Origin of the sequence: Pleomorphomonas sp. JP5 (genome assembly GCF_023721815.1) — a bacterium.
Taxonomy (GTDB): Bacteria; Pseudomonadota; Alphaproteobacteria; order Rhizobiales; family Pleomorphomonadaceae; genus Pleomorphomonas.
On sequence record NZ_JAMDLI010000008.1, the window covers coordinates 115,344 to 230,686 of the forward strand.

Below are 115,343 nucleotides of genomic sequence, written 5' to 3' on the forward strand. Positions count from 1 at the left end.
CTTCCTTGTCGACGAGGTAACGCCAGCCCTGGAAGGCGCGACAAGGCTTGTACTCGGTGCGATGCAGTTCGGGATCAAGCACAATGCCGCACCGCTCGATGCCGTCGCCGCCTCGTATGGGACGCAGATCGAGGATGCGCTGGCGAACCTGAACGATTCCCTTGATCACCCAGTAAAGCGAGCCGCCGTCGAGGATTTCATCGACCCGCTTCGGGAACATGCGGGTGACATGGATGCGCTCATAGGCTTCGCCGCGAGCGGCGTGGATCAGCACTTCCTCGCGATACCACTGGTCGAGCTCCTCGACCGCCTCGACGCCGACGCAAAGCTTGATGATGTGAAGCGGCATTCCTGACTTCCAAAACGCGGTATCCGTTCCGCCTATCATGGTTCTCCGTCTCGGGCGAGACAAGTGATCGCGAGCAAGACGAACGCCCGAGAGCCTCCAGTATGCGGCAAGTCGTCGGACGCAGAGCCATCCCCAAGCATGCTGGGCCTTCCGTCGGTCGCGCCGCGGGAGGCGCCGGGTGCCTCCGTTGCGCCGGATATCGACCATTGGCGTAACCGGAAACCGCAAGGGATCGTCCGTTTCCACAGGGCGATTAACCGGCCTTTTGCAACACCTTAAAACCACTGATGTTTTTCATATCTCCACTCTTAATGCGGCAAGGAGGTAGCGTCATATTACGTATGGCAGTCCATGAAAGGCGAACTGCGTGACCGTGCCAGGAGGCCGACAATGAACATTGGAAGCGCCACCCAGAGCAGCCAGATCTCCACCGTCATGCGCCAAACCGCGAGCGCCGAGAGCAAACCGTATGAGCGGGAGCCGGACGGCGACCGCGACTCGCTCCTGAAAGTCCAGCCCGTAGCGTCCAAGACGCCACAGGCCGCCGTCGGCAAAGGCGTCGGCCTTCTGGTCGACATCAGCGTGTAGGCAGCGACAAGTCCGCACAAAAGGGGCCGGACCGAGCAAGCTCTACGAAAGCCGCCGCCGCCCTGCCGAAATAGCGCTCTCGGTGACGAAGGGCGTGAAAGCTGCGGCCCGGCAGCGGCGTCTCCACCTGTGCCAGCGTTCCGCCCGCCAGCGCGCCGCCAACGACCATGTGCGATAGAACCGTGACGCCTCCACCCGCTTCGACGGCGACGCGAACCGTCTCGTTCGACGGCAGTTCCAGCGCCACGTCGACATCGTCGGCCGACAGACCGTAATGAGCGAGGGCTTGTTCCAGCGCGACGCGGGTACCGGAGCCCTTCTCGCGCAGCACCCATCGTGCCGTCCGGAGGCGATCGCTCATGCTGCCGGCAGTGGCCAGCCAGGGATCGTCTGGGGCCGTCACCAGGACGAGTTCGTCCTCGAACAGTGTGTCCACGGCGAGGCTCGGCTCGTCCACCGGCCCCTCGACGAACCCGATGAGCGCGGCGCCGTCGCGCAACCGCCCGGCGACGAACTCGGTGTTGCCGAGCTCGAGCGTCACCCTGATTCCCGGATAGCTGACCCTGAACGTCTGGATGACGCGGGGCAGCCAGTAGGTGCCAATGGTCTGGCTGGCAGCGATCGCCAACTCGCCGCGCCGGAAATCGGCAAGATCGGACAGCACCGCTTCGCCATCGGTTGCGCGGATCAGGATCGCCCTCGCCTCTTCCAGGAACGTGCGGCCGGCGTCGGTCAACGCGATACGGCGACCGATGCGGTCGAACAGCTTGATCGCATAGCGGCCTTCCAGCGCGGTGATGGCCGCGCTGACGGCCGACTGCGTCAGATGAAGATCGTGCGCGGCCTGAGTGACGTGTTCGCGCTCGGCGACGGCAACGAAGATGCGAAGCTGTTCGAGGGTCATTGAGGGCCGCGTTCGGAAGGGTCAGGTCAGCCTTATCAAGATCAGGCTCAGGCTGGCAATGAAAACACTGGCGATGGCGCCGGTCAGGGCCGGCTTCAGGCCCTTTGCCTTCAGCTTGGCGACGCTGGTCTCGAGCCCCATGGCGGCAAGCGCCATGGTCAGCAGAAATGTGCTGACGACGCTGGTTTCCGCCTTCAGCGAGGAGGGGATGGCGACGACGCTGTTGACGGCAACGAGGGCGATGAAGCCAAGCACGAACAGCGGCAGGGGAGCTTTCGGCCGTTCCGAGCCAACTTCGCCGAGAGAGGGAAGGAACGCAGCCATCGCAAAGACCATCGGCGCCAGGGTCATGACCCTCGTCAGCTTGGCGACGGTGCCAAAATCGCCGGCCTCGCGGCCGATGGCAAACGTCGCCGCCACGACCTGGGCGATCTCGTGAATGGACGAACCGGCCCAGAGACCATAGTCCCGCGTGCTCAGCCCGATGACGCCCTGCAGCAGCGGATAGGCGAACATGGCAATGGAGCCGAACACGGTGACGCAGGCGACGGCGTAGGAGACATCCTCGTCATGGGCGTCGACGACGGAGTTCGCCGCGGCGACGGCCGATGCGCCACAGATCGACGTTCCCGCCGCGATCAGCCGTGTGAGACGCGGATCGGCCCCCAACAGCCGCCCAACCGCCAGCGTGAACAGGAAGGTGGAGGCAACGACGGCGAGAATGACGCCGACGCCCCTCAACCCTGTCTCCGCCACCTGCCCGAAGGTGAGTTGGACGCCGAGCAGAATGATGGCAAGCCGCAGCAGGCGGCGCATCGAAAAGCCGATACCCGCGGTCAGCGCCGAATGCGTGCCCACGGTGTTGCGGATCAGGATACCGAGCGCGATCGCGATGATCATCGGGCTAAAGTCATGGACGCCGGGTAGCATCCTCAGCCCGTAGGCAATGCCGGCGACCGCCGCGCAGGCGACGATGCCGGGCATTGCGCGGACAACGGCGCCTTGCTGGGTGAAGAAGGAAACGGGTTTCGATAACTCGGCCGATTGTTGAAACATTTTTCTCTTGCTCAGGCATCCATCGTTACGGACGTCCTATCGCGCAAGAGTTCATCGCAAACCAACGCATTGTCATGCACGAACCGTTCGTTTGAATCGAACGATTCACGCGAGGCGGATCGAGAGCGATACACTTTCCGACAGTTTGCGACCCTTTCGCCTGAATGTTCGGCCTCGAAGGGATCTAGGCTTGCCCCATCGAAGCAATCGGATCAGGGGGTAGCCATGAAAGGCTTTTTGGTAGGCGTCGCGGTCACGATCCTGGTCATCGCCGCATTCCCCTCGGTCGGCCGATGGGTCACGACGATGCCTTACAGGACAGCGGCGATGTTTGGCTACTCGGCGCCCTCGCCGGCATCCTGGCAAGGGCCGGGAAGAGGCGGCGGCCGGATGGGCGATGGCCGTGCACGCAACGTGCCCGCAGGCTATTGGGAGTAAGCCAACTCAGGTCGGCTGGTCCTCACGCTCAGTCTTGCTGCCGTGCCCAAGGATACCAAGATCGTCCTCGGCCTTGACGCGGGCCAGCCGCGCCTCCGCTTCGTCGGCCTCGCGCTGGCGCGCCCACATGGTGGCGTAGAGCCCGCCCTTGTCGATCAGTTCGGCATGCGAGCCACGCTCGGCGATCCGCCCCTTTTCCAGCACGATGATCTCGTCGGCGTTGACCACGGTCGACAGGCGATGGGCGATGACCATGGTCGTCCGTCCCTCGGCCACGCGATCGAGCTCGGCCTGGATCTCGCGCTCGGTGTTGGTGTCGAGTGCCGAGGTGGCCTCGTCGAGAATCAGGATCGGCGGGGATTTCAGAATGGTGCGGGCTATGGCGACGCGCTGCTTCTCTCCACCGGACAGCTTGAGGCCGCGCTCGCCGACCGGGGTATCATAGCCGCCCGGCAGTCCTTCGACGAAATGGGCGATGCGGGCCTGACGCGCCGCCTCGCGCACCTCCTCGGGGTCGGCGTCCGGACGACCATAGCGGATGTTGTAGAAGATGGTGTCGTTGAACAGCACGGTATCCTGAGGAACCATGCCGATGGCGGCGCGCAAGGACTCCTGCGTCACCTCACGAACGTCCTGGCCATCGATGGTGATCCGGCCGGCGGTGACATCGTAGAATCGGAACAGAAGGCGCGACAGGGTCGATTTGCCGGCTCCGGAGGGACCGACCACGGCCACCGTCTTTCCGGCCGGGATCTCGAAGCTGATACCCTTCAAGATCTGCCGATCGGGATCGTAGGCGAAGCGAACGTCTTCGAAACGAACCGCCCCGCCCCGCACGTCGAGCCGGGTGGCATTCGGTGCATCGACAATCTCGGCCGGCTCTTCCAGAAGGTCGAACATCTGCTCCAGGTCGGTCACGCCCTGACGGATCTCGCGATACATGAAGCCGATGAAGTTGAGCGGAATGCCGAGCTGCATCAAGAGGGTATTAAGCAGCACGAAGTCACCGAGCGACTGCGTTCCGGCCACGACTTCATGCGCCGACATCACCATGCAAAACGCGACACCAACGGTGAAGATCACCGCCTGCCCCATGTTGAGCCAGGACAGCGAGTACCAGGTTTCGTTGGCGGCCGCCTCGTAACGCTCCATGGCCACATCGAAACGGGCCGCCTCCATCTTCTCGTTGCCGAAATACTTCACCGTCTCGAAGTTCAGGAGGCTGTCGACCGACTTGGTATTGGCGTCGTTGTCGCTGTCGTTCATGCGGCGACGAATGGCGATTCGCTTGTCCGAGTAGCGAATGGAGAACCAGACGTAGAGCCAGATGGTGACCCCGATCACCAGCAGGTAGCTGAGGCCGAAGTTCAACACGATCACGATCGCCGACAGCCCGAACTCCAGCACCGTCGGCATGGCGTTGAGAATGGTGAAGCGAACGATGGACTCGATACCCTTGACGCCACGATCGATGACGCGGGTGAGACCGCCGGTGCGACGCTGCAGATGAAAACGCAGCGACAGGCGGTGCATGTGGGCGAAGGTCAGGTTGGCAAGACGACGGACAGCATACTGGCTGACGTTGGAGAACAGCGCGTCGCGCAGATTGTTGAAACCGTTCATCAATATGCGGCCGACGTTGTAGGCCACGACCATGGCTACCGGATAGGTGAGCCACATCAACGTCGGTTCGGGCACGTTCGCTTTCGGCGCCAGCGCATCGGTGGCGAAGGCGTAGAGATAGGGAACGAGAACGGTGATCACCTTGGCGAGCACGAGAGCCGCCATGGACAGAACGACCCGCATCCTGAGGTCGGCGCGCCCTTCAGGCCACATGTAGGGCCATAGCTGGAACAGGGTCGACAACAACGACTTGTCGCCGCTGATCTTGGCCTTGCCGTCGGCACGGGGATCGACTTCGCTCATGGTCCACCGGAAACGCGTTGTTCAAAAAACCGCCCGACGCGAACGCGCCGGGCGGCATGCCGTCACTGAGATAGTCTCTTTTTCCACCGCGTGCCATGGTCAGAGCGCGCGATGGCGGGATTGTTACTGACCGATCGGTCTCCAGGCGGCGTCGCTCTCCGGGATCACGAACACTTGGCCTGGATAGATCAGGTCGGGATTGCGGATCTGATCGGTGTTCGCCTGATAGATCGTCGAGTAGCGAATCCCGTTTCCGTACAAGCGCTTGGCAATCATCCAGAGATTATCGCCACGACGAATGATCAGGGTTGTCGGCTCCGCCGGCCTGGCTTCGCCAGCCGACCCGGCTCCTGCCTGGGCCGAGCCGACGCCTGAGGCCAACGTCGGGGCAGAAATGCCATCCTCGGCAATCTGGAAGGGCACCTCGGCACGAGCGATAACCGCGCCATTGGTCCCAATCTGGTCGATGCGAACGAGGTGCTGTCCGGGCGCAAGCTCGACTTTGCCCTGGTAAAGCCAACGCCCCTTCTCGGCCTTGGTGTCACCGAGCACCTTGTCGTCGACATAGAGCCTGATGACCGCGCCATTCGCGGCGGAGCCGGCGGCGTAGAAGCGATTGCCGTTCTCGAGTTCGACGGCGTCGATCGTGACGGCCGAAGCCGAGGTTGCCGCTGGCGCGGCCTCGGGAGCCGGAGCAGGCGCGGCGGCGGGCTCGGCGACAGGAGCAGTCGGCGCCGCCTCCGCAGGCTTTTCGGACGCCACCGCGGTGCTGTCGGCAGCGGGGGCCGCTGGCGTATCGGCCACAGGAGGTTCGGCCTGCGCTGTTGCGGTCGCAGGAGCTTCGGTCGAGGGTGTCACGCCGGGCGTCCCGGCCGCAGCCAGCATGTCGGCCGGCGGAGCGGGAATCTCGACCGTTGCCGGCTGGACATCCGGTGTCGCAGCGGGTTCGGTGGTAATGGGCTCGGCGGGCTGGGCGGTAGTTGCCGGCGTCGTCTCGTTTCCGGCCGTCGCCGTCGCCGTGGCGCTGGCCGATGTCGGAGGTTCGACGGCGGGTGTGGGCGCAGCGATCGGAGCTTCTGCGGCGGCGACTTGCTGGGTGTCGGAAGCCTCGGCGGGTTCGACACCGGCGTCGGCCAGCTTGGCCTGCGCTTCTTCGAGTCCAGGAACCTGAAGAACTGTGGACGGCGATCCAGGCTGGTTCAAGACCACCAACACGTCGCCATTGCCCCCCTCCGGCACGGAGACGGCCACCGACTGCTCGGAGGAGGCGACCTTGCCGTCCTTGCCGACCACGCGAACCGAAAGGTCGTGAGCGCCGGGCTTCAGCGGATCGGCGAGAACGATCGCCCAGGAGCCGGTATCGTTGGCCTTGCCGTTGGCGACGACATCCTTGCCCGAGAGAATCTCAACCTTGGCGTCCGGATCGCTTCGGCCGGCGATGACCGCATCGCCCGTGGGCTCGACGCGAACAAGGTCGAAAATCGGGACAACCGTTTCGGCGGGACTGGCAGCAGCGGCCGCCGGGGCATCGGACTTTGCGGGCGCGGGCGTTGCGACGACATCACTCGAGGCGACGGTCTCGGCCACGCTTGCAGGATGGCCGGCGAGCTGAATGTTGAGCTGACGTAGCACGCCATCAAGCGCGCCTGAAAACAGACCGGCCAGAAGAACGACGATTACGCCGACGGCGCCGATCAGAATAGTGCGAAGTTTCTTGTTCATCACCCGTCCACGCCCCCATCGGCCACGCCGACAAAAACAACCGCATCGACCAACCACCGAATGACACTCGCCGGTCGATCCACCTTCCAACGACAGTCACGACCGATGATCCACCGAGTCGCGACCAATCGAACACAATGAATTGAGTTACCATCAAGGCGACTCTTGTGCCTCAGCTGCGCCAATTCATGGCACGGAGGATTTTTTCATGCTTTATACTCATATGGTTAGGCTCACAAGTACGGCAGCCTACAGGTTTCCCAGGACCTGAGGGTACAACAGATTCCAGTGGAACCGATGCAAGAAAGCCGCACTTTTGGGCGCACCTTGTCGGCCCATCGACTGGGACTGGCTTCGTGACCTGATGGTGGTTCGCTGGGCGAAACCAGACGCTTGACGGCCGCGACGCAGCGGTGCGACAAGAAAGACATGACTGAAATCAAGAGTATCTGTGTGTTCTGCGGCTCGGCAAATGGTCGCAACCCTGCCTATGTGGCTGCCGCCGAGCGTCTGGGCGCCGACATGGCCGCGCACGGCATCCGCCTCGTCTATGGCGGCGGCAATGTCGGCCTGATGGGGGCGACCGCTCGCGCGGTGATGGCTGCCGGCGGCCAGGTGACCGGCATCATTCCGGAGTTTCTGGTGAGCCGCGAGCGAATGCTCGACGGTGTCGACGAGTTGCACGTCGTTCCCGACATGCATACCCGCAAGCGCATGATGTTCGAGGCGGCCGACGCCTTCGTGACGCTGCCCGGCGGCATCGGTACGCTGGAAGAAGTGGTCGAGCAACTCACCTGGGCGCAGCTCGGACAGCACAAGAAGCCGATCGTTCTCGCCGACATCGATGGTTTCTGGCAGCCGCTGGTCGGCCTGATCGACCACATGAACCGGCAAGCCTTCATCCGCGAGGGCTTCGATGTGCGGTATCATGTGGCACGGAGCGCCGTCGACATCCTGCCCACCGTGCTCGCGGCGGCCGGCTCAAACGGCGGGGTCGCCGGAGACGCCGAGACCATCGCCAAGATGTAGTCGTCTCAGGCGCCGGCGTGGCCGTTCTTCAGGAGCTTGTAGGTGATCGAGTCGTCGAGCGCCTCGAATGACGCCTCGACGATGTTCGCCGATACGCCTACCGTGGACCAGCGACGCCCCGTGGCGCGGTCGAGACTTTCGATCAACACGCGCGTCACGGCGCCCGTGCCGCCGTTGAGGATACGCACCTTGTAGTCGACCAGTTCCAGGGCCGCGATCTCGGTCTGGTACTTGCCGATGTCCTTGCGAAGCGCCTGATCGAGAGCATTGACGGGACCGTTGCCCTCGGCCACCGACATCAGGATCTCGTCGTCCACCTTCACCTTCACCACCGCTTCCGTGACGACCACCCGCTCGCCCATGGCGTTGATGCGGCTTTCCACCATGGTGCGATAGGAGATGACGTCATAGAAATGCGGCACGCCGCCGAGGTGACGCATGGCCAACAGCTCGAAGGAGGCGTCCGCTGCTTCGTAGGAATAGCCGCGCGCCTCGCGCTCCTTGAGCTCCGACAACAGTCCGGTCAGACGACGATCGTCCTTGGCGTAGACGATGCCGAGCCGGTCTAGCTCGGCGAACAGGTTGGATCGGCCGGCCTGATCGGAAACCAGCAGGCGGCGGCGATTGCCGACGCTATCGGGGCTGACGTGCTCGTAGGTGCGCGGATCCTTCAGGATCGCCGATGCATGGATACCGGCCTTGGTGGCGAAGGCCGACAGGCCGACATAGGGCGCATGCCGATTGGGAGCGCGGTTGATGATCTCGTCGAAGGCTCGCGACACCTGCGTCAGGGTCTTCAGCTGCTCCACGGTCACGCCCGTGTCGTAGCGATCGGCAAACTCGTCCTTCAGAACCAACGTCGGCAATATGGTGGTGAGATTGGCGTTGCCGCAGCGTTCGCCGATACCGTTCAGCGTCCCTTGCACCTGACGTGCTCCGGCACGGATGGCGGCCAGCGAGTTTGCCACCGCCTGCCCGGTGTCGTCGTGGGCGTGGATACCCAGGCGATCGCCGGGGACCTGCCCCGTGACGGCCGTGACGATTTCCATGACATCGTACGGCATGGAACCGCCGTTGGTGTCGCACAACACCACCCAGCGGGCGCCGGCCTCGAAGGCCGTCCGGGCACAGGCAAGAGCGTAATCGGGATTGGCCTTGTAGCCGTCGAAGAAATGCTCGCAGTCGACGATAGCCTCGCGGCCCGCCTTGACGGCAGCCTCGACCGACTGGCGGATACAGTCGAGGTTGTCCTCAAGCGTCGTCTTCAGCGCGACGTCGACGTGATAGTCCCAGGACTTGGCGACGAATGTCACCGCGTCGACCGGCGCGGCGAGCAGCGCGGCCACGCCAGGGTCGTTAGAGAGCGACACACCCGGGCGCTTGGTCATGCCGAAGGCGGCAAAGCGCGCCTTCGTCACCCGCTTTTCGGCGAAAAAGGCATCGTCGGTCGGGTTGGCGCCGGGATAGCCGCCCTCAATGTAGGAAAGGCCCAGCTCCTCGATAAGGCGCGCGACGATGATCTTCTCCTCGACCGAGAAGTCGATGCCCGAGGTCTGGGCTCCGTCACGCAGCGTCGTATCGTAAAGATAAAGGCGGGCCTTGTCCGTCATGGTCGCGCACTCATTTGATAATCGGCGAGCGAGGTCCGCTCGCCTTGGGCTCGGTTCAACTCACTCGGCGAAGCGATCGGTCGCCGAAATCAGTTCATGCAGCAGGCCCGGCTCGACAAGCGAGTGCCCTGCCCCTTCGACGATGCGAAGGTCGGCTTCAGGCCACGCCTTGTGGAGATCCCAAGCATTCTGCAGCGGGGTACACATGTCATACCGCCCATGGACGATGACACCCGGAATCCCCTTCAGCTTGCCGGCGTCCTCGAACAGCTGGCCGGGACGCATCCACCCCTCGTGGACGAAGTAGTGGTTCTCGATGCGAGCGAAAGCCAGGGCAAACTCGTCGTCGACGAAGCCGGAGGTGACGTCGTCATTGGGGAAGAGCGTCAGCGTCGAGCCTTCCCAGAGCGACCAGGTGCGGGCGGCGGCGAGCTGCGTCGCCCGATCCTCGGACACCAGCCGGCGACGATAGGCGGCGATCAGGTCGTGCCGCTCGTCTTCCGGGATATGCTCACGGAATGGCTCGAACTTCTCCGGGTGGATCAGCGAAGCGCCATACTGGTAAAACCACCGAAGCTCGAAGTCGCGCAGCCCGAAGATACCGCGCAGCACAAGCTCGGTGACGCGCTCGGGATGCGTCTCGGCATAGGCGAGCGCCAGCGTCGAGCCCCAGGACCCGCCGAACACCTGCCACTTGTCGACGCCGATCATCTTCCTGAGACGTTCGATATCCTCGACAAGATGCCAGGTCGTGTTGGCCTCCAGCGAGGCATGCGGCGTCGACCGGCCACAGCCGCGCTGATCGAACAGGATGACGTCGTACTTGGACGGATCGAAACAGCGCCGCTGGTTGGGCGAACAGCCGCCGCCGGGACCACCGTGCAGGAAAACGGCCGGCTTACCGCCCTTGCGGCCGACGCGTTCCCAATAGACCTTGTGACCGTCGCCCACGTCGAGCATGCCGGTCTCAAAGGGTTCGATCTCAGGGTAGTAGCTGCGCAGTTCGGTCATCGTTCAGGCTTTCGGCAACGGCCAGACGGCGGTGTCGTGGTCGGGATGCTGGTTGGAAATCACGTCGTTCAAAAACTCTGCCCCCTCGAAGCCTTCGTCGGTCCGGACACGCTTCAGAGACGGCAGGCTCGCAGTGAAGGGCAGTTCGGCCTCGACACCATACTGGACGGTCGGCGGCAGCGCTGCCGGATCGTCGAGCGCGCCGGCGGCGATCGACGGTTCGAAACCGTCCGCCTCGTAGGTGAGCGGCGTGCCGCAGTCGGCGCAGAAGGCGCGCAAGACGTGGTTGGACGAGCGGTAGATCTTCCGCTCCCCGCGCGTCCAGGTCACCCCGCCGGATTCGAAGGCAACGAAGGGCGCGAAGTAGTTGCCGACAGCCTTCTGGCACATGCGGCAATGACAGATCGACACGGACGAGACTTTGCCGGCATCGCAGGAAAAGCGGATGGCGCCACACTGGCAGCCGCCGGTCAGAATGGTCATGGCGTTTCCCCTTGGTGCTTGAGGACGTCTACCTCTTGACGTCCCAACTGGTTTCTATCTCGCCGGTATCCTTGTTCTTCGTGTCCTTCAGGACCACGCCCATCGCGGCGAGCTCGTCGCGAATGCGGTCGCTTTCGGCGAAATTCTTCGCCTTGCGCGCATCGAGGCGGGCGGCGATCAGCGCCTTCACCGTGGCTTCGCTGACCCCACCCTTTGCTAGTACTGCGTCCGTCTTCTGTTTCTTCTGCTCTCTGAAAAGGGCTTGAAGCTGTTGAGCATTAGCTATGGCGAGTTGAACCTCTTCTGACCGATCAAAAACAGGCTGCACTGTCTTCCCTAGCAGTCCAACAAGGCGCATCGACCGGGCGAGCCCTCTCCGTGCTTCTTCGTCTCCATCTGCCCTGGATGCCAGGGAGTGCAGATTAGCCATCACAAGCGGCGTATTCAGATCGTCACAGAGCGCATCGATTACCTCGACCGGAGGGGCCTCCCAAAACTCCGCCAAATGCAGCGCCTGGATCTTCTCGTGCCACTCGTCGAGCGTCTTCCAACCGTCTTCCAGACCCTTGATCGTGAAGTCGATCGGCTGGCGGTAGTGCGTCTTCAGCATGTTGAAGCGCAGGACCTCGCCCGGCCAGTCGTCCAGCAGCTCGCGGATCGTGAAGAAGTTGCCGAGCGACTTCGACATCTTCTCGCCCTCGACCTGCAGGAAGCCGTTGTGCATGAAGATGTTGGCCATCACATCCTTGTGGAAGGCGCAGCGCGATTGGGCCACTTCGTTCTCGTGATGGGGGAACACGAGATCGACGCCACCGCCATGGATGTCGAAGGTTTCGCCAAGGTGCTTCCAGCTCATGGCCGAGCACTCGATGTGCCAGCCTGGCCTCCCCCTTCCCCACGGGCTGTCCCAGCCGGGCTCGTCGTCCGACGACGGTTTCCACAGCACGAAGTCCATCGGATCGCGCTTGTAGGGCGCCACTTCGACGCGGGCGCCTGCCATCATGTCATCGAGCGAACGGCGCGCGAGCTTGCCGTAGTCGGCCATGGCCGGCACGTGGAACAGCGCATGCCCCTCGGCGACATAGGCGAAGCCACCTGAAATCAGCCGCTCGATGATGGCGATCATCTCGGCGATATGTTCGGTGGCGCGCGGCGTCACCGTCGGCTTGAGGCAGCCGAGGTCGGTCACGTCCTGTTCAAACTGGGCGTAGGTCTTCTCGGTCAGGTCGCGGATCGCAGCGACCGGCGCCACGCCCGGATAGTCGCGGGCAGCGCGCGCGTTGATCTTGTCGTCGACGTCGGTGATGTTGCGCACGTAAGTGACGTGCGCCTCGCCGTAGAGGTGACGCAGCAGACGGAAGAGCACGTCGAAGACGATCACCGGCCGGGCATTGCCGATGTGGGCGAAGTCGTAGACGGTCGGGCCGCAGACGTACATGCGAACGTTGCCGGCATCGATCGGAACGAAGTCGTCCTTGCCACGCGTCAGCGTGTTGTAGAGCCTGATTGCCAAAAGCCCGTCTCCCCTTGCCATCAAACGCGATAATACGTCACCACCGGGCCGGCCGGGGGAAGCCATCATCCGTTCTGGTCTTCGGAAAGATCGTGACGGGGACGTCCGCGGCCGGCGTGAAGCTCAGCCACAAATAATGCAAGCGGTAATGGTGATGCGCGCGTCCCGGAACATGGCCGTCGATATGCCGCGAAACGCGGTTCGTCGTCAAGGGAAGCGGTAAAAAAACGGCGTCGGCACCTCGACGATAGCGATGCGCCGACCCCCCTGTCTACTTCAGCCAGTCGCCGCACTTCAGCGCCGGGGTGTCGCCCCAGGGCATGATCGGCACGCTGGAGGTCGAGTTCTTGGGGCTACCCTCGATCAGCTTGTCCGAATAGACGATATAGACGAGGACGTTGCGCTTGGCGTCGCAGCCCCGGACGATCTGCATCTTCTTGAAGAACAGCGAACGGCGCTGCTTGTACATGTCGTCGCCCTGCTCGAACTTCTCCTTGAAGCTGATCGGGCCGACCTGCCGGCAGGCGAGCGAGATGTCGGAGGTTTCCTCGGCGAGACCGAACATGCCTTCGACGCCGCCTTTCTCCGGCAGCGTGAAGTGGCAGGCGACGCCCTCCACCAGGGGGTCGTCGATGGCGTAGACGGCGAGCTTGTGGTCGGGCGTCAGGAAATGCCAGACCGTCGACCGCTTGAAGATCAGGTCGGGTTCGTCGGACGCCGCCGATGCGACCGTGGGAACGACAGCGGCGAGACCCAGGGCGACAATCCCCAAGAACGACTTCACGACATCACGCATTTTCATGGCATCCCGGCTATCGGCGGCCCGGTTGGGCTCCAACCGTCATGCCGACATATAAGCGCCCGTTGCGAGCGGCCAAGACCTTCAGTGAAAGACATCCTTGCCGAGCGCGGCCTTGGCAGCGGCCCGGAGTGTGTTTCCCAGCACGACATATCCGGCTGTCGAGAAATGGAGATTGTCGTCGGCATAGTTGCCGCAGGACAGCCGTTGCGCCGCAGCATTGGCTTGCCTCGACTTGTCGTACTGCCCGCAAGTGAAGGCGTCGTCGTCGATCGCAACGGCGTGCACGTTGGGCAAGCGGTCGGCGAGCGTTGCAATAGCCCGGTTCACCTCAAGCCGCCGGTCGTCGAGGGCATGGAAATCGGCGCCGCGCGGCGGAATGGTCAGCACGAAGACAGGCGTCTTTGGCCAGATGACCTGAAGCCGCTCGACAATCGTCTCGATGCCGGTCGCCACCGCGCAGGCGGGCGTACCGGCGGCAAGATCGTTGGTTCCGATCAAGAGCGCGGCCGCCAAGGGACGAAGCGATGAAAGGTCGGTGCTCTCCAGACGCCACAGAACGTTCGGCGCCCGGTCGCCACCCACTGCGAAGTCGTAGATCGAGCTCGATGGAAAAGCGGCCGGCAGATCGCTGCGCCACCCCGCGAACAGCGAGTCGCCAATCAACACGATGTCGGCCCACTCCGGACGAGCCGCCTCTACCTTCAAGGTTTCCTTGAGGCTCGGGTAGATCAAGGTACGCTGCGGCGTCACGGTGAGGTCGATGGCGAGCGGATCGCACGTCGGTTCGCCGGCGCGAGCCTCAGCCAATGCCAAAAGGCAGAGGATGGCGGACAGGCCAACCCACCACCTCGTCGCGCTTCTGCCAGGGTTTTGCATGCAACGTTCAGCCTCCGGTCGCAGTCGACAGACGCTCCCTCACGGCCTTCGCGCCAATCAGAGGCAGGAGCGGAGCCAGCTCCGGTCCATGGTCCAGGCCGGTCAGCGCCTTGCGCAAGGGGAGGAACAGGTCGCGCCCCTTGCGACCGGTCCTGGCCTTCAAGGCCGTCGTCCACTCGCGAAAACTGTCGTCGGTCCACGGCTCCGGTGGCAGGACATCTCGCGCCGCCTCCAGGAACTCGCGATCGGACTCGTCCACCAAGGAGGTGACCGGGCCGGTGATCAACTTCCACCATTCGGCAGCGTCGGAAAGACGTGTGCAGTTGCCCTTCACCGCCTGCCAGAAAGCCGGATGGGCGGGAATGCCAAGATCGGTCAAACGTTTGCGGACAGTGGAAAAGTCCAGCCCATGGACGATGCGGGCATTCAGCGTCTTGAGCTCGCTCGGATCGAACCGGGCAGACGAGCGGGAAACGGCGGCGAGGTCGAAATCGGCGGCGAGCTCGTCGAGCGACCTGATCGTTTCGACGGCATGCGAGGTACCGACATTGACGGCCAGAGAGGCCACCGCCTGCGGTTCGTAGCCATCGGCGCGCAAGGTTCGCAAGGACAGCGATCCCGTCCGTTTGGAAAAGCCCTCGCCGGTTGCGTCGGTCAGAAGGTTGTGGTGGGCGAAAATCGGTACCGTCCCGCCCAAGGCCTCGAAGAGGGCCATCTGAACGCCGGTGTTGGTGATGTGGTCGCCGCCGCGAATGATGTGGGTGACGGACGTGTCGATGTCATCGACCACCGACGTCAGGGTATAGAGATAGGTGCCATCGGCCCGGATCAGGACGGGATCGGACAGGGAGGCGAGATCGACCGTTTCCTCGCCGCGGCATAGATCCTGCCAATGCACGACATGGCGGCTCGGCGACAGCGGGTCGCCATCGAAGTTGGGCAGCAGGAAGCGCCAGTGCGGCTGCCGTCCCTCGCCCTCCAGTCGGGCGCGGTCCGCATCCGTCAGCTTCAGGGCGGCCCGATCGTAGATTGGCGGCAAATGGCGAGCCAGCCGGCGCTTGCGGGCATACTCGAGTTCCTCGGCCGTCTCGTAGCAGGGATAGAGCAAACCCTTGGCGATGAGATCGGCCTTGGCCGCCTCGTAACGGTCGAGCCTATCCGACTGGCGGAAGGATGCATGCGGCCGGATGCCGAGCCAGGAGAGATCGGCGGCGATGTTGGCCGCGTACTCCTCGGTTGACCTGACACGGTCGGTATCATCGAAACGCAGGATGAACTGGCCGCCGGTCTTCAACGCGAACAGCCAGTTGAACAGCGCCGGTCGGGCGTTGCCGATGTGGATGTTGCCGGTTGGAGACGGCGCGAAGCGGACGACGGTGTTCATGATCGTGGTTCTAGCTGAGAGCGGTGGCGAATGTCAGAGGTCTTTTCGGGACATGAACAAGTGGAACGGGCAATTGTTGCCTTTTCATGCCTTGCGCGTCCATCGCGCCTCGCCATCCTGTTGCCAGTAGGTGACGTTCACGCCACGCTCCTTGAGCGTCTTCCACGCGGCGCGGGCTTCGGCGCGAGCGGTCTCGTCGGTGCCATCGAAGATCAGCACGAGACGCTCGTAACGCTCAGTATCGTCGGGTAACGGCGCGCGGTCGACCAGAAATCGAACGGTGGCGTCATTGGGGACCTCCGGACCGGCGGCAAGGTAGACCGGCTGCAACGTCGCATGGCCATCGGCGGCGGTGCCGTGCGGCAGGAAGGCCGCGTCGTCGAAGGTCCAGAGATGACTGTCGAGCGCTGCCAATCGCTCCGGCGTTCCGGCCTCAACCACCACGCGCCAGCCACGTTCGACCGACTTCTGCAGAAGCACCGGCAGAACCCGTTCGAGAGGCTGTCCGTCGAGATGGTAGAAGAGGGCCTCAGTCATCGATCATTTCGCCCGACACACGGCAACGGCCGGCGCCCGAAGGCACCGGCCGCGCTTTTCTCAGCTTTCGAAGCGGTTGCGCACCAGCCGGTCGAGCAGGCGCACGCCGAAGCCGGAGGCCCAGGCCCGGTTGATGTCGGTCTCCGGGCTCGACATGGCGGTGCCGGCGATATCGAGATGCGCCCAAGGCGTATCGCCGACGAAGCGCTTCAGGAACTGCGCCGCCGTGATCGAGCCGGCGTTGCGGCCGCCCGAGTTCTTCATGTCGGCAAAGCGGCTGTCGATCAGCTTGTCGTACTCCGGCCCCATCGGCATGCGCCACAGGCGCTCGCCGGTGTCCTCGCCAGCCTTGACCAGATCACCGGCCAACTGATCATCGTTGGAGAAGAGCCCCGCCATCTGAGCGCCGAGCGCCACCACGATGGCGCCGGTGAGCGTGGCGAGGTTGATCATGAACGCCGGCTTGAAACGATCGGCCGCATACGTCAGCACGTCGGCGAGGACGAGACGCCCTTCGGCATCGGTGTTGACCACCTCGATGGTCTGGCCCGACAGCGAGGTCAGAATGTCGCCTGGGCGGTAGGAGCCGCCGTCCGGCATGTTCTCGACGATGCCGAGCAGGCCGATGGCGTTGACCTTCGCCTTGCGGCCAGCCAGCGCACGGAACAGACCGGTGACGGCGGCAGCGCCGCCCATGTCGGCCTTCATGTCCTCCATGCCGCCAGCCGGCTTGATGGAGATGCCGCCCGAATCGAAGACCAGTCCCTTGCCGATGAACACGGCCGGCTTGTCGCCATCCTTGCCGCCGTTCCACTTCATGACGACCACGCGCGGCGGCCGGACGGAGCCTTGGGCCACGGCGAGCAAAGCGCCCATGCCGATCTTGCGCAGATCCTTTTCGCCAAGAACTTCAACCTCGACGCCCAGCTTCTTCAGCTTCTCGGCCTCGGCGGCGAACTCCTGCGGCCCGAGCGCATTCGGAGCCTCATGGACGAGGTCACGGGCAATCACGACGCCGTCGGCCACCGCCTCGACCTCGGCCCAGGCCTTCTTGAGCTTGCCGGCATGCTCGGCAACAACCGTGACGGCGACGGGACCGCCGGTCTCGTCCTTCTTCACCGTCTTGTACTTGTCGAACTCGTAGGCCCTGAGGCGCAGGCCCAAAAGAAACTCGGCGCCCAGCTCGGGGCCAAGCGGACCAGCGGCTCCTTCAAGAACCACCGTCGCGGCCTTGATCTTGAGCTCCTTCAGCTTGCCGTAGACCTGCCCTCCCAGCTTCAGCGCGGCCGTCTCGTCGAACTCGGCCGCCGCACCCGTACCGGCCAGAATCAGTCGGCCGACCGACAGGCCAGCCGGGGCGAGAAGATCGAGAAACGAGCCGGACTTTCCGGAAAAGCCAGTGGCCGCGACCGCACGATCGAGGCCGCCCGTCAACTGGTCGATCACGGCGCTTCCCATGGGACCGGCCTTGTTGTCCGGATCGACGAGAACGACCAATACCGGGGCATCAGCCTCGAGAGTCTTGGAGAAAGAAAGAGAGGGAGCAGCCGCCATGATATCTTCCTGATTGCCGAGCACCCATCATCGAGTGCGGTCCGGACATGCCGGCCGAATGTGGCGCTTGATGGGAGAGAGAGCAAGACTGGAGTTTCGCTCCGACGCCGCCACCGACGACGGACGAGGAAGCGGATTCAAAAATTTACCCTTTTCGAGAAGGAAGAATTCACTATAGGGCTGCTAGCCTCGGCTGTCCTGCCCTCGGCAGGCTCGACATGGATCAACGATGCGACGTTTCGGCACCTACCTTTTCTCGCGAACGCTTTATGCCTTCCTCGGCGTGATGCTGACGCTCGCCGGCATCGCATGGGTGACCCAGGCGCTCCGCCGTTTCGATCTGGTCACCGCCAAGGGGCAGGCGATCGCCGTCTATCTCGGCCTTACCATGCTCTCGATGCCACGCGTTCTCGGCGTGGTGGCGCCTTTTGCGCTGGTCGTGGCTCTCGTCCTGGTGTTGCAGCGGCTTCAGGCGGATAGCGGCATTGTCGCCATCACCGCGGCTGGCGTGTCGCAACGACGCTTCGCCCTGCCCTTTATCGCTGCGGCGCTCACGGTCTCCGCTTTCGTGGCCGTGCTGGCCTTCTGGATCGCCCCGACGTCTTCGCGCACCGTCTACGACATGATGCGGACGGTGCGGGCGGATATCGTCGCCAACGTCATACAACCCGGCCGCTTCACCCAGATCGATGCCGGACTGACCTTTCACATTCGCAATCGCGATGGGGACGGGTCGTTGCTCGATCTGTTCATTCTCGACGACCGCAGTCCCGAGTTCTCCTACACCTACTCCGCCAAGCGCGGCCGCGTCGCAGAGGTGATGGGCCGACCGATGATCGTGATGGAACAGGGAACCGTCGAGCGGAAAGCCAAGAATGGCGGCGCCAATACCTTCGTTACCTTCGGCTCCTACGCCTTCGACCTCAGCCAGCTCACATCGAAGGCCGGCGATGCCAGCTACGGCCTGTCGGAGCGAACGCTCGGTGAGTTGTTCGAGATGCGCAAGACGGACGACGATCCGGAAATCGCCCCGGAAATCATGAACCGCATCGCCGAGCCGATCTATCCGTTGGCCCAAGCGCTCGCCGTGTTCCTGTTCCTCGGCTTTCCGACCAGCAATCGTCGTGGCCAGACGCTGCCGGTGACCATGGCCATCATCGTGGGATCGGTGGTCCGCGTCCTCGGTTTCGCCGTCATGGGCATCTCCAAGGGATCGCCCGAGATCTCCTTCATGGCCGTCATCGCGCCGTCGCTGCTCGCCGTCGTCTTCGCGGTGATGATCGGCGTCGGCGTCCATCCGTCCGTTTCCACCGGCCCTGCCGACAAGCTGATCGAACGCCTGAGGCGTGCGATGGCAGGCCGCCAGGAGGCCGCCCGATGATCGGCCGGTCGCTCGCCACCTATTTCACGCTGCGTTTCGCCGGTTGGATTCTGGGCGTGTTCGTCGGCATCTTTCTACTGGTCTTCCTGATCGACTCGATCGAGCTGCTGCGCTCCACCGGTGGCCGTAGCGACATTTCGGTGCCGCTTGTCATCGCCGCTTCGGCGCTGCGTGTGCCAGCCTTGATGGAACAGGTCCTGCCCTTCGCGGTTCTGCTGGGTTCGATCGCCGCCTTCGTCACGCTGTCGCGCGGCTCGGAGCTGATGATCGCGCGGGCGGCGGGGCTCTCCGTCTGGCAGTTCACCCTGCCCGCCCTCGTCTTTGCCGTCTTGCTCGGCGTGGCGGCGTCAACGGTCTACAATCCGCTAGCAACGGCGGCCCGGAACCTGTCCAGTGACATTCTCGTAGGTTCGCGCGCGAGCGTCATGACTACGCTGCTGTCCGGATCGGCCACGCCGAGCTGGACACGGCAGCGCACCGGAGACGGCAACGCCGTTTTGCATACCGAGGGCGTCTCGAACGGCGGCCGCGCGATCCTGCAACCGACCTTCTGGGTGTTCGGCGCCGACGGCATGCTCACAGATCGGGTCGAAGCGCGAATCGGACATCTCGAGCCAGGTCGGTGGAATCTTTCGGAGGTGACGGTCACCGGGGGCAATGGCGTCCCGGAACGCCATGACAGCTACTCTCTTCCGACAGCACTGACTGCCGAGCAGGTGGCCGGCGGCCTTGGCTCTCCCGACAGCATTTCCTTCTGGCAACTGCCGGGCGCAATCGCCCAGGCCCGCGCCTCATCGCTGCCGGCGAACAGATTCAGCCTTCAGTATCAAGCGCTCCTGGCACGGCCACTGCTGCTGGCGTCGATGGTGCTCATCGCTGCCACAGTGTCATTGGGATTTGCACGATATGGCGGTGGCGAGAAGATGATTCTCGGTGGCGTCGTCGCCGGCTTCGTGCTTTATGTCATCATCGAGGTTGCCCGTTCGCTGGGCAGCGAGGGGCTGGTGTCTCCGGTTCTTGCCGCGTGGGCGCCTTCGGTTGTGGCGATCTTGCTGGGTTCCACGGTTCTGTTGTTCCGCGAGGATGGGTGAGCGTGCTTAGACTTGTCGTATCGCAGGCATCGGAGCCGAAAGCCGCTGCGCGCCTATTGTGCGGCGTGGCGGCGTCGATTCTCGTCTTCCTGCCCGTCGGCGCTTTTGCCCAGTTCGTGACCGACACTTCCCTGACTGGCATGATCAGTTCGGCCAAGCAGCCGACCAGCGACGAGAAGATGATGATCGAGGCCGATACGGTGGCCTACGACATGGATCGCGATTCGGTCACGGCGACCGGTCGGGTCGTCATCTACTATCTCAATCACGTGGTGGTCGCCGACGAGGTGGCGGTCGATCGCAAGAACAAGCGCGTGACGGCCATTGGCCACGTCGAGATCACCGACCCCGCCGGCAACGTGGCCCGAGGCGACCGAATCGACCTCGACAACGACCTTGCCAACGGCGTGATGGAGGGGCTGGAGCTCATCACCTCAGAGCGCGTTGCCTTCACGGCGCGAAACGCCACGCGGAGCAATGGCGACCTGACCGTCATGAACGACGGCACCTATCTGCCCTGCGTCGATTGCAACGGCGTGAAGGGCAAGAAGCCGATCTGGCAGATCAAGGCGAATCGCATTCTGCACAAGCAGAAGGAACAGACGGTCGTCTTCGAGAACGCCACCTTCGAATTTCTGGGGGTGCCGCTTGCATGGGTGCCGGTGCTGTCCCAGCCCGACCCGTCGGTGAAGCAGAAGACCGGCTTCCTCATGCCAAGCGTAGAACGCAGCAAGACGCTCGGCTACTCGGTCAAGGTGCCTTACTATGTGTCACTCGACCCGAGTTATGGCCTGACGTTGACACCAACCGTCTACTCCCGCCAAGGCCTGCTGTTCTCGGCTGAGTGGCGGCAACGACTGGAAAGCGGCAAGTATTCGATCACGTTGTCCGGCATCCATCAGAATGCACGCGAGGCGTTCGCCGGCAGGTCGGGCGATGAGCTTTGGCGCGGCTCCGTGGAGTCGAGCGGTACCTTCACGATCAATCAGAACTGGTCTTGGGGCTGGAACATCGCGGTGGCAAGCGACACCACCTTCATGGACGATTACGGGCTCAAGTCCGGCAACTCGGACGTGGCGGTGAACGATATCCACCTGACGGGAGCCCACGGCAGAAACCGCTTCGACGCGACGCTATACGGCTTCTTCGTGCAGCAGGAAGACTCGCAGACATCACAGCTGGCGCAGGATCGCGACCTTCAGGAGAAGCAGCCGTATGTCTACCCGGTGATCGATTACAAGGTTTACGCCAAGGATCCGATCTGGGGCGGCGAGGCCTCACTCACGACCAATTTCACCAACATCACCCGCACCAAGGACGACATCTACGAAATCGACAGCAACGGCAATGGCGTTTTGGATGCGGGCGAGAAGACCCGCGTGCGGGCCGCTGCCGGGACTTTCGATCGTCTCAGCATCGACGCCATGTGGCGCCGACGCATGGTCGACCAGACCGGCGGCGTGACGACGCCCTTCCTTTACTTCCGCGGCGACGCCATCTTCTCCAACCCGCACAACAGCAGCGTCTTGCCGGAAACGTCGAGCGGGATGCTGGTGCGCGGAATGCCTGCGGCTGGCCTTGAGTATAGCTACCCGGTGGCGATCACCTCGCCGATCGGCAACCAGATCATCGAACCGATCGCCCAACTGATCGTTCGCCCGAACGAGCTGGAAGCGACCTACATTCCCAACGAGGACGCTCAGAGCCTCGTTTTCGACGCCAACAACCTGTTCGACTACGACAAGTTCTCTGGTTTCGACCGGGTCGAAGGTGGCACGCGCGCCAACGTCGGCGTTCGTTATTCCGGCTCCTTCAGTCACGGTTTCGGCGTCAGCGGCACGTTCGGCCAGTCGTTCCAGCTCGCAGGCGTCAATTCCTTCGCCAAGGCGACCCAATACAGTACCGGTTCGTACTCAGGCCTCGAGTCGGACGTGTCGGACTATGTCGCGGGTCTCAGCCTCAGCACCAAGACCGGGTTCCTCGCCAGCAGCGGCGTCCGCTTCGATAACGAGAATTTCGAGGTCAACCGCTTCGATGGCCAGATTCTCGGCATCGGCGGGCCACTCACGGCCGCCCTCACCTACGCCTATATCCGCTCTCAGCCCGACCTCGGCATCGACGAAGATCGCTCGGAGCTGCAAGCGTCCGCCAGCCTTCGCCTGACAGAGAACTGGCGGGTGTTTGGCTCGAGCCGCTACGACCTGATCAGTGATGAGTTTGTCCGGCATGCCTTCGGGCTGGCCTACGACGCGGAAGAGTTTTCGGTCTCGTTCTCCTATTCGAACGACCTGACCACCAACCCGAGCGACCAGACCTTCTATCTCCGCGCGGGTTTCCGGACGCTGGGTGAGGTCAGCACTTCAGTTGGCCTCGGCAAATAGTGCGTCCGATCACCGGACGCTTTGATTTTGCAGACCATCGACTTGACAAAATCCGTTGTTAAATGCTCCGACGGTTCGGATGACAACGGGTGGAGAAGGTAGACATGCAGCATATCGTGACGATCGCGAGAAACATGCGGGGCGCGTTGTTGGCCGCGACCATAGCTGCGGTGGTCTCGTTGTCGCCCGCAGGCTTTGCCGTGATTTCGCCCGTTCAGGCGGCGAGCACGATCAAGGTCGTGGTCAACGATCAGGCGATCACGACGATGGATGTTCAGGGCCGTGCCCGCCTGCTCCAGCTTGCCATGCATCTGTCACCCGGTGCGGCCGCCAAGGCGGCGCAGGAAGAGCTGATCGACGAGAAGCTTCGCCTTCAGGACGGTGCGCGGCGCGGGGTCGTGGTCAGCGAGGACGCGGTGGTTGCCGCCCTGACCAGCATCGCTTCGCGTTCCAAGATGACGCTCCCGCAGTTCGAGAAGGCGCTTGGCTCGGGTGGCGTGCCCATCAAGACCTTCAAGGATCGTATCCGCGCGCAGATGGTCTGGGGACGCATCGTACGGTCGAAGATTCAGCAGGATATCAAGGCAGAGTCCGCCGACCTGATCCAGCAGATGCGTAACCGCGAGAAGAACGCCGACGCCGTCACCGCCAACGACTACATGCTGCAGCGCGTGGTATTCGCCGTGCAGAGGAGCGCCTCGCCGGCTGTGGTCAATCGCCGGAAAGCCGAAGCCGAGGCCCTGCGGGGGAAGTTCCGCAGCTGCAATGAAGGGCTCGCTCTCGCCAGAAGCCTCAAGGAAGTGGCCATCGTCAATGTCGGTCGCAAGCTGGCGAGCGAAGTGCCTCCGGGTTTGAAGGACGCGCTTGAGAAGACCGCCGAAGGGCGCCTGACACCGCCAGAGCGCTCCGACCTCGGCTTCGAGATGTATGCGATCTGCAACAAGATCGCGGTGACGGGAGAAGCCGCCGTCGCGGCGGGGCTCGACGCCGAGGCTCTCGACAAGCGTGGCGAGGAGACCTCGAAGAAGCTCACCCAGGAGCTGCGGCAGAGAGCCAATATCGTCTATCGCTGAGCAGGTCGCACATGTCCGCCAACAAGCCGAGACTTCCTCTCGCCGTTTCAGTCGGCGAGCCTGCGGGCATTGGAGCGGAGATCATCGCGAAGGCGTGGCGCCAAAGGCGAGAGAAGGAGCTCTCGCCCTTCTACGTGGTAGGCGATCCAGCTTTCGTGCAAAGCCGTCTCGATCGCGTTGGGCTTGAGATACCGCTTGCCGTGGCAACGCCAGAAACGGCATGCGACGCATTTGCCGATGCCCTGCCGGTGTTCGACCTCGGCCATCCAGTCGAAGATCGGCCCGGCGAGTTGTCGGGCGTGACGGCGGCAGCCACGATCGCCGCCATCGAGACGGCGGTCCGGCACATCCGAGGTGGTCTTGCGGCCGGCATCGTCACCGCACCGATCCAGAAATCGAATCTCTATGCCGCCGGTTTCAAGTTCCCCGGGCATACCGAGTTTCTCGGCGAGCTTGCCCGCCGGTTCTGGCCAGATGCTCCCCACGAGCCGATCATGATGCTCGCAGGTCCGGAGCTGGCGACCGTTCCGGTCACCGTTCATATCGCCCTCCGCGATGTTCCAAAGACACTCACCGGCGAGATGATCATCAACGCCGCTCGTATCGTCGACCGGGAAATGAAGACGAAGTTCGGGATCTCGCGACCGCGCCTTGCAGTGGCCGGCGTCAATCCGCATGCCGGCGAAGAGGGAGCCATGGGACGCGAGGACATGGAGATCGTCGTGCCGGCGGTCAGCGCGCTTCGTGCCGAAGGCATCGATGCGCGTGGGCCATTGCCGTCCGACACCTTGTTCCACACCGCCGCGCGCAAGACGTATGACGTGGTGCTCGCCATGTACCACGATCAGGCGCTGATACCGGTGAAAACCATCGCCTTCGACGAAACCGTCAACGTGACGCTCGGCCTGCCGTTCGTTCGCACGTCGCCCGACCACGGCACGGCGCTCGACATTGCGGGTCAGGGTGTCGCCGACCCATCCAGCCTGATCGCAGCTCTCGGCATGGCCGGACGCATGGCGGCGATCGGAGCCTCGGCATGAGCCAGATCGACGACCTGCCGCCGCTGCGTGACGTCATCGAGCGGCACGGTCTGTCGGCCCTGAAGAGCCTCGGGCAAAACTTCCTGCTCGACCTGAACCTGACTGCTCGCATCGCCCGCGCCGCCGGCAGCCTCGCCGGCCGGACCGTCGTCGAAATCGGCCCGGGTCCCGGAGGCTTGACGCGCGCCATCCTCGCCGCCGGAGCGGCGCGCGTGCATGTCGTCGAGCGCGACCGCCGGGCGATCGCCGCCCTGGAAGAGATCGCCGCCCACTATCCCGGCCGGCTTCATATCATCGAAGGTGACGCGCTTGAGGTAGACAGCGCCGCCCTTGGCGACGAACCGCCCGTGATCATGGCCAACCTGCCCTACAACATCGCGACGCCGCTCCTTACCGGCTGGCTTTCCCCGGCAAGTTGGCCGCCGCGCTGGACGGCGATGGTGCTGATGTTCCAGAAGGAAGTGGCCGACCGCATCACAGCCCCCGCCGGCGACGATGCCTATGGCCGCCTCGGCGTACTCTGCGGATGGCGGTCCTACGCCACACAGATGTTCGACATTTCGCCCAAGGCTTTCGTGCCGCCGCCGAAGGTGACGTCGACGGTGGTTCATTTCGCTCCACGCCCAGAGCCCCTGCCCTGCGTTCAGGCAGACCTTGAGGCGGTCACCGCCGCCGCCTTCGGCCAGCGCCGCAAGATGCTGCGGCAGAGCCTCAAGACCCTCGGCGTCGATTCTCTTGCCCTTTGCGCCGCCGCCGGCGTCGATCCGACGGCACGCGCCGAGACGATCCCGGTCAAGGGATTCGTCGACATCGCCAACGCTTGGCAGGCGATGCGATAGGCGTCAGGCCAGAAGCGCTCCGACAAAACCCTCGATGCCCTCGGCTGCGCGCGACCGACGACTGCGCTCTGCGCGCAGGATGGCGGTCAGATCAGCGAAGGCGGCGTCGAGGTCGTCATTGACCACCACATAGTCGAAGTTGGACCACTCGGCGATCTCGCGCCTGGCGTTGACCAGCCGCTTCTCGATCACTTCGGGCGCATCCTCGGCCCGGCGCGTGAGGCGCGAGCGCAGTTCGGCCATCGACGGCGGCAGAATGAACACCGAGACGACGTCGGCCGCCATCTTCTCGCGCAGTTGCGCGGCGCCCTGCCAGTCGATGTCGAACAGCACGTCGCGGCCGGAGGCCAAGGCCTCCTCCACAGGGGCATGGGGCGTTCCGTAGTAGTTGCCGTGCACCTCGGCCCACTCCAGGAGCTCACCACCGTCTCGCATCGACAGGAAGCGCTGCTGGGAAATGAAGTGATAGTGTACGCCGTTGATCTCGCTGGGGCGACGGTCGCGCGTCGTCACCGAAATCGACAACGTCATGTCGCGATCGGTATCGAGGATGTTACGCGACAGCGTGCCCTTGCCGGCCCCAGACGGAGAGGAAATGACGAACATCAACCCACGACGGGGAAAGCGGACGTGTTTCTGGTCGGTCATTGGCTTCACTCGACGTTCTGGACCTGCTCCTTGAACTGATCGACCACCGCCTTCAGGGCGAGGCCGATCCGCGTCAGGGCCGTGTCGTTGGACTTGGAGCAGAGGGTGTTGGACTCCCGGTTGAACTCCTGGGCCAGGAAGTCGAGCCGACGGCCGACAGCGGCCTCGCTCGCCAGAAGTTCACGAGCTTGGGAGATGTGGGCCTTGAGGCGGTCGATCTCCTCGCGGACGTCGGCCCGGGTGGCAATCAGAGCCGCCTCGACGTGCAGACGCTGCGGATCGATGTCCTCGCGCGCCAACAGCACGGCGAGCTGCTCCTCAAGGCGATCACGAATCGCCTCCGGCGTGCGCGCCGGCAGGGCCTCCGCCTCGGCAACCAGGCGGGCGATCTCGTCGATCTGGTTACCCAGAATGCGTGAAAGCGCCACGCCCTCGGCGGCGCGCGAAGCCTGGAAATCGCTCAGCACCTTGCCGAAGGCCGAGACGAGTTCGGCCTCGAAGGCCTTGGCGCTCTCCTCGTCCGGCGCCGCTTCGACCACTTCGACCACCCCGCGCACGGCAAGAAGCCCGTCCAGCGACGCATCGCGAATGCCCGGCGTCCCCGAAAGACGGCGCGCCGTATCGATGAGGGTGGAAAGCAGGGCCTCGTCGATACGGAAGGTCTGGGTGGAGGTCTCGCGCGTCACGGTCAGGTTGATCGACACATTGCCGCGCGACAACGCCTCGGACGCCTTGCGACGCACTGCCGCTTCCACCGCATCGAAGCCCGGCGGCAGACGCAGCCGGAGATCGAGGCCTCGGCCGTTCACTGCGCGCAACTCCCAGGCGAAGCGGTTGCCCGTCGCCGAGCCGTCGAGGCGGGCAAATCCTGTCATGCTGTTGAGCGGCATGGTCTCACCTCCAGTTCATGCCGGCTTTTACACCAGCAGGCCAAAGCGCCAAGAGAAAAATCAGACCGGCCGCCCTTATGCGACGATCGTCTTCACAGCTCCCCGGTCGTGACATAGGTTCGGTGCCGCAACCAAGGGAGGAAGCCAATGGAATACCGTCTGCTCGGACGCTCGGGCCTCAAGGTCTCGACGCTCACCATGGGCACCATGACATTCGGTGGGAAGGGCGCCTTCGCCAAGGTCGGCGCCGTCGGCCTGTCGGAGGCGGCGCGGCTGTTGGATCTCTGCATCGACGCCGGCGTCAATCTGATCGATACGGCCGATGTCTATTCGGAGGGCCTGTCCGAGGAGATCGTCGGCGATCTGATGCAGGAGCGCAAGGACAAGGGCGTCCTCATCGCCACCAAGGTGCGCTTTCCCATGGGGGCCGGCCCCAACGACCGGGGGCTCAGCCGCCATCACATCATCGCCGGCTGCGAAGCCAGCCTGCGCAGGCTCAAGACCGAGACTATCGATCTCTACCAGGTGCATCAGTGGGACGGCTTGACGCCGGTGGAAGAGTTCATGGAAGCGCTCGACAGCCTGGTGCGCGCGGGCAAGGTTCGCTACGTCGGCTGCTCCAATTTCTCTGCCTGGCACGTCATGAAGGCCCTCGGCGCCGCCGCGGCCGAGCACCGGCAGCGTTTCGTGTCCCAGCAGATCCACTACACGCTCGAAGCCCGCGAAGCAGAGTACGAGCTGGTGCCGGTGTCGCTCGACCAGGGCCTCGGCATCCTCGTTTGGAGCCCGCTCGCCGGTGGCCTCTTGTCCGGCAAGCATCGTCGCAACGCCGCCGCGCCGGAGGGAACGCGCCAGCTTGCCGGCTGGACCGAACCGCCGATCCGCGACGAGAACCGTCTCTGGACCATCGTCGACACGCTGGTGGACATCGCGGACGGGCGCGGCGTCAGCGCGGCTCAGGTGGCCCTTGCCTGGCTGTTGGGTCGGCCCGGCGTGACATCCGTCGTGATCGGGGGGCGGACCGAAGCGCAATTTGCGGACAACCTGAAGGCCGCCGATCTCCAGCTTTCAGAGGGCGAGCGAAAGCGCCTCGACGAGGTCAGCGCGTTGCCGCTCCTCTACCCCTACTGGCACCAGCTCCAGACCGCCAAGGACCGTCTGGGACCAGCCGATCTCAGCCTGTTCGGACTGGCGCCCTGATCGGAGAAGACAACACCGCCGGCGAGAGCAAGCTCGCCGGCGGTGCAAGACCAGCGATTCTGGCGGATTACGTCTTGCGTGGAGACGAGGTGGATGCACCGCTCACCAGCTCGATCGGCAGTTCGACCACGCGACCGCCGGCATCGTCGGATTTATCGCCGAGGATGAGCTCGACGGCTGCCTCACCCTTGCCGATGGCCGGCTGATAGATGGTGGTCAGGGGGGGAATGGAGTTTGCCGCCTCCTCGATACCGTCGAAGCCGATCACCGAGAAGTCCTCGGGAACCTTGCGCCCCAGCGAGTGCAAGTAGGTGATGACGTGAAGCGCCACACGATCGGAGGTGCAGACAAAGGCGGTCGTGTCCGGGTTGGCGGCAAGCACGGCATCGACACCGGCGCAGACGCCATCGAACTCGGAACCGGTCTCGAAGACCGGCTGCGGTGGCAGACCGGCGGCCCGAAACGCGTCTCGGTAGCCTGTGAGGCGTCGGCGCACCACCTCGAAGGAGGCCCGCTCGGCCCGGACGTCATCGACGAAGCCGACGCGCACTTCCTTCTCGGTCTCGAAGGTGAAGACGGCAAAATGCCGATGACCGAGGTCGAGCAGGTGCTGGGCCGCCTCGCGGGCGCCACGATAGTCGTCGATCCTGACCACGTCGAAGCCGGGGCCGACCGGGAAGTCCACCGCCACAAACGGCAAACCCCGCTTCTCGGCCAGCTCGACCAGCATGTTGCCTTCGTTGAGGCAGTTGAGAATGAAGCCGTCGACGAGAGCCGTGCGGATATTCCAGGCTGCGATCTCGTCGTCGACCGCCGACACCAGCGAAATGCCGGCGCCGCGCGCCTCGCAGGCCTTGGCAACGCCGGACAGGAACAGGCGAGTGTACTGGTCGTCGAAGAAACAGTTGAGAGGCCCGACGGTCACGACCCCGATGGCGTTGACGCGACCGGCCCTGAGCAGACGCCCCCGCGGATCGGGGCCGCGATAGCCGAGGGATTTCGCCGCCTCCTCGACCCGCTCGCGCAACTGCTCGGAAACCAGGCCGGGGCGGTTGAAGACGTTCGATACCGTTCCCTGGCTGACGCCGGCGGCTCGCGCCACATCGGCCAGTTTCACGGTCTTGTTTTGCGAAGTTGAACTTTCACCCATCTGTCCGTCCGATGCACCGGATACCCGGCTGTACTGACGAGGGACAACGGCGTCTCTCTTCCCGAGATCGCAACCCAAATCCGCACGACGCCCACCGGTCAGAAACCGGCAAGCGTCGCCCGGAAGTCAGCCACCCATGCCCCCCGGCGAGTGGCCGACCGATCAGATCCATTGATGCGACCGATCTCGTTGAAACGATATACGCAAAACCCTTGAGAACAACAAGAAACTTGCGCTTCAGAACCATTCGACACGCCAGGGCCCGGCCGGAGCGCGCACTGTCAGCGCGTCTCCTGGCCGGATTCCTCCGGAAAAGAACGCCAGCTCTCCCCCGGAGGCAGGGATATCAGAGGATGAAGCGACTGAGATCGGTGTTGTTCGCAAGATCGCCCAGCGCCGCCCGGACCGCGGCGCCGTCGACGGTGATCACCTCTCCCGACCGGTCGGGGGCCGAGAACGAGATGTCGTCGAGGATCCGCTCAAGCACCGTCTGAAGACGCCGGGCGCCGATGTTCTCGACCGTCGCGTTGACGTGGACGGCGATCTCAGCGATGGCGTCGATGGCATCGTCGGTGAAGACCAGCGCCACGCCCTCGGTCTCCATCAACGCCACATACTGCTTGATCAGGCTTGCCTGCGGCTCGGTCAGGATGCGGCGGAAATCGTCCTTGTCGAGCGGCTTCAACTCGACGCGGATCGGCAAGCGGCCCTGGAGTTCGGGCAGGAGATCCGACGGCTTGGCGACATGGAAAGCGCCGGATGCGATGAACAGGATGTGGTCGGTCTTCACCGAGCCATGCTTGGTGGACACCGTCGTGCCTTCGATGAGTGGCAGAAGGTCGCGCTGCACACCCTCGCGCGATACCGATCCGTCGCGGCCGTCCTTGGCGCAGATCTTGTCGATCTCGTCGAGGAAGACGATGCCGTTGTTCTCCACCGACTCTATCGCCTCGGCCACGATCTTGTCCTGATCGATCAGCTTATCTGCCTCCTCGGCGGTGAGCAGATCGTGACTGTCCTTCACGGAAACGCGGCGGGTCTTCTTCACTCCGCCCATCATCTTCTGCATCATCTCGGAGAGGTTGATCACCTGCCCGCCCGGCATGCCGGGTATCTCCATGCCACCCGGACTAGCGCTGGCGGTCAGTTCGACCTCGATCTCCTTGTCGTCGAGTTCGCCGGAGCGCAACTTCTTGCGAAAGGCGTCGCGCGTCGACGGGCTGGCGGACGTTCCTACCAATGCATCGAGCACCCGTTCCTCGGCGGCGAGATGGGCCTTCGCCTCGACGTCCTTGCGTCGCTGCGTCCGGACGAGCGAGATACCGACCTCGAGAAGATCGCGGACGATCTGCTCGACGTCACGGCCGACATAGCCGATCTCGGTGAACTTGGTGGCCTCGACCTTGACGAAGGGCGCGTTGGCGAGCCGGGCGAGGCGACGGGAGATTTCCGTCTTGCCGACACCTGTGGGGCCGATCATCAGGATGTTCTTGGGCAGCACCTCCTCGCGCAGCGAGGGATCGAGCTGAAGGCGGCGCCAGCGGTTGCGCAGCGCGATGGCGACGGCGCGCTTGGCGTCCTTCTGGCCGACGATGTGACGGTCGAGTTCGGAGACGATTTCGCGAGGCGAAAAATCGGGCATGGTCTTGTCCTTGGAAGAAGCATCCCGGAGTGGCGCGCGCGGGCCAGCGATCCGGAGGGATGGAACTCAGGCCTTGAGCAGGCTTTCGACGACGACGTTCTCGTTGGTATAGACGCAGATGTCGGCGGCAATCTTCATCGCCTTGCGGGCGATGGTCTCGGCGTCCTGGTCACTGTCGGCAAGCGCGCGAGCTGCGGCGAGCGCATAGGTACCGCCCGAGCCGATTCCGGCAATACCGCCCTCGGGCTCGAGCACGTCGCCCGTGCCGGTCAGCACAAGCGTCACGTTGGCGTCGGCAACGATCATCATCGCCTCGAGGCGGCGAAGATAGCGATCGGTGCGCCAGTCCTTGGCGAGTTCGACACAGGCGCGCATCAACTGGCCGGGATACTGTTCCAGCTTGGCTTCCAGGCGCTCGAAGAGCGTGAAGGCGTCGGCGGTGGCGCCAGCAAAACCGGCGATCACGTCGCCGCGTCCGAGCGGACGCACCTTGCGTGCCGTGTGCTTGATCACGGTGGCGCCGAGGGTAACCTGTCCGTCGCCCGCGATCACCACTTTGCCGTCCTTGCGAACCGAGACGATGGTGGTGCCGTACCAGGTGGACGGATTCGTGTGTTCCATCATGAGATGCTCCTTGCGGCAACGGCCAACCACCCGAAGCGTGGGAACCGTCCCTGAATGACGCCTTTATGTAGGACGGAAATGCCTCTATGCAACTTGCCTCTGGCAATGCCCACATCACGGTTCCGAAACCGTCCCGACCTTCAGGAGATCCGTCATGAAGCTCATGGCCTTCGGCCTCGGCTACAGCGCCAAGGCGGCGTTGCGCCGCCTCTCGCCCGACGAAGCGGTCGGCACGACCCGCTCCGCGGCAAAGGCAACCGGGATGTCAACGCTCGCCGAAATGCACCTTTTCGATGGATCGCCGGAGGCGGCGGAGGCCCTGAGGCCGGCGCTTGCCGGCGTCACCCACGTTCTCGTTTCCATCGCCCCGGCAGAAGGACAAGATGGCGGCGACCGCGTCCTGCCCGTGCTCGCCGAGGCGCTCGCCGCCGAGAAATCGCTCGTCTCCGTCGCCTATCTCTCGACGGTCGGCGTCTATGGCGACCATGACGGCGCCTGGGTGGACGAGACGTCCGAGTGCCGGCCCAGAAGCGCCCGGTCGCTCGCCCGTGTGAAGGCTGAGAACGAGTGGCTGGCTTTTGGCGAAACCACCGGCGCGTTCGTCGCCGTGCTGCGCCTGTCCGGCATTTACGGCCCCGGTCGTAATGGGTTCGTCAACCTTGCCGAGGGCAGCGCTCGCCGCCTCGTCAAGCCAGGGCAGGTGTTCAACCGCATTCATGTCGAGGATATAGCCGCCGCCGTGGAACGGACCTTTGCAACGGGCTCCAGCGGCCTGTTCAACATAACGGACGACGAGCCCGCGCCGCCGCAGGACGTTGTGAGCTACGCCGCCAAGCTGATGGGCGTGGAGCCGCCACCCGAGCAAGACTTCGCGACAGCGGACCTCTCGCCCATGGCTCGCAGTTTCTATGGCGAGAACAAGCGGGTGGCCAACGGCAAGAGCAAATCCGAACTCGGGCTCGCCTACGCCTATCCCGACTACCGGACAGCTTTCGCGCGCATGTGGGCGGAAGGCACTTGGCGCTGAACAAAACGCCCGTCACCAACGGCGACGGGCGGATTGCGCCGATTTGAGAGCGGCGATCAGGCGAGCGTTGACGCCGCCCTCTGCAACTTGTTGGCCGCCTCGTCGATAGACTGCGTCGAGCTGCTGATGTCGGCCAGAGCCTTGGCGATATCCTCGACGCCGCTGGCGGCGGTATGCATGCTGCCGGACATGTTTTGCGTCACGGCCGCCTGTTCCTCGACCGCCGCTGCGATCGACGAGGAGATGTCGTTGATACGGGTGATGATGGCGGTGATTCCATCAATGGACTGAACCGCCTTGGACGAGATGGTCTGCACCGCGGCGATTTCGCTGGCGATCTCTTCCGTCGCCTTCGATGTCTGCGCGGCGAGCTGCTTCACTTCCTGCGCAACGACGGCGAATCCCTTGCCCATCTCGCCCGCTCGCGCCGCCTCGATGGTGGCGTTGAGGGCCAGGAGGTTGGTCTGGCCGGCAATGGTGTTGATAAGTTCGACGACCTGGTCGATCTTCTGCGCCGCAGTGGCCAGACCCGACACCACCTGCGTGGCAGACTCGGCCTGCGTCACGGCGTCCTGGGAAACCGAAAGGGCAACGCTTACCTGGCGGCTGATTTCGCCGACGGAGGATACGAGCTCTTCGGCGCCGGCAGCCACCGACTGGACGTTCGACGCGGTGATTCCCGCCGTCGAGTTGGCGCCTGCCGCCTCGGCGTTCGAGCGGGCGATCATGTCGGCCACTTCGGCGAGCTCACGGTTTATCTCGGTCTGGGCGGCCTGGCGCTTGCGCCGCCTCTCCATGACGGCGGTGATGTCGGTCGCAAACTTGGTGACACGGACAAGCTGGCCGGTGCCATCGAAAATCGGATTGTAGGTCGCCTGAAGGAAGACGTCCCGCCCCCCCTTACCGACCCGGTGGAACTCATCGGACTTGAACTGGCCAGCCCGAAGATCTTCCCAGAACTTCTTGTAGGATGGACTGTTGCGTTCCTCGGGCGTGACGAACATCGAGTGATGCTTGCCGACGATGTCGGCGGTCTTGTACCCGAGCGCCTTCTCGAAATTCTCGTTGGCCTCGATGATCGTCCCGTCCGGCTCGAAGGAAATGACGGCCTGAGCGCGATTGATGGCGGCGATCTCTCCCTGGACCTTCACGTCCTCCAGCTTTCGATCGGTGACGTCAGTGGCAAACTTGACGACACGGTAGACCTTGCCGGACTTGTCGAGCAGAGGATTGTAGGTACCCTGGATCCAGACGGAGCGCCCTCCCTTGGCGATGCGGCGGAACTCGGCCGACATGTAGCGGCCAGCCTGCAGATCGCGCCAGAAGGCGGTGTAAGCCGGGGTCTGCACCTCCTTGGGGTCAACGAACATCGAGTGATGCTTGCCGACAATCTCGGACAGCTCATACCCCATGACCTTCAGGAAGTTGGCGTTGGCCGTGAGAATCTTTCCGGTCGGATCGAACTCGATGACCGCCAGGGACCGATCGAGAGCGGCAAGCACCGCAGCCTCATGACTTGAAAAGGGCCACATGATCCTCGCTCCTACCCTCTTTGCTAACAATCGCCGCGCAATGTTCACCCTCAAGAAACAAGAAAGGTGACTACGCAGCTCATATAACGATAACAACCTAGAAAAATGGCGGCCCGGCGACCGCCAAACCGCCCATCACTCCTTGATAATTGATCATCTATTTACGGAGAGTTTATACCGAGCAAGCCTCCGATAAGTAAAATCTTCTACTTTTGGCTGCATATTCTTAACTGGCCACGCTGTGGACGTGGAAAAGTCTTTCCGAAGATGGCCAACGGGCTAGAAGCACACCCAACGGCACGGGGAACCCGCTCGCCGCTTCCCGCCCATCGCAAGCCTGTTCGGCGCCATGGGACTGGCATCCGTTCCTGGAGCCGTATAAGAAATGGTCGCATTTCAATTGTGGTGACCCCCAATGCTCAAAGCACGCGTCATCCCCTGTCTCGACGTCAAGGACGGCCGGGTGGTCAAGGGGGTCAACTTCGTCGACCTCATTGATGCCGGAGATCCGGTCGAGGCCGCCGCCGCCTATGACGCGGCCGGCGCCGACGAACTCTGTTTTCTGGACATCACCGCCAGCCACGAGAATCGCGGCACGATCCTCGATGTCGTCCGTCGTACGGCCGAGCGCTGCTTCATGCCGGTGACGGTGGGCGGTGGCGTGCGGTCCGTCGAGGACATTCGGGAACTGCTGCTGGCCGGCGCCGACAAGGCGTCGATCATGTCGGCCGCTGTCCGCGACCGCGACCTCGTTCGCCGCGCCTCGGAAAAGTTCGGCAACCAGTGCATCGTCGTCGCCATTGACGCCAAGCGCGTCTCTTCGGACGACGGCAAGTCGCGCTGGGAGGTGTTCACCCACGGCGGGCGGCAGGCGACCGGCATCGATGCCGTCGAGTATGCACAGGAAGTTGTGTCGCTTGGAGCGGGCGAGATCCTGCTCACCTCGATGGATCGCGACGGCACCAAGATCGGTTTCGACCTCGAGCTGACCCGGACCATCGCCGACGCGGTCACGGTGCCGGTCATCGCCTCGGGTGGCGTCGGCACGCTGGACCATCTTGTCGAGGGGATTCGCGACGGCCACGCCGCAGCGGTGCTCGCCGCCTCGATCTTTCACTTCGGTACTTTCACAATCGGCGAGGCCAAGGCGCATCTCGCCGCGGCCGGCGTTCCCGTCCGCCTTCAGGGATGATCGGCATGGCTGACAGCACCTTCAACCTCTCCGACCTCGAAGCGATCGTCGCAGACCGCCTCAAGAATGGTGACGCCACCTCCTACACGCGCAAGCTGGCCGACAAGGGCATTGCGAAGGCGGCCCAGAAACTGGGCGAGGAAGCGGTGGAAAGCGTGATCGCCGCCGTGAGCGGCGATGCCGACGCCCTGACCTACGAGAGCGCCGATCTCCTCTATCATCTTGTCGTGGTGCTGGCGCTGAAAGGCGTCCCGCTCGACGAAGTGCTCGCCGAACTCAAGCGCCGCACGGCGCAGTCCGGCCTGCAGGAAAAGGCCAGCCGACCGGCCGACTGACCTCAAGACCATGGCACGCCGGTCGAATCCGGCGGCCGATTCCCGCCATGTATCTGAGATCAGCGGATCGCCCGAGGCGATCCGGAGATGGTGACGAATGGAACAGTTCGTGCGGAAAGCGCTGTCGCCCTACGAAGTCTACACACGCGCCGACTGGGCCGTACTACGGGCCGGCATGCCCTTGACGCTGACGCTCGAGGACGTGATCCGCCTGCGCGCGCTCAACGACCCGGTGCAGCTCGACGAGGTATCGGACATCTTCCTGCCGCTGTCGCGGCTTCTCTCGCTCTACGTCGAGTCGGCGCAGTCGCTGCATTCCACCACACGCCGCTTCTTCGGGCGCTCCGACGCCAAGAAGCCGTTCATCATCGGCATCGCCGGTTCGGTCGCGGTCGGCAAGTCGACGACGGCGCGCATCCTGAGAGCGATGATGTCGCGCTGGCCTTCGTCGCCAAAGGTGGACCTCGTCACAACGGACGGCTTCCTGTTTCCCAACGCCGTGCTGCGCGAGGAAGGCCTGATGGAGAAGAAGGGTTTTCCGGAAAGCTACGACCGGGCGGCCCTGCTCTCCTTCCTTACCGACATCAAGGCCGGCACGCCGAACGTCTGGGCGCCGGTCTACTCCCACCTCGTCTATGACATCGTGCCGGACGAGCGCATCGTCGTCGATCAGCCCGACATCCTGATTCTGGAGGGCCTCAACGTCCTCCAGACCGGGAAGTTGCCGCGCGACGGACGTGGCATCCCCTTCGTCTCCGACTTCTTCGATTTCTCGATCTACATCGACGCCGACGAGGCCGATCTGCAGCGCTGGTATGTCGAGCGCTTCATGCGCCTGAGACAAACCGCCTTCCGCGACCCTCAGTCCTACTTCCGCCGCTTCGCCGAGATTTCTGAGGAAGAAGCGCTGGACACCGCCCTTGGCCTGTGGACGCGCATCAACCTCGCCAATCTTCGCGAGAACATCCAGCCGACCCGCCTTCGGGCCGATCTCGTTCTGCGCAAGAGCACCAATCACGCCATCGAGCAGGTGATGCTCAGGAAGCTGTGAAGGGGGGCGGCTCAGGCCGAGAAGACCCTGTTGCCGCCGATCCATGTCGACTTGAGCTCGAGATCCGGCGTCAGCAGCAGGAAATCGGCATCCATGCCGGGCGTGACCCGACCCTTGCGGCTCTCGATCCGCATGGCTTCGGCCGGATAGACGGTGGCCATACGGATCGCTTCGTCGAGGCCGATCGAGAAATGCTCGGCGGCGTAACGCACCGACGAGAGCATATCGATGTCGGCGCCGGCCAGCGTACCGTCGGCAAGCGCCAGACGGCCGTCGCGGCGGAAAATGGTCCGACCGTTGAGCTCGAACTCCGGCAGGTCCGTGCCGATGGTCAACATGGCGTCGGTGACCAGGAAGATATGCCCCGGCTCGCGCTTGGCCCTGAGCGCCACGCGCGCCGCCGCCGGGTGGACGTGGATCCCGTCGGCGATGAGACCAGCCGACAGCCCGCTGTCCAGAACCGCCCCCACCATGCCCGGCGTCCGGTGACCGAACGGGCTCATGGCGTTGAAGAGATGGGTCGCCGTGCTGACGCCGGCGGCGATATAGGCCTGCGCCGTGTCGTAGTCGCAATCGGTATGGCCGAGACTGACGATGCCGCCGGCAGCGGCGAGAAGGCGCACGGCCTCCACCGGCGTCGACTCAGGAGCTATGGTCAACATCGTCGGGCCGGCGCCGTTGATCGCACCGATCAACTCCCGGATGTCCGCCTCCTCCATCGGCCGCACGTAGGCGACGGCGTGAACGCCGCGCTTGGCCGCCGACAGATGCGGCCCTTCCAGGTGCAGGCCGAGATAGCCCGGCACGCCATCCGCCCGCGCCGCCTTGCCGGCTGCGATGGCCTCGGTGCGGGCTTCGCGGCGGTCCGTGATCAGTGTCGGCAACAGCGCCGTGGTACCGAAGTGGGCGTGGGCGGTGCAAATGCGTTTGATTGTCGCGACGCTTGGATCGTCGTTGAAGTTGATGCCACCGCCACCGTTGACCTGAAGGTCGATGAAGCCGGGCACGGCCAGAAGACCACCGGCATCGATCACCTCGGCGCCAGCTGGAAGGTTGTCGGTGGCGATGAAGCGGCCAGCCTCCACGGCAATCTCTGCGTCGTCGTGCCAGGCGTCGCCGTCGAATAGGCGGATACCACGGATGTGAAGGGCGGACATGGGAACGTCTCCTTGGTGTGGTGACGGATCAGGAATGGGGAAGCGTCAGCTCGGCGACGAAGTCGTAGGCGTCGGCTCGATAAAGCGACCGGGTGAATTCGACCACCCGCCCCGAAGCGAGATAGGAAATCCGCGCGATGGACAGACCGGCTTCGCCGGTCTGCACCCCGAGCAGGGCCGCGTCCTGGCCACGTATGTTGCAGGCCGATATGCGCTGCACGGCCCGCACGGGCCGGTAGCCGCTTCGGGCCAAAGTCTCGTAGAGCGATCCGTCCACGGCGCCCGGATCGGGCAACACCTCGGCCGAAAGTGACGCTCGTTCGAGGGCAAGCGGCAGATCATTGGCAATCCGGAGACGCTCGAGCCGGGCGACGCGCCCGCCGCCGGCCAGCCCCAGCATCATCGCCTCTTCCGGCGATGGCAGGTGGAGCCCACGATCGAGCCAGCGCGAGCTCGCCTTGAGGCCGCGGCGCGCCATGTCCTCGGTAAAGGAAGTGAGCAGCGAGAGTGATTGCTCCACCCGCTCCACCGGCTTGACCACGAAGGTGCCGGACCCATGACGCCGCACCAGGAGGCCGGCTTCGACGAGTTCGTCGACTGCCTTGCGAACGGTGACGCGGCTGATGCTGAGGAAGTCGGCGATTTCCCGCTCGGGCGGCAATGCGTCGCCATGCCTGAGCTGACCGCACCCGACGGCCGCCTCGATGGCCTGCCTCAGCTTGAGATAGAGAGGTCCGGTGGCAGTGGCTTGCAATCGCTCTGGAGACAGGATGCTGGAGATGTCGCCGCTCATGCCGCGCCTCCACCTTCGCCAAGGAAAAGTCGGTGGGCAAGCGCCACGGCTCCGTCGAGCGCGCTCCCCTTGGGCGCCACCAGACGCGACCTGTTCCGCTCGGCAAGATAGGCGGGATAAAGAGGCGCGAGGCCGCCGAGCAACGCCAGGCGTTCCGCGCCATCGGCGACGATACGGTCCAGCGCCCGGTCGACCGACGCGGCAGCGGTCCTGACGATGTCGAGAGCCACGGTGTCGCCGGCTTCGGCCGCCGAGAAGACGGCCGGTGCAAAGCGCCCGAACTCGCCCGGTGTCGCCGTCCGGGCAAACTCGACCATCGGTCCGGGAGCACCACCAAACTCGGCGATCAATCGATCGGTAAGCGGGGATGAGGCAGCGAAGCGGTCGTAGGCGAGCAGTGTGGCGGCGAGCGCCGACCGGCCGAGACTGGCGCCCGAGCCGAAGTCGCCGATCACGAATCCCCAACCGCCATAGGAGCGAACGGCATCGCCGACACGCGCGAAGAACACCGAGCCAGTGCCGAGAATGGCCACAGCGCCGTCGCCACCGCCGATGGCCCCTTCAAGCGCAATGAGGCCGTCCGAGACGACCTCCACCCGACCTGCCGGCAGAGAGGCGGCGATGAAAGCGGCGGTATCCCCGACGTTGCTGCCGGCGAGCCCCAGCACCACCGCCGAGCGCCTGAGTATTCCACCGTCCAGCCCGGCCGAGGCAATGGCCACGTCGATGGCAGCCTGAATGTTGGAAAGAGAGCCGGCTCGATCGCTCAGAACATTGGCCGCCCCACCGGCGCCGGTGGCAATGATGCGTCCGTTGCGGCCGGCCACGGCCGCCCGACAGCCCGTCCCGCCTCCGTCGACGCCGATCACGAAATCCACCATCGCGGCCCTCCTCCATTGAAAGTACCAAAAAAATACCATTTGCCAATCGACTTGTTGTCGACGAGCCGCGCTTTTTTGAGGAAACCGAAACAACACATTGTTTTATAAAGTTTATGCGAAGAGCCTCACATTAAGGACCGCTGAAGCTAGAGCAAAAATGAACGAAGTATGATTGTCCCCCTAGACAAGTGGTAGCTTTTTGGCATTATTGCCGAGTGGGGAGTGGCAGAATGACGGCAAAGCTCGGCACCGAGGATCGCGATGTCAATGCGAAGGGGTTCGACACCCTGCCGCCGACGCGGATACTCGAAGTGCTTGCCGCCGCCCAGGTGAATGCCGCGCGTAGCGTCGAAGCGGCCATACCCGCCATTGCCGCCGCCGCCGAGAAAGCCGCCTCCGCCCTGACATCGGGTCACCGCCTCGCCTACATCGGCGCCGGCAGCTCGGGCCTGATGGCGCTCGCCGACTGCCTGGAACTGCCCGGCACCTACGGCATTGGCCTGAATGAGGCCGTCGTCGTTCTGGCCGGCGGTCGCGACAGTCTGGTCGACATGATCGGCGTGGGCGAGGACGATGTCGAGGCAGGCGCCGCCGACCTCGCGGCCACTGGCATCGGACGAGGCGATTGCGTGATCGCGGTCTCCGCGTCCGGCTCGACGCCCTACACGGTTGCCGCCGCCCGCCTCGCCAGGGAGCGCGGCGCAACGGTGATCGGCATCGCCAACAACGAAGGCGCGCCGCTTCTTCTTCTCGCCGATGTCGCCGTGCTGCTCGAAACACCGCCGGAAGTCATATCCGGCTCGACCCGCATGGGCGCGGGTACGGCGCAGAAGATCGCCCTCAACATGATGTCGACGCTGATGGCCGTTCATCTTGGCCATGTCCATGACGGCCACATGGTCAACGTCAGGGCCGACAACGACAAGCTCACGGCGCGCGCCGCCCGCATCGTGTCAGATATCACGGGAATTCCGACCGACACGGCGACAGGGCTCCTTCGGGAGAGCCGTGGCTCGGTCAAGCATGCCATTCTACTCGCCGCCGGCGCGGGAGATATCGAGGCGGCCAATGCCGCTCTCGTCGAGGCCGGCCAAAACCTGCGTCGGGCGATGTCGCTCGTCGCAAAACTATAATCGGGGTTCTCAACGCGCGTCATCAAGACGCGAGCAAAGGGAGACGGACGATGTATCGCACTACGTTGCAGGGTGCCCTGCTGGCATCGAGCATCCTCGCCGGCGTCGGCTCGGCCATGGCCGCCGACGTCACGCTCAACATCGAGAGCTGGCGCAACGACGATCTTCAGATCTGGCAGGAGCAGATCATTCCGACCTTCGAGGCCAAGCATCCCGGCATCAAGGTGACCTTCTCGCCGAGCGCGCCGACTGAATACAACGCCGCGCTCAACGCCAAGCTCGACGCGGGCTCGGCCGGCGATCTCGTCGCCTGCCGGCCGTTCGACACCTCGCTGCAGCTGTTCGAGAAGGGCAAGCTCGAGGACCTGACCGGTCTCGAGGGCATGAAGAACTTCTCTGACGTCGCCAAGTCCGCCTGGACCACCGACGACGGCGCCAAGACCTTCTGCGTGCCGATGGCGTCCGTTATCCATGGCTTCATCTACAACAAGGAAGCCTTCGAGAAGATTGGCGCCGAGGTTCCGAAGACGGTCGACCAGTTCTTTGCCGTGCTCGACAAGCTGAAGGAAGATGGCACCTACATCCCCATGGCCATGGGCACCAAGGACATGTGGGAAGCGGCCACGATGGGCTATCAGAACATCGGCCCGACCTACTGGAAGGGTGAGGAAGGCCGCAAGGCGCTGATCGCCGGCACGCAGAAGCTGACCGACGAGCCGTGGGTCGAGCCCTATCGCGTGCTCGCCAAGTGGAAGCCCTATCTCGGCGACGGCTTCGAGGCGCAGACCTACCCCGACAGCCAGAATCTCTTCACGCTTGGCCGCGCCGCCATCTACCCGGCCGGTTCGTGGGAAATTTCGCTGTTCAACACCGCCGGCCTGAAGCTCGGCGCCTTCCCGCCGCCGGTCGTCAAGGACGGAGACACCTGCTACATCTCCGACCACAACGACATCGCCATGGGCCTCAACGCGGCCAGCCCGCACAAGGAAGAGGCCAAGGTGTTCCTCGAGTGGGTCGCCTCGCCCGAGTTCGCCTCGATCTATGCCAACGCGCTGCCGGGCTTCTTCAGCCTGAACTCGACGGCCGTCGACATGACCGACCCGCTGGCCAAGGAGTTCGTTTCCTGGCGCGAGACCTGCAAGCCGACCATCCGCTCGACCTACCAGATCCTGTCGCGCGGCACGCCCAACCTCGAGAACGAGACCTGGACGGAATCGGCCAACGTCATCAACGGCACCGACACGCCGGAAGCCGCCGCCAAGAAGCTGCAGGACGGCCTCGACAGCTGGTACAAGCCGGCCAAGTGACGACGTGAAGCAAGACGGCGGCGCGGGCTTTCGCGCCGCCGCCCTTTTCGCCTGTCGGGCAACCGACAAGCCGCCGGCGCCACAGAGATCGACATGACTGACCTTGCACCCGAACAGGGCGAGGAAGCCTCGCGGCGGCGACCGCGGCGCTGGCATATCCTCGTCTTCCTCGCTCCCGCCGTCATCATCTACACGGCGGTGATGATCCTGCCGCTCATCGAGACGCTTCGGCAGTCCTTCTTCAACGTCGTCGACGGCGAGCATGTCTTCGTCGGCTTTGCCAACTTCGCGACGCTGTTCGGCGATCCACGCTGGGCGAGCGACTTCTGGAACGCGCTTGGCAACAACTTCGTCTTCTTCCTGATCCATATGGCCGTTCAGAACCCGATCGGCGTCGCGCTCGCCGCGCTTCTGTCGCTGCCGGGCCTCAGGTTCGCGGCCTTCTACCGCACGGCCTTCTTCCTGCCCACGCTCTTGTCCTTCGTCATCGTCGGCTTCATCTGGAAACTGATCCTGTCGCCGATCTGGGGCGTCGCACCCTGGCTGATGGATCTCGTCGGCATGAAGTCGATGTTCGGTCCATGGCTGGGCAAGCCCGGCTCGGCACTGATCACCGTGTCTCTGGTGTCGGTCTGGCAGTTCATCGGCATTCCGATGATGCTGATCTACGCTGCACTGCTCAGCATCCCGGAAGAGGTGATCGAAGCGGCCGAGATCGACGGAATCACCGGTTGGGGGCAGTTCTTCAAGATCAAGCTTCCGCTTGTCCTGCCGGCCATCGGCATCATCTCGATCCTGACCTTCGTCGGCAACTTCAACGCCTTCGACCTCGTCTACACCATGCAGGGGGCGCTGGCAGGTCCGGACAAGGCGACCGACATTCTCGGCACCTTCCTCTACCGCACCTTCTTCGGGTTCCAGTTGCAGCTCGGCGACCAGTCGATGGGGGCCACCATCGCCACCATCATGTTCCTGATCATCCTGACCGGCGTCTGCATCTACCTGTTCGGCATCCAGCGGCGCATCCGCCGCTACCAGTTCTGACGGGAGGGGGCGGATGTCCAAGGCAAGACAATCGAAGCTGCGCACCAGCCTCGTCCATGTGGCGCTGATCGCCTACACGCTGGTGGCGCTGTTTCCGGTGTTTCTCACCATCATCAATTCGCTCAAGAGCAAGCAGGCGATCTTCGGTCAGCCGCTGCGCCTGCCCGGCCCGTCGACCTTCAGCCTGATCGGCTACGAGACGGTTCTGAAGCAGGGTGACTTCGTCACCTACTTCCAGAACAGCACCGTCGTCACCGTCGTCTCGATCTTCCTGGTGTTGTTGTTCGGGGCCATGGCCGCCTTTGCGCTGGCAGAATACCGCTTCCGCGGCAACACGCTGATGGGCCTCTATCTGGCCATCGGCATCATGATCCCGATCCGCCTCGGAACGGTGGCGCTGTTGCAGGGCATGGTGGCGACGGGCCTCGTCAACACGCTGACCGCGCTCGTGCTGGTCTACACGGCGCAAGGCCTGCCGCTGGCCATCTTCATCCTGTCGGAGTTCATGCGGACGGTATCGGACGATCTCAAGAATGCCGGGCGCATCGACGGTCTTTCCGAATACGCCATCTTCTTCCGCCTCGTGCTGCCGCTGGTGCGGCCGGCCATGGCGACGGTGGCCGTCTTCACCATGATCCCCATCTGGAACGACCTGTGGTTCCCGCTGATCCTGGCCCCCGGCGAAAGCACCAAGACGGTGACGCTCGGCGCGCAGCTGTTCATCGGCCAGTTCGTCACCAACTGGAACGCCGTGCTGGCGGCACTGTCGCTCGCCATCTTCCCGGTGCTCATCCTCTACATCATCTTCTCGCGGCAGCTGATCCGCGGCATCACCTCGGGAGCGGTCAAATGACATCGCCCGTTCGGGTTCTCTCCGCCGGCCTCGGCAACATGGGCAGGAGCCACGCCCTCGCCTACCATCGCAATCCCGGCTACGAGATCGTTGGCCTCGTCAACCGCACCAAGGTGGCGCTGCCGGACGAGCTCCAAGGCTACGATATAGCCCCGTCCTTTCCGGAGGCGCTCAAGGCGCTCCATCCCGACTTGGCGTCGATCAGCACCTATTCGGAAAGCCACGCCGACTACGCCGTGATGGCCATGGAACAGGGCTGCCACATCTTCGTCGAAAAGCCGCTGGCCACCACCGTTGCCGACGCCCGGCGGATCATCGACTGCGCCGTCGCCAACAAACGCAAACTGGTCATCGGCTACATCCTGCGCCACCATCCGTCCTGGCAGCGCTTCATCGCCGAGGCGCGGACGCTGGGTGGCCCCTACGTGTTCCGCATGAACCTCAACCAGCAGTCCTCGGGCAAGACCTGGGAGACGCACAAGGCGCTGATGAACACCACCGCGCCGATCGTCGATTGCGGCGTGCACTACATCGACGTCATGTGCCAGGTGACCGACGCGGAGCCGACGGAAGTCCGTGGAATGGGCCTCCGCCTTTCCAACGAGATCGCGCCGGACATGTACAACTACGGCCACCTGCAGGTGCTGTTCTCCGACGGCTCGGTCGGCTGGTACGAGGCCGGCTGGGGACCGATGATGTCGGAACAGGCCTTCTTCGTCAAAGACATCATCTCGCCCAACGGCTCGGCCTCCATCGTCATGCGGGAGGGCAAGTCGGACGATGTCGACGCCCATACCCGCACCTCGACCATCCGCGTCCACAAGGCTGCAACCGGAGCGGACGGCGCCTTCCTGGCGCCCGACGTCGATCACACCATGGCGGGCGAACCGGGCCACCAGGAGCTGTGCGAGCTGGAGCAGGCCTACATGTTGAAGGCGATCGTCGAGGATATCGACCTTACCCAGCACATGAACGACGCCCTGAAGTCGCTGGCGGTCTGCCTTGCCGCCGACGAAAGCGTGCGCACCGGCAAGCCGGTCAAGTTGCAAGGATAAGCCCGTGGGATCGCTGGAACTCAGAAACATCAGAAAGTCCTTCGGCGCGCAGGAGGTGCTGAAGGGCATCGACCTCGAGGTGAAGGACGGCGACTTCGTCATTTTCGTCGGCCCTTCGGGCTGCGGCAAGTCGACGCTGCTGCGCTCTATCGCCGGCCTTGAGGACGTCACCTCGGGCACCGTTCTGATCAACGGGCAGGACGTCACCGTGACGCCGCCCGCCAAGCGCGGCATCGCCATGGTCTTTCAGACCTACGCGCTTTACCCGCACCTCAGCGTGCGCGACAACATGGCGCTCGGCCTCAAGCAGGCCGGCGCGCCGGCGGCGGAAATCGAAGTGCGCGTCGCCAAGGCGACGGAGATGCTGTCCCTGGAGCCCTATCTCAAGCGGCGGCCGGCCGAACTCTCCGGCGGCCAGCGGCAGCGCGTCGCCATCGGTCGCGCGCTGGTGCGCGAGCCGGAACTGTTCCTGTTCGACGAGCCACTCTCCAACCTCGACGCGGCGCTGCGTGTCCAGACCCGCGTCGAGATCGCCCGCCTGCACCGCCAGCTCGGCGCCACCATGATCTACGTGACGCACGATCAGGTGGAGGCGATGACGCTCGCCGACCGCATCGTGGTGCTGAACGGCGGCGTCATCGAGCAGATCGGCTCGCCGATGGAGCTCTACAATCGGCCGGCCAACCTGTTCGTGGCCGGCTTCATCGGCTCGCCGCAGATGAACTTCATCGAGGCGGCGCGCATCGGCGAGGCAGGCGCAACCATCGGAATCCGGCCGGAGCACATGTCGGTATCGCCGACGGAGGGCCGCTTCCGGGGCAAGGTGATCCATGCCGAACACCTCGGCGCCGACACCAACCTCTACCTGGAAACCGAAAGTGCCGGGCTCATCACCGTGCGCCTGTTCGGCGAGCACCGCTACGCCGCCGACGACATCGTCCATGCGACGCCGGATGCGACCAAGATCCATCGCTTTGACGAGAGCGGCCGCGCGATAACCGCCTGACGCGGTCGCGGCATTGGCCCTGCAGCGCCGCCTTGAGGCGGCGTTTGTCGTTTTTCAGCGCACCCCGCAATTTCGATCAAGCGGAGTGTTCCGGCTTCGTTCATCAATGAAGCGCTTTCAGCGTGACGAGGAAGAGATGAGCGTTCTGGAAAAGGCAATCTGGTATCTGGAGCTGAATGTCGCACGGTCGTTGACGCTCGCCGAACTGGCCGATCACTGCGCCGTCACGCCCTGGCACCTCTCCCGCCTTTTTCAGGGCGCCGTTGGCCTCGGCCCGATGAGCTATCTGAGAGCGCGGCGACTGACCCTCGCCGCTGAGGCGCTGGCAAGGGGCGATCAGGACATTCTGCCGATCGCGCTCGACGCCGGCTACGGCTCGCATGAAGCCTTCACCCGCGCCTTCGTCGGTCTTTTCGGCGTATTGCCGAGCACGGTCCGGCAGGCCGGGACAACCGACAACCTCCCCTTGATGGAGCCATGGACGATGCGCAAGGACATGATCATCGATATCGCCGCCCCCGAGCTTCGCGAACGCGACGCCTTCCGGGTCACAGGGCTTTCAACCCGCTGCACCTTCGAGACGAATTCCGTCATTTCCAAGCTGTGGGGGGACTTCGACCAACACTGCGCCGCCATCCCCTCGCCGGTCCCCGGCGCATGCTACGGGGTATGCTGCGACATGGAGGCCGACGGCCACTTCCGCTACGTCGCCGGTCTCGCCACACCCTCCAGTCACGTGCCCGAAGGCCTCGACACCGTCGAGATTCCGGCAAGCCGTTATGCCGTCTTCAAGCATGTCGGCCACCTCTCGGGCTTCAACAAGACCGTCTACACCGTCTGGAACAAAGGTCTGCCTGACGCAGGCCTGACGCCGGCCAAGACGCCCGACTTCGAGCTCTATGACGAGCGCTTCGATGCCCAAACCTGCATGGGAACGGTGGAAATCTGGATCCCCATCGTCTGACGAGCGGCGAAGTCTCGCTCCCGGTCCCCGCCGTTCGCTACCTGTGGCGCACGGCGGGTGTCCGCAACGTCACCAGTTCCTCGGCGGCGGTGGGGTGGACGGCCATGGTGCGATCGAAGTCGCGCTTGGTCGCCCCCATGGTCATGGCGATGCCGATGGTCTGGATCATCTCGCCGGCTTCCGGCCCCATGATGTGGACACCCAGAACGCGATCGGTAACGGCATCGACGACCACTTTCATGAAGGTCCGCTCGTCCCGGCCGGCGAGGATGTTACGCATCGGGCGGAACTCCGCCTTGTAGACGTCCACCGCCTGGTGCGCCGCGCAGGCCGCCTCTTCCGACAGGCCGACCGTGCCGACTTCCGGCGTGGTGAAGATCGCCGTCGGCAGGATCGAATGGTCGGCGAAGCTTTCGCGGCCGCCGAACACCGTGTCGGCGAAAGCATGCCCCTCCCGGATCGCCACCGGCGTGAGCTGCGCCCGGTTGGTCACGTCGCCGACCGCGTAGATCGAGGGTACCGACGTCTCCGACAGAGCGTTGACGACGATGGCGCCATCCTGATCGAGCGCCACGCCCAGCGCCTCGAGCCCGAGCCCGGTCGTGTTCGGATGGCGACCGGTGGCGGCGAGCACCAGATCGGTGTCGAGATCGGAGCCATCGGTAACGCTGACGGCGAGGCCAGCCGCCGTCTTGTCGATTTTCCGCACCTGTACGCCGGTGCGCAAGTCCAGGCCACGCGCCCTGAGCGCGTCGGCCAGCTTGTCCCGGACCTCCCGGTCGAAGCCGCGCAGCACCTGCTCGCCACGATAGAGCACCGTGGTTGCAACCCCGAGGCCAATGAGGATGGACGCAAACTCAAGCGCGATATACCCACCGCCCACGACCACGGCCTTTTGCGGCAGGGACGGAAGATCGAACATGTCGGTCGACGTGACGGCATGCTCGATTCCGGGAATATCCGGCAGTACGGGACGATTGCCGGTGGCGATCAGTATGTGCTCCGCCGTGATGGTCCGCTCCTCGGCGACGAGGCGAACCTCATTGGGACCGGTGATGACGGCGCGGTCGCGGATGACTTCCACGCCGGATCGCTGCAGGTTGCCGGCATAGATGCCTTCGAGACGGGTGATTTCCCGCTCCTTGGAGGCCCTCAGCGCCTCCCAGTCGAAGGATCGCTCTCCAACCGACCAGCCGAATCCGGCCGCATCGTTGAACTCCCCGGCGAACCGGGACGCGTAGACCAGCAGCTTTTTCGGAACGCAGCCCCGAATGACACAGGTGCCACCGATGCGCGATTCCTCGGCAATGGCAACGCGCGCACCATAACCCGCCGAAATACGAGCGGCGCGAACTCCGCCGGAGCCCGCGCCGATGACAAAGAGATCATAGTCGAAGGATGCCATTACCAACCGCCGTGTAGAGGAACGTCCGTTCTCTTATCATCCCGGCGGCCAGTCGTGGCAACACAAGTGCGTCAGAAGTTGTAGCCGCGCTTGTTGAGCTCGTCCCGCGACCGGGTGAGGATTTCCGTCGACAGGGCGTCGCGCCAGATGCCGGCCGAACGCATCGAATCCTGGATGATCACCGGTGCAAGCTGGCCGTATTTCTGGCCGACCGGCGAGCTGAAGAAGGCGGTGATCTGCTTCAGTTCGTCCTCGTTGAAGCGACCGGCCCAGACGCGCTCGAGCTCGCGATCAAGATCGGGGCGACGCTTGGCAAGGTCGAGAGCAACGGCGCTCACCACTTCCTCGATGTCCTTGGCGGCGCCGGGGTTGGAGCGCTGGAACAGCGCCTTGGTCTGCTCGGCCAGCACGATCAGTATCTCGTTGAACTGCTCGGAAGCATGGGCGGCGGCAATGGTTTCGCGGGCTGCCGCGAGATGGGACTCGGTGAAGTCCTCAGACAATGCCGGAGACGCCAGCGCGGCGATCACCATGGCCGCCGCCAGTGGGCGGCGGAGAAGGTTCAGGGTCCGGTGCATAAACAAATCTCCGATATCGACTTCGTCGTTGGCTTCATTTGTCCTGAAGGGCAAGCCCCTTGTCACGATCACCCCTGGCGCCAAGGCGATTCCCGTATGGAATCACCGGCGGTTCCGATCGCGTCAAAGCGCCGTCGCCCAGCCTGTGAAACCGAAATCTGGCGAAATGATGCGCCCGCCGCGATCAAGCCCCATTTCCCCCGAAACGGCCCCCGCTGGTTTGCCGCAAACTGCGCAATGTCGCAAGCCCGTTGCGCTCCAACGCGACCTTTGTTGGCCCTTTCAAGGTTGTCCAATGACGGATAATCCCCGCGCCCGCGACCTGGCATGCTAAATCCCTCTCACCACTGCGAAAGAAAGGCAGAACCACCGATGCGTCCGGTTGTCGTTTTCGATCTCGATGGCACGCTTCTCGACACCGGGCCCGACCTTCTCAGGGCCCTCAACCGCGTCCTCGACGAACAGGGGCTGGCGCCTCTCCGGCGGGCGGACGTAGCCTTGCTCTTCGGCCATGGAGCGCGGGCCCTGATCTGCGAGGGCTTTCGCCACGCCGGCCGATCGCTGGAGGCGGCCCGGCTATCCGAGCTGGTCGAACGCTTCATCGCCTTCTACGCGGCGGAGATCGCCGTGGACACACGCCCCTACCCAGGGCTTGCCGGCGCGCTTGCCCGCCTTTCGGAGCGCGGGTTCGGTCTTGCCGTCTGCACCAACAAGCGGGAGGCGCTCGCCCACGCCGTTCTCAAGGGAACAGGGCTCGCCGGCAACTTTGCCGTGATCATCGGCGGCGACAGCCTTCCCGAGCAAAAGCCGCATCCGCGACCGCTCACGGAAGCTATCCTCAGGGCCGGCGGCGTGCCGGAGAGAGCGGTCATGGTGGGAGACAGCGAAACCGACATCGCCACCGCCCGTGCCGCCCGCGTTCCCGCCATCGCCGTCACGTTCGGCTACGGCGGACGACCGGCGGCCGAACTTGGCGCCGATACGACCATCAGTCACTATGACGAGCTGGATCTTGCCGTGGAGACACTTCTCCCGAACTGACCTCCCCCACGTCTTCACCCGCTCTTGGGGAGACTGTCGCCCGCCCCGATAGCCTAAGGAACAAGGGGATGACGAAGCCGGCAACGCGGACCAGCATGGTCGCCCGGAGGCAGAACCTCGATGGGAAAGGGAGGCTCCAGCAGGAGTTCATCGAGACCGTTTGGCGCCCTCTTCTCCCGGCTCTTCGACACATCCAGCGCCAACGACGGAGAAAGGCTCCGCGCCACTCCGCCGGCTGCCATGGCCGTCATGCGTCGCGTCTCAGCGGTGACGCTTGCCAAGAGCTACGCGTATAGCGTTCGGTCCTCATAACGCATTTCAGAACCAAATCGAGTTTTCGCGGCATCCAATACATGAATCAATCCGTATTGATTCCCAACCTAGCTCCCTTGCAACAACTACGAGAGACGAAAGCAAGAAGACACCTTTTGAAAAATAAGCAAATTCTCGTACACACCAGACTGTAAAGACATCACCTACGTCCATTGCGACGATGGTCGAAGTACTGAACTTCGAACTCTTTGTGCAGCGAATATTTTTTCGTTGTTAACGGTTGCCGGCTAGAACGGTTGAAGCTGCCAACCGGACAGCGCTGTCAAAGCTGGGGGTTCCAGTGAACGTTCAATCGATTAAAGTCAAAATCGTCGCACTTTCGGTCGTCTGTCTGGTCGCGACCGTAGCGGCTGTCGTTGGCTATGGCGTGTTCGCCAGCAACACGGTCAATGAACAGACCAACAAGAGCGTGTCCCAACTGCTCGAGACCAAGTCGCGGGAAGCCCTCCTTGGTATCGCGACCACGCAGGCGGGCGACATCCGCGCGGAAGTGGACACGGCCTTCGCAGCGGCTCGCAACATGGCACGCGCCTTCGAGATGATGGTCGAGGACGGTCAGTCGGCGACGCCGGCAGAACTGCGTCGAGCCCAGCTCAACGCCACCCTTCTCAACGTTCTCAAGGACAATCCCCGCTTCAACGGCACTTACAGCGCTTGGGTCGTCGACGGCCTCGACGGCAACGACGCCGCCTTCAAAGGCAAGGCGGACGTTGGCTCGGATGGAACCGGCCGCGCCCTGCCCTACTGGACGCGTGACAGCGCCGGCAAGATCGCTCTCCAGCCGCTGGTCGAGTATGACAGCCGCGAGAGCCATACCAACGGCCTCATGAAGGGCGGCTGGTTCATCGGCCCGCAGGAAACCGGCAAAGAGAGCATCCTCGCGCCGCTGCCCTACATCGTGCAGGGCAAAGCCGTTCATCTCGCGACGATGTCCGTCCCGATCACCGCGAAGGGCAAGTTCCTGGGCGTTGCCGGCGCGGACTTCGACCTGTCGGCCATCCAGAAGCTCGCCGAATCCGTTAATGGACAGATCTATGGTGGCGAAGGCTCCGTCACGATCGTGACCGACAAGGGGCTTGTCGTCGCCTCCAGTGGCGACCCGACGGCCATTGGCGGCCCGCTGTCGAAGATCAACCAGTCCTGGCAACAGGACATGGAGACGATCACGGCAGGCAAACAGCTGGTTACCTATGACGAGGCCAACGACCGCCTGCGCGTGTTCGCGCCTGTCCCGCTCGGGCGGACCGGGACGAACTGGTCGGTGCTCATCGGAGTTCCACGCTCCGTCGTGATGGCGGACGTCAGCAAGCTCGCAACCGAAACAGCCGAAGCGCAGGGTGACAGCACCAGCAATCAGATTCTCGTGTCGATGGTGGTCGCCTTTGCCGGCATCGTCGTCATGTGGCTGGTGTCGCTGTCGGTCAGCAATCCTATCCAACGCCTGACCACTGCCATGGAAGGCCTCGCGGCCCGCAAAACCGGCATCGTCGTGCCCGGCACCGGGCGCAAGGACGAGATCGGCGCGATGGCTCGCACCGTCGGCATCATTCAGGAGAACGCCGTCGTCGACGCCAAGGAGGCAAGCGAGCAGGCGGCGGCCAACGACGCGCGCATCGCCGCGGAGCGGAAGGCGGCGATGGCCAGGATGGCCGACGAGTTCGAGCGGTCGGTTGGCGCGATCGTCGGTTCGGTCTCCTCGGCCTCGTCCCAGCTGCAATCGGCCGCCCAGACCCTGACCAGCACCGCAGAGGACACCTCGGTCCGGTCCTCCGAAGTCGCCCACGCCTCCGAAGAGGCATCGGCCAACGTCAACACGGTTGCCTCGGCATCCGAGGAAATGGCGGTGTCGGTGCAGGAGATCAGCCGCCAGGTCGCCGAAAGCGCCAGGATGGCGGCTAGCGCCGTGCAGGAAGCCATCGGAACGGCCAGGACGGTGAAGGAACTCTCCGACGCAGCCCAGCGAATCGGCGAGATCATCGACCTGATCGGCAACGTCGCCGGCCAGACCAACCTTCTGGCGCTCAACGCAACGATCGAGGCCGCCCGTGCGGGTGAAGCCGGCAAGGGCTTTGCCGTGGTGGCCTCCGAAGTCAAGAACCTCGCCGACCAGACGGCGAAGGCAACGGCCCAGATCGGCTCACAGATCTCCGGGATCCAGTCGTCCACCGAGACGGCGGTCACGGCGATCGACAGCATCTCCAAGACCATCGAGCAGATGGATCAGATCGCGGCCCTGATCGCCTCGGCGGTCGAGGAACAGGCGGCGACGACGCAGGACATCGCCCAGAACGTCCAGAGCGCCTCGACGGGCACGGCTGGCGTGTCCCGCAACATCGCGCTGGTCACGCAGGCGGCATCGGCGACCAGCGCCGCCGCCGAACAGGTCCTGAGTTCCTCGGAGGAGCTGTCCCAGCAGTCCGAAATGCTGAAGGAACAGGTCAGCACCTTCCTGACGACCGTCAGAGCGGCCTGAGCCAACCCTGAACAATCCGACCCGCGGGAGGCCGAACGGCTTCCCGCGGGTCTTTTCGTTTTTGCCAGTCGGCTTTGCTTGCGCGCCATCATGGGCTGGAAAGCACGACGCCGATACGCGATGATCTCGACAACCAGCCTTGCCGAGACCGGCACACCAGGGAACCGACCGATGACCCTCAGCCAAGACGAAGTCCGCCGCTACTCGCGCCACCTTCTGCTGCGGGATGTCGGCGGTCCGGGCCAACAGAAGCTGAAGGCGGCAAGGGTTCTCTGCGTTGGAGCGGGCGGCCTCGGCTCGCCCATCATCGAGTATCTCGCCGCCGCCGGCGTCGGAACGCTCGGCCTTGTCGACGACGACGTGGTGTCGCTATCCAATCTGCAGCGACAGGTCGTCCATTCCACCGCCAACGTCGGCAGACCGAAGGTCGAGAGTGCCGCCGAGCGCGTAGCGGCCCTGAACCCGCACGTGACGACGGAACTCATTCCCGTTCGCCTCGACGGCGACAATATCGCCGACATCATCGATCGCTTCGACATCGTGGTCGATGGAACGGACAACTTCCAGACACGCTTTCTGGTCGCGGACACCGCCTATGCGCTCCAGAAGCCGCTGGTGACCGCCGCCGTCCAGGAGTTCTACGGTTCGGTGACCACCCTCCAGCCCTATCTGTCGGATGACGAAGGCCGCCCCCTGCCGAGTTGGCGCTGCCTGATGCCGAACGAACCGGATGGCGAGGTGCCGACATGCGCACAGGTCGGAATTCTCGGCGCCGTCGTCGGCGTGTTGGGGACGCTTGCCGCCTGCGAGGTTCTGAAGCTGATCACCGGCGTGGGAACACCGCTGATCGGCCGGCTGCTGATGGTCGACATCCGCGACATGCGCTTCGACAGCATCGGCTACAAGCGCCGCCCTGATACGGTCGTGCCGCTCAGTCCCGCTCGAGCCGAATGATCTCGACGATCTCGCCTGCCGCCATGGGGGGGGCATACTCCGGACGGATGACGAGGGCATTGGCCAAGGCCATCGTCCTCATCAGGGACGAGTCCTGCCGCGCGAAAGGGGTCACAAGCAACTGCCCGCCCTTGGCCGTCGCTCGTCCGCGCAGATACTCGCGGCGCAGATCATTGGCCCCGAGAGCCTCCTCGAGCACGGCAGGCACCGTTTCCGGCAGCACGTCGCCACACCCCAGCAAGGCGCGGATCAACGGCACCAGGAACAGCACGCCGCAGACCAGTGTCGACACGGGATTGCCGGGCAGGCCGAGCACCTCGGCCTGACCGAGCCGCCCATGCATCAGCGGCTTGCCGGGACGCATGGCCACTTTCCAGAAGCCAATCGCCGCCCCCTCGGCTTCGAGCGCGGCGCGAGTGTAATCGTGATCGCCAACGGAGGCGCCGCCGATCACCACCACCACGTCGGCACCACCATCGATCGCCAGGCGGATGTGCCGGCGCAACATGCCAAGATCGTCGGGAGCGATACCGAGATCAAGCGGAACGCCACCTGCTTGAGCGATCAGGTGGGCGAGCGCCACCGAAGAGGACGCGACGATCTGGTGGGGCTGCGGAACGCTTCCGGGCGGCACAAGTTCATCGCCGGAGGCAATCAGGGCGACCCGAGGCCGACGATGCACCGGAACGCTGCCGTGGTTCATGGCGGCGACAAGCCCCAGCGTACCAAAACCAAGACGCACTCCGGCGGCAAGACCAACGTCCCCTTCGCTGAAATCCATCCCGCGCGCGCGGACGTAACGGCCGGAAACCGGCTGGATCTTGAAGCGGACGCGGTCTTGGTCGCGCTCGGCGTCTTCCTGCATGACGACGCAATCGGTTCCCGTCGGCAGCGGAGCGCCGGTGAAGATGCGGACCGCCTCCCCAGCGCGCACGTCGCCGTCAAAAGCATGGCCGGCCGCCGCCTCGCCGATCACGCGGAGCCAGACATCGCCGGAAGATGCCGCCGACACGGCGTAACCGTCCATGGAGGAGATGGGAACCGGCGGCTGCGTCCGCCGTGCCTTGAGATCGACAGCCAGCACCCGCCCACCGGCCTCGGCGAGCGGCACCCGCTCGCTCACGGTCGGTCGAACGGCGGACAGGAGTTCGGTCTGGGCGGCATCCACGGAAATCAGCGTCATGATGTCTCCTGGGGTATCATCCGACCGGAGTGACACGAGGATCGAGAAGGCGAAGCTTTACCAGACAGATCGTCTGAGCGCCGGTCCGGCTCAGTCAGATCGAATGAAGCTCTATCGGGCGACGGCGCTCTCGGGCTCCGCCAACCAGAGGCCGGATTTGCCGCCGCTCTTCTCGACGAGATGGATGGCCTCGATGCGCACGCCTTTCTCGACCGCCTTGACCATGTCGTAAATCGTCAGGCAGGCCACGGAAACGGCGGTGAGCGCCTCCATCTCCACACCCGTCTTGCCGGTGCAGCGAACGGTCGCCGAGATGGTGATGCCGGGCAGCTCTGGATCGGGATCGAGGTCCAGTTCGATTCCGGTGAGCGCCAGCGGGTGGCAGAGCGGGATGAGATCGGACGTCTTCTTGGCGGCCATGATGCCGGCCAGCCGAGCGGTAGCGATCACATCGCCTTTCGGAATCCTGCCGTCGACGATCAGCGCCAGCGTTTCCGCCTTCATGATGACCCGGCCGCTGGCGGTCGCCGACCGCTGGGTGACGTTCTTTTCGCCGACGTCGACCATATGGGCAGCGCCCTTGTCGTCCAGGTGACTGAGTCCATTCGTCATGGCGTGCTTATCTCCGGCAGGATTGTGGCTTGGGCCGTCTCGGTCGTCGGTTCTCTTCTATCGCCTCTTCAGTCCGCTAAGCACGATGGGCGCTCGGCATGCAACAGAGATCGGATACCCTTCCCCGTTGGCCGTTGGCGGTCGACGGACGATTGGCAACCACGGGCGGAGTTCTCGCCGTCGATTACGACGGCACCATAGCCGAGCATGGCCGGGTCAGCGCTGTCACCGAGGCGACACTTCGCGCGTTGCGGGAGGCCAACTTCCGGATGATCCTGGTGTCTGGGCGACGACTTCAGAACATTCTCCCGATTTGCAACGTCCTCGACCTGTTCGACCGGTTGATCCTGGAAAATGGGGCCGTCTCCTACTGCCCCAAAACCGGAACCGACCATTTGATCGCTCCGGCAGTGAACGAGCGGTTCCTCGCCGAGCTCGAACGCGACCTTCCCGGCGCCCCCCTGTTCATCGGTCGGTCGATGGTGGCAACCAGCGCCAGAAATGCGGACAGCGTCGAAATGCTGATCCAGAGCGGCGGCTACGACCTTTACACGGTCGGATGCGGCGGGCGGGTGCTGGTGCTGCCGAGGGGCGTGAGCAAAGGCAGCGGCCTTTCCCACGCTCTCGCCGATCTCGGCCTGGGCCGAGACCAGGTGGTCGCGGTCGGGGACGAGGAAAACGACATCGATCTCATAGCCGGATGCGCCCTGAGCGCTGCCGTCGGCAACGCCTCCCCGCAACTCAAGGCGGCCGCCGACATCGTGCTGCCGGGCGGCTGTGAGGAGAGCATGCAGCACCTTGCCGATCTGCTGCTCGGCCGAATCCCACCGTTCATCGCAATGAACTGACGCCAGAATCACGACGACACGCCCTGCCGCTCAGCGCAAGACGCGGAGCTCTTCCCTGAGGCTTTCGACGTCTGGAATGACGAAGGTGCGCGGCGCCGGCCGCTGAATGTCGCCCGACCGGATGAGTTCGGCCAGGACCGTCGACACCGACTGCCGCGCCGCGCCGATGGCCATGGCGAGGTCGTCGCCATGAGGGGCGGATTCGATGATGACGCCTGTCGAGGTCTGGCGGCCATCATGCTCGGCCATTTCGCAAAGATAGCGGATCAACCGGTAGCGAACGCTGCGGAAGGCCATTTCTCCGACCATGGTCAGCGACCGGTTGAGCATCTTCTCGACGGCCGGCAGGATGCACATGCCGAACTCGGGATGGTCGCGCGTCAACCGCCGGAACAGCGTGCGCGGGATCACCGCCGCTTCGCCCTCCTTGCGAACCTCGACTACCATCTCCGGCTGAAGCGGCACGGCGTCGCCCGGCCCCATCGTGAACAGGGTCAGCTCCTTGCCCTCGTGGGAGGCGAAACAGCGATAGCGCCCCGACGCCACCACCAGGATGGCCTCGCCGGTCTCGTCCATCAGGTTGGCGCCATAGACGAGGTGGCCGACCTTCATCTTGCGCAGCTTGGGACCGCCCTCGTTCTGGAGCGTCTCGAGCACCACATGCGGCAACGCATCCCGGCTGGCCGGATCGGCCAACGCGGGCCGCGCCGGCTCGGGCTCGATCTTCTTCGTCGCCTCGGCGCTGCCCTGTCCTTTCAGCGGCATCTGCATCCGCGCAAAGAAGGTCGCTCCCTGCGCGGATTGCACGACGCATTCGTCGGCCGACGCCTGACGCATGACACTGGCGTGTTGGACCGAGAACAACTGCCGGAAATGCATGACACCGATTGCCGACCAGCTCAGGCCGATCAGCTCCACCGCCGCGCGGTTGGCGCCAACCAGACGGTCACTGTCGAAAGCCAACAGCCCCTCGTTGGGGCCGCCCAGGAGGCGCGGATTCGAATGCAGATGCATCTGTTCGAAGCGGCCATACCGGCGTTCGAACAGGCGCCGCTCGATTTCGTTGGCCGCCCGCTTCAGGAGCGGCAACGAGTAATCATGTGCGACCGTGACCGAAGTCGAAAGATCGATGATGCCGGCCAAGGCGCCGCAAGGATCGATGACCGGCACCGCCGAGCAGCTGATATCGGTGTTGCCGTTGCAGAAGTGCTCGGCACCGATGACGGACAGGGCGAGACGCTCGGAAAGGGCCGTGCCAATGGCGTTGGTCCCCATCGCCTGTTCCGACCAGTCGCCGCCCGCACATAGCCCGAGCCGTTCCGCTTCGTCGGAGAAGGTGTTGTCGCCCAGGCGGACCAGCACCACCCCGTTGGGATCGGTCAGCACCACCACGCCGCCAAGCGGTTGCGTCTCGCGGCAGAGAGTGACGATTTCGCCCCAGGCGGAAACCAGCAACTCCTCGTTTCGCTCTCTCAGCTCCTTGAGGGCGGTTTCGGTGAGGCGGGTTTCCAGTCGGCGCGGCGTCCCATTGGCAAGGCCGTGCAGGCTGCTGCGCTCCCATGAGCGCAGGATCGGAAGGGGAATGCCCTCGGGCACGATGCCGTCGGACATGAACTTCGAACGAACGGCCAAAAGCCGCCCCTGATCGGGCAGCGGGCCAGGGCGCGCGTTTCGCTCATGCCGTCCCGAGGTGCTTCGGCAGGTACCGCAAGCGGCCGGCCCGTTCACAGGAATTGCACATGTATCGGCTTCGAGCCGCTTAGGCAGGACCATTTCAGCACCCTCCCAGGCGCGTCCACCGCTGAAATACCGAAGACATCGATTGCATTTTCGGCAACCGGATCATCTCGGGCGAGCCACACGGCCTCATGACCGGACTTCAGATAAAAGTGGGCTTTCCTGTCATGAATTCGATCATAAGCCCTGACCGACTAAATCGTTATGATCCATCAGTCTATGTGGGCCCATATGGAGTAACGATCTATTTTCACCATTATTATTATACACTTAGCCGCCTCCTCCATCCTCCAGAACCCGGCGTTTGCGGCAAAGTGGAGGCGACGGACCGGATGTCTTTTCGACAGCGATGTCAACATCGCCGGATCGCAATATCGGACCGATCTCCGGATGAGCGAGAAGAACCGCGCGAACTTCGTCCGCCGTCCGGGAACCAAACGTTACGATCTCGACCGTCAGGCGTGGACGCCCGCCGGACGTCAGCTTCACCACGAAATCGATGACGCCATCCACCGCGAAGATCGCGTCGTCGACGATCCGCGGGTGCAACGACCTCCCCTCGCCCCGCAGAATCGGCTCGCCAATGCGCCCGTCGAGCCGAAGCCGGCGGAGTATGGAGCCGCAGCGACAAGGACCTTCGGCGAGACTGCCGCTGTCGCCGGTACGGTAGCGGATGAGTGGCAACCCACGGCGCCGCAGGGTGGTGATGACGACTTCCCCGGTCTGGCCGAGCGGCAAAGCACGCCCCGTGTCGGCATCGACGATCTCGACATAAAGGTCGGTTTCCCGGACATGCAGGCCATCGTGGGCCTCGCAGGCGAGCGCGCCGCCGTAGCCCGTTTCGGTCATGCCCCAGTGCTCGAACACCTCCGCCCCCCAGATGACGGCCAAGGCCGCCCGAAAGCTCGGCGATACACTGTCGGCACTGACCAGCGCGGTTTCGATCCGGAGCGGCTGCCCACCGTCGGCCGCCATGCATCTGGCTGCCGCGCCCAGCGTCACCGGCATGCCGGCGATCGCGGCCGGCTGCAACTCGCGCAAGGCGCCGACGAGCGCTTCCAGCGGCCCATCCACCGGCAGCGCCACCGGAAAGGCGCCGAGCCGGGCCAACCCTCGCATCAGGAGATCGCCGACGCTGTCCGGCCGCTCGGCGGGAAAGGCGACGGCCACGCAACTGCCCGGACGCACGATGGTGGCCATGCCGTGTTCGAAGTAGGCGACAGTCGCCTCGATATCCGCCTCGGTGAAAAACAGACGCTTCTGCGCGCCAGACGTTCCCGTGGTCGGGATGGTCACAAGGCGTACCGCGTCGCGAAGCGGCAGGGCAATGAGCGAGGGTTCGCCACGGCTGAGATCGGAGCCCGAGGTCTGCGGAAACCGGGCGAGATCCCGGAGGTCGGCGATCTGTCCCGGTTCAGGCCAGCCGGAAAGTGACCGGTAGAACGGGCTTTCCGCCCTCGCCTTTGCCAAGGTCTCGTTCAGGCAGCGAAGCTGGTAGGCGTCGAGCTCCTCGCGGGTCGGCAACCCTCCCACGCCAATCGTCCGCCCCACCCAGGCATCAAGCGTCCCCAACCCGATCATGTCGACGGCCCGCGATAGAGCGATCGTCCGTTGAGGTCGGTCAGATTGTAGGCACAGAACGGGATGGCCCTGCCGTCGGTTTTCGCCACGTGGATGTAGCATTGACGCAAACGGTCGAGATCGAGCGTCCAGGCGTCCTGAAAGGCCATCGCCGACAGCGACAAGCGCCGCCCCTGCCGCTCCAGAAAGGCGTCGAAGGCTTCGAGCCCCGAGGCCGGCGTTTCATCCAGCGGTGCTTTCTTCCATTGACCGGCAACGTAGCGCTGGGCGCGGGCGACCTCCGGCGACCGTCCGGAAACCGTGCCGCAACACCCCGCCTCCGCCGCACCGGGCTCCGCCCCGGAGCCGCAACAGCCCGGCGTCTGCTCGGGATCCGATTGGAAGCGGCCCTCCTCGTCGACGGTAAAGCGCCCGCTGAACGAGCAAAACGGATTCTCGGCAGATCCGGGCCGGAAGTCCTCAAGGCGGATGGCGCCGTGAGAGTGGTCGATCAGCGCCTGCATCACCTCCGGCAGGGTGATCCGATCCCCATCATTCGGCGCGCCCGGACCACGTCCGAAGTAGGAGATGGGCTGGAAGTGCACAGCCCGCACCGTCGGCATCTCGCCCCTGGCGAAATCGACGATGGCGCCGATTTCGTCGGCGTTGACGCCTGGGACCAACGTCGGCACGAGAACGACGCCAATGCCCACGACACGTGCGCTCTCGATGGCGAGCCGCTTCGCGGCGAACAGACTGCGGCCGCGCAACTGCCGATAGACGACATCACTGACGCCGTCGAACTGCAGGAAGACGCAATCGAGGCCGGCATCGGCGAGCGCGGCGAGATACTCCGGCTCGCGGCCGATCCTGATGCCGTTGGTGTTGAGCTGAACGAAGTCGAAGCCCTTGGCCCGCACCAGGGCGACGATCTCCGGCAAGTCGTCACGCACCGTAGGCTCACCGCCAGACAGCTGGATGTGCACCTGGCCGCTGCCCGCCCTCAACGCATCGAGGGTGGTGGCGATTTCACCGATCGGCATGTCGACCCCATGCCGGCCCGCCGATGCGAAGCAGACAGGACAGACGAGATCGCAACGCGAGGTGACCTCGATCAGCACGCAGCAGCTTTGCTGGCGATGGTCGGCGCAGAGGCCGCAATCCCTTGGGCATCCCTCGGCGATATCCGTCGCCACGGTGACCGGAGAGGCCGAGTTGATACGGCTGCGGGACCACATGTCGTAGCTGCGCAGCCCCCGCCAGACAGGCGTGACGGCGCGGCCGTGCTCGGGACAGGTCTTGTCGAGATAGACGGTGTCACCGATGGCGACGCGCTCGGCGGGAATGGTCTTGAGACACTCGGGGCAGACGCTGCGCGTACGGCCGAGGGACAGGCGAACGGGACCGGTCATCGTCCACTCTCCGCCGAAGCCTCAGGCGCGCCAACGCCCCGGGCGGCATCGAGCGGGCCCGTCACCGCCTCGACCGCAGCAAGCACCGCCGTGACGGCGGCATGGCGACGCCGAACGGCGGCCAGCGCGGCCGGGTCGGCGGCAAAGGCCGAGAATGCCGGCGCAAAACGCTCCTCGATGCCGACGAGACGCTCGCCCTTGACGAGCTTGTCGGCGAGAAACACCACGTGACGAGGGTCGACCGGCTGCTCCAGACCGATGGCGCATTCCATGTGAACCGCGACGATCTCGGCCACCTCGGCAAATCCGAAAGCGGCGACACGCCGAGCGCCGGCTGCCGCGTGGTCCGGGTCGCCCTTGGCGATATCGTGCAGGAGAGCGCCGGCGCGAGCGGCCGTGATGTCGAGGGCGTGTCCGCCGGCGTTCAGCCGGGCAGCAATGTCGACCGCCAATCGCGTGACGGCGCGAGAATGGCGGCGCGTTGGCTCAGGCGTGCCGGTAGCCTCCAGCATCGCCTCGCACTCCGCCTCGTCGGGATGCTGGCGATGGGGCAAAGACGCGGCCAGGCGGCGATAGTCGTCGGGATAATCCATGTCGCGCAAGATGCCGCTGTCGATCACAACGACGGACCGAGCCTCGCCTTGATGGCGTTCCAGCACGTCGCGCAACGTCGTTTCCGGCGACGCGGCCAGAATCTCGGCGAACAACCTGCGATGAACGAAAGGCGGATGCCCCGGTCGGCCGCGAAACGTCGGGCGAAGCACTGGCGCCTCGCCCTCTCCGGCGCTCTCGGCGATCCGTCTCAGCGTGGACGCCCTGACGAGCGGCACATCGACCGGCAGGATCATCGCCCCGTGCACCGTGTCTGGCAAAGCGGAGATCCCCGCCTTGATGCTGGACATCATGCCCTCGGAAAACGCCGGATTTGTCACCGCGACCGCGCCGTGAGCCGTCGCAGCCATGGCCACGCGCTCCGCCTCGTTGCCGACGACCACATAGGCGGGCCCGACGGCGGCGGCCTCGATGGTCGACAGCACGTGCCCGAGAACGGTGTCGTTGCCGAAGGGCAGCAACGGCTTGAGAGCCCCCATGCGCGAGGACCAACCAGCAGCCAGCACCACGACGGCAATGTTCGGCGACCGAGACACGATCGGATCACTCACGGGTTCTTCTCCTGTGGAGTCACCGTGATATCTACGCCATGGTCGGCGAGCGTTTCCTTGATCTTGGCCCAGGTGGCGAGGATCAGCGCCGGGCAGCGCTCGTGCTTCAGCCCTTCGTCGAACTGCATGATGTCCGCGCAGTCGATCCCGCCATACTGGCCGGTGGCGGCGGCATTGAACCAGCCGGTGAAATCGTCGAGCATGGCGGCCAGTTCGGGATGCTCGTGCTCACCGTCGCCGCCGCGCCCGGCGTAGTAGCCGATGACGCAACAGCCCGCCGACAGTGCGCCGCAGTTGAAGCCCTGCCCCATGCCAAGGGCAAGACCGGACATGGCGCGCACAAGGTCGGGGTCGTCGCGCCCCTGCGCTTCGAGAGCGAGCCGCATCAGGATGTGGCTGCACTTGAAATCGTCGATCAGCAACTCGGCGACGCGGAAGGACTCCTCGCTCATGGATGCGCGCTCCCTGTCGGTTCGGCGGCCCGCTCCGCGACGAGCAGCCGATAGCGCGGCCGACGGTCGGTGGAAGAGCAATCGCGCCCACCCCACAGAGGATCGAGCGAGCCATAGTGAAAGATGAAGCGGGCGACAAAGCCGGCGAGCACCTTCGATCGGTCCTCGTGGTGAAGAATGGCAAATCCGGCGGCCTCGACATCCTCGCGAAGACCGTCTCGTCCATCGTCGCTCGGCCAATCGACATCGGCGAGCAGCAAGCGACCACCGGGCCTCACGATGCGCCACCATTCGCCGAGGGCGGCGCGCCTGTCGGTCATCTGCGAAAGGCTGCATTCGGAGAGCACGGCATCCAGGCAGGCATCCGCGAACGGCAGCCGCGCGCCATCGCCGTGGAACAGCGCCGACTGCACGCGCGAGGCGGCAATCGCGAGCGTTCTCTCATCGCGGTCGACGCCGATACCGGAGTAGCCGTGACGTTCGAGCCAAGCGAGGCTCTCACCCGTTCCACAGCCGACGTCGAGTACCTTGGCGCCGAGGCGAAGCCCCGACCGCTCGAACAACTCCCTGACGATCTCGCCGTCGCCGGGCCGCAACCATTCGCCGGTGGCGCCCTCGACACGCCCACAACCGAACAGGCCCGGAAAGGAAGTGGGGTTTGCTGTCACTTGTCCTCCAGCGCCTGTTCGACCTTCAGCATCCGGCCCGAGGCAAGCTCCTCGGACACGTAGACAAAACCGCAAGACGGGCAACACGGCAGATCGACCGGAAAGGTCTGGCCAAGATAGCTCGCCTCGACCTTTCGCATTTCCAGCGGCTTGTCGCAGCGCGCGCAGACGAGATCGGGGGCACCTCCGGATACGTCGGTCATGACTTCACCTCGACCTGCATGCGGTGACCGTAGGCGCGATGGACGACGAATCCGCCCTCCACCGGCTCGAACTCGACCCAGGTGGTCACCGTGCCGATGCGGCCGGAGGCGGTGTAGCGGCCGCTCGCCTTGTCCTTGAGCATGCGCCCGGTACGCTGCGCCTCGGCGATCACCTCGGCGATGTCGTCGACGAGCAGCAACTTGCGTTCGATATCGGCACGCACGGCGTCGGCGATGGTCAGGGCAACCGATGGAACGGGATCGCTCATGCTTTCTCCCCAAAGCTCGCGCAAGAGGCGGCGGCGCAAGCGTAGCCGATTGTCGCGTCGGCCGGAGAAGCCGGGGTCGGGACGCGCCGCCGGATCGTCGGCCTCGGGAAAGACAAGGTCAATGAGATGAAGGGCGCGCTTGCCGCGCCGGGCGAAGTTGTCACGGCACATGGCGCAGTAGGCGAGAAAATCGTCACCGCTTTCCTCGATCCGTCGGTCGACGAAGGAATTGCCGACCTCGGGGTTGGCGAAGGAGACAAGGCCGCCATAGCCGCAGCAAGTGGTTTTCTCGGCGCCGGTGAGTTCGCGAACCTCTGCTCCCAGTGAGGCGGCGATCGAGCGCACTGCCGCCTGCACGTCGTGGGCATGCCGGCTGGTACAGGGATCGTGGATGGCGAGCGGCCCGGCAAGCTTTCCAGATGGAGCCCCTTCCGGCAGGCCGACGGCGGCGAGCTCCGTCCAGAGCGAGGCAACGGGAATGTCCGGCAGGAACTCGCCGATCTGCTTCAGGCAGGTGGAACAGGCCGTGACGATGCGCGGTCTGCCCTGCTCTTCCCAGACGGCGCGGAGATGACCGAGCACTTCCTGATGCAGGTCCTGCCGACCCGACCAGTGCGCCGGCGCTCCGCAGCAGTCGAGCATGAAGCCGACGCCACCCGGCAGCCGGTCGCAGAGATGGCGGTAGACGGCCTCGACCTGGCCCGGCGCCGAAGCCGGCAGCTGGCACCCGGGGAAGAACAGCACGGCGCTTCGGTCGTGGCCGGGCTGATGACGAACGAAGGCGACCTCGTCCGACCGGCTGAAGGCCATGTCGCGCAAGGCGAAGTCATGATGGGAGGCCGGCATGTGGCCGTGCTTCACCATGCTTTGCCGTGCGTCGAGGCAGACGTCGCCCATGGCCAGATCGTTCGGGCAGAGCGTCTCGCACAGGCCGCAGAGGGCGCAACTGTCGATCATCCGGTTGGACTTGCGGTTGCCCATGACGATCGAGTCGTTGTTGTAGATCTCGCGGACCGCCCGCTTCGGGTAGGTCTTGTAGTGGGCGAGATAAGCGCAGGCCCGGACGCACTCGAGACAATGGCACGGGAAGCAGCGCGCCGCTTCCGCCATGGCCTCGGAATGGCAGTAGCCGGCGGCGGGGTCGGAAGGCTGGACGGGCGGCACGTCGGCATGGCGGGCCGTATCGACATAAAGACAGGTGCCGGAGGCGGTGTCGTCGGCACGGTTCGCCGTCAGCGAGGCGCCCTGCAAAAAGCGATCGATGGACACCGCCGCGCGTCGGCCGTCACGCACCGACAGGATGGCCGAGTAGGTCTCGCCGTCACCGGCATGCAGGCCACTGCCGAACACGGCCGGGTGCGAGCTTGCCAGCGTCTGCGGATCGAGATCGAGCCGCCCGGAAGACGTGAGGCGCAGCGCTCCGCCGAACTGGATGGCCGGGCCGGGGCCGATGGCGAGAAGAACAGCGTCATAGCCGGCAATGAGGTCGTCGAGCGATGACGGGCCGGTGCCGCCAGTCACCCGTTGCCCACAGCGGATGTCGATGCCAAGCGCGATGAGCGCGCCAAGGTCGGCGTCGATGGCGGATGGTGGGAGAACCGAAGGTGCGATGTCGTGGCGGAGGCGTTCGAGCGGACGGGCCTCCGCCTCGAGCACGGTGACGGCGTGGCCCTTCATGGCAAGGTCGGCCGCAGCCGTCAGCCCGGCCAGACCGGCGCCGACGATGGCGATCCGCTTCGGCTTGCGCGCCCGCTGGGCGCTACGGCGCACCGTCGGGTACGCCTCTTCGACCAGGGCTCGTTCGAGCGCTCCGATCCGAACGGCGCCACCGGCCTCGGAACGTCGGCAGGCGCCTTCACAGGGATGCTCGCAGATGTGAGCGATGATCGCCGGGAAAGGCACCACACGCGCGTAAAGGGTGATGGCAGCCGTGAAATCGCCGGCTGCCATCTTTTCGGCCATGGCCCGCGCGTCAACATGCAAGGGACAGGCGGCGGAGCAAGCCGGCGGCTGTTCCTCGATGCAAAGCGCTTCCCATGCCTTGACCTGATCGCCATCCATGGTGGTCTCGATAGGTTTCCGTTGATCCGATTGAGGTGCGGGCGGCCCGGGAGAGGACGGGCCGCCCGCTTTTTCGGAGAGCGGGCGGGAAGCTCTCCGGTTATCGGCGCTCAGTGGTGCTGAAGATCCTTCTGAGCCGCGGCGGCTCCCGCCTTCGCCTCAAGTCCCATCTTGATCGCTTCCGGCAGAGCGGGAATGCGGAAGATCCGCACGCCGCAAGCGTTGTAGATGGCATTGAGGATAGCAGGATGAAGCGCGGTCAGCGGCGCTTCGCCGACACCGGCGGCACCAAACGGACCAAGCGGGCGAGCGGTTTCGAGATAAAGGATCTCGATATCGTCCGGCACATCCTTCGGATAGGGGATGCCGCAGTCCTTCAGCGTCGTATGCAGGTCCAGATCTTCGAAGTCCTCGGTCAGGGCGAGTCCAAGCCCCTGGGCGAGACCACCGTAAATCTGGCCGTCGACAGTCGCCTTGTTGATGATGGTTCCGACGTCGATTGCCGTCGCCAGCTTGACCACAGACGCCTTGCCAGTCTCGAGGTCGACTTCGACCTCAGGCAGGAACACTTCATACATGTAGATCGGGAACGGCTCGCCCTGGCCGGTGTCCGGCGAACAGTCGGTGCAGGCCGCCGCCACCCACTTGCCGTCGTAGGAGAGCGGAATGCTCTCGTCCACCATCTCCTTGTAGGTGCGGTAGCTGCCGTCCGGCTTCTTCATGGCATTGAGCAGCATTTCCGCCGCGACGCGGATGGCATTGCCGCAGAAGACGTTGGAACGGCTGCCGCCCGCAGGCCCACCGTTCGGCCCGAAGGTATCGGCCATGACAAGTCCGATCTGCTCCGGCTTGACGCCGGCCGCACGCAACATTTCATGCGCCATGGTCTGAGCGGAAAGGTCGGCGCCCTGACCGTGGTCTTCCCAACCCGAGTGAACGATGAAGCCGGACGGCGTCATCTCGACGCGAGCTTCCGAGCTGTCCGGCCCGTCTAGACCGCAACCGTAGATGCCGAGAGAAATACCGACGCCACGCTTCGTGTCGTTGTTGGCCTTGTTGAACTCGGCGCAACGCTTCTTGGCCTCCTCGTATTTCGGACGGATCAAGTCGAACAGCTGCGGCAGAACCAGCACTTCCGGCTTCTGGCCGGTCGGCGTTGTCGAGTTCTCGTTGTAGAGGTTCTTGTAACGGAACTCGAACGGATCCTCGCCCATCTTCTCGGCCAGCATGTCCATGGCGATCTCGGACGCAAGGAAGGCCTGCGGCGAGCCATAGCCACGGAAAGCCGAGCCCCAGGCGTGGTTGGTCGCAACCGTCAAGCCCTTGCCGCGGATGTTTTCGAGGTGATAGCCAGCGCCGGTGAACTGAGCCTGGCGCAGGGTCACCAGATCGCCGAACTCCGAATAGGGGCCATGATCGAGCCACCAGTCGGTTTCCATCGCCGTGAGCTTGCCGTTCTTGTCGCAGGCGAGGCGGATGTTGATGTTCGCCGGGCTGCGCTTACCGGTGTAGGTGATGTTCTGGTACTGGTCGTAGACCAGCGACACCGGCTTCTTGGTGACCAGCGCGGCGACGCCGAGCAGCGCTTCCATGGTCGGCGAGAACTTGTAGCCGAAGGTGCCGCCCGTCGGATTCTGGATCAGGCGGAGCTTCTCCGGAGGAATGCCGAGGCCGGGGCAGATCATGGCGTGATGCAGATGCACGCCGATCGACTTCGACAGGATCGTCAGCACGCCATCTTCATCGACGAAGGCCTCGCCGCAGTCCGGCTCCAGATGGAGATGCGGCTGGCGCGAGCAATAGGTGGTGATGTCGACCACGGCGGCGGCGCTGGACATCAGCGGCGCGGTATCGGCCCCCTTGACGACGCCCTGCTCGTAATAGGCATTGGGAACGCCGGGGTGGATTTCCATGGCGTCGGGCGCCAGGGCGGCGAAGCCGGACATGTAGGCGGGCAGCACTTCGAGGTCGACCTTGACCTTCTTGGCGGCGGCGCGGGCATGCTCCTCGGTATCGGCGGCGACGATGGCGATGGCGTCGCCGAACTGGAAGATCTTCTCCTTGCACAGGATGGGACGATCCCAGCCGTCGCCCTTGTTGGTCGGGAAAGTGATCAGGCCGGTGATGGCGTTCTTGCCGCCGACGTCCTTCCAGGTGATGATCCGCTCGACGCCGATCATCTTCTCGGCTTCGGACGTGTCGATGTTCTTGATGAGAGCGTGGCTGACCTCAGCCTGCACCAGGGCCAGGCGCAGCGTGCCGGCCGGCATCTTCAGCGCGACGTCGGCGCCGAAGTCCCAGGTGCCGGTGACCTTTGCCACCGCCGACGGGCGGATGTACTCGGTGCCGAGGATCGAGCCGTCTTCCTTGGCCTTCGGCATGACGTCGTAAATGGTCTTCTCGCCGCGCATGATGGCGGCGGCGTCCATCACGGAATCGATCAGCGGCTTGTAGCCGGTGCAGCGGCAAAGGTTGCGATTGCGATGGAACCAGGCGCGGACTTCCTCACGCGTCGGGGTGAGCGTCTTGTCCAGCAAGGCCTTGGCCGACATGATGAAGCCGGGCGAGCAGACGCCGCACTGGGCGCTGCCGTGGGCCATCCAGGCGATCTGCAGCGGATGCAGGTTCTCGGGCGTGCCGATGCCCTCGATGGTGACGATCTTGGCGCCGGCCGTAAGCTTCTCCATCGGCGTCACGCAGGCGCGGATGGGCTTTCCGTCGATCAGCACGGTACAGGAGCCGCACTGGCCGTCGGCGCAGCAGACCTTGCAGCCCGTCAGCATCATCTGCTCGCGCAGCACGTCGGCGAGCGACCGCTTGGGGTCGGCGACGACCCAGCGCTCAACGCCGTTCACATTCAGGGAAATGCGTTTCATGTCTTCCTCCTAGGTTGTGGCGTCCGTCACAGCATCCCCAATCAGCTGGCAACGGAGAGAGGCTTTCCTTCCTCGGCCGACCCGCACCAATCCATGGTCCGCGACAGCGAACAGGCCTTGTCGGCACCTCGGATGTGGGCGATCATTTCGGCGGTCACGGAGACCGCGATTTCCTCGGGGCCTTCGGCACCGATCTCGAGGCCGACCGGGGCGCGGACGCGAGCAAACGCGTCGGGCGCAAATCCTGCCGCCACGAGATTCTTGTAGACGGTCAATACCTTGCGCTTGGAACCGATCATGCCGATGTAGCCGGCCGGCGTGCCGAGCGCCCAGGCGAGCGCCTCCTGGTCGAGCGCGTGACCGCGCGTGGCGATGAACACCAGCGACGCGGCATTGGGCGAAAGATGGGCCGCAGTCTCGGCGAGCGGACCGGCGTAGGTGCCGGCAGCAGCCGGGAAGCGCTCGGGGTTGGCGAACTCGGCGCGGTCGTCGACGACCACCGTCTCGAACCCGAGCGTCCGGCAGATGGCCTCGGTCATCAGGCCGACATGACCGCCGCCGAAGATGTAGACGGTCCGGTTGGGCATGATCGCCTCGATGTAGAATTGCAGGTTGCCGCCGCAGATCATGCCGAGATCGAGCGTCGGGTTCTTGTGGAGGTCGATGGCCAGCATCTGCGACTGGCCCGTTTCGATGACCTGCCGGGCCACCTCGATCGCCTTGCCCTCGGCAGCGCCGCCACCGACCGTGCCGGCGATCGTGCCATCCGCCCGCACCAGCATCTTGGCCGCCGTCGCCGAAGGCGTAGAGCCCGATTGGGTCACGATGGACACCAGCGCCGAACGGCGGCCGGCATCGCGCTCCCGGATGAGTTCCTTGTAGATGTCCATGTCGTCCTCCGGCGGCCTGCTCGACGCAACGCTCCCGGACGGTCAGCCCTCTTCTTTTGCCCGCCGACCCCGACTCTCCTCCTCGGGGACGGCGCCGAGCGGCGACCTGTCCATGTTGGGCAGGTTCAGCCAACGAGAGAGTGAAATCTGTCCGATACAGGACTCGCGACCAGGAAATCGCTGTCGCCTGTACGACTGCTTCGGAGCGCAGGAATGGAGGATTGGGGGATAATTCGGCAGTAATCCGCCATTTTCTCGTCCGACGGCCCGGCCGACACCCCGCATACGTATGACCACTCAGGGGTGTCGGTGTCGGATTACGTGCCCGTTCGGGCGCCGGTGGCTGGACTGTCAGCCACCGGTCATCGGCGGAAAGAGGGCAATCTCCTGCGCCGCACCAAGCGCCTCGTTCTGCTCGATATGCAGTTGGTCGACGGCGACGCGAATGGTGGATGGCGACTCCAGCGCATAGGCGTAATTGTCGCCGCGCTCCGACAGCCAGGCGATCATCTCGCCGGCTGTACGGATGCTTTCGGGCAGGCGGACACGCTCGTCGGACAGGCCTATGCGCTCACGCACCCAGGCGAAATAGACGAGACGGACCTCTCGACCCGGCGTTTCCATCGCCCTCTCCCGGTCAGGCTGCTGCCGGCGCGGCGGCATGGGCGGCGGCGATGTCGTCGGCCAGACGGTCGAGTTCGGCAAAGGCGGCTTCCCTCGGCAGTCCCTTGACCATCACCGGCTCGAAGAAGTTGGCGTTCAGCTTCGGCAGCATCGACTGAACGATCTCCGGCAGGTTTCCCTCCCAGCCGAAGGAGCCGATCACCGCCGCGTACTTGGCCTTAAGGCCGAGCACGTTGGCGAGCAGCGCCGCATAAGCGACCCCGGGATGCGGCCCCGACAGGACGGTCGGCGAGGCGAATACCACGGTCGATGCCTCGACGAGGCTCATGGCGAACTCGCCGGTATCGAGATCGACGACGTTGATCGGCTTGACGCCAAGGCCACGCTCGACGAGCCGGTCCGTCAGATAGGCGACCATCTGCGCCGTGCTCTCGTACATCGACACGTAGGGGATGACGACGAAGGGCTTGGGCGCGTCGGACGCCCAGCTCCGGTAAAGGTCGAGAATGAACGATGGGTGAGCGTAGACCGGGCCGTGGCTCGGGGCGATATAGGCCAGATCGAGTGCGCCGACCTTGTCGACCGCCTCCTTGGAGAAGCTCCTGTATGGCATCATGATCTCGGCGTAATAGCGCTTGGCCGCCGTTTCGACCCGCGCCTCGTCGTCGGCAAAGAGATCGGTGGTGGCGAGATGCGCGCCGAGGAAGTCGCAAGTGAACGCGGTGCGCGCCTCCGGCACATAGGTGCACATGGTGTCCGGCCAATGGACCCAGGGCGTCATCAGGAACTGCAGCGTCTTGTCGCCGAGCGACAGGCTGTGGCCGTCGCCGACGGTGATGAAGGCGTCGCGCGCCACCGGCAGCGTGTCCATGATGAAACGCTTGCACTTGGCGTTGGTCACCACCTTGGCGTCGGGGAACAGTTCGAGCACCGCAGGAATGGAGCCCGAGTGGTCCTGCTCGGCATGATTGGCGACGATGTAGTCGATGCGCTTGACGCCGGACGCCTTGAGGGCGGCGATGAACTCGGCCGTCTTGGGCGGGTAGATGGTGTCGATCAGCGCCGTCTTCTCGCTGCCCTCGACCAGATAGGCGTTGTAGGTCGTGCCTTCGGGGAGCGGAACCAGTTCGTCGAAGAGTTCGCGATCCCAATCGATCGCCCTGTAGGAGTAAATGCCGTCCGTTACCTTTTGCGGGATCATATCCGGCTACCTTTCACTTGAAGACATGAAAAACGGAAGATGGGGTCAGCAGCAGCACCCCGAGGCCGGGGCCGCGTCGATCTCCGCGCCGCCGCCCGGCGTAGAACAGTCGAACCGACCGAAATGCACGGCCCGGCTCCCGTCGACCCGGAAATGCCGGCCAAAGCGGCTCTCACCGATCATGGCGGCCGTGTTGCCGCAAACCAGCATCGGCTTTCCGGCTATGAAGCGATGATGATCGTCGAGAACGAAGGCGCTCGGCGAGTCGGGCAGACTGCCTAGATAGGTCGCCACCTGACCGTAATCCTCGCAGCAGTCCTCGAGCCCATCGAGCTTGAAGGCACGCACCGTCATCGACCAGAAGGTCGTGGCGCCGACAAGAAGCTCGGCATAGGGGTGGCCGATGGCGATGGGGCGCCTGGAGAGCAGGCGGAAGTCCGGCCAGCCGCTTGCCGCCATCAGGCGGCGGAAATCCTCGACATAGAGCGCGCCGCCCAGACACTCGCCCACCAGCAATGGATCGGCGGCGACCTCGGCCGGCAGGCGGCGACTGGCAAAGACGTCCGAGAACAGCAGTTCGCCACCGGGCTTCAGCACCCGATGGATCTCGGCGAACACCTTCGCCTTGTCCGGTGACAGGTTGAGGGCGCAATTGGAGATCACCACGTCGATCGATCCGTCTGCGATACCGAGAGACGCGAGATCCTCGAACTGGCCCTCGATGAAGCTGACGTTGGAGGCGCGGTGACCGAAAACACGTGCCTGCTCGGCCTGATGGTCGCGACCGACCGCCAGTTGCTCCGGCGTCATGTCGACGCCGATGGAACGGCCGCCCTCTCCGACCAGCGCCGACACCATGAACACGTCGCGCCCCGTGCCGCAGCCAAGGTCGAGCACCGTCATGCCCTCGACGTCGTCCGGCATGGGCGAGCCGCAGCCATAAAAGCGATTGACGACCTCCGGATGGATCGTCTCCAGGATCGAGCGCAGTCGCGGCGAAAGCGGCTCCAAGGAGCAACAGGCACCGGTCTTGAGATCTCCGCTCCCCGCAAGCCGCGTCCCGTAATAGTCCCGAACCGTCGCCGTCTGCTCGTCCATCCCAACCTCCCGGCTTCCCAATGACCCAAACGCGCGTCAGGAAGCCCCAGTGGGGATCATCACCCTGTTCGGAAAATAGGTCTGTCACCCACAGGACAAAAAGCGAAAATGGCATATCGGTGACATGACTCCGGCGTCAGCCGACCGCCGATCCAGACGCAAGACCCCCTCAAAGCTGATGCAGTTGAATGTCGCGCCTCCAGAGGCGTGGTCGGGTCCACGCAGCGCGGGCTTTAGCCGGCCGCATCCTGAACCAGCCGCGCCAAGACCGCTTCCACGTCGTCCAGGAAGGCGGCCCATGCGCCGTCCTTGTCGATGCCGACGACGCGCATCAGGAACAGCCCTTCGACGGCGAGGAAAGCCACGCGGGCGGCTTGTCCGTCTGCCGTTCCCGTCTCAAGCCGCCTGAAGATCGCGCGATACCATTCACGGATGCCATAGAGGTTCCCTGGGTCCTGAAGGTAGCTGGTCATCAGCCCCGCCATCTTGGCATCCGGCACCTCCTGCGAAGCGCGCATTGCCCGAATGTAGCGACGAACAAGTTCCGCCGGCGCGGCTTGATCGTCAGCGTTGAGCACCTCATCGAACTTGCTGGTCCATCGATCGACCAGCGCCCTGACAAGATCCTCCTTCGAGGCGAAGGCATATTGCACGCCCCCCTTCGATATGCCCGCAGCGCGCGCCAGCGCATCGATCGTCAGCGCCTTGGCGCCCTCGTCGCGGACGATCTCCTCCGCCAGGTCCAACAATCGATCACGGGTAATTGTCGGTTTTCTGCCCAAAGCCTCGCCCACCCATTCGATTTCGCATTGAAATCCATACATATGTATTTATATCCGGCCGGCAACAGTTATTTGGGTGAACCATGTCCTCGACGAGTGCCGATCCGCGACGCTGGCTAATGCTGATCGCCGTGATGCTGGCTTTCCTGCCAGTGGTGTTCGACATGACCATCCTGCATATCGCCGTTCCGGCGTTGACGCAGGCGCTCGGGGCGTCCAACACGCAGGTGCTCTGGATCATCGACATCTACCCGTTGCTGATGGCCGGCCTGCTGGTCCCGATGGGTACACTGGCCGACCGGGTAGGCAACGGGCGCATCCTGCTGATCGGCCTGATGATCTTCGGCGCCGCCTCGGGTCTGGCCGCCTTCGCGCCGAGCGCCGGCATGTTGATCGCGGCCCGCATGCTGCTGGCCCTTGGCGGCTCGATGATCATGCCCTGCGTTCTCGGCATCATCCGGCGGACCTTCGAGGACGACCGCGAGCGTGCGCTGGCCCTCGGCCTGTGGGGCACGGTGGGCTCGGCCGGCGCGGCGGTCGGGCCGCTGGTCGGTGGGGCGTTGCTGGAGCATTTCTGGTGGGGGTCGGTCTTTCTGATCAATGTCCCCATCATGCTGGTCGTGGTTTCGGCCTGCTACATGCTCCTACCCCGAACCGAACCGACCACCGCCGGCAAATGGGCCTTTGGCCACGCCGTTCTGTTGCTGTGCGGCATGATCTCGCTGGTGTACGGCATCAAGGCCGGCTTTGCCGGAAAGCAGGCGCCCGCGATCACCCTCGCCACCCTCGCCTTTGGCATAGCGATGCTGGCGCTGTTCGCGCGCCGGCAGTTGCGCTCGGCCGATCCGCTTCTCGACCTGTCGCTGTTCTCCCGTCCAGCCATCCTGGCCGGCATCATCATGGCCGTCGTCGCCACCGGAGCGCTCGCCGGCGTCGAGCTGACGCTGGCCCAGGAACTCCAGTATGTTCTGGACAAGACACCCCTCCAGGCCGGGATATTCATGATTCCCATCATGGCGGCGTCGGCCGTCGGCGGCCCGATCGCCGGCTATCTGTCCAATGTGCTCGGCCTGCGCCTGTTGGCCAGCCTGTCCCTGTTCATCTCGGCCACCGCGCTCGGGCTCCTGGCCTGGAGCGATTTCGGCGAGCCGGGCGTGATCGTACCCGTGCTGCTGGCGGTGCTGGGACTGATGCTGAGCGTCGGCCTCACCGCGTCGTCGGTCGCCATCATGAGTTCGGTCGACGCCAGCCAGGGCGGCGCGGCGGGGTCGCTCGAAGCGACAGGCTACGAGTTGGGCACCGGACTCGGCATCACCTTCTTCGGCGTGTTCATGTCGGCCGTGTTCGGCCACATGATCGCGCTGCCGCCGGACCTGTCGCCCGACCTCGGCGAGCAGGCGATGCGTTCGATCGGCGACACCTATCTGGCCGCCGATCAGCTGGCCGATGTCGATGCCGCCGCCCTGATCGAGGCGGGCAAGGCCGCCTTCGCCAGGACGCACTCGGTGCTTCTCTCCACCGCCGCCAGCCTGATCGGCATCCTCTCCGTCGCAGTCTTCTTCGTGCTGGCCGGCTATGAGGGCCAGCGCGCTGCCGATGAAGACAACGTACATCCCTGAAGTGAGGGCAGCCGTCAGGCCTCCCTCAGCAGGGCGGCGTAGAGGCCACCGCGTGCCTTCAGCTCGTCATGGGTGCCCTCCTCGACCAGTCGGCCTGCCTGCATGACGACGATGCGATCGGCATGGCGGATGGTGGACAGACGATGGGCGATGGTGATCGTGGTGCGTCCCTTGGCCGTGTTCTCCAGCGCCAGCGACATGGCCCGTTCGGTCCGCGTGTCGAGCGAGCTGGTCGCCTCATCCAGCAGCAGAACGGGCGGATCGCGCAGGATGGTCCGGGCAAGGGCGAGGCGCTGCTTCTCGCCGCCGGAAAAGCGGTAGCCCCCCTCGCCGACAATCGTGCCATAGCCTTCGGGCAGAGAGGCGATATGGTCGTGGATCTGGGCGATCTTGCCCGCCGCGATCAGTTCCTCGTCCGTCGCTCCCGGCTTGGCGAAGCGAAGATTCTCGGCCACCGAGGCGTGGAGCAGGTAGGGCTCCTGCGAAACGACGCCCAGCATCTGGGACAGCGTGTCGAAGCCGAGATTGCGCAGGTCCACGCCGTCGAAGCGGATGGCGCCGCTGTCGACATCATAGAGACGCGCCAGCAGGTAGCCCAATGTCGTCTTGCCCGAGCCTGTCGGGCCAACGATGGCGACATGGCTGCCGGCGGGGATGACCAGGTTGATGTCGTTGATCGCGGGCTGACCATCCTCGCGATAAGCGAAACTAACGTTTTCCAGGCGCACCTCGCCGCGCATGGCGCCGCGCTCGATCGTGATCGGGTCGGGATGCTCGGTGATCTCGGCCGGCTTGTCGAGATACTCGAAGATCCGGGCGAACAGCGCACGGGTCTTGCGCATGTCGCGGCCGATTTCCAGCACCTGCTCGAAGGGCCACAGAAGCTGCTCCTGCAGCGCGATCATGGCAACCAGCGTGCCGATTGTCGCCGGGTTGTCGCTTCGCATCAGCAAACCACCGGCCAGCAGCGTCATCGCCGGCAATACGGCCAGCGCGAAGTTGATCAGCGACCATTGCCACTCGCCGGCGGTGTGAGACTTCACCTCGAGCTTTGCCAGATCGCGGGAAATCCGGGCGAAGCGTTGCGACAAGTGCGAACCGCGCCCCATGGTGCGGGCCAGGATGATGCCGGAGGCAGACAGCGTTTCCTGCACGGCCGCCGACATGTCGGCGGCCCGGGCCTGTTGCTCGTAGGTCAGCGCTTCGCGAATCTGGGCGACGCGGCTGCTGATCAGCACCGCCCCCGGCACGATCAGCAGAACGAACAGCGCCAGCCGCCAGTCGAGCAGCACGATGGCGATCGCGGTCATGATGACCGAACTGAGCGAGCGACCGAGTTCGTTCGCGGTCTCGGTCACCAGCGATTGCAGCCCGGCGATATCGCCGGCAATGCGCGACTGAACTTCGCCAGCGCGGGTGCCGGTAAAAAACCTGAGCGAAAGGCTCTGCAGATGGGAGTAGAGCCGCACCCGCAGATCGTGCAGGATGGCCTGCCCGATGCGGGACGAGATGATGACCTGCAGCGCGCCCACGCCCGCGGCGATCAGCGCGGCGGTGACCATGCCCGCCACCAGCCAGACAAGCAGGGCAAGGTCATGTTGCGGCAGGGCGATGTCGATCACCGCCCGCAGCAGAAAAGGCCCGGCCAGACTGACCGCCGAGGCCAACACCATGAGCAGCGCCACGCCCGCGAGGCGCAGGCGATAGGGACGAAAGAGCGCCAGCACGCGGGAGAGCGAGACGTGTTGGCTGGCGAGGTCGGAATAGCCCTCGTCCGGTGACGAAGGCGTGTCGGTGCGCATCGGGAAAACTCAATCGGGGTTGGTGGCGGTGGGGCAAGGAAGGCGGATCTCGATCGCAAGTCCGGGCTGACCGGATGGCAGGATGAGCGCGTCGCCGCCGTGAGCCTGCGCGATCGCCTTGACGATGGACAGGCCGAGACCGGATCCGCCGCGACTGCGGCCACGCGAGTCATCGGCCCGCCAGAAGCGCTCGAAGGCGCGGGCCCGATTTTCGTCTGACAGTCCCGGGCCATTGTCCGAGCAACGGAAAAAGGCCTGCCCGTCGGAAATGCCCGTTTCCACAAGCACCTGTGCCTTTGGAGCGTAGCGTCGGCAGTTGTCGAGCACGGCAACCAAGGCCTGTCGCAGCCGCGCCGGATCGGCGTTCACGACGGCGCTGTCGAACCGACGCGCGATGGTGATCCCGGCCGCATTCAACTGATCGTCGAGCGACAGAAGCGCCGCCTCGGCCGCCGGCGCGAGATCCAGCCGCTTGCAGTCGAGATCGAGCTGACCGGCGTTGTTGAGGGCGAGTGTGCGCAGCTCCTCGACGATGGCCGAGAGATCGTCGACGTGAGCGATCAGGCGACTGTAGAGTTCGGGGCTGGGGGTAAAGGCGCCATCCAGCAGTCCCTGCAGCCGTCCGCGCAAAATGGTCAGCGGGGTTCTGAGTTCGTGGGCGATGGCCGAGTTGGAGTATTTCAACTCGGACTGGGCGCGCTGCAACTGCTCGGCCATGCGGTTGAAATCGTCGACCAGATCGCCCGCCTCGCCAAACCTCTTGGCTCCGCTTGCGGCGCGGGCCGAGAAATCGCCTTCCGCCACCTTGCGCGCCGCCGCCCCCACCGACTTCAGAGGCTCGACGATCTGGCGGGCCAGACGCCAGCCAAAGGCCGACGCAGTGAGGATGCCGATGCCCAGCAAGAGGCCGAGCGTGACGGTATCTCCGAGCCGCCAACTCTCGTCGTAGATGGCTTCCGGATAAAGCCAGTCGTAGATGAGGAAGAAGTAGGCCATCAGGCCGAAGTAGACGACCGCGAAGGCCGCGAGGGCCAGCATGATCATCGCCCGGATGATGCGGGTGTTGAGATTACCGCCCATGCGCCCAATCCAATCGATAGCCGACACCGCGAACGCCCACCAGAAGCCCCTCGCCTCCCGCCGCAGTCAGTTTCTTGCGGAGATTGCTGACATGGCTGTCCACCGTGCGGTCGAGCGCCTCGCTTTCGGGAAGACAGGCATCGACCAGTTCCGAGCGCTCGAACGCCCGGTTCGGGCTGGCCGCCATGTGGGCGAGAATGCGGAACTCCGTCCGCGTCAGGTCCAGCGCCACGGCCCCCGTGTCGTTGTCGATGGTGGCGACATAGGCCTGCGGATCGACGCTCAGCGGGCCGACACGCAGCACCTGATCGGAACCGCGCCCCATGGTGCGGCGCAGAACAGCCTTGGCGCGGGCAACGACTTCCAGCGGATTGAAGGGCTTGACGACGTAATCGTCGGCACCTATGCGCAGGGCCTGCAGCTTGTCGAGATCCTCGGCCAGCGCCGTCACCATGATGACCGGCGTATCGCCCCGCCGGCGGATCGCCGCCAGCACCTCGTAGCCGTCGAGCCCCGGCAGCTTGATGTCGAGCACGACCAGATCCGGCCTCAGCCGCTGATGATGGGCAAGCCCGATCGGGCCATCGCCGGCGGTGATCACCCGAAAGCCTTCGCGCGCAAAGTAGGTCTCGATGATCTCGGCGATCTCCGGCTCGTCTTCGATGATGAGGATCAGGGCGTTGTTCATGGTGGTCTCTCGCAGGCCGCTCACTCGGCGGGCATGGGTGCGGCCTTCGGGTTGGTTGGCGCCGACCGCGCAACGGTCAGCCGGCTGACGGCAGCATAAAGCACCGGCACGAAGAAAACCGCCAGCAAGGTGGCCGAAAGCATACCGCCGAAAACGCCGGTGCCGATGGCACTCTGGATTTCCGATCCCGCCCCGCGCGCCATCATCAAGGGGACGACGCCCAGGATGAAGGCGAGCGACGTCATCAGGATCGGCCGCAACCGCAGGCGCGCCGCTTTCAGCACGGCGCGCCCCAGCCCAGCCCCCTGTTCGCGCAAATGGCGGGCATACTCGACCAGCAGGATGGCGTTCTTCGCCGACAGGCCGATGATCGTGATGAGCCCAACATTGAAGAAGACATCGTTCTCCAACCCCCTTGCCAGAACGGCGAGGACCGCGCCGAGCACCCCGAGGGGAACGATCAGCAGGACGGCCAGCGGGACTGACCAGCTTTCGTAGAGGGCTGCCAGCACGAGAAAGACGATCAGCACCGACGCGGCGAGAAGCATCGGCGCCTGCGAGGCCGACTGCTTTTCCTGGAAGGACTGGCCGGTCCATTCGAGCGCGAACCCCTGAGGCAGTTGCGCGACCAGACGCTCCATCTCGGCCATCGCCGCGCCACTCGACACGCCGGGCGCCGCCGAACCGGAAATGCGCTCGGCCGGATAGCCGTTGTAGCGCGTCATCTGCAGGGAAGACGTTCCCCACACCGGCCGGACGACTTCCGACAGCGGCACCATGCCGCCGCTGAGGTTCCGGACCTCGAGGCGCAGCACATCCTCGACATGCATCCGCGCCGAGGCGTCCGCCTGGACGATCACCTGCTGCAAGCGCCCCTGGTTCGGGAAGTCGTTGACATAGGACGAACCGACCGCCGTCGAAATCGTCTCGCTGATGGCGGAGAACGGCACGCCCAGGGCCTGAGCCTTCTGACGATCGATCTCAAGCGAGATGCTCGCCCCGTCGGGCAAGCCTTCGCTCATCACGCCGGTGACCAGGCGGCTTTGCGAGGCGAGCGCGATCAGTTGCGCCTCCGCCGCCTTCAGCGCGGCCGTGCCGCGGTTGGCGCGATCCTCGAGCAGCAGCGAGAAACCCGATGTCGTCCCCAGGGACTCGATCGCCGGCGGCTTCATGATCATCGCCGTACCCTCGGGGATGTCGGCCATCGCGGCCTGGGCGGCGGCAATCTCCTCGTCGACGGACGTCTTGCGCACGCTCCAGTCCTTGAGGCTGGTGAAGGCCTGCGCGGCGTTGGGGCCGGAGCCCGAGAAGCCGAACCCCAGGATGACGGTACTGTCGGCGATGTCGGGCCGTGTGGCGGTATGGGCCTCGTAGGCGGCCACGACCTTGCGCGTGCGCTCGGCCGTCGCCCCGGCCGGCAGTTCGAACATGGCCATGAAGCTCCCCTGGTCCTCTTCCGGAACGAAAGCCGAGGGAATGCGCGTGTAGCCAAGCCCGACCACGGCCAGCAGCAGCCCGTAGATGACCAGCATGCGCCCGACGCGACGCAGCATCCAGCCGACCCAGCCGGTGTATCCGTCGGTGAGGCTGGCAAACCCGCGATTGAACCAGGCAAAGAAACCGCTCCGTGCATGACCCGTCGCCGGCTTCAGGATGGTCGCACAAAGCGCCGGCGTCAGCGTCAGCGCCAGAAAGGCGGAGAACAGGATCGACACCGACATGGACAATGTGAACTGGCGGTAGATCGCCCCCACCGATCCGCTGGCCATGCCCATGGGAATGAACACGGCGGAGAGCACCAGGGTGATGCCGACGATGGCGCCCGAGATCTCGCGCATCGCCTGACGCGTCGCGTCTCTGGGCGAAAGCCCCTGCCGGGTCATGATGCGCTCGACGTTTTCGACCACGACGATGGCGTCGTCGACGATGATGCCGATGGCCAGCACCATGCCGAACATGGTCAGCACGTTGATCGAGTAGCCAGCCACCATCATCACCGCAAAGGTACCCAGCAAGGCCACCGGCGCCACCACGGCCGGGATGACGGTGTAGCGGACCTTTTGCAGGAACAGCAGCATGACGAGGAACACCAGCGCCATCGCCTCGAACAGCGTCTGGACGACCTTGATGATCGACACCTTCACGAAGGGCGCGGTGTTGAACGAGATGGAGACGTCCATGTCGGCGGGCATGCCGGTGCGAAGCTCGGCAAGACGCTGCTCGATGGCGGTTGCAGTGCGGACCGCGTTGGCACCCGAAGCCAGCTGGACGGCCGCCGCCGCGGCGGGCTTGCCATTGCTGCTCACGCCGAAGGCCAGCGTCTGCGCGCCAAGCTCGACGCGCGCCACATCGCCGAGGGTCAGGCGCGCGCCGTCGGCCTCGGCGCGCAGGGTGATGGCGGCGAACTCCTCGGGCTTGGTCAGTTGTCCCCTGACGGTAAGCGGCGTTGACGTCTTTGTGCCCGGCACAGTCGGTTCATCCCCGACCCGGCCGGGAGAGACCTGCGCATTCTCGCGGGTAATGGCCTCCGTCACATCCCCCATGGTCAGGCCATAGGCGGCGAGCTTTTGAGGATCGACCCAAACGCGCATGGCACGTTCCGACCCGAACTGCTGGACGCGGCCGACGCCGGGAATGCGCTTGAGCTCCTCCGACAGGTTGCGGGTGAGATAATCGCCGAGCGCCAGTTCCTCGGTGGCTCCGGACCGCGACTTCAGCGTGATGACCATCAGAAAGCCGGACTCGGCCGCCTCGACGCCAATGCCGTTTCGGCGGACGGCTTCCGGCAGGCGCGCCTCGGCGTTCTTCAGCCTGTTCTGCACGTCCACCTGCGCCAGTTCCGGGTCGGTGCCCGGCTTGAACGTGACCTGGATGCTGGCGCCGCCGGTGGCGTCGACGGTGCTGTCGTAATAGAGCACATTCTTGACGCTCGAGAGTTCCTTCTCGATCGGGGTAACGACGCTGTCGCTGACGGTTTGCGCCGAAGCGCCGCCGTAGCTGGCGAAAATGCTGACGCTGGGGGGCGCAACCTCCGGGAAGCGCGCCACGGGCAGCTGCGGGATGGCGACGATGCCGGCCAGCGCCATGAAAATGGCGATGACCCAGGCAAACACCGGCCGGTCGATGAAGAACTGCGACATGGACTTGTCTCTTATGGCTGGCCGACGGCGGGCAGGCTGGCTTGCTGAGGCGGGGCGGTTGTTACGGGCATGCCGTCCTCGGCGCGCTCCTGGCCGCGAATGGCGACGACCTCGCCCGCGCTCAAGCCGTCGGTGACGACAACCTCACCACCGACGGACTCGCCCAATCGCACGTCACGTCGCTCGGCGCGGCCATCCGCCCCGACCACCACGACCTGGGCGGCGCTCGTCGCGCCCCTCAGAACCGCTTCCTCGGGCACCAGCAACGCGTTTGCGATGACGCCGCGCGGCATCTTCACCCGCACATACATGCCCGGCAGCAAGGACAGCTCCGGGTTCTCCACCTCGACGCGGACGGAGGCATTGCCCGTGCCGGGATCAACGACGATGCCCGACGACTTCAGCCGGCCCGGCCGCGCATGCGGCGTGCCACCGGGTCCGACGATTTCGATCGCCCCCAAGCCCTCGGTAGTTGCCTGTTGCACGGCATCGAGCCGCGCCGCCGGCAGGCGCAGATCGAGGTAGACGCGATCAATGTCCTGCACGACGCCCAGCGCCTTGTCCGACGACGACGAGGCGAGACCGCCGACGTCGGCCAGACCGCTGCCCACGTAGCCTCTGGTCGGCGAGCGCAGCGTGGCGAAAGCGAGATCAAGCCGGCGCCGGTCGACCACGGCCCGCGCCTCGGCCAGATTGGCGCCGGCCAGCGCCAGCTCGTTGCGGGCGTTGTCGTTCTGCTCCCGGCTCGCCACATTGCGGGCGAGCAGCAGGTCGGCCCGCTCGAGGTTGCGTCGCGCATGCGCTTCCTGCGCCGTTGCGCGCTTCAAGCCGGCCTCGGCGATGGCAAGATCTGCCTTGAGCGGCGCCGGGTCGATCTGGAACAGCACCTGCCCCTCGTCGACGCGAGCCCCCTCCTCCACCAGACGCTGGATAATGACGCCGCCCACCTGCGGCCGGATTTCGACGCGGCGATAGGCGGCCACACGGCCGGGAAGCTCGTCGAAAAGCATCACCCGCGTGGGCGAGAGCACACGGGTGACGACCTGAGCAGGCGCGTCGTCAGCCGCCACCTGCTCATCCGGGCCGGCACCAGCCGACCAGCAGGCAAATATCGCTCCGGACGCGACGACGGAAACGACAGAAAGAAGCAGAAGCAAACGGAGGCGCGGCATATCGGTGTCCAGACACTAAGTTCAGCGCGCTGGTTCACACTTGCCTGTCGATATACCGACGAGGTTTTGTGGAGATTTCATGGATGAACGCGTTCGGGGGGCGTCATCGTCACGGCGGCCTGCCAGTCGATGCCCGAGCGTCTCTCGGGCTGTAGGGCGCGGCGCGCCAAAACAAAAGGCCCCGCTGTTGCCAGCAGGGCCTTTTGTTGAATGGTGGGCGCGACAGGGATCGAACCTGTGACCCCTTCGGTGTGAACGAAGTGCTCTCCCGCTGAGCTACGCGCCCTGACCGTCATGCGGTGGCGCGATATAAGGGCCCTCGGCGGGGCAAGTCAAGGCGTCAGGAGCACGAAAATTTGCTGGCTGGGGATGGCGGCGACAGGCTTGGGACTCCGGCCCGCCGCTGGCGAAAATGTCCTCCGTGAGGTCGGGGACGCCAATGGTTCGCTTGAAAAATTCCGCGGCGCCCGGGGGGATCTCCGGGCGCCGCGCGCAGGGCGCTGCGTAGGGGAAGCGCTCTCGACCGGGTCAGGCAGCGGTGTCGAGCAAAGTACGCAGCGAAGGATGAATGTCCGGGCTTTCCTCGGACAAGAACTTTAGGAGCGCCCTCTCGTTGGCATGGATGACGCCATCGCGACCGATACGATCGGCCAGCCACTTCACCTCCTCGGAGGTGACCGTCTCAGCCTCGCGGATGCGTGCTTCGTCGGCCTCGATCGGCTTCGAGGATGCGTCGTCTTGCTGGTTCCAGGCTGACCAGACCCCGCGCAGCCCGTTGGACAGCATGCTTGAAAGCATGTCGCCGAACAGCGCGGTGATGCCGCCGGATGGCGCGTCGAGCCAGGCGTCCCGGCTCAATGTCTCCTCGCGCGACATCAGCGTATAGCCGCGCGCCGCCATCAGGAAGGAGGCGATCGCCTTGACGAACAGGTCGGACCACGAGGGATCGTTGTCGGCCTCGCGGCTGCGGTCGTTGAGGTCAAACAGAACCTCCGCTTCCTCACGACTGATGCCGACCGAGCGCTCATTGCCGAAGGCGTAGAGGATCGAGCGCATCCGCTCGACGTCGGTGGCGGAGATGACCCCACCCTCGCCGTCCTCGGCGCCATTCAGGACGGAACGCGATACCTCGGCAAGCGCGAAAGCGGACAGCTCGACCGGCACCGAATCGGCGCGGCGCATGATGTTGACCAGAAGGTCGACCTCGAGATCGGTGGTGATGCCGTCGGCCGACAGCACGCCGATCAACCATCGGGCCATATCCTCGCTGACGTGGCCGCTCGGGGCCGTCTGCAAGGCGACATAGTCGGTCAGGGCCTCGATGTAGAGCTGACGGCCGGCCGCCGTCGGGAAGCCTTCCTCGGCGGCGAGGCGACAGAGATGGCGGATTTCCTCGGCGTCGACGCTGCCATCGGCATAGACGGCGGCGCGCAGGCGAGCGACCGCGTCGAGCGGCACGGCGCCGGGCGCTATCGTCTTTCCGCTGTCGGTCATCGTGCCCACTCCCTGTGGTTTGATCTCGGAGACCAAGCTACACCACAATTCCGACTTCGAGCTTAATGGAACGGGTTAAAAAACCATTGAAGACAAATGGTTAACGGAGAGATTCGGCGGCTTTCAGCCAAAGGTGACGTCTCACCCGGCCGTACCGTCCCGAAATCGGTCGGATTACCGGCAACCGGTTCGCAACTCGGACCACCTGAGGGCCGCGCGCGTTAACCTCACACTTCGCCTTGTCGTTCGCGACGCAGGCGGGCCCAATAGTCGAGGCGCTTCCTGAGTTCGCGCTCAAAGCCGCGCTCGACCGGATGGTAGAAGGAGCGACGGCCCATCTTCTCGGGGAAGTAGTCCTGGCCGGAAAAGGCGTCCGGCTCGTCATGATCGTAGCGGTAGCCCGCCCCGTATCCCTCGCCCTTCATCAGCTTGGTCGGGGCGTTGAGGATGTGACGCGGCGGCACGACGCTGCCGTATTCCTTGGCCGCCGCCATCGCCGTCTTGAAGGCGCTATAGACAGCGTTGGATTTCGGCGCCGTCGCCACGTAGACGACGGCTTGGGCGATGGCGAGTTCGCCCTCGGGCGAGCCGAGCATCTCATAGGCGCTCTGGGCGGCGATGCAGACGGACAACGCCTGCGGATCGGCAAGGCCGACGTCCTCGGCCGCCATGCGGATCACGCGGCGGATGACGTAGAGCGGGTCTTCGCCGGCATCGATCATGCGGCAGAAGTAGTAAAGGGCGGCGTCGGGGTCGGAGCCGCGCACCGACTTGTGCAGCGCCGAGATCAGGTTGTAATGGCCGTCCTGGGCCTTGTCATACACGGGCGCCCGCCGCTGGACGATCTCCTGAAGCGTCTTGGCGTCGAACACCTCGCCCTCGCCGGCGGCGCGCCAGACGTCCTCGGCCAGGGTCAGCGCGGCGCGGCCATCGCCGTCGGCCATCCGGATCAGCGCCCCCCTCGCCTCGTCATCGAGTGGCAAGGGCTTGCCGGTCACCTCCTCGGCGCGGTCGAGCAACTGGCCGAGCGAGGTTTCGTCGTGCGACTTGAACACCAGCACGTGGGCGCGCGACAGCAAGGCCGCGTTGAGCTCGAAGGACGGGTTCTCAGTGGTGGCGCCGATCAGCGTCACCGTTCCGTCTTCCATGACCGGCAGGAAGCTGTCCTGCTGGGCGCGGTTGAAGCGGTGGATCTCATCGATGAACAACAGCGTACTGCGCCCGAGCGCCCGACGCTGACGCGCGGCGTCGAACAGCTTCTTGAGGTCGGCGACGCCGGTGAAGATGGCCGAGGCCTGCTCGAAGGCAAGGTCGGTCTCGTGGGCGAGGAGGCGGGCGACCGTGGTCTTGCCCGACCCCGGCGGTCCCCAGAGAATCAGCGAGCCGAGCGAGCCCGACGCCAACATGCGGGTGATGGTGCCGCTCGGCCCGACCAGGTGTTCCTGGCCGACCACCTCCGACAGGTTTGCCGGACGCAGCCGATCGGCCAGCGGCCGGCCGGCCCTGTTGTCCGCCGTGCTGACGCCGAACAGATCGCTCATCTGAAGGCCATGCGCAGGATCTGCCCGTTGCGGTCGATGGCGACACGCCAGAACAGCGGATCGGACGCAGCCGTCGCGGCCAGCACCTTGGTCTTGGTGATGTCGTTACCATTGACCGAGAGCACGATATCGCCCTTCTGCAGGCCGATACGGTCGGCCGGCGAGCCGGGCGCCACGGCGGTAATCACCACGCCGGTCTGACCGCGATAGGACAATCCGATCTCGGCGGCGACGGCGGGAGAAACGTTGGCGACCGTCGCCCCCTGGAAGGGAGAACGCGCCTTGATCGTCAGGGACTCGCGCGGCGTCGTTTCCGGCGCCGTCATAAGCTTCACCGGCACCTCGATCAGCTTGCCCGCCCGGTTGATGGTGAGCTTGGCGACATTACCGACGCCCTTGGTGGCGAGGCGGTAGTTGAAGACGCGCGGGTCACTCACCTCGACGCCATCGACGGCGACGACGAGATCGCCGGCATCGAGGCCGGCCGCTTCTGCCGGGCTCTTGCGCAGGATCGAGGTGATCAGCACGCCCGAAGGACGATCGAGACCCAGGCTTTCGGCGATGTCCGAGGTCACCGCCTGAAGCTCGGCGCCGATCCAGGGCAGCTCCACGGCCGAGCCGCCCCGCCGAGCAGAGTCGACGAAAACCTTCACCATGTTGGAGGGAATGGCAAAGCCGATGCCGTTGGAGCCGCCCCCCCGGCTGAAGATCGCCGTGTTGATGCCGACCAGCTTGCCGTCCATGTCGACCAGCGCGCCACCGGAGTTGCCCGGGTTGATGGCGGCGTCGGTCTGGATGAAGAATTGATAGTCGGAAATGCCGACCTGGCTGCGGGCCAGCGCCGAGACGATGCCCTGGGTCACCGTCTGGCCGACGCCGAAGGGATTGCCGATGGCCAGCACGAGGTCGCCGACCTGCAACTGGTCGGAATCGGCGAGCGGCAGCGTCGGCAACGGTTCCTTGGGATCGCGCACCTTCAGCACCGCGAGGTCCAGCTGCTCGTCCTTCAGCACCACATCGCATTCCAGCTCGCGCCGGTCGGACAGCGCCACCTTCACCTCGTCACCGTCCTCGATGACGTGGTTGTTGGTGACGATGAGACCGGAGGGATCGACGATGACGCCGGACCCCAGCGACTGCTGGTGCCGTTCGCGTTGGCGGCCGATGCCCGGCATGTTCCCACCGAAGAACTGGCGGAAAAACGGATCGTCCATCAGCGGAGACGACGCGACCTTGATGGTCTTCGTGGAGTAGACGTTGACCACGGCGGGGCCCGCTACCTTGGCCACCGGCGCGAAGGACAGTTTGACCTGCGCTTCCGACGCCGGCACCGCCCGCTCGGCAGCCGTGGCGCCGCCGAGAGACACACAGGCTGCGAGGCCAAGAGCGAGAATGAGGCGGGCCAATCCGTAGGGTCGCATCGCATGTCTCCGAAGGTGCAGGTTCGACGAGCCATCTTGTACGCCGCCGAATATGGCAACGGAAGGACGCCCAAACAACAAGGGGCGACCCAATGGGCCGCCCCTTGCTCAACTTTCAGCGAAGCGCTTCGATCAGGCGGCAGCCGTCTCGGCCTCGACCGGCTCGGCAGCCTGGCGGGCCTTGTCAGCGGCGCCCTTGGCAGCGACGTCGCGGTCGACGAACTCGATCACCGCGACCGGGGCCGAGTCGCCCTGACGGAAGCCGGCCTTCAGCACGCGGGTGTAACCACCGGTGCGGTCCTTGTAGCGGGGGCCGAGCACGTCGAACAGCTTCTTGGCGGCGATCTCGTTGTTCTGCAGCTCCGAGGCGAGCTGACGACGAGCGGCGAGACCACCCTTCTTGGCAATGGTCACCAGCTTCTCGACGATCGGACGCAGGTCCTTCGCCTTCGGCAGGGTGGTGACGATCTGCTCGTGCTCGACCAGCGAGATGGCGAGGTTGGCGAGCATCGCCTTACGATGGCTCTGAGTGCGGTTGAACCGACGGCCCGCATTACCGTGACGCATGGCCTACTCCTATTTGTCTTTCGCGCGGCTCACGCCGGGCATGTTGTTTTGAACGAGCCGGAGAGCCACGCCCTCCGGCGAGCGTGATGCTCAGTAGTTGTGGTCTTCGTAGCGCTTGGCCAGGTCTTCGATGTTCTCGGGCGGCCAGTTCGGGACTTCCATGCCGAGATGCAACCCCATCTGCGCCAGCACTTCCTTGATCTCGTTGAGCGACTTCCGGCCGAAATTCGGCGTGCGGAGCATCTCCGCCTCGCTCTTCTGGATCAGATCGCCGATGTAGACGATGTTGTCGTTCTTCAGGCAGTTTGCCGAACGGACCGACAGCTCGAGCTCGTCGACCTTCTTGAGCAGCGCCGGATTGAAGGCGAGCTCCGGAACGGTCTCGACCTTGGTGTCCTTCTGCGGCTCTTCGAAGTTGACGAAGATGGCCAGCTGGTCCTGGAGAATGCGGGCAGCGTAGGCAACGGCGTCCTCGGGCTTCACCGAGCCGTCGGTCTCGACGGTCAGGGTCAGCTTGTCGAGGTCGAGATCCTGACCCTCGCGGGTATTCTCGACCTTGTAGGACACCTTGCGCACCGGCGAGTAGAGGCTGTCGACCGGGATCAGACCGATCGGAGCGTCCTCGGGGCGGTTGCGGTCGGCCGGGACATAGCCCTTGCCGGTGTCGACCGTGAACTCCATGCGGATCTCGGCGCCCTCATCGAGGGTGCAAAGGGCCAGCTCGGGGTTCAGGATCTCGATGTCGCCGACGGTCTGGATGTCACCTGCGGTGACGACGCCCGGACCCTGCTTGCGCACGACCATCCGCTTCGGGCCCTGGCCCTGCATGCGGACGGCGATTTCCTTGATGTTCAGGATGATGTCGGTGACGTCTTCACGCACACCGGCGATCGAGGAGAACTCGTGCAGCACGCCGTCGATCTGAACCGCCGTCACCGCCGCACCCTGCAGCGAGGACAAGAGGACACGACGGAGCGCGTTGCCGAGCGTCAGGCCGAAGCCACGCTCGAGCGGCGAGGCGACGACGGTCGCGAAGCGCTTCGGATCGCGGCTCGGGATGACCTCGAGCTTGTTCGGCTTCTTGAGCTCTTGCCAGTTCTTCTGGATGCTCACGTTGATACCCTTTCATATGAAGCGGTTCGCCGCGGGCCGCATCCCCCGCGGGGACCACCGCCTTGACGGGCCATGCCCAGCGCCTTCGCGGCCACCGGGCGTTCGCGGATGAGCGTCAGACGCGGCGACGCTTACGCGGACGGCAACCGTTGTGCGGGATCGGGGTAACGTCGCGGATCGAGCTCACCAGGAAGCCGGCGGCCTGCAGAGCGCGCAGCGCCGACTCACGGCCGGAGCCCGGACCGCAGACTTCGACTTCCAGGGTCTTGACGCCATGCTCGGACGCCTTGCGGGCGGCATCCTCGGCGGCCATCTGGGCGGCGTACGGGGTCGACTTGCGCGAGCCCTTGAAGCCCATCGTGCCGGCCGACGACCAGGAGATGGTGTTGCCCTGCGCGTCGGTGATGGTGATCATCGTGTTGTTGAAGGTGGAGTTCACGTGGGCGATGCCGGACGTGATGTTCTTGCGTTCGCGACGGCGGACGCGGCCTGCGGCTTCCTTGGCCATGCTCTTCACTCTCTCGTTTTCGATCTCGTCACCGCCGTAATGCCAGCGGCTACACCGGAGCGCATGCCTCTAGGAGAAACTCCGCGCACCGGAACGAATAAGGAACGGGCACCCTTTGCCCTTCCCCAGTCGGCGAACGATCCTTCCAGACCTTCCACCATGGACAAAGCGCCGACCGCGATCGCTCGCGGAACCGGCGCCATGTCCGAGCCTTCTCGTCGGACCGACGCGGAGCCGGACCGACGAAACGGAATTACTTCTTCTTGCCGGCAATCGCCTTCGCCGGGCCCTTGCGGGTACGGGCGTTGGTGTGCGTGCGCTGACCGCGAACCGGCAGACCCTTGCGGTGACGCAGGCCACGGTAGCAGCCAAGGTCCATCAGACGCTTGATGTTCATGGCGGTCTCGCGACGAAGATCACCCTCGACGACGTAGTCGCGGTCGATCACTTCGCGGATCTGCAGAACTTCGGCGTCCGACAGCTCGTTGACGCGCTTGGCCTGATCGATGCCGACCTTCGACAGGATCTCCTCGGCGAACTTGGGGCCGATGCCATGGATATACTGCAGCGCGATCAGGGCGCGCTTGGCGGTGGGAATATTGACGCCAGCGATACGGGCCACTTCACTTCACTCCTGTCGTCGCGATCCTTCGGATCGCTCCCTCCCCCGTTCAAGCCGTGGAGGTCGGTGTCTTGACGGCGGCCCCATGAAGCGGCGCCGGCCGGGTTACCTTTTCGCGAGACCTGCGGCGCACCATCCGACATGGACGAGCGTCTACGGGCCATCGCACGAAGAACCCGTGGATAGGTGGCGGTTCATAGCCGGAACCGGCCTCTCCGTCAACCATTCGGACACGGGTTTATCGCCGAAATCGCCGCCGGAACGCCCGGGCGGCGACCGATCGCCCGACGCGGGACCCAATGTCCCTCGCCGGGCGTCCGTCTCACTCGAGGGCGGCGCGAATCGCGCCGGCGACCTCTTCGATGGGGGCCATGCCATCGACCGGCTTCAAAAGGCCGCTCTTGGCATAGAAGGGGGTCAGCGCCGCCGTCAGCGCCCGGAACTCCTCGAGGCGCTTGCGGAACACTTCCGGATTGTCATCCTTGCGCACCGGCTGCCCGGCGGCCTTGGCTTCCTCGGCGCGGCGAACGATCCGATCGACAAGCTTCTCGGCATCGACCTTGAACTCGATGACCGCATCGAGCTTCAGCTTCTTGTCGGCCAGCAGCTTGTCCAGCGCCTCGGCCTGGGCCACGGTGCGCGGAAAGCCGTCGAGCACGAAGCCGTTCTTGGCATCCGGCTCATCGATTCGGTCGGAGACGATGCCGATCACGATCTCGTCTGACACCAGTTGGCCGGCGTCCATGACGGCCTTCGCCTTCTTGCCGATCTCGGTGCCGGCGGCGACGGCGGCGCGCAGCATGTCACCGGTCGACAGCTGAACGATGCCGTAGCGGTCCACCAGCTTCTGCGCCTGCGTACCCTTGCCGGCGCCCGGCGGCCCGAGAAGAATCAGCCTCATCTACGCTTCCCCCGAAGTTTGCTCTTCTTGATCAACCCCTCGTACTGATGGGCGAGGAGATGTCCCTGAATCTGGGACACGGTATCCATGGTGACCGAGACCACGATCAGCAGCGACGTGCCGCCGAAGTAGAATGGAACACCGGTGCTGGAGATCAGGAACTCAGGCAGAAGACAGACGACGACGAGATAGATGGCGCCCAGCACGTTGATGCGGGTCAGGACATAGTCGATGTATGTGGCGGTGCGCTCGCCCGGCCGGATGCCGGGGATGAAACCGCCCTGCTTCTTGAGGTTCTCGGCCGTATCGGTCGGGTTGAAGACGATGGCCGTGTAGAAGAAGGCGAAGAAGACGATCATCGCCGCGTAGGACAGCATGTAGAGCGGCTGCCCGTGCGCCATCAACGTGCCGAAGGTCTGCACCCAGCCGCCGGCGGCATTGGTGCCGGCGAAGCCGGTGATCGTGCCGGGGATCAGCAGGATCGACGAGGCGAAGATCGGCGGAATGACGCCCGAGGTATTGAGCTTGAGCGGCAGGTGGCTCGACTCGCCCTGGAACATCTTGTTGCCGACCTGGCGCTTTGGATACTGGATCAGCAGCCGGCGCTGGGCACGTTCGAAGAAGACGATGCCACCGATGACGACGACGGCCAGGATCAGCACGCCCAGAATGATCGGCGTGGCGAGAGCGCCCTGGCGACCGAGCTCGAGCATGCCGACGAGGGCGTGCGGCAGGTTGGCGATGATGCCGGCGAAAATGATCAGCGACGTGCCCTGGCCGATGCCGCGCGAGGTGATCTGCTCACCGAGCCACAGAAGGAACATCGTACCGCCCGTCAGCGACAGGACGGTGGAGAAGATGAAGACCGGGCCCGGGTTGAGAACGAGAGATCCCTGCCCCTGAAGGCCGACGGCGATGCCGTAGGATTGGACCGCGGCCAGCAGCACCGTGAAGTAGCGGGTGTACTGGTTGATCTTCTTGCGCCCCGACTCGCCTTCCTTCTTGATCGCCTCAAGCGCGGGAATGACGGAGGTCAGGAGCTGGATGATGATCGATGCCGAAATATACGGCATGATGCCCAGGGCGAAGATGGCCGCGCGACCGACGGCACCGCCGGAGAACATGTTGAACAGGCCAAGGATACCCTGGCTTTGCTGTTTGAACACTTCGGCCAGCGCCTGGACGTTGATGCCCGGAAGCGGAATATAGGTGCCGAGGCGATACACAAGAAGTGCGCCAAGGGTAAACCAAATCCGCTTCTTGAGCTCTTCCGCCTTGGCGAGCGCGCCGAAATTCAGATTTGCAGCGAGTTGTTCTGCCGCAGAGGCCATGTCTCACTCCGCCCGAATGGGATCCCGGTTGCGCGCCACCCCACCACAGCGGATGAGGTCGCCTCGCCTTTTGTCATTGGGGCCTGGACGCGTCGAAACTCCACGCGTCGCTCTCCCTTGCCCGGATGGTCGCCGAGGATACCCCCGCCGGCTCCGGCCGTCCGCTATATAGACCCGAGTCGCGAACGAAATAAGCCCCCGGACGACACCAACCCCACGCGAAACGACAACGTTCGCGTGAAAGCGGCGCCTGCCGGGGGCTTATGCATCACTCCTTGGCAGCGGCGGCCGGAACGACCACCTTGCCGCCGGCGGCCTCGATCGCCGCGACTGCGGGCGCGGAAGCGCCGGCAACTTCGAACGTCAGGGCCGTCTTGATCTCGCCACCCAGAACGCGGACGCCATCGAGCGTACGGCGCAGCAGACCAGCCGCAACCAGCGCTTCGACGGTGACCGGGGCCTTGGCGTCGAGCTTCTTGGCATCCACGGCCGCCTGAACCTTGGTCAGGCTGATCTCGTTGAGATCGAGGGCGAAGATGTTCTTGAAGCCGCGCTTGGGCAGGCGGCGATGCAGCGGCATCTGGCCGCCCTCGAAACCGGCGATGGCAACGCCCGAGCGCGAGGTCTGACCCTTGACGCCACGACCCGAGGTCTTGCCCTTGCCCGAGCCGATACCGCGACCGACGCGCATGCGCGGCTTGGTCGCGCCTTCGTTATCCTTGAGCTCGTTGAGCTTCATTTCATCGATCCTTTCGACCGGCGGTATCTCAGGCCTCATCCACGACGCGGATGAGATGCTGGACCTTCGCGATCATGCCGCGAACGGCCGGAGTGTCTTCCAGCGTGGCGGTCCGATGCATTTTGTTGAGACCGAGGCCGATCAGCGTTGCACGCTGGTCGGCGGGGCGGCGGGCTGGGCTGTAAATCTGCTCGACCGTGACGGTCTTGCTCGACTTCTTTTTGGTCGACATGATGTTCACCTTACGAAAGCCAGTTTACGAATGAGGAGGGAGGCTGCCCTCCCCCCGTTCGATCCATCAGCCTTCGGCCGACGCCGCAGCTTCCGGGTCGATGTCGCGACGACGGGACTGCAAGGCCGAGACCTTGAGACCGCGGCGAGCGGCAACCGACCGCGGGCTATCCTCATTCGCGAGAGCGGAGAAGGTAGCGCGGATCATGTTGTAGGGGTTGGAGGAGCCGAGTGACTTCGCCACCACGTCCTGGACGCCAAGCGTCTCGAACACGGCGCGCATCGGGCCACCGGCGATGATGCCGGTACCAGCCGGCGCGGCGCGCACGTAGACGCGACCGGCGCCCCAGCGACCGGCGACATCATGATGCAGCGTCCGGCCTTCCTTCAGCGGCACGCGCACGAGGGCACGCTTGGCGGCTTCCGTCGCCTTGCGGATGGCCTCGGGTACTTCACGCGCCTTGCCGTGGCCGTAGCCGACACGGCCCTTCTGGTCGCCAACGACGACGAGCGCGGCGAAGCCGAAGCGACGACCACCCTTCACCACCTTGGCGACGCGGTTGATATGGACCAGGCGATCGACGAACTCGCTGTCGCGCTCGTCGTTGCGATCCCGATCCCGGTTATTGCGTTCACGTTCAGCCATTGTCTTTATCTCTCTCGATCGGGACCGGCCTTAGAAGTCGAGTCCGCCCTCGCGGGCGGCATCCGCGAGCGCCTTGATGCGGCCGTGGTACAGGAACTGTCCACGATCGAAAATGACCGAGGTCACCCCCGCCGCCTTGGCGCGTTCTGCGATGAGCTTGCCGACCACGGCGGCCGCGGCCACGTTGGCCCCAGTCTTCAGAGTGTCGCGGACGTCCTTGTCGAGGGTCGACGCGGACGCCAGGGTGCGACCCTGAACGTCATCGATAACCTGAGCATAAATGTGCAACGACGAGCGGTGCACGGAAAGCCGGAGGCGACCGTTGGCCGCCGCCTTGATCGCGCGGCGCACGCGGGCGCGGCGGCGATCGTTGCCGGTGAGGTGAGCCATGATCGTCCCCTTACTTCTTCTTGCCTTCCTTACGGACGATGTACTCGCCCGCGTACTTCACACCCTTGCCCTTGTAGGGCTCCGGCGGACGGTACTTGCGGATTTCGGCGGCGACCTGACCGACACGCTGGGCGTCGATGCCGGAGACGACGATTTCCGTCGGCTTCGGAACGGCGATCGCGATGCCTTCCGGCACCGGATAGGCGATGTCGTGGCTGTAGCCCAGCGAAAGCTGCAGGGACTTGCCCTGGAGCGCCGCCTTGTAGCCAACGCCGGAAATCTCGAGCCGCTTCTCGAAGCCGACCGTCACACCCTTGACCAGGTTGGCGATCTGCGTACGGGACATGCCCCAGCTGGCGCGGGCCAGCTTGGACTCGTCCTTCGGCTCAACCAAGATCGAACCGTCGTCCGTCTTCACGACGTTGACGTGCTCGTTCAGATCGAATTTGAGCGTTCCCTTCGGTCCCTTGACCGAAACGGTCTGCCCAGCGATGTCGGCTGTGACCCCCGAGGGGACCGGAACAGCCTTCTTGCCAATGCGCGACATGGTATTACCCGTTTCCAGTCGAAGGTTAGAAGACGCGGCAGAGAACTTCGCCACCAACATTCTGCTCGCGGGCGTCGTGGTCGGCCATCACACCGCGGGGGGTGCTGAGGATCGACACGCCAAGGCCGTTGGCAACTCGGGGCAGGTTCTTTACCGAAGCGTAGACGCGGCGGCCGGGCTTGGACACGCGTTCGATCGTACGGATGACGCCAAGGCCATCGTAGTACTTGAGCTCGATCTCGAACTCGGAACGACCGTCGGCAGCCACTTCGGCGTAGCCACGCAGGAAGCCCTCGGCGACCAGGACATCAAGGACGTTCTTGCGCAGCTTGGAAGCCGGCGTCGACACCTTCGACATCTTGCGCATCTGGGCATTACGAATGCGGGTGAGCATATCACCCAAAGGATCGGTCATCGGCATGGGGACCGTTCTCCTTACCAGCTCGACTTCACAAGGCCCGGGATGAGACCGAGCGACCCCAGCTCACGCAGGGCGATACGGCTCATCTTGAGCTTGCGATAATAAGACCGCGGACGGCCGGTGACTTCGCAGCGATTGCGGATACGCACCGCCGACGAATTGCGAGGAAGCTCGGCAAGCTTCAGGCGAGCAGCGAACTGCTCCTCGATCGTCAGCGACTTGTCGCTCGCGATAGCCTTGAGGGCCTCACGCTTGGCGGAGAACTGCTTCACCAGCTTCTGGCGACGCTTGTTCTTCTCGATGGCGCTCTTCTTAGCCATTTAAATCCGAACCCCTCTCGTCACTGCCGGAACGGGAAATTGAAGCCCTTGAGAAGCGCGCGCGCCTCGTCATCGGTCTTCGCCGTCGTGCAGACGATGATGTCCATGCCCCAGACCTGCTCGACCTTGTCGTACTCGATCTCGGGGAAAACGATGTGCTCCTTGATACCCATGGCGAAGTTGCCACGGCCATCGAAGGACTTCGGGTTCAGACCACGGAAGTCACGCACGCGCGGCAGCGCGATGGTGATGAGGCGGTCGAGGAACTCGTACATGCGCTGACGGCGAAGCGTCACCTTGGCGCCGATATTCATCCCCTCGCGCAGCTTGAACGTCGCGATGGAGTTGCGGGCCTTGGTGATGATCGGCTTCTGACCGGCGATAAGCGTCAGGTCGCCAACGGCCGAGTTGATCTTCTTGCCGTCCGCCACGGTCTCGCCGACGCCCATGTTGAGGACGATCTTGTCGAGGACCGGGACTTCCATCGCGTTCTTGTAGCCGAACTGTTCGATGAGAGCCTTGCGGATGGACTCGTCGTAGGTGCGCTTGAGGCGCGGAATGTAGACCGCATCAGCCATCGATCACATCTCCGGAACGCTTGGCGAAGCGGACCTTGCGGCCGTCGTCGAGCAGCTTGAAACCAACGCGGGTCGGCTTGCCGTCCTTCGGATCGGCAACGGCAAGGTTCGAAAGGTCGAGCGCCGCTTCCTTGGCGACGATACCACCCTCGGACTTGGCCGACTGCTTCTGGTGATGACGAACGATGTTGACGCCACGGACTACGGCGCGATTCTCGGACGGACGGACTTCGATGACCTCACCGGTCTTGCCCTTGTCCTTGCCTGTGAGAACCACAACCTTGTCGCCCTTCTTGATCTTGGCGGCCATGGTTACAGAACCTCCGGGGCGAGCGAGATGATCTTCATGTGGTTCTTGGCGCGAAGCTCGCGCGGAACCGGCCCGAAGATACGAGTCCCGATCGGCTCTTTCTGGTTGTTGATGAGAACGGCGGCATTCTTGTCGAAACGAATGACCGAACCGTCCGTACGCCGGATGTCCTTGGCCGTGCGGACCACGACCGCCTTCATCACGTCGCCCTTCTTCACGCGACCACGAGGGATGGCTTCCTTGATGGAGACGACAATGATGTCGCCCACCGAGGCATACCGCCGCTTCGCGCCGCCGAGCACTTTGATGCACATAACACGACGTGCGCCGGAATTATCCGCCACGTCGAGGTTGGTTTGCATCTGAATCATGACTTGGCCGCCTTATCTTTGATGCATGCACCCACCGGCGCCGAATAGCGCAGGCGGGCAGCGACTTGTTTTGGAACTCGGGAAATAGAGGTACGGCGTGCCGGACCCTCAATCTCGAGTTCAACCCAGTCCCAGGCCGTATCCGCAGCCCGGGAGGCCCGACCCCTACTCGTCCGCCTCGTGAGGCGGCCGGAAACAAGGCCGGATGTCTCGTTTTCGCCGTCAAGTCGCGGCGCCCGCAGGCAGCCCCGACGAAACACTCCGAAACGGAACGGCATTGGCTGCCATTCCGTTCTGAAACCAGCGTCTGCCGCTTAAGCCTCTCCGGGTCGGAAGTCAATGACCCGGGGAAGCAATTTCGGGGCAAACGCCAAAAGCGGCGCCCCCGAAACGACTTTCTTGCTCAACCCGGCCCCAACTGGCGCCGGAAGCAGATCTCGCCCGCTCAGCTCGCGCTTGCGGTGGAGAGCACAACCCAGCGCTTGGTCTTGGAAATGGGCTTGCTTTCCTCGATGGAAACCACGTCCCCAACCTTGTACTGGTTCGTCTCGTCATGCGCCTGGTAGTTCTTCGTCCGGCGCACGGTCTTCTTGAGCACCGGATGGGTGAAGCGACGCTCCACCTTAACTACGACCGTCTTGTCGGTCTTGTCGCTGACGACGACGCCTTGCAGGATGCGCTTCGGCAACTCGTCTCTCCTTAAGCGTTCGCAGTCGCGCGCTTGTCGCGCAGAACCGTCTGGATGCGGGCGATGTCGCGACGCACGACCCGCACGCGGGACGTATTCTCAAGCTGGCCAGTCGCCTTCTGGAAGCGCAGGTTGAACTGCTCTTTCTTCAGCTTGGCCAGCTCGTCCTCGAGCTGGTCGGGCGTCATGGCCCGAACGTCGTTCGCCTTCATCGTTTTCTCGTCCTAACAGTAAGGCCGGTCTTCCGATCGGCACCCGCTGGCGGAGGTCATCGACCTGCCGGGCGGGTGCCCTTCCGGATCACTCGGCGATGCGCTGAATGAAGCGCGTCTTGATCGGAAGTTTGGCCGCGCCGAGACGGAGCGCCTCGCGGGCGATCTCCTCGGGCACGCCGTCGAGCTCGAACATGATCCGGCCGGGCTTGATGCGGACGCACCAGAACTCCGGCGAACCCTTGCCCTTACCCATACGGACTTCAGTCGGCTTCGAGGTGACCGGAACGTCCGGGAACACGCGGATCCACACGCGGCCGATACGCTTCATCTGGCGGGTGATCGCGCGGCGAGCCGCCTCGATCTGCCGCGCGGTGACGCGCTCGGGCTCCATGGCCTTCAGGCCATAAGCGCCGAAGTTCAGCTCAGTGCCGCCCTTGGACACGCCATGAATGCGGCCCTTGAACTGCTTGCGGAATTTGGTGCGCTTCGGTTGAAGCATCTTCCTTCTCCCAAAACTCTAGTTAGCGCGCACCATCGGCGTCGCGGTCGCGACGGCCACGGCCACGACCTTCACGGTCGCCACGAGGATCGCGGTCACGACGGCGGTCGCCGCCAGAACGCTCGCCGTCATTGCCACCCTCGAGGGCCCGACGCTCGGAAGCGAGCGGGTCGTGTTCGAGGATCTCGCCCTTGAACACCCAGACCTTGAGGCCGTTGGTGCCATAGGCGGTGTGAGCGGTGGCAATGCCGTAATCGATGTCCGCGCGAAGCGTATGCAGAGGCACGCGGCCTTCGCGGTACCACTCCAGGCGGGCGATCTCGGCGCCGCCAAGACGGCCGCCGGCGTTGATGCGGATACCCTCGGCACCGAGACGCATCGCCGACTGGACCGAACGCTTCATCGCACGGCGGAAGGCCACGCGGCGCTCGAGCTGCTGGGCGATCGACGAGGCGATGAGCGTCGCGTCGGTCTCAGGCTTGCGAACCTCGACGATGTTGAGGTGCACTTCCGAGGAGGTGAACTTGGCGATCTGCTTGCGCAGCTTCTCGATGTCGGCACCCTTCTTGCCGATCACCACGCCCGGACGAGCCGAGTGGATGGTGACGCGGCACTTCTTGTGCGGACGCTCGATCACGACCTTGGACACTGCCGCCGCCTTCAGTTCCTCGAAGAGGAAGTTGCGGATGGCGAGGTCTTCGTGCAGCAGCGCGCCGTACTCGGTCTTGCCGGCGAACCAGCGCGAGTCCCAGGTCCGGTTGATGCCGAGACGCAGACCGATCGGATTGACTTTGTGACCCATCAGGCGGTCTCCTCGACTTCGCGTACCACGATGGTGAGGTGCGCAAACGGCTTCTGGATTTGACCGACGCGACCACGAGCCCGTGGCGAGAAGCGCTTCATGACGAGGCCCTTGCTCACGAACGCTTCCTTGACGACGAGCGCGTCGACGTCCAGGTCGTGGTTGTTCTCGGCATTGGCAATCGCCGATTCCAGCGTCTTCTTCACGTCGCCGGCGATACGCTTGCGCGAGAACGCAAGGTCGGCCAGCGCCGTGTTGACCTTCTTGCCGCGGATAAGGGCCGCGACAAGATTGAGCTTCTGCGGCGAGACGCGAAGATTGCGGGTCACCGCCTGCGCCTCGTTGTCGGCGAGCGTGCGTTCACGCTTCGGCTTGCCCATGGGTTACTTCCTCTTCGCCTTCTTGTCGGCGCCGTGGCCATAGTAGGTACGCGTCGGCGCAAACTCGCCGAACTTGTGGCCCACCATGTCCTCATTCACGGACACCGGAATGTGCTTCTGGCCGTTGTAGACGCCGAACGTAAGTCCGACGAAATTCGGCAGGATCGTGGAGCGACGGCTCCAGATCTTGATGACTTCATTGCGGCCGCTGGCGCGACTGGCTTCCGCCTTCTTGAGGAGGTAGCCGTCGACGAACGGGCCTTTCCAAACCGAACGAGTCACGGTCGTTCCTCTCTCTTACTGCGACTTCTTGCGCGCATGGCGGCTACGGACGATGAACTTGTCCGTGGACTTGTTCGATCTCGTCTTCTTGCCCTTGGTCGGCTTGCCCCACGGGGTAACCGGATGACGACCACCAGACGTGCGGCCTTCACCGCCGCCGTGCGGATGGTCGATCGGGTTCATGGCCACACCGCGGTTGACCGGGCGCTTGCCCAGCCAGCGATTGCGGCCGGCCTTGCCGATCGACACGTTGGCATGGTCGGGGTTCGACACGGCGCCGATGGTGGCGAAGCACGTGCCGAGCACCTTGCGCTGTTCGCCGGAGTTGAGGCGAACCACGGTGTAACCCTGGTCGCGACCGACGATCTGCGCGTAGGAGCCAGCCGAACGGGCGATCTGACCGCCCTTGCCGGGCTTCAGCTCGACATTGTGAACCAGCGTGCCGACCGGGATGGCCGACAGCTGCATCGCATTGCCGGGCTTCACGTCGGCGGCAACGGCTGCGACGACGGTGTCGCCGACGGCCAGGCGCTGCGGGGCCAGGATGTAGCTCAGCTCGCCGTCCTCATACTTGATGAGGGCGATGAAGCCGGTGCGGTTGGGATCGTACTCCAGCCGCTCGACAACGGCGGGAACGCCGAGCTTGCGACGCTTGAAGTCGATGAGACGGTAAGAGCGCTTGTGACCGCCGCCGCGATGGTAGGCGGTGATACGGCCGAGGTTGTTGCGACCGCCGGTCTTGCTAAGACCCTCGGTCAGCGCCTTCACCGGCGCGCCCTTGTGAAGCTCGGAGCGATCGACGAGGACCAGCTGGCGCTGGCCCGGAGTCGTCGGCTTGTAATATTTGAGTGCCATAATCGTCCTGCCGCTCGGATCAGAGGCCCGTCGTGATGTCGATCGAATGGCCCTCTTCGAGGGTCACGATCGCTTTCTTCACGTCGGACTGGGTACCGATGATGCCCCGGAAGCGCTTCGTCTTGCCCTTACGCACGAGCGTGTTCACGCTCTTGACCTTGACCGAGAAGAGCTGCTCGACGGCAGCCTTGATCTCGGGCTTGGTCGCGGTCTTGGCAACGTTGAAGACCACCTTGTTGTTCTCAGCCTGGATGGTCGCCTTTTCGGTGATCACCGGCGTGCGGATGATGTCGTAGTGCTTCAGATTGGTCATTTGAACCGCTCCTCAAGCGCCGACACGGCCGCCTTGGTGAGAACCAGCGTGTCACGACGCAGAATGTCGTAGACGTTGATGCCCTGAACGGGCAGCACGTCGATCTGCGGAATGGCACGGGCCGCCAGGCGGAACTGATCCTGCGGATTGGCTCCGTCGATGATCAGCGCGTTGGTGAGACCGAGCGCGGCGAGCTTCGTCTTCAGGGCCTTCGTCTTGGCTTCGGCGGCGACCGCCTCCTCCAGGACGATGATGTTGGCACCCTTGGCCTTGGCCGACAGGGCGAGCTTCAGGCCGAGGGCCCGAACCTTCTTGGGCAGATCGTGCGCATGGCTGCGAACGACCGGACCAAAGGCCTTGCCACCACCACGGAACTGCGGGGCCGCCTTGTTGCCGTGACGGGCGCCGCCGGTGCCCTTCTGCCGATACATCTTCTTGCCGGTCTTGGTGATCTCTGTACGAGTCAGAGTCTTGTGCGTACCGGCCTGGCGCTTGGCAAGCTGCCAGCGCACGACACGCTGCAGGATGTCAGCGCGCGGATCGAGACCGAAGATCTCGTCCGAAAGCGCGACCGTCCCGGCCACAGCGCCATCGAGGGTCTTGACTTCGAGTTCCATCACTCACCTGCCTCCGCGGTCGCAGCGGGCGCCGCCTTGCGGAACTTGCCCGGGGTGGGAACACCTTCCGGAAGCTTCTTCTTGACCGCATCGCGGACGAGGATCCAGCCGCCCTTGGCACCGGGAACCGCGCCCTCGACCAGGATCAGACCGCGATCGGCGTCGGTGCGCACGATCTTGAGGTTCTGAGTGGTCACGCGCTCGTCACCGAGATGACCAGGCATCTTCTTGTTCTTGAAGACCTTGCCCGGATCCTGGCGCTGGCCGGTCGAACCCAGAACGCGGTGCGAGACCGAGTTACCGTGGGTGGCGCGACCGCCGTGGAAGTTCCAGCGCTTCATGGCGCCAGCGAAGCCCTTACCGATCGAGGTGCCGGTAACGTCGACGAACTGGCCGGCAACGAAATGGTCAGCCGTCAGTTCGGCCCCCACCTCGATGAGATTCTCGGGGGACACCCGGAACTCGGCAAGCTCGCGCTTGGGCTCGACCTGCGCCACGGCAAAGTGGCCGCGCATCGCCTTCGAGACATTCTTGACCTTGACCGTACCGGCGCCCAACTGGACTGCGGTATAGCCGTTCTTTTCTTCGGTACGGTGAGCAACCACCTGGCAGTTCTCAAGCTTGAGAACCGTCACGGGAACATGCTCGCCTGCGTCGTTGTAGACGCGGGTCATGCCGACCTTCTGTGCAATGACACCTGAGCGCATAGCGTTCTCTCTCAACCCGGCTCTTGTTCTCAGAGCTTGATCTCGACGTCCACGCCGGCCGCGAGGTCGAGCTTCATCAGCGCGTCCACGGTCTGCGGGGTCGGATCGATGATGTCCAGGAGGCGCTTATGGGTGCGCATCTCGAACTGTTCGCGGCTCTTCTTGTCGATATGGGGCGACCGGTTGACCGTGAACTTCTCGATTCGCGTCGGAAGCGGAACCGGGCCCCGGACCTGCGCGCCCGTGCGCTTGGCCGTGTTGACGATCTCGCGCGTCGAGGCATCGAGGATACGATGATCAAACGCTTTGAGACGGATACGGATATTCTGACCGTTCATTTCTCTACCTCTAGAGGAGACGTGGGCGGAGCGAACCCCGCCCCGTATCACCTCGAAACGATCAATTACTCGACGATGGCGGCGACGACGCCGGCGCCAACGGTACGACCGCCTTCACGGATGGCGAAGCGGAGCTTCTCTTCCATGGCGATCGGAACGATCAGCTGGACGTTCATCGTCACGTTGTCGCCCGGCATCACCATCTCGACGCCTTCGTTCAGCGTCACCACGCCGGTCACGTCCGTCGTGCGGAAGTAGAACTGCGGGCGATAGTTGGTGAAGAACGGCGTGTGACGGCCACCCTCTTCCTTGGTCAGGATGTAGGCTTCGGCCTTGAACTTCGTGTGCGGGTTCACAGAAGCCGGCTTGCACAGCACCTGGCCGCGCTCGACGTCTTCACGCTTGGTGCCGCGCAGCAGAGCGCCGATGTTGTCGCCAGCCTGGCCCTGATCGAGCAGCTTGCGGAACATTTCGACGCCGGTCACCGTCGTCTTAGTCGTCGGACGAATGCCGACGATCTCGACTTCCTCGCCGACCTTGACGATGCCGCGCTCGACACGGCCGGTCACAACCGTGCCACGACCCGAGATCGAGAACACGTCTTCGATCGGCATCAGGAACGGCTGGTCAACCGGACGCTCCGGCTGCGGGATGTAGGCGTCGACTTCGCGCATCAACTCGAGGATAGCGTCGTGGCCGAGCTTCGGGTCGCCGTTCTCCAGAGCAACCAGGGCGGAACCCTTGACGATCGGGATATCGTCGCCGGGGAACTCGTAGGACGACAGAAGCTCGCGAACTTCCATCTCGACCAGCTCGAGCAGCTCGGGGTCGTCGACCATGTCGCACTTGTTCAGGAACACGACGATGGCGGGAACGCCAACCTGACGGGCGAGCAGGATGTGCTCGCGGGTCTGCGGCATCGGGCCGTCGGCGGCCGAAACCACCAGGATCGCGCCGTCCATCTGCGCGGCGCCGGTGATCATGTTCTTCACGTAGTCGGCGTGGCCTGGGCAGTCGACGTGAGCGTAGTGACGGTTCTCCGTCTCGTACTCGACGTGCGCCGTGTTGATCGTGATGCCACGGGCCTTCTCTTCCGGAGCGGCGTCGATCTGGTCATAGGCCTTGAACGTCGCGCCACCGGTCTCCGCGAGCACCTTGGTGATCGCAGCGGTCAGCGACGTCTTGCCATGGTCAACGTGACCGATCGTGCCGATGTTGCAGTGCGGCTTCGTCCGCGAAAACTTTTCCTTGGCCATCGGATATCTTCCTTTGTCTCGTGAAAGCGGGTGAGGTCAGCTGTCGGGAAATCAGGCGTACTTGGCCTGGACTTCCTGAGCGACAGCAGCCGGAACCTGCTCGTAGTGGTCGAACTGCATGGTGTAGCTGGCGCGACCCTGGCTCATCGAACGGAGCTGGTTCACGTAGCCGAACATGTTGGCGAGCGGAACGAAGGCCGTGATGACATTGGCGTTGCCGCGCATGTCCTGGCCCTGGATCTGGCCGCGACGGGAGTTGACGTCGCCGATGACGGAACCGACGTACTCTTCCGGCGACACGATCTCGACCTTCATCACCGGCTCGAGCAGAGCGGGCGAGGCCTTCTCGATGGCTTCACGCAGAGCGGCGCGAGAGGCGATTTCGAAGGCGATGGCCGAGGAGTCGACCTCGTGGTAGGCGCCGTCGACCAGCGTGACCTTGACGTCGACCACCGGGAAGCCGGCGAGCGGACCGGAGGTCATCACCGAGTTCAGGCCCTTTTCGACGCCCGGGATGTATTCCTTGGGAACCACACCACCGATGATCTTGTTCTCGAACTGGAAGCCCTTGCCGACTTCGTTCGGCTCGACGACGAACTTCACCTTGGCGAACTGACCGGTACCACCGGTCTGCTTCTTGTGGGTGTAGTCGATCTCGGTCGCCTTGCGGATGGTCTCGCGGTAGGCAACCTGCGGGGCGCCGACGTTCACCTTGATGTTGTGCGGAGCACGACGGAGAATGTCGATCTTGATGTCGAGATGAAGCTCGCCCATGCCCTTGATGATCGTCTGGCCGGACTCCTGGTCGGTGGAGACGCGGAAGGACGGATCTTCCGAGGCCAGCTTTTGCAGGGCCATGGAGAGCTTTTCCTGCTCGCTCTTGGTCGCCGCTTCGACGGCCATCTCGATGACCGGATCGGGGAATTCCATCTTCTCGAGGATGACGGGCTTCAGCGGATCACAGAGCGTGTCGCCGGTGCGGGTGTCCTTGAGACCGACGAAGGCGATGATGTCGCCGGCGCGGGCTTCATCGACGTCCTCGCGGCTGTCGGCGTGCATCTGGACCATGCGGCCGATGCGCTCGCGCTTCTCGCGGGTCGAGTTCAGGACGGTCGAGCCCTTGTTGAGCACGCCCGAGTAGACGCGGGCGAAGGTCAGCACGCCATACGGATCTTCGATGATCTTGAAGGCCAGCATGGAAAGCGGCTCATCGTCGGTGGAATGACGAACGGTCTCTTCCTCGGTCTTCGGATCGATGCCCTTGGTCGGGGGCACGTCGACCGGCGACGGCAGGTAGTCGACCACGGCGTCGAGCAGGGTCTGGACGCCCTTGTTCTTGAAGGCAGAGCCAGCCAGAACCGGGAACCAGGCCGAAACCAGAACCGCCTTGCGGATCAGCTTCTTGAGGGTCGCCTCGTCGGGCTCATTGCCCTCGAGGTAGGCCTCCATGGCAGCGTCGTCCATCTCGACGGCAGCTTCGATCAGCTCGGCGCGCGCTTCGTTGGCGCGCTCGACCATGTCGGCCGGGATGTCTTCGTCGTGGAACTTGGCGCCAAGCTGCTCGTCTTCCCAAACAACCGCCTTCATGCGGATGAGGTCGACGATGCCCTTGAAGTTCGACTCGGCACCGATCGGCAGCTGCAGAGCAATCGGACGCGCACCGAGGCGGGTCTTGATGTCGCTCAGGCACTGGTCGAAGTTCGCGCCGGTCTTGTCCATCTTGTTGCAGAAGACGATCCGGGGAACGTGGTACTTGTCGCCCTGGCGCCAAACCGTCTCGGTCTGAGGCTCGACGCCCTGGTTGGAGTCGAGCACGCAGACGGCACCGTCGAGCACGCGCAGCGAACGCTCGACTTCAATGGTGAAGTCGACGTGGCCTGGGGTGTCGATGATGTTGAGGCGCTTGCCATTCCAGAAGGTGGTGGTGGCCGCCGACGTGATCGTGATGCCACGCTCCTGCTCCTGCTCCATGTAGTCCATGGTGGCAGCGCCGTCGTGCACTTCGCCGATCTTGTGGGACTTGCCCGAGTAATAGAGGACGCGTTCCGTCGTCGTCGTCTTGCCCGCATCAATGTGGGCCATGATGCCGAAGTTGCGGTAGTCCTCGAGCTTATGCGTACGAGCCATGATCGTCTCCGCCTATCCGGCTTACCAGCGATAATGCGAGAAGGCGCGGTTGGCCTCGGCCATCCGGTGCGTGTCTTCGCGCTTCTTGACGGCGGTGCCGCGGTTATTGGCAGCGTCCATCAGCTCGCCCGACAGACGATCGACCATCGTCTTCTCGTTGCGACCGCGAGCGGCCGAGATCAGCCAGCGGATCGCGAGGGCCTGGCGGCGCTCGGTACGAACCTCGACCGGGACCTGGTAGGTGGCGCCACCAACGCGGCGCGACCGAACCTCGATCTGCGGCATCACGTTGTGGAGCGCCTGGTGGAAGGTCTGGACCGGGCTCTGGCGGGTACGGTTCTCGATGCTGTCGAAGGCACCATAGACGATCGCTTCGGCGACCGACTTCTTGCCGTCCTGCATGATCGAGTTCATGAACTTGGAAACGACGATATCACCGAACTTCGGATCGGGATTGATCTCGCGCTTCTCTGCACTGTGACGACGGGACATACTTCGTCTCCGGGGATAGCAAAATAAGACCGACCGGATCCGGCTTCACGCGCAGATCCGGCCAGGGATCACTTCGGACGCTTGGCGCCGTACTTGGAGCGGCGCTGCTTGCGATTCTTGACGCCCTGCGTGTCGAGCACGCCGCGAAGGATGTGATAGCGAACGCCGGGAAGGTCCTTCACACGGCCACCACGGATCATGACGACCGAGTGCTCCTGAAGGTTATGACCCTCACCAGGAATGTAACCGATGACCTCGTAGCCGTTGGTCAGACGAACCTTGGCGACCTTACGGAGAGCCGAGTTCGGCTTCTTCGGGGTCGTCGTATAGACGCGCGTGCAAACGCCACGCTTCTGAGGGCAAGCCTCGAGATGGCGGGCCTTCTCACGGTAAACCGGCGCAACGCGCGGGTTACGGATCAACTGATTGATCGTCGGCATCCTTCACCTTCAATCCAAACGTCCGGCGCTTCATCAAAGACCGGAACTTCACTTCCTTCAGAGCCAACCACCGCCAGAACCGAGGCGACAGGTCAGCTCCCTGACCGAATTCGCAACTCTCCGCACCCCGCCCGCACAAAACGAAGCGCGCCGATAACGTGAAATCTCACGTCCGGCGCGGCGGAAAGCAGAGGAACAATGCCCTAGGGCACCGTTCGTGCGTACAACAGCTTTCACCACCAGTGGAGCGAATTGCGTTTAACGATTTTTGATCAAAGGCTTAAGGACCAGTGATCGATCAAGCGTTACAGACCAACTCTTCAAGTGGCGCGGACACTACTCAAACTATCCCCAACCGTCAAGCCGGCCGCGCAAAAAAGCCGGAAACCTCGGCCTTCCACGGAGTAGCGCGCATATGCGGCGCACGATGCGGAAACTCTACACCAATTCGACGCAACAAATGCAATACCCGGTCATCAATTTGTCGACGGACAAGGGTCGGGCGGCGAATCCTGAGGCGAATCCGATCCGGGAGCGCCCCTCGGGCTGGGACCAAGCGAATCCTGCGAGTCCCCATCCACTACGAACGAAAGCGCGGCGCCCCTTCCGGAGCGCCGCGCCATCAAAGCCATCAGGTTCGATCGATCAGACTTCCGTGCCGATCTTGTCGACCTCGCCAACCTCACCGACGGGCACTTCCATGCCTTCGCCGAGAGCGTCCTTGCGGCGCTCTTCGAGGATCAGCTCGTCGCGGCGCATGGCCACCTGCCGGATGCGGCTCATCAGCGAGCCGGTACCGGCCGGGATCAGACGGCCGACGATGACGTTCTCCTTGAGACCCTCGAGGGTGTCGACCTTGCCATTGACCGCCGCCTCGGTGAGGACGCGGGTGGTCTCCTGGAAGGACGCCGCCGAGATGAAGGAGCGGGTCTGCAGGCTGGCCTTGGTGATGCCGAGCAGGATCGGATGGGCGATCGCCGGGCTCTTGCCCTCCGAGGTCGCCTTCTCGTTGATCTGATCGAACTCCAGCTTGTCCACCTGGTCACCGCCCATAAGGTCGGTGTCGCCGCCGTCGGTGACTTCGACCTTCTGCAGCATCTGGCGAACGATCACCTCGATGTGCTTGTCGTTGATCACCACGCCCTGCAACCGGTAGACTTCCTGGATCTCGTTGACGAGATAGGCGGCCAGCGCCTCCACGCCCTTGATGGCGAGGATGTCGTGCGGCGCCGGATTGCCGTCGACGATGTAATCACCCTTCTCGACCACGTCGCCTTCCTGAAGGTGGAAGTTCTTGGTCTTCGGGATCAGGTACTCGCGCGGCTCGAGGCTTGCGTCGTGCGGCTCGATGAGCACACGGCGCTTGTTCTTGTAGTCGCGGCCGAAGCGGATCGTGCCATCGATCTCGGCGATGATGGCGTGATCCTTCGGACGACGAGCCTCGAACAGCTCGGCGACGCGCGGCAGACCACCGGTGATGTCACGCGTCTTGGCGCTTTCGAGCGGGATACGGGCGAGCACGTCGCCGGCATGCACCTTCGAACCGGGCTCGACCGACAGGATGGCGTCGGGGCTGAGCAGGTAGCGCGCCTCGCCGCCCTTCTGCGGCTTGCCGATCTTGCCGTTGGCGTCCTTGATGACGATGGCCGGCTTGAGGTCCGATGTACGGGCCGAGCCGCGCCAGTCGATGACGACGCGCTTGGTGATGCCGGTGGCCTCGTCGGTCGTCTCGGACACCGACGCGCCTTCCTGCAGATCCTCGTAGCCGACGATACCGTCGACGTCGGTCAGCACCGGGCGGGTGTAGGGGTCCCACTCGGCAAGACGCTGGCCGCGCTTGATCTTGTCGCCATCGTCGACGTGCAGGCGCGAGCCGTAAACCACACGATGGGTCGAACGCTCGTTGCCGGCCTCGTCGACCAGCACCACCGCGAGGTTACGGCCCATCGCGATGAGCTTGCCCTCACTGTCACGCACGACGTTGCGGTTGCGGATCTTGACCGTGCCCTCGATGGTCGACTCGATGAACGAGGAGTCCACCACCTGCGCCGTACCGCCGATGTGGAAGGTGCGCATGGTGAGCTGGGTGCCCGGCTCTCCGATCGACTGGGCCGCGATGACGCCGACGGCCTCACCCATGTTGACGGGCGTGCCGCGCGCGAGGTCGCGACCGTAGCACTTGGCGCAGACGCCGATCTTGGTACCGCAGGTCAGCACCGAGCGGATCTTGACCGACTGGATACCGGCCTTCTCGATACGCTCGACGTCGCGTTCCTCGATCAGCTTGCCCTTCTCGACCACCACTTCGCCGGTCGCGGCGACGGTGACGTCCTCCGCGGCCGTGCGGCCGAGGATGCGGGCGCCGAGCGTGGCCACAACCTGACCGGCGTCGACGATCGCCTGCATGCGAAGACCCTGGTCCTCGTTGCCGCAGTCGGTCTCGGTGATGATGCAGTCCTGCGCCACGTCGACGAGACGACGGGTGAGGTAACCCGAGTTGGCGGTCTTGAGCGCGGTGTCGGCCAGACCCTTGCGGGCGCCGTGAGTGGAGTTGAAGTACTCCATCACGCTCAGGCCTTCCTTGAAGTTCGAGATGATCGGCGTTTCGATGATCTCGCCCGACGGCTTGGCCATCAGGCCGCGCATACCGGCAAGCTGCTTCATCTGGGCCGGCGAACCACGGGCGCCCGAGTGGCTCATCATGTAGATGGAGTTCATCGGCTTGGTACGGCCGGTGTCATCCTTCTGCACGGAGGAGATGCGCTTCATCATCTCCTCGGCCACCTTGTCGGTGCACTTGGCCCAGGCGTCGACCACCTTGTTGTACTTCTCGCCCTGCGTGATCAGACCGTCGGAGTACTGCTGCTCGTAGTCGTTGACCAGCGCCAGCGTCTCGCCGACGAGGTTCGCCTTGGTCTCCGGGATGACCATGTCGTCCTTGCCGAAGGAAATACCGGCGTTGCAGGCTTCCTTGAAGCCGAGAGCCATGATCTTGTCGCAGAAGATCACCGACTCCTTCTGACCGCAGTGGCGGTAGACGGCGTCGATCATGCCCGAGATCTTCTTCTTGGTCATGAGCTCGTTGCAGAGATCATACGGCACGGCGTGATGCTTGGGCAGCAGCTGACCGATCATCATGCGGCCCGGCGTGGTCTCATAAATCTTGGAGACCGGGTTACCGTCCTTGTCGACGGTCTTGAAGCGGCCACGCACCTTGGAGTGCAGCGTCACTGCCTCCGTGTCGAGCGCATGCTGCAGCTCGCCGAAGTCGGCGAAGGCCATGCCCTCGCCCGGCTCGCCGTCGTTCATGATCGACAGGTAGTAGAGGCCGAGAACGATGTCCTGCGAGGGAACGATGATCGGGGCGCCGTTGGCCGGGTGCAGGATGTTGTTGGTCGACATCATCAGCACGCGGGCTTCGAGCTGAGCCTCGAGGCTGAGCGGCACGTGGACGGCCATCTGGTCGCCGTCGAAGTCGGCGTTGAAGGCCGAGCAGACGAGCGGGTGCAGCTGGATCGCCTTGCCCTCGATCAGGATCGGCTCGAAGGCCTGGATGCCGAGGCGGTGCAGCGTCGGGGCGCGGTTCAGCATGACCGGATGCTCGCGGATGACCTCGTCGAGGATATCCCAGACTTCCGGACGCTCCTTCTCCACCAGCTTCTTGGCCTGCTTCACCGTCGAGGAGAAGCCCTTGGCGTCGAGGCGCGAGTAGATGAACGGCTTGAACAGCTCCAGCGCCATCTTCTTCGGAAGGCCGCACTGATGCAGCTTCATTTCCGGACCGACCACGATGACCGAACGGCCGGAGTAGTCGACGCGCTTGCCCAGGAGGTTCTGGCGGAAGCGGCCCTGCTTGCCCTTCAGCATGTCGGAGAGCGACTTCAGCGGACGCTTGTTGGCGCCGGTGATGACGCGGCCGCGACGACCGTTGTCGAACAGGGCGTCAACCGACTCCTGAAGCATACGCTTCTCGTTGCGGATGATGATGTCCGGCGCGCGCAGCTCGATGAGGCGCTTCAGGCGGTTGTTGCGGTTGATGACGCGACGATAGAGGTCGTTGAGGTCGGACGTCGCGAAGCGGCCGCCGTCCAGCGGCACCAGCGGACGCAGATCCGGCGGAATGACCGGGATGACGCTCATCACCATCCACTCGGGCTTGTTGCCCGACTGGATAAAGGCCTCGATGATGTTGACGCGCTTGGCGAGCTTCTTGGGCTTCAGCTCGGAGGTCGACTCGGCGATCTCCTGGCGCAGCTTCTCGGCCAGCTTGGGCAGGTCGAGCGACTGCAGCAGCTCGCGGATGGCCTCGGCGCCGATCAGCGCGGTGAAGGTGTCCTCGCCATACTCCTCCTGGGCGCGCATGTAGTCCTCTTCCGAGAGGAGCTGATGCTGCTTGAGAGGCGTGAGGCCCGGCTCGGTGACGACGTAGTTTTCGAAGTAGAGGATGCGCTCGAGGTCCTTGAGCGGCATGTCGAGCAGAAGGCCGATCCGGCTCGGCAGCGACTTCAGGAACCAGATGTGGGCGACGGGAGCGGCGAGCTCGATATGGCCCATGCGCTCGCGGCGGACGCGCGACAGCGTGACTTCGACGCCGCACTTCTCGCAGATGACGCCCTTGTACTTCATGCGCTTGTACTTGCCGCACAAGCACTCGTAGTCCTTGATCGGCCCGAAGATGCGGGCGCAGAACAGGCCATCACGCTCGGGCTTGAAAGTCCGGTAGTTGATGGTCTCGGGCTTCTTGATCTCGCCATAGGACCAGGAAAGGATCTTCTCGGGGGAAGCGAGGGAGATCTTGATCTGGTCGAAGACCTGCACGGGAGCCTGTGCGTTGAAAAGGTTCATGACCTCTTGGTTCATCGGCTCGTTCTCCTGTGATGCAGCCCGACCGCCGTCTGTCCGCCTCGCCGGCGGGGGCCACATGAAAAATCTCAGAGGCGCTTCTGGCGCCGGTTGCCGGATACGCCGAACTGCCGGCGCGCTCCGCGCCGACAGCTCAAGGCATTTCCTTCGTTAAGCGCGCCGGATCACTCCGCCGCGTCCTGGGGCCGCTCGTCCGCGATCACGGCGTGCTCCTTGGAGTTGACCAGCTCGACGTTGAGGCCGAGCGAGCGCATCTCCTTCACCAACACGTTGAAGCTCTCGGGGATGCCGGACTCGAAGGCTTCGTCGCCACGGACGATCGCCTCGTAGACCTTGGTACGGCCGGCCACGTCGTCCGACTTGACCGTCAGCATCTCCTGCAGCGTGTAGGCCGCGCCGTAGGCTTCGAGCGCCCACACTTCCATTTCACCGAAGCGCTGGCCGCCGAACTGCGCCTTACCGCCCAGCGGCTGCTGGGTGACGAGGCTGTAGGGGCCGATCGAACGGGCGTGGATCTTGTCGTCCACGAGGTGATGGAGCTTCAGCATGTAGATGTAGCCGACGGTGACCTTGCGGTCGAAGGGTTCGCCGGTACGGCCATCGTAGAGCACCGACTGGCCGGATGTATTGACACCCGCCTTGGCCAGAAGCTCGTTGATGTCCGGCTCGCGAGCGCCATCGAACACCGGTGTGGCGATCGAGATGCCCTTCTTCACCTGGTTGGCGAGCAGCAGGACCTCGTCATCGGTGTACTTGCCGATGTCTTCGGTCTTGGGCGACCCCTTGTAGGTGTCGACCACCAACTCTCGCAGCGGCTCGATCTCGTTGCTGTGCCGATAGGCCTCCAGCATCTCGCCGATCTTGCGGCCCATGCCGGCGCAAGCCCAGCCGAGATGGGTCTCGAGGATCTGACCGACGTTCATACGCGAGGGCACGCCGAGCGGGTTCAGCACGATGTCGACATGGGTACCGTCCTCGAGGAACGGCATGTCTTCCACCGGCACGATGCGCGAGACGACACCCTTGTTGCCGTGACGGCCGGCCATCTTGTCGCCCGGCTGGATCTTGCGCTTCACGGCGACGAAGATCTTGACCATCTTCATGACGCCCGGAGGCAGCTCGTCACCGCGCTGCAGCTTCTCCACCTTGTCGATGAAGCGCTGCTCAAGCCGCTTGCGGCTCTCGTCATACTGCTTGCGCAGGGCCTCGATCTCGCCCATGGCCTGCTCGCTCTCGAGAGCGAACTGCCACCACTGCGAACGCGGGAACTCCTCGAGCTTCTCCTGGTCGAGAACGGTGTCCTTCTTGAAGCCCTTCGGGCCACCGACGCCGGTCTTGCCGATCAGCATGTCCATCAGGCGGCCGTAGACGTTACGGTCGAGGATGGCCTGCTCGTCGTCGCGGTCCTTGGCGAGACGCTCGATCTCCTCGCGCTCGATCGCCATGGCGCGCTCGTCCTTCTCGACACCGTGGCGGTTGAAGACGCGCACTTCGACGATGGTGCCGGTCACGCCCGGCGGCACGCGCAGGGAGGTGTCGCGAACGTCCGAGGCCTTCTCGCCGAAGATGGCGCGCAGAAGCTTCTCTTCCGGCGTCATCGGGCTTTCGCCCTTCGGCGTGATCTTGCCGACGAGGATGTCACCGGCCTGCACTTCGGCGCCGATGTAGACGATGCCCGCTTCGTCGAGGTTCTTCAGAGCCTCTTCCGACACGTTCGGGATGTCGCGGGTGATTTCTTCCGGACCCAGCTTGGTGTCGCGGGCCATCACCTCGAACTCCTCGATGTGGATCGAGGTGAACACGTCCTCGGCCACGATCTTCTCGGAGAGAAGGATCGAGTCCTCGTAGTTGTAGCCATTCCACGGCATGAACGCGACCAGCACGTTCCGGCCGAGAGCCAGATCGCCGAGATCGGTCGACGGACCGTCGGCGATGATGTCGCCCTTGGCCACCACGTCGCCGACGCGCACCAGCGGACGCTGGTTGATGCAGGTCGACTGGTTGGAGCGCTGGAACTTCATCAGGCGGTAGATGTCGACGCCGGACTTCGACGCCTCGAGGTCCTCGGTGGCGCGGATGACGATACGGGTGGCATCCACCTGGTCGATGACGCCGCCGCGCTTGGCGGCAATGGCGGCGCCGGAGTCACGAGCCACGACCGGCTCCATGCCGGTGCCGACGAACGGCGCCTCGGCGCGGACCAGCGGCACGGCCTGACGCTGCATGTTCGAGCCCATCAGGGCGCGGTTGGCGTCGTCGTTCTCGAGGAACGGGATCAGCGCCGCGGCGACGGACACGACCTGCTTGGGCGACACGTCCATCAGGTCGACGCGTTCCTTGGCGACGGCGGCCGTCTCACCGGCATGGCGAGAGATGACCATGTCGTTGACGAAGTGGCCTTCCTCATCGAGGATGGCGTTCGCCTGGGCGACCGTGTACTTGCTCTCTTCCATCGCCGAGAGATAGACGACCTTGTCGGTCACCTTGCCATCCTCGACAATGCGGTACGGGCTCTCGATGAAGCCGTACTTGTTGACGCGGGCGAAGGTGGCGAGCGAGTTGATCAGACCGATGTTCGGGCCTTCCGGCGTCTCGATCGGGCAGATGCGGCCGTAGTGGGTCGTGTGAACGTCACGGACTTCGAAGCCGGCGCGCTCGCGGGTCAGGCCGCCCGGACCAAGGGCCGACAGGCGGCGCTTGTGGGTGATCTCCGAAAGCGGGTTGGTCTGGTCCATGAACTGGCTGAGCTGCGAGGAACCGAAGAACTCGCGCACGGCGGCGGCGGCCGGCTTGGCGTTGATCAGGTCCTGCGGCATGACCGTGTCGATGTCGACCGAGCTCATGCGCTCCTTGATGGCGCGCTCCATGCGCAGCAGACCGACGCGGTACTGGTTCTCCATCAGCTCGCCGACGGAGCGAACGCGACGGTTGCCGAGGTTGTCGATGTCGTCGATCTCGCCCTTGCCGTCGCGCAGCTCCACCAGCGTCTTGATGACGGCGAGGATGTCTTCCTTGCGGAGGACGCGGACGGTGTCCGGGCACTCGAGGTCGAGGCGCATGTTCATCTTGACGCGGCCGACGGCGCTGAGGTCGTAGCGCTCGGCGTCGAAGAACAGCGACTTGAACATCGCTTCGGCGGTGTCGATGGTCGGCGGCTCGCCCGGACGCATGACGCGATAGATGTCGAACAGCGCGCCCTCGCGGGACTCGTTCTTGTCGACGGCCAGCGTGTTGCGGATGTAGGCGCCGGTGTTGACGTGGTCGATGTCGAGCAGCGGCAGCTCGTCGATGCCGAGATCGGCGAGCGTGGCCAGCATCTTGGCGGTGATCTCGTCACCGGCCTCGACGTAGATCTCGCCCGTCTGCATGTTGACGACGTCTTCGGCGATGTAGAGGCCCTCGAGCTCCTCATCGGTCACCTTC

At 64.4% G+C, this 115,343-nt stretch carries 107 protein-coding genes and 1 tRNA gene (2 of these 108 cut by a window edge); 25 read left to right on the forward strand and 83 right to left on the reverse strand.

Annotated elements, in window-relative coordinates; translation table 11 throughout:
- Positions 1-349, reverse strand: partial view of a DUF1489 family protein gene (locus M4J40_RS11770; protein ID WP_251754355.1) — the 5' portion only. Its footprint begins 86 nt before the window's first position; only the first 349 of its 435 coding nucleotides appear in the window; the start codon lies at positions 347-349; its stop codon lies beyond the left edge, outside the window.
- A 390-nt stretch (positions 350-739) separates the two neighbouring features.
- Between M4J40_RS11770 and M4J40_RS11775 the strand changes: the two genes are divergently transcribed.
- Positions 740-937 carry a hypothetical protein gene (locus M4J40_RS11775; protein ID WP_251754356.1) on the forward strand — a complete coding sequence of 66 codons (198 nt, stop codon included), beginning with the start codon at positions 740-742 and terminating at the stop codon, positions 935-937.
- On the opposite strand, the gene M4J40_RS11780 is transcribed toward M4J40_RS11775, so the two are convergent.
- The 4 genes from M4J40_RS11780 to M4J40_RS11795 all read right to left on the reverse strand — a co-directional run bounded on the left by M4J40_RS11780 (position 927) and on the right by M4J40_RS11795 (position 6,983).
- On the reverse strand, positions 927-1,841 hold the full coding sequence (locus M4J40_RS11780; protein WP_251754357.1) for a LysR substrate-binding domain-containing protein: 915 nt from the start codon (positions 1,839-1,841) through the stop codon (positions 927-929). The genes M4J40_RS11775 and M4J40_RS11780 overlap by 11 nt on opposite strands.
- Before the next feature lie 21 nt (positions 1,842-1,862).
- Positions 1,863-2,897 (reverse strand): putative sulfate exporter family transporter, encoded by a 1,035-nt coding sequence (locus M4J40_RS11785; protein ID WP_311134119.1) that lies wholly within the window; start codon positions 2,895-2,897, stop codon positions 1,863-1,865.
- A 444-nt stretch (positions 2,898-3,341) separates the two neighbouring features.
- The gene (locus M4J40_RS11790) at positions 3,342-5,261 is read right to left on the reverse strand and encodes an ABC transporter ATP-binding protein/permease (RefSeq protein ID WP_251754358.1); all 1,920 of its coding nucleotides are present in this window, start codon (positions 5,259-5,261) and stop codon (positions 3,342-3,344) included.
- Between the two features lie 123 nt (positions 5,262-5,384).
- A complete protein-coding gene (locus M4J40_RS11795; protein WP_251754359.1) occupies positions 5,385-6,983 on the reverse strand; it encodes a LysM peptidoglycan-binding domain-containing protein in 1,599 nt (532 codons plus the stop codon).
- Positions 6,984-7,412: 429 nt separating this feature from the next.
- Here M4J40_RS11795 and M4J40_RS11800 point away from each other — a divergent pair, with 429 nt between their 5' ends.
- Positions 7,413-8,012, forward strand: a complete 600-nt coding sequence (locus M4J40_RS11800) for a TIGR00730 family Rossman fold protein (RefSeq protein ID WP_251754360.1) — start codon at positions 7,413-7,415, stop codon at positions 8,010-8,012.
- A 5-nt stretch (positions 8,013-8,017) separates the two neighbouring features.
- On the opposite strand, the gene cimA is transcribed toward M4J40_RS11800, so the two are convergent.
- The 9 genes from cimA to M4J40_RS11845 all read right to left on the reverse strand — a co-directional run bounded on the left by cimA (position 8,018) and on the right by M4J40_RS11845 (position 17,782).
- On the reverse strand, positions 8,018-9,622 hold the full coding sequence (cimA, locus tag M4J40_RS11805) for a citramalate synthase (protein ID WP_251754361.1): 1,605 nt from the start codon (positions 9,620-9,622) through the stop codon (positions 8,018-8,020).
- 60 nt (positions 9,623-9,682) lie between these two features.
- Positions 9,683-10,633, reverse strand: coding sequence for a prolyl aminopeptidase (gene pip / locus M4J40_RS11810; protein WP_251754362.1), 951 nt, complete (start codon positions 10,631-10,633; stop codon positions 9,683-9,685).
- A gap of 3 nt (positions 10,634-10,636) precedes the next feature.
- Positions 10,637-11,116 carry a GFA family protein gene (locus tag M4J40_RS11815; protein WP_251754363.1) on the reverse strand — a complete coding sequence of 160 codons (480 nt, stop codon included), beginning with the start codon at positions 11,114-11,116 and terminating at the stop codon, positions 10,637-10,639.
- A 28-nt stretch (positions 11,117-11,144) separates the two neighbouring features.
- The gene (cysS, locus tag M4J40_RS11820; protein ID WP_251754364.1) at positions 11,145-12,629 is read right to left on the reverse strand and encodes a cysteine--tRNA ligase; all 1,485 of its coding nucleotides are present in this window, start codon (positions 12,627-12,629) and stop codon (positions 11,145-11,147) included.
- Between the two features lie 271 nt (positions 12,630-12,900).
- A complete protein-coding gene (locus M4J40_RS11825) occupies positions 12,901-13,425 on the reverse strand; it encodes a CreA family protein (RefSeq protein WP_251754365.1) in 525 nt (174 codons plus the stop codon).
- 87 nt (positions 13,426-13,512) lie between these two features.
- Positions 13,513-14,307, reverse strand: coding sequence for a GDSL-type esterase/lipase family protein (locus M4J40_RS11830; RefSeq protein ID WP_251754366.1), 795 nt, complete (start codon positions 14,305-14,307; stop codon positions 13,513-13,515).
- A gap of 7 nt (positions 14,308-14,314) precedes the next feature.
- Positions 14,315-15,691, reverse strand: a complete 1,377-nt coding sequence (gltX, locus tag M4J40_RS11835; RefSeq protein ID WP_251754367.1) for a glutamate--tRNA ligase — start codon at positions 15,689-15,691, stop codon at positions 14,315-14,317.
- Positions 15,692-15,775: 84 nt separating this feature from the next.
- Complete coding sequence (locus tag M4J40_RS11840; protein WP_251754368.1) at positions 15,776-16,228, reverse strand: DNA polymerase III subunit chi; 453 nt, start codon at positions 16,226-16,228, stop codon at positions 15,776-15,778.
- A 60-nt stretch (positions 16,229-16,288) separates the two neighbouring features.
- A complete protein-coding gene (locus M4J40_RS11845) occupies positions 16,289-17,782 on the reverse strand; it encodes a leucyl aminopeptidase (RefSeq protein ID WP_251754369.1) in 1,494 nt (497 codons plus the stop codon).
- Positions 17,783-18,011: 229 nt separating this feature from the next.
- Between M4J40_RS11845 and M4J40_RS11850 the strand changes: the two genes are divergently transcribed.
- The 6 genes from M4J40_RS11850 (at position 18,012) to rsmA (ending at position 25,587) form a co-directional block, all read left to right on the forward strand.
- Complete coding sequence (locus M4J40_RS11850) at positions 18,012-19,163, forward strand: LptF/LptG family permease (protein WP_251754370.1); 1,152 nt, start codon at positions 18,012-18,014, stop codon at positions 19,161-19,163.
- On the forward strand, positions 19,160-20,254 hold the full coding sequence (gene lptG / locus M4J40_RS11855; protein ID WP_251754371.1) for an LPS export ABC transporter permease LptG: 1,095 nt from the start codon (positions 19,160-19,162) through the stop codon (positions 20,252-20,254). Before M4J40_RS11850 ends, lptG begins: the two co-directional genes overlap by 4 nt.
- Positions 20,255-20,256: 2 nt before the next feature.
- Positions 20,257-22,635: an LPS-assembly protein LptD gene (locus M4J40_RS11860; protein WP_251754372.1), complete on the forward strand. Its 2,379-nt coding sequence runs from the start codon at positions 20,257-20,259 to the stop codon at positions 22,633-22,635.
- 104 nt (positions 22,636-22,739) lie between these two features.
- Positions 22,740-23,708: a SurA N-terminal domain-containing protein gene (locus M4J40_RS11865; RefSeq protein WP_251754373.1), complete on the forward strand. Its 969-nt coding sequence runs from the start codon at positions 22,740-22,742 to the stop codon at positions 23,706-23,708.
- An 11-nt stretch (positions 23,709-23,719) separates the two neighbouring features.
- Positions 23,720-24,748: a 4-hydroxythreonine-4-phosphate dehydrogenase PdxA gene (pdxA, locus tag M4J40_RS11870; protein WP_251754374.1), complete on the forward strand. Its 1,029-nt coding sequence runs from the start codon at positions 23,720-23,722 to the stop codon at positions 24,746-24,748.
- A complete protein-coding gene (gene rsmA, locus M4J40_RS11875; RefSeq protein WP_251754375.1) occupies positions 24,745-25,587 on the forward strand; it encodes a 16S rRNA (adenine(1518)-N(6)/adenine(1519)-N(6))-dimethyltransferase RsmA in 843 nt (280 codons plus the stop codon). Before pdxA ends, rsmA begins: the two co-directional genes overlap by 4 nt.
- A gap of 3 nt (positions 25,588-25,590) precedes the next feature.
- On the opposite strand, the gene gmk is transcribed toward rsmA, so the two are convergent.
- Together gmk and M4J40_RS11885 are read right to left on the reverse strand one after the other, a co-directional pair.
- Positions 25,591-26,235 carry a guanylate kinase gene (gmk, locus tag M4J40_RS11880; RefSeq protein WP_251754376.1) on the reverse strand — a complete coding sequence of 215 codons (645 nt, stop codon included), beginning with the start codon at positions 26,233-26,235 and terminating at the stop codon, positions 25,591-25,593.
- A 5-nt stretch (positions 26,236-26,240) separates the two neighbouring features.
- Positions 26,241-27,125, reverse strand: a complete 885-nt coding sequence (locus M4J40_RS11885) for a YicC/YloC family endoribonuclease (protein WP_251754377.1) — start codon at positions 27,123-27,125, stop codon at positions 26,241-26,243.
- Positions 27,126-27,272: 147 nt separating this feature from the next.
- Here M4J40_RS11885 and M4J40_RS11890 point away from each other — a divergent pair, with 147 nt between their 5' ends.
- Positions 27,273-28,325, forward strand: coding sequence for an aldo/keto reductase (locus M4J40_RS11890; RefSeq protein WP_251754378.1), 1,053 nt, complete (start codon positions 27,273-27,275; stop codon positions 28,323-28,325).
- Between the two features lie 67 nt (positions 28,326-28,392).
- Here M4J40_RS11890 and M4J40_RS11895 read toward each other — a convergent pair whose 3' ends face one another.
- The 3 genes from M4J40_RS11895 to hslV all read right to left on the reverse strand — a co-directional run bounded on the left by M4J40_RS11895 (position 28,393) and on the right by hslV (position 31,738).
- Positions 28,393-29,475, reverse strand: coding sequence for a LacI family DNA-binding transcriptional regulator (locus tag M4J40_RS11895; protein WP_251754379.1), 1,083 nt, complete (start codon positions 29,473-29,475; stop codon positions 28,393-28,395).
- Between the two features lie 346 nt (positions 29,476-29,821).
- Positions 29,822-31,117: an ATP-dependent protease ATPase subunit HslU gene (gene hslU / locus M4J40_RS11900; protein WP_251754380.1), complete on the reverse strand. Its 1,296-nt coding sequence runs from the start codon at positions 31,115-31,117 to the stop codon at positions 29,822-29,824.
- Between the two features lie 66 nt (positions 31,118-31,183).
- Positions 31,184-31,738, reverse strand: coding sequence for an ATP-dependent protease subunit HslV (hslV, locus tag M4J40_RS11905; protein WP_251755591.1), 555 nt, complete (start codon positions 31,736-31,738; stop codon positions 31,184-31,186).
- 157 nt (positions 31,739-31,895) lie between these two features.
- On the opposite strand from hslV, the gene M4J40_RS11910 reads away from it, so the two are divergent.
- Positions 31,896-32,768, forward strand: a complete 873-nt coding sequence (locus tag M4J40_RS11910) for an SDR family oxidoreductase (protein WP_251754381.1) — start codon at positions 31,896-31,898, stop codon at positions 32,766-32,768.
- Positions 32,769-32,824: 56 nt separating this feature from the next.
- On the opposite strand, the gene M4J40_RS11915 is transcribed toward M4J40_RS11910, so the two are convergent.
- On the reverse strand, positions 32,825-34,300 hold the full coding sequence (locus M4J40_RS11915; RefSeq protein WP_251754382.1) for a PAS domain-containing methyl-accepting chemotaxis protein: 1,476 nt from the start codon (positions 34,298-34,300) through the stop codon (positions 32,825-32,827).
- A gap of 415 nt (positions 34,301-34,715) precedes the next feature.
- Between M4J40_RS11915 and hisF the strand changes: the two genes are divergently transcribed.
- The 3 genes from hisF to coaA all read left to right on the forward strand — a co-directional run bounded on the left by hisF (position 34,716) and on the right by coaA (position 36,878).
- Positions 34,716-35,492, forward strand: coding sequence for an imidazole glycerol phosphate synthase subunit HisF (hisF, locus tag M4J40_RS11920; RefSeq protein WP_251754383.1), 777 nt, complete (start codon positions 34,716-34,718; stop codon positions 35,490-35,492).
- Positions 35,493-35,497: 5 nt separating this feature from the next.
- Entirely contained in the window at positions 35,498-35,827 is a 330-nt protein-coding gene (locus tag M4J40_RS11925; RefSeq protein WP_251754384.1) for a phosphoribosyl-ATP diphosphatase, read from the forward strand.
- A gap of 97 nt (positions 35,828-35,924) precedes the next feature.
- On the forward strand, positions 35,925-36,878 hold the full coding sequence (gene coaA, locus M4J40_RS11930; RefSeq protein WP_251754385.1) for a type I pantothenate kinase: 954 nt from the start codon (positions 35,925-35,927) through the stop codon (positions 36,876-36,878).
- Positions 36,879-36,889: 11 nt separating this feature from the next.
- On the opposite strand, the gene nagA is transcribed toward coaA, so the two are convergent.
- From nagA to M4J40_RS11945, 3 genes are read right to left on the reverse strand one after another with little or no spacing between them, the layout of a single operon-like run.
- A complete protein-coding gene (gene nagA / locus M4J40_RS11935) occupies positions 36,890-38,035 on the reverse strand; it encodes an N-acetylglucosamine-6-phosphate deacetylase (protein ID WP_251754386.1) in 1,146 nt (381 codons plus the stop codon).
- 28 nt (positions 38,036-38,063) lie between these two features.
- Entirely contained in the window at positions 38,064-38,828 is a 765-nt protein-coding gene (locus M4J40_RS11940; protein WP_251754387.1) for a GntR family transcriptional regulator, read from the reverse strand.
- Positions 38,825-39,709 carry a BadF/BadG/BcrA/BcrD ATPase family protein gene (locus M4J40_RS11945; RefSeq protein ID WP_251754388.1) on the reverse strand — a complete coding sequence of 295 codons (885 nt, stop codon included), beginning with the start codon at positions 39,707-39,709 and terminating at the stop codon, positions 38,825-38,827. The genes M4J40_RS11940 and M4J40_RS11945 overlap by 4 nt, the downstream gene beginning before the upstream one ends.
- Positions 39,710-39,939: 230 nt before the next feature.
- Between M4J40_RS11945 and M4J40_RS11950 the strand changes: the two genes are divergently transcribed.
- The 7 genes from M4J40_RS11950 to M4J40_RS11980 all read left to right on the forward strand — a co-directional run bounded on the left by M4J40_RS11950 (position 39,940) and on the right by M4J40_RS11980 (position 47,071).
- Positions 39,940-40,842: an N-acetylmuramic acid 6-phosphate etherase gene (locus M4J40_RS11950; protein ID WP_251754389.1), complete on the forward strand. Its 903-nt coding sequence runs from the start codon at positions 39,940-39,942 to the stop codon at positions 40,840-40,842.
- A gap of 50 nt (positions 40,843-40,892) precedes the next feature.
- Entirely contained in the window at positions 40,893-42,149 is a 1,257-nt protein-coding gene (locus tag M4J40_RS11955; protein ID WP_251754390.1) for an ABC transporter substrate-binding protein, read from the forward strand.
- A 93-nt stretch (positions 42,150-42,242) separates the two neighbouring features.
- Complete coding sequence (locus tag M4J40_RS11960; RefSeq protein WP_251754391.1) at positions 42,243-43,193, forward strand: carbohydrate ABC transporter permease; 951 nt, start codon at positions 42,243-42,245, stop codon at positions 43,191-43,193.
- Positions 43,194-43,206: 13 nt separating this feature from the next.
- The gene (locus M4J40_RS11965; protein ID WP_251754392.1) at positions 43,207-44,046 is read left to right on the forward strand and encodes a carbohydrate ABC transporter permease; all 840 of its coding nucleotides are present in this window, start codon (positions 43,207-43,209) and stop codon (positions 44,044-44,046) included.
- Entirely contained in the window at positions 44,043-45,101 is a 1,059-nt protein-coding gene (locus M4J40_RS11970; RefSeq protein ID WP_251754393.1) for a Gfo/Idh/MocA family protein, read from the forward strand. The genes M4J40_RS11965 and M4J40_RS11970 overlap by 4 nt, the downstream gene beginning before the upstream one ends.
- Before the next feature lie 4 nt (positions 45,102-45,105).
- Positions 45,106-46,107 (forward strand): ABC transporter ATP-binding protein, encoded by a 1,002-nt coding sequence (locus M4J40_RS11975; protein WP_251754394.1) that lies wholly within the window; start codon positions 45,106-45,108, stop codon positions 46,105-46,107.
- Positions 46,108-46,243: 136 nt separating this feature from the next.
- Positions 46,244-47,071, forward strand: coding sequence for an AraC family transcriptional regulator (locus tag M4J40_RS11980; protein WP_251754395.1), 828 nt, complete (start codon positions 46,244-46,246; stop codon positions 47,069-47,071).
- A gap of 37 nt (positions 47,072-47,108) precedes the next feature.
- On the opposite strand, the gene gor is transcribed toward M4J40_RS11980, so the two are convergent.
- Both gor and M4J40_RS11990 read right to left on the reverse strand, forming a co-directional pair.
- A complete protein-coding gene (gene gor / locus M4J40_RS11985; protein ID WP_251754396.1) occupies positions 47,109-48,476 on the reverse strand; it encodes a glutathione-disulfide reductase in 1,368 nt (455 codons plus the stop codon).
- Positions 48,477-48,547: 71 nt separating this feature from the next.
- Positions 48,548-49,054, reverse strand: coding sequence for a DUF2059 domain-containing protein (locus tag M4J40_RS11990; RefSeq protein WP_251754397.1), 507 nt, complete (start codon positions 49,052-49,054; stop codon positions 48,548-48,550).
- A 372-nt stretch (positions 49,055-49,426) separates the two neighbouring features.
- Between M4J40_RS11990 and gph the strand changes: the two genes are divergently transcribed.
- From gph to M4J40_RS12005, 3 genes are all read left to right on the forward strand, one after another.
- Positions 49,427-50,095, forward strand: a complete 669-nt coding sequence (gene gph, locus M4J40_RS11995) for a phosphoglycolate phosphatase (protein ID WP_251754398.1) — start codon at positions 49,427-49,429, stop codon at positions 50,093-50,095.
- 613 nt (positions 50,096-50,708) lie between these two features.
- Positions 50,709-52,901 carry a methyl-accepting chemotaxis protein gene (locus M4J40_RS12000; RefSeq protein WP_251754399.1) on the forward strand — a complete coding sequence of 731 codons (2,193 nt, stop codon included), beginning with the start codon at positions 50,709-50,711 and terminating at the stop codon, positions 52,899-52,901.
- A 171-nt stretch (positions 52,902-53,072) separates the two neighbouring features.
- A complete protein-coding gene (locus tag M4J40_RS12005; RefSeq protein ID WP_251754400.1) occupies positions 53,073-53,855 on the forward strand; it encodes a HesA/MoeB/ThiF family protein in 783 nt (260 codons plus the stop codon).
- Here M4J40_RS12005 and glp read toward each other — a convergent pair.
- Positions 53,833-55,038 carry a gephyrin-like molybdotransferase Glp gene (gene glp, locus M4J40_RS12010; protein WP_251754401.1) on the reverse strand — a complete coding sequence of 402 codons (1,206 nt, stop codon included), beginning with the start codon at positions 55,036-55,038 and terminating at the stop codon, positions 53,833-53,835. The two genes, M4J40_RS12005 and glp, sit on opposite strands and share 23 nt — an antisense overlap.
- A gap of 111 nt (positions 55,039-55,149) precedes the next feature.
- Positions 55,150-55,650, reverse strand: a complete 501-nt coding sequence (gene moaC, locus M4J40_RS12015) for a cyclic pyranopterin monophosphate synthase MoaC (protein ID WP_251754402.1) — start codon at positions 55,648-55,650, stop codon at positions 55,150-55,152.
- Positions 55,651-55,748: 98 nt separating this feature from the next.
- Between moaC and M4J40_RS12020 the strand changes: the two genes are divergently transcribed.
- Complete coding sequence (locus M4J40_RS12020) at positions 55,749-56,498, forward strand: HAD family hydrolase (protein ID WP_251754403.1); 750 nt, start codon at positions 55,749-55,751, stop codon at positions 56,496-56,498.
- Positions 56,499-56,528: 30 nt separating this feature from the next.
- Here the strand turns inward: M4J40_RS12020 and M4J40_RS12025 are convergent, their stop codons facing one another.
- The 14 genes from M4J40_RS12025 to M4J40_RS12090 form a co-directional block, all read right to left on the reverse strand.
- Positions 56,529-58,130: a helix-turn-helix domain-containing protein gene (locus M4J40_RS12025; protein WP_251754404.1), complete on the reverse strand. Its 1,602-nt coding sequence runs from the start codon at positions 58,128-58,130 to the stop codon at positions 56,529-56,531.
- A 375-nt stretch (positions 58,131-58,505) separates the two neighbouring features.
- Entirely contained in the window at positions 58,506-59,816 is a 1,311-nt protein-coding gene (locus M4J40_RS12030) for a DVU_1553 family AMP-dependent CoA ligase (RefSeq protein WP_251754405.1), read from the reverse strand.
- Positions 59,813-61,207, reverse strand: coding sequence for a radical SAM (seleno)protein TrsS (gene trsS / locus M4J40_RS12035; RefSeq protein WP_251754406.1), 1,395 nt, complete (start codon positions 61,205-61,207; stop codon positions 59,813-59,815). The genes M4J40_RS12030 and trsS overlap by 4 nt, the downstream gene beginning before the upstream one ends.
- Positions 61,204-62,370 carry a DVU_1551 family NTP transferase gene (locus M4J40_RS12040; RefSeq protein WP_251754407.1) on the reverse strand — a complete coding sequence of 389 codons (1,167 nt, stop codon included), beginning with the start codon at positions 62,368-62,370 and terminating at the stop codon, positions 61,204-61,206. Before M4J40_RS12040 ends, trsS begins: the two co-directional genes overlap by 4 nt.
- Positions 62,367-62,822, reverse strand: a complete 456-nt coding sequence (locus M4J40_RS12045) for a DVU_1555 family C-GCAxxG-C-C protein (RefSeq protein WP_251754408.1) — start codon at positions 62,820-62,822, stop codon at positions 62,367-62,369. The genes M4J40_RS12040 and M4J40_RS12045 overlap by 4 nt, the downstream gene beginning before the upstream one ends.
- Positions 62,819-63,490 carry a DVU_1556 family methyltransferase gene (gene trsM / locus M4J40_RS12050; RefSeq protein WP_251754409.1) on the reverse strand — a complete coding sequence of 224 codons (672 nt, stop codon included), beginning with the start codon at positions 63,488-63,490 and terminating at the stop codon, positions 62,819-62,821. The genes M4J40_RS12045 and trsM overlap by 4 nt, the downstream gene beginning before the upstream one ends.
- Positions 63,487-63,693: a DVU_1557 family redox protein gene (locus M4J40_RS12055; RefSeq protein ID WP_251754410.1), complete on the reverse strand. Its 207-nt coding sequence runs from the start codon at positions 63,691-63,693 to the stop codon at positions 63,487-63,489. Before M4J40_RS12055 ends, trsM begins: the two co-directional genes overlap by 4 nt.
- Entirely contained in the window at positions 63,690-66,023 is a 2,334-nt protein-coding gene (locus M4J40_RS12060) for a pyridine nucleotide-disulfide oxidoreductase/dicluster-binding protein (RefSeq protein ID WP_251754411.1), read from the reverse strand. The genes M4J40_RS12055 and M4J40_RS12060 overlap by 4 nt, the downstream gene beginning before the upstream one ends.
- 110 nt (positions 66,024-66,133) lie before the next feature.
- Positions 66,134-68,899 (reverse strand): molybdopterin-dependent aldehyde oxidoreductase, encoded by a 2,766-nt coding sequence (locus tag M4J40_RS12065; protein WP_251754412.1) that lies wholly within the window; start codon positions 68,897-68,899, stop codon positions 66,134-66,136.
- A 41-nt stretch (positions 68,900-68,940) separates the two neighbouring features.
- A complete protein-coding gene (locus tag M4J40_RS12070) occupies positions 68,941-69,789 on the reverse strand; it encodes an XdhC family protein (RefSeq protein ID WP_251754413.1) in 849 nt (282 codons plus the stop codon).
- Between the two features lie 351 nt (positions 69,790-70,140).
- Positions 70,141-70,413 (reverse strand): molybdopterin converting factor subunit 1, encoded by a 273-nt coding sequence (gene moaD / locus M4J40_RS12075; RefSeq protein ID WP_251754414.1) that lies wholly within the window; start codon positions 70,411-70,413, stop codon positions 70,141-70,143.
- A gap of 13 nt (positions 70,414-70,426) precedes the next feature.
- Positions 70,427-71,614, reverse strand: coding sequence for an FprA family A-type flavoprotein (locus M4J40_RS12080; protein WP_251754415.1), 1,188 nt, complete (start codon positions 71,612-71,614; stop codon positions 70,427-70,429).
- A gap of 45 nt (positions 71,615-71,659) precedes the next feature.
- Positions 71,660-72,712: a methyltransferase domain-containing protein gene (locus M4J40_RS12085; RefSeq protein WP_251754416.1), complete on the reverse strand. Its 1,053-nt coding sequence runs from the start codon at positions 72,710-72,712 to the stop codon at positions 71,660-71,662.
- Between the two features lie 233 nt (positions 72,713-72,945).
- A complete protein-coding gene (locus M4J40_RS12090; RefSeq protein ID WP_251754417.1) occupies positions 72,946-73,461 on the reverse strand; it encodes a TetR/AcrR family transcriptional regulator in 516 nt (171 codons plus the stop codon).
- A 116-nt stretch (positions 73,462-73,577) separates the two neighbouring features.
- Here M4J40_RS12090 and M4J40_RS12095 point away from each other — a divergent pair, with 116 nt between their 5' ends.
- Entirely contained in the window at positions 73,578-75,113 is a 1,536-nt protein-coding gene (locus M4J40_RS12095; RefSeq protein WP_251754418.1) for an MFS transporter, read from the forward strand.
- A 14-nt stretch (positions 75,114-75,127) separates the two neighbouring features.
- On the opposite strand, the gene M4J40_RS12100 is transcribed toward M4J40_RS12095, so the two are convergent.
- From M4J40_RS12100 to rpoB, 42 genes are all read right to left on the reverse strand, one after another.
- The gene (locus tag M4J40_RS12100) at positions 75,128-76,915 is read right to left on the reverse strand and encodes an ABC transporter ATP-binding protein (RefSeq protein ID WP_251754419.1); all 1,788 of its coding nucleotides are present in this window, start codon (positions 76,913-76,915) and stop codon (positions 75,128-75,130) included.
- Positions 76,916-76,924: 9 nt separating this feature from the next.
- Entirely contained in the window at positions 76,925-77,995 is a 1,071-nt protein-coding gene (locus M4J40_RS12105; RefSeq protein ID WP_251754420.1) for a HAMP domain-containing sensor histidine kinase, read from the reverse strand.
- Complete coding sequence (locus M4J40_RS12110; protein ID WP_251754421.1) at positions 77,985-78,683, reverse strand: response regulator; 699 nt, start codon at positions 78,681-78,683, stop codon at positions 77,985-77,987. The genes M4J40_RS12105 and M4J40_RS12110 overlap by 11 nt, the downstream gene beginning before the upstream one ends.
- Positions 78,684-78,703: 20 nt before the next feature.
- The gene (locus M4J40_RS12115; RefSeq protein ID WP_251754422.1) at positions 78,704-81,823 is read right to left on the reverse strand and encodes a multidrug efflux RND transporter permease subunit; all 3,120 of its coding nucleotides are present in this window, start codon (positions 81,821-81,823) and stop codon (positions 78,704-78,706) included.
- 11 nt (positions 81,824-81,834) lie between these two features.
- Entirely contained in the window at positions 81,835-82,995 is a 1,161-nt protein-coding gene (locus M4J40_RS12120; protein ID WP_251754423.1) for an efflux RND transporter periplasmic adaptor subunit, read from the reverse strand.
- Positions 82,996-83,206: 211 nt separating this feature from the next.
- Positions 83,207-83,281: transfer RNA gene (locus M4J40_RS12125), tRNA-Val, on the reverse strand.
- Between the two features lie 242 nt (positions 83,282-83,523).
- Complete coding sequence (locus M4J40_RS12130; protein ID WP_251754424.1) at positions 83,524-84,489, reverse strand: hypothetical protein; 966 nt, start codon at positions 84,487-84,489, stop codon at positions 83,524-83,526.
- A 227-nt stretch (positions 84,490-84,716) separates the two neighbouring features.
- Positions 84,717-86,030: a replication-associated recombination protein A gene (locus M4J40_RS12135; protein WP_251754425.1), complete on the reverse strand. Its 1,314-nt coding sequence runs from the start codon at positions 86,028-86,030 to the stop codon at positions 84,717-84,719.
- On the reverse strand, positions 86,027-87,451 hold the full coding sequence (locus tag M4J40_RS12140; RefSeq protein ID WP_251754426.1) for a DegQ family serine endoprotease: 1,425 nt from the start codon (positions 87,449-87,451) through the stop codon (positions 86,027-86,029). Before M4J40_RS12140 ends, M4J40_RS12135 begins: the two co-directional genes overlap by 4 nt.
- A 132-nt stretch (positions 87,452-87,583) precedes the next feature.
- On the reverse strand, positions 87,584-88,018 hold the full coding sequence (gene rplQ / locus M4J40_RS12145) for a 50S ribosomal protein L17 (RefSeq protein ID WP_251754427.1): 435 nt from the start codon (positions 88,016-88,018) through the stop codon (positions 87,584-87,586).
- A 90-nt stretch (positions 88,019-88,108) separates the two neighbouring features.
- Positions 88,109-89,131 carry a DNA-directed RNA polymerase subunit alpha gene (locus M4J40_RS12150; RefSeq protein WP_251754428.1) on the reverse strand — a complete coding sequence of 341 codons (1,023 nt, stop codon included), beginning with the start codon at positions 89,129-89,131 and terminating at the stop codon, positions 88,109-88,111.
- Between the two features lie 115 nt (positions 89,132-89,246).
- The gene (rpsK, locus tag M4J40_RS12155; RefSeq protein WP_026782401.1) at positions 89,247-89,639 is read right to left on the reverse strand and encodes a 30S ribosomal protein S11; all 393 of its coding nucleotides are present in this window, start codon (positions 89,637-89,639) and stop codon (positions 89,247-89,249) included.
- Positions 89,640-89,892: 253 nt separating this feature from the next.
- Positions 89,893-90,261, reverse strand: coding sequence for a 30S ribosomal protein S13 (gene rpsM, locus M4J40_RS12160; protein WP_251725459.1), 369 nt, complete (start codon positions 90,259-90,261; stop codon positions 89,893-89,895).
- A 322-nt stretch (positions 90,262-90,583) separates the two neighbouring features.
- Positions 90,584-91,162: an adenylate kinase gene (locus tag M4J40_RS12165; RefSeq protein WP_251754429.1), complete on the reverse strand. Its 579-nt coding sequence runs from the start codon at positions 91,160-91,162 to the stop codon at positions 90,584-90,586.
- Positions 91,159-92,493, reverse strand: a complete 1,335-nt coding sequence (secY, locus tag M4J40_RS12170; RefSeq protein ID WP_251754430.1) for a preprotein translocase subunit SecY — start codon at positions 92,491-92,493, stop codon at positions 91,159-91,161. Before secY ends, M4J40_RS12165 begins: the two co-directional genes overlap by 4 nt.
- A 268-nt stretch (positions 92,494-92,761) precedes the next feature.
- Complete coding sequence (gene rplO, locus M4J40_RS12175; RefSeq protein ID WP_251754431.1) at positions 92,762-93,232, reverse strand: 50S ribosomal protein L15; 471 nt, start codon at positions 93,230-93,232, stop codon at positions 92,762-92,764.
- A 28-nt stretch (positions 93,233-93,260) separates the two neighbouring features.
- On the reverse strand, positions 93,261-93,464 hold the full coding sequence (gene rpmD / locus M4J40_RS12180) for a 50S ribosomal protein L30 (protein WP_251754432.1): 204 nt from the start codon (positions 93,462-93,464) through the stop codon (positions 93,261-93,263).
- A gap of 66 nt (positions 93,465-93,530) precedes the next feature.
- Positions 93,531-94,109, reverse strand: coding sequence for a 30S ribosomal protein S5 (gene rpsE, locus M4J40_RS12185; RefSeq protein WP_251754433.1), 579 nt, complete (start codon positions 94,107-94,109; stop codon positions 93,531-93,533).
- Between the two features lie 30 nt (positions 94,110-94,139).
- A complete protein-coding gene (rplR, locus tag M4J40_RS12190; RefSeq protein WP_026782408.1) occupies positions 94,140-94,499 on the reverse strand; it encodes a 50S ribosomal protein L18 in 360 nt (119 codons plus the stop codon).
- A 10-nt stretch (positions 94,500-94,509) separates the two neighbouring features.
- Entirely contained in the window at positions 94,510-95,046 is a 537-nt protein-coding gene (gene rplF, locus M4J40_RS12195) for a 50S ribosomal protein L6 (RefSeq protein WP_251754434.1), read from the reverse strand.
- 25 nt (positions 95,047-95,071) lie between these two features.
- Positions 95,072-95,467: a 30S ribosomal protein S8 gene (gene rpsH / locus M4J40_RS12200; RefSeq protein ID WP_251725449.1), complete on the reverse strand. Its 396-nt coding sequence runs from the start codon at positions 95,465-95,467 to the stop codon at positions 95,072-95,074.
- 14 nt (positions 95,468-95,481) lie between these two features.
- Positions 95,482-95,787, reverse strand: coding sequence for a 30S ribosomal protein S14 (gene rpsN / locus M4J40_RS12205; RefSeq protein ID WP_251725448.1), 306 nt, complete (start codon positions 95,785-95,787; stop codon positions 95,482-95,484).
- Positions 95,788-95,807: 20 nt separating this feature from the next.
- Positions 95,808-96,365 carry a 50S ribosomal protein L5 gene (gene rplE, locus M4J40_RS12210; RefSeq protein WP_251754435.1) on the reverse strand — a complete coding sequence of 186 codons (558 nt, stop codon included), beginning with the start codon at positions 96,363-96,365 and terminating at the stop codon, positions 95,808-95,810.
- The gene (gene rplX, locus M4J40_RS12215; protein WP_251725444.1) at positions 96,358-96,675 is read right to left on the reverse strand and encodes a 50S ribosomal protein L24; all 318 of its coding nucleotides are present in this window, start codon (positions 96,673-96,675) and stop codon (positions 96,358-96,360) included. The genes rplE and rplX overlap by 8 nt, the downstream gene beginning before the upstream one ends.
- 2 nt (positions 96,676-96,677) lie before the next feature.
- Positions 96,678-97,046 carry a 50S ribosomal protein L14 gene (gene rplN / locus M4J40_RS12220; RefSeq protein ID WP_026782414.1) on the reverse strand — a complete coding sequence of 123 codons (369 nt, stop codon included), beginning with the start codon at positions 97,044-97,046 and terminating at the stop codon, positions 96,678-96,680.
- 445 nt (positions 97,047-97,491) lie between these two features.
- On the reverse strand, positions 97,492-97,734 hold the full coding sequence (rpsQ, locus tag M4J40_RS12225) for a 30S ribosomal protein S17 (RefSeq protein ID WP_026791940.1): 243 nt from the start codon (positions 97,732-97,734) through the stop codon (positions 97,492-97,494).
- An 11-nt stretch (positions 97,735-97,745) separates the two neighbouring features.
- Positions 97,746-97,946 carry a 50S ribosomal protein L29 gene (rpmC, locus tag M4J40_RS12230; RefSeq protein WP_026791941.1) on the reverse strand — a complete coding sequence of 67 codons (201 nt, stop codon included), beginning with the start codon at positions 97,944-97,946 and terminating at the stop codon, positions 97,746-97,748.
- Between the two features lie 88 nt (positions 97,947-98,034).
- Complete coding sequence (rplP, locus tag M4J40_RS12235; protein ID WP_251754436.1) at positions 98,035-98,448, reverse strand: 50S ribosomal protein L16; 414 nt, start codon at positions 98,446-98,448, stop codon at positions 98,035-98,037.
- Positions 98,449-98,470: 22 nt separating this feature from the next.
- Positions 98,471-99,250 (reverse strand): 30S ribosomal protein S3, encoded by a 780-nt coding sequence (gene rpsC / locus M4J40_RS12240; RefSeq protein WP_251754437.1) that lies wholly within the window; start codon positions 99,248-99,250, stop codon positions 98,471-98,473.
- On the reverse strand, positions 99,250-99,630 hold the full coding sequence (gene rplV / locus M4J40_RS12245; RefSeq protein WP_251754438.1) for a 50S ribosomal protein L22: 381 nt from the start codon (positions 99,628-99,630) through the stop codon (positions 99,250-99,252). Before rplV ends, rpsC begins: the two co-directional genes overlap by 1 nt.
- Before the next feature lie 3 nt (positions 99,631-99,633).
- Complete coding sequence (gene rpsS / locus M4J40_RS12250) at positions 99,634-99,912, reverse strand: 30S ribosomal protein S19 (protein ID WP_251754439.1); 279 nt, start codon at positions 99,910-99,912, stop codon at positions 99,634-99,636.
- Between the two features lie 15 nt (positions 99,913-99,927).
- A complete protein-coding gene (gene rplB, locus M4J40_RS12255; protein ID WP_251754440.1) occupies positions 99,928-100,767 on the reverse strand; it encodes a 50S ribosomal protein L2 in 840 nt (279 codons plus the stop codon).
- Between the two features lie 19 nt (positions 100,768-100,786).
- Entirely contained in the window at positions 100,787-101,080 is a 294-nt protein-coding gene (locus M4J40_RS12260) for a 50S ribosomal protein L23 (RefSeq protein WP_251754441.1), read from the reverse strand.
- Positions 101,077-101,697: a 50S ribosomal protein L4 gene (gene rplD, locus M4J40_RS12265; protein ID WP_251755592.1), complete on the reverse strand. Its 621-nt coding sequence runs from the start codon at positions 101,695-101,697 to the stop codon at positions 101,077-101,079. Before rplD ends, M4J40_RS12260 begins: the two co-directional genes overlap by 4 nt.
- Positions 101,697-102,404, reverse strand: a complete 708-nt coding sequence (rplC, locus tag M4J40_RS12270) for a 50S ribosomal protein L3 (RefSeq protein ID WP_100080741.1) — start codon at positions 102,402-102,404, stop codon at positions 101,697-101,699. The genes rplD and rplC overlap by 1 nt, the downstream gene beginning before the upstream one ends.
- A 29-nt stretch (positions 102,405-102,433) precedes the next feature.
- Positions 102,434-102,742: a 30S ribosomal protein S10 gene (gene rpsJ / locus M4J40_RS12275; RefSeq protein WP_026782425.1), complete on the reverse strand. Its 309-nt coding sequence runs from the start codon at positions 102,740-102,742 to the stop codon at positions 102,434-102,436.
- Positions 102,743-102,807: 65 nt separating this feature from the next.
- Positions 102,808-103,998 carry an elongation factor Tu gene (gene tuf, locus M4J40_RS12280; RefSeq protein WP_251754442.1) on the reverse strand — a complete coding sequence of 397 codons (1,191 nt, stop codon included), beginning with the start codon at positions 103,996-103,998 and terminating at the stop codon, positions 102,808-102,810.
- Between the two features lie 51 nt (positions 103,999-104,049).
- Positions 104,050-106,125, reverse strand: a complete 2,076-nt coding sequence (fusA, locus tag M4J40_RS12285; protein ID WP_251754443.1) for an elongation factor G — start codon at positions 106,123-106,125, stop codon at positions 104,050-104,052.
- A 21-nt stretch (positions 106,126-106,146) separates the two neighbouring features.
- Positions 106,147-106,617: a 30S ribosomal protein S7 gene (gene rpsG / locus M4J40_RS12290; RefSeq protein WP_251730779.1), complete on the reverse strand. Its 471-nt coding sequence runs from the start codon at positions 106,615-106,617 to the stop codon at positions 106,147-106,149.
- 68 nt (positions 106,618-106,685) lie between these two features.
- Positions 106,686-107,057, reverse strand: a complete 372-nt coding sequence (rpsL, locus tag M4J40_RS12295) for a 30S ribosomal protein S12 (protein WP_026782429.1) — start codon at positions 107,055-107,057, stop codon at positions 106,686-106,688.
- Positions 107,058-107,702: 645 nt separating this feature from the next.
- On the reverse strand, positions 107,703-111,917 hold the full coding sequence (gene rpoC / locus M4J40_RS12300; RefSeq protein ID WP_251754444.1) for a DNA-directed RNA polymerase subunit beta': 4,215 nt from the start codon (positions 111,915-111,917) through the stop codon (positions 107,703-107,705).
- Between the two features lie 167 nt (positions 111,918-112,084).
- Positions 112,085-115,343: the 3' portion of a DNA-directed RNA polymerase subunit beta gene (gene rpoB / locus M4J40_RS12305; protein WP_251754445.1), read on the reverse strand. It continues 878 nt past the right edge of the window; 3,259 of the gene's 4,137 nt are visible here — the last part of the coding sequence; its start codon lies off the right edge, out of view; the stop codon is at positions 112,085-112,087.

Coding starts and splice junctions, on each gene's coding strand:
- M4J40_RS11775 (WP_251754356.1), top strand. CDS start 740: ATGAACATTGGAAGCGCCACCCAGAGCAGCCAGATCTCCACCGTCATG.
- M4J40_RS11780 (WP_251754357.1), bottom strand. CDS start 1,841: ATGACCCTCGAACAGCTTCGCATCTTCGTTGCCGTCGCCGAGCGCGAA.
- M4J40_RS11785 (WP_311134119.1), bottom strand. CDS start 2,897: ATGTTTCAACAATCGGCCGAGTTATCGAAACCCGTTTCCTTCTTCACC.
- M4J40_RS11790 (WP_251754358.1), bottom strand. CDS start 5,261: ATGAGCGAAGTCGATCCCCGTGCCGACGGCAAGGCCAAGATCAGCGGC.
- M4J40_RS11795 (WP_251754359.1), bottom strand. CDS start 6,983: ATGAACAAGAAACTTCGCACTATTCTGATCGGCGCCGTCGGCGTAATC.
- M4J40_RS11800 (WP_251754360.1), top strand. CDS start 7,413: ATGACTGAAATCAAGAGTATCTGTGTGTTCTGCGGCTCGGCAAATGGT.
- cimA (WP_251754361.1), bottom strand. CDS start 9,622: ATGACGGACAAGGCCCGCCTTTATCTTTACGATACGACGCTGCGTGAC.
- pip (WP_251754362.1), bottom strand. CDS start 10,633: ATGACCGAACTGCGCAGCTACTACCCTGAGATCGAACCCTTTGAGACC.
- M4J40_RS11815 (WP_251754363.1), bottom strand. CDS start 11,116: ATGACCATTCTGACCGGCGGCTGCCAGTGTGGCGCCATCCGCTTTTCC.
- M4J40_RS11825 (WP_251754365.1), bottom strand. CDS start 13,425: ATGCGTGATGTCGTGAAGTCGTTCTTGGGGATTGTCGCCCTGGGTCTC.
- M4J40_RS11830 (WP_251754366.1), bottom strand. CDS start 14,307: ATGCAAAACCCTGGCAGAAGCGCGACGAGGTGGTGGGTTGGCCTGTCC.
- gltX (WP_251754367.1), bottom strand. CDS start 15,691: ATGAACACCGTCGTCCGCTTCGCGCCGTCTCCAACCGGCAACATCCAC.
- M4J40_RS11840 (WP_251754368.1), bottom strand. CDS start 16,228: ATGACTGAGGCCCTCTTCTACCATCTCGACGGACAGCCTCTCGAACGG.
- M4J40_RS11845 (WP_251754369.1), bottom strand. CDS start 17,782: ATGGCGGCTGCTCCCTCTCTTTCTTTCTCCAAGACTCTCGAGGCTGAT.
- M4J40_RS11850 (WP_251754370.1), top strand. CDS start 18,012: ATGCGACGTTTCGGCACCTACCTTTTCTCGCGAACGCTTTATGCCTTC.
- lptG (WP_251754371.1), top strand. CDS start 19,160: ATGATCGGCCGGTCGCTCGCCACCTATTTCACGCTGCGTTTCGCCGGT.
- M4J40_RS11865 (WP_251754373.1), top strand. CDS start 22,740: ATGCAGCATATCGTGACGATCGCGAGAAACATGCGGGGCGCGTTGTTG.
- pdxA (WP_251754374.1), top strand. CDS start 23,720: ATGTCCGCCAACAAGCCGAGACTTCCTCTCGCCGTTTCAGTCGGCGAG.
- rsmA (WP_251754375.1), top strand. CDS start 24,745: ATGAGCCAGATCGACGACCTGCCGCCGCTGCGTGACGTCATCGAGCGG.
- gmk (WP_251754376.1), bottom strand. CDS start 26,235: ATGACCGACCAGAAACACGTCCGCTTTCCCCGTCGTGGGTTGATGTTC.
- M4J40_RS11885 (WP_251754377.1), bottom strand. CDS start 27,125: ATGCCGCTCAACAGCATGACAGGATTTGCCCGCCTCGACGGCTCGGCG.
- M4J40_RS11890 (WP_251754378.1), top strand. CDS start 27,273: ATGGAATACCGTCTGCTCGGACGCTCGGGCCTCAAGGTCTCGACGCTC.
- M4J40_RS11895 (WP_251754379.1), bottom strand. CDS start 29,475: ATGGGTGAAAGTTCAACTTCGCAAAACAAGACCGTGAAACTGGCCGAT.
- hslU (WP_251754380.1), bottom strand. CDS start 31,117: ATGCCCGATTTTTCGCCTCGCGAAATCGTCTCCGAACTCGACCGTCAC.
- hslV (WP_251755591.1), bottom strand. CDS start 31,738: ATGGAACACACGAATCCGTCCACCTGGTACGGCACCACCATCGTCTCG.
- M4J40_RS11910 (WP_251754381.1), top strand. CDS start 31,896: ATGAAGCTCATGGCCTTCGGCCTCGGCTACAGCGCCAAGGCGGCGTTG.
- M4J40_RS11915 (WP_251754382.1), bottom strand. CDS start 34,300: ATGTGGCCCTTTTCAAGTCATGAGGCTGCGGTGCTTGCCGCTCTCGAT.
- hisF (WP_251754383.1), top strand. CDS start 34,716: ATGCTCAAAGCACGCGTCATCCCCTGTCTCGACGTCAAGGACGGCCGG.
- M4J40_RS11925 (WP_251754384.1), top strand. CDS start 35,498: ATGGCTGACAGCACCTTCAACCTCTCCGACCTCGAAGCGATCGTCGCA.
- coaA (WP_251754385.1), top strand. CDS start 35,925: ATGGAACAGTTCGTGCGGAAAGCGCTGTCGCCCTACGAAGTCTACACA.
- nagA (WP_251754386.1), bottom strand. CDS start 38,035: ATGTCCGCCCTTCACATCCGTGGTATCCGCCTATTCGACGGCGACGCC.
- M4J40_RS11940 (WP_251754387.1), bottom strand. CDS start 38,828: ATGAGCGGCGACATCTCCAGCATCCTGTCTCCAGAGCGATTGCAAGCC.
- M4J40_RS11945 (WP_251754388.1), bottom strand. CDS start 39,709: ATGGTGGATTTCGTGATCGGCGTCGACGGAGGCGGGACGGGCTGTCGG.
- M4J40_RS11950 (WP_251754389.1), top strand. CDS start 39,940: ATGACGGCAAAGCTCGGCACCGAGGATCGCGATGTCAATGCGAAGGGG.
- M4J40_RS11955 (WP_251754390.1), top strand. CDS start 40,893: ATGTATCGCACTACGTTGCAGGGTGCCCTGCTGGCATCGAGCATCCTC.
- M4J40_RS11960 (WP_251754391.1), top strand. CDS start 42,243: ATGACTGACCTTGCACCCGAACAGGGCGAGGAAGCCTCGCGGCGGCGA.
- M4J40_RS11965 (WP_251754392.1), top strand. CDS start 43,207: ATGTCCAAGGCAAGACAATCGAAGCTGCGCACCAGCCTCGTCCATGTG.
- M4J40_RS11970 (WP_251754393.1), top strand. CDS start 44,043: ATGACATCGCCCGTTCGGGTTCTCTCCGCCGGCCTCGGCAACATGGGC.
- M4J40_RS11980 (WP_251754395.1), top strand. CDS start 46,244: ATGAGCGTTCTGGAAAAGGCAATCTGGTATCTGGAGCTGAATGTCGCA.
- gor (WP_251754396.1), bottom strand. CDS start 48,476: ATGGCATCCTTCGACTATGATCTCTTTGTCATCGGCGCGGGCTCCGGC.
- M4J40_RS11990 (WP_251754397.1), bottom strand. CDS start 49,054: ATGCACCGGACCCTGAACCTTCTCCGCCGCCCACTGGCGGCGGCCATG.
- gph (WP_251754398.1), top strand. CDS start 49,427: ATGCGTCCGGTTGTCGTTTTCGATCTCGATGGCACGCTTCTCGACACC.
- M4J40_RS12005 (WP_251754400.1), top strand. CDS start 53,073: ATGACCCTCAGCCAAGACGAAGTCCGCCGCTACTCGCGCCACCTTCTG.
- glp (WP_251754401.1), bottom strand. CDS start 55,038: ATGACGCTGATTTCCGTGGATGCCGCCCAGACCGAACTCCTGTCCGCC.
- moaC (WP_251754402.1), bottom strand. CDS start 55,650: ATGACGAATGGACTCAGTCACCTGGACGACAAGGGCGCTGCCCATATG.
- M4J40_RS12020 (WP_251754403.1), top strand. CDS start 55,749: ATGCAACAGAGATCGGATACCCTTCCCCGTTGGCCGTTGGCGGTCGAC.
- M4J40_RS12030 (WP_251754405.1), bottom strand. CDS start 59,816: ATGATCGGGTTGGGGACGCTTGATGCCTGGGTGGGGCGGACGATTGGC.
- trsS (WP_251754406.1), bottom strand. CDS start 61,207: ATGACCGGTCCCGTTCGCCTGTCCCTCGGCCGTACGCGCAGCGTCTGC.
- M4J40_RS12045 (WP_251754408.1), bottom strand. CDS start 62,822: ATGAGCGAGGAGTCCTTCCGCGTCGCCGAGTTGCTGATCGACGATTTC.
- M4J40_RS12055 (WP_251754410.1), bottom strand. CDS start 63,693: ATGACCGACGTATCCGGAGGTGCCCCCGATCTCGTCTGCGCGCGCTGC.
- M4J40_RS12060 (WP_251754411.1), bottom strand. CDS start 66,023: ATGGATGGCGATCAGGTCAAGGCATGGGAAGCGCTTTGCATCGAGGAA.
- M4J40_RS12065 (WP_251754412.1), bottom strand. CDS start 68,899: ATGAAACGCATTTCCCTGAATGTGAACGGCGTTGAGCGCTGGGTCGTC.
- M4J40_RS12070 (WP_251754413.1), bottom strand. CDS start 69,789: ATGGACATCTACAAGGAACTCATCCGGGAGCGCGATGCCGGCCGCCGT.
- moaD (WP_251754414.1), bottom strand. CDS start 70,413: ATGGAAACGCCGGGTCGAGAGGTCCGTCTCGTCTATTTCGCCTGGGTG.
- M4J40_RS12080 (WP_251754415.1), bottom strand. CDS start 71,614: ATGATCCCGCAAAAGGTAACGGACGGCATTTACTCCTACAGGGCGATC.
- M4J40_RS12085 (WP_251754416.1), bottom strand. CDS start 72,712: ATGGACGAGCAGACGGCGACGGTTCGGGACTATTACGGGACGCGGCTT.
- M4J40_RS12095 (WP_251754418.1), top strand. CDS start 73,578: ATGTCCTCGACGAGTGCCGATCCGCGACGCTGGCTAATGCTGATCGCC.
- M4J40_RS12100 (WP_251754419.1), bottom strand. CDS start 76,915: ATGCGCACCGACACGCCTTCGTCACCGGACGAGGGCTATTCCGACCTC.
- M4J40_RS12105 (WP_251754420.1), bottom strand. CDS start 77,995: ATGGGCGGTAATCTCAACACCCGCATCATCCGGGCGATGATCATGCTG.
- M4J40_RS12110 (WP_251754421.1), bottom strand. CDS start 78,683: ATGAACAACGCCCTGATCCTCATCATCGAAGACGAGCCGGAGATCGCC.
- M4J40_RS12115 (WP_251754422.1), bottom strand. CDS start 81,823: ATGTCGCAGTTCTTCATCGACCGGCCGGTGTTTGCCTGGGTCATCGCC.
- M4J40_RS12120 (WP_251754423.1), bottom strand. CDS start 82,995: ATGCCGCGCCTCCGTTTGCTTCTGCTTCTTTCTGTCGTTTCCGTCGTC.
- M4J40_RS12130 (WP_251754424.1), bottom strand. CDS start 84,489: ATGACCGACAGCGGAAAGACGATAGCGCCCGGCGCCGTGCCGCTCGAC.
- M4J40_RS12135 (WP_251754425.1), bottom strand. CDS start 86,030: ATGAGCGATCTGTTCGGCGTCAGCACGGCGGACAACAGGGCCGGCCGG.
- M4J40_RS12140 (WP_251754426.1), bottom strand. CDS start 87,451: ATGCGACCCTACGGATTGGCCCGCCTCATTCTCGCTCTTGGCCTCGCA.
- rplQ (WP_251754427.1), bottom strand. CDS start 88,018: ATGCGTCACGGTAATGCGGGCCGTCGGTTCAACCGCACTCAGAGCCAT.
- rpsK (WP_026782401.1), bottom strand. CDS start 89,639: ATGGCCAAGGAAGCCGCAGGCCGCGTCCGCCGTCGCGAACGCAAGAAC.
- M4J40_RS12165 (WP_251754429.1), bottom strand. CDS start 91,162: ATGAGGCTGATTCTTCTCGGGCCGCCGGGCGCCGGCAAGGGTACGCAG.
- secY (WP_251754430.1), bottom strand. CDS start 92,493: ATGGCCTCTGCGGCAGAACAACTCGCTGCAAATCTGAATTTCGGCGCG.
- rplO (WP_251754431.1), bottom strand. CDS start 93,232: ATGAAGCTCAACGAGCTCAAGGATAACGAAGGCGCGACCAAGCCGCGC.
- rpmD (WP_251754432.1), bottom strand. CDS start 93,464: ATGTCGACCAAAAAGAAGTCGAGCAAGACCGTCACGGTCGAGCAGATT.
- rpsE (WP_251754433.1), bottom strand. CDS start 94,109: ATGGCTGAACGTGAACGCAATAACCGGGATCGGGATCGCAACGACGAG.
- rplR (WP_026782408.1), bottom strand. CDS start 94,499: ATGGCTCACCTCACCGGCAACGATCGCCGCCGCGCCCGCGTGCGCCGC.
- rplF (WP_251754434.1), bottom strand. CDS start 95,046: ATGTCGCGCATTGGCAAGAAGGCTGTTCCGGTCCCCTCGGGGGTCACA.
- rpsH (WP_251725449.1), bottom strand. CDS start 95,467: ATGCCGATGACCGATCCTTTGGGTGATATGCTCACCCGCATTCGTAAT.
- rpsN (WP_251725448.1), bottom strand. CDS start 95,787: ATGGCTAAGAAGAGCGCCATCGAGAAGAACAAGCGTCGCCAGAAGCTG.
- rplE (WP_251754435.1), bottom strand. CDS start 96,365: ATGGCTGATGCGGTCTACATTCCGCGCCTCAAGCGCACCTACGACGAG.
- rplX (WP_251725444.1), bottom strand. CDS start 96,675: ATGGCCGCCAAGATCAAGAAGGGCGACAAGGTTGTGGTTCTCACAGGC.
- rplN (WP_026782414.1), bottom strand. CDS start 97,046: ATGATTCAGATGCAAACCAACCTCGACGTGGCGGATAATTCCGGCGCA.
- rpmC (WP_026791941.1), bottom strand. CDS start 97,946: ATGAAGGCGAACGACGTTCGGGCCATGACGCCCGACCAGCTCGAGGAC.
- rplP (WP_251754436.1), bottom strand. CDS start 98,448: ATGCTTCAACCGAAGCGCACCAAATTCCGCAAGCAGTTCAAGGGCCGC.
- rpsC (WP_251754437.1), bottom strand. CDS start 99,250: ATGGGTCACAAAGTCAATCCGATCGGTCTGCGTCTCGGCATCAACCGG.
- rplV (WP_251754438.1), bottom strand. CDS start 99,630: ATGGGCAAGCCGAAGCGTGAACGCACGCTCGCCGACAACGAGGCGCAG.
- rplB (WP_251754440.1), bottom strand. CDS start 100,767: ATGGCACTCAAATATTACAAGCCGACGACTCCGGGCCAGCGCCAGCTG.
- M4J40_RS12260 (WP_251754441.1), bottom strand. CDS start 101,080: ATGACCAATCTGAAGCACTACGACATCATCCGCACGCCGGTGATCACC.
- rplD (WP_251755592.1), bottom strand. CDS start 101,697: ATGGAACTCGAAGTCAAGACCCTCGATGGCGCTGTGGCCGGGACGGTC.
- rplC (WP_100080741.1), bottom strand. CDS start 102,404: ATGCGCTCAGGTGTCATTGCACAGAAGGTCGGCATGACCCGCGTCTAC.
- rpsJ (WP_026782425.1), bottom strand. CDS start 102,742: ATGAACGGTCAGAATATCCGTATCCGTCTCAAAGCGTTTGATCATCGT.
- tuf (WP_251754442.1), bottom strand. CDS start 103,998: ATGGCCAAGGAAAAGTTTTCGCGGACGAAGCCGCACTGCAACATCGGC.
- fusA (WP_251754443.1), bottom strand. CDS start 106,125: ATGGCTCGTACGCATAAGCTCGAGGACTACCGCAACTTCGGCATCATG.
- rpsG (WP_251730779.1), bottom strand. CDS start 106,617: ATGTCCCGTCGTCACAGTGCAGAGAAGCGCGAGATCAATCCCGATCCG.
- rpsL (WP_026782429.1), bottom strand. CDS start 107,057: ATGCCGACGATCAATCAGTTGATCCGTAACCCGCGCGTTGCGCCGGTT.
- rpoC (WP_251754444.1), bottom strand. CDS start 111,917: ATGAACCAAGAGGTCATGAACCTTTTCAACGCACAGGCTCCCGTGCAG.